The organism is Bacteroides faecichinchillae JCM 17102, from assembly GCF_000614145.1.
GTDB lineage: Bacteria > Bacteroidota > Bacteroidia > Bacteroidales > Bacteroidaceae > Bacteroides > Bacteroides faecichinchillae.
The window spans coordinates 1-115,343 of record NZ_BAKK01000012.1 but is presented as its reverse complement, the minus strand read 5'-3'; the positions used below and the strand labels follow the sequence as shown (position 1 = coordinate 115,343).

Genomic DNA, 115,343 nt, shown 5'->3' with positions numbered 1-115,343 from the left:
CGTTCCATCCATACTTCCCAATATTTCGAAATCTTTGAATGGATCTCCGCCATCTTGACGGGGAGTCAATTCGAAACTGGTTACTTCATTGGTTTCTTTCATATCAAAGCTGATCCAATGAGGAAATGGAGGACGTGGATTACAGGTATGGCAAGCATGCCAATAAGTTGTAATATCATCATCGATAATCTGATTTGCCCATCCATATTTACCACCTTGTTCTCCGGTTTCTTCCTGTGTATCGAAATCTGTTATTTCCCAGTTCTTTTTACTGATCTTTGTCATTGGTACTACATCTGTCTGCATCACAGTTTTGAATGTATCAATGCATAGCGTATCGGGGATATATAAGGTGTAGTGCGAAAATTTACTTCCCAACTTATAGTCTTTGATTGAAGAACTCTCTTGGTCAATAGCAATGTGAACAGTATCTACTTTATCTTGATTATTGGTGTAACTAATCACAGTATAGATCGGTCCTAATGTTTTATCTACAGGTAGAAATTTTACAGATAATCCTTCTTCTGATGAGATAGGGGTTCCGTCCAAAGGACGGTTCGTTAATCTGGATATAAAATTCTTACCATACGAATGACCGGTTTTGTAAACAGGGACAGAACGGTTATTAAACTGATCATATGTATATAGCTCGAAATTGTATAGATTTTCCGGAAGATTAATAATCTGTCTTAATGTATCTACTTTCTCAGTTCTTTCAACAGGCACATCTAATGAGTCCATTTTATTATTCCAGAAGATCAAGCAGCCACATACTTTAGGGTCGGAAATGAGTAATCCTTCAACCATGACTCTCTCTTCACCAGAGTATATTTTCACTGAGTCTACTCTTCCGGTGTACGAGATTTCTCCATCTCCGATGAATTTTTTGTAATCATCCATAGGTGTACAAGCAAGTATTCCTCCGAATAAGAAACTGGCAATTGCCAGATTTTTATATATTCTTTGTTTCATAGTTATTCTCAATTTTGTTTTCTATTATCACCATAAACTTGAATCTCTGTCAGGTCTAACCAAGTGGTTCCTTCCCAGTTTAAAATCTGTTTTAGTCTAATGTATTTGGTACGAGGTGCCAATGGATCGAGTTCTACATTAAATCCGGCTTCCGCATAACGTTTGTCTTCATCGCTCATTTGTCCGTAAGGTAAACCGGAAGGTTTAATAACTTCGTATTTGCTCAGTAAGTACCAACTGCTATCCCAGCTTCCATCTGGGTTTGGTTTTTGTGAACCCCAAACTTCAATGATGCGTGGTGTTCCTCGGAAATAATATGGCCATGGACCGCTTGCCATCCATTCCGGATATGTCCAGAATTTAAGGCGGCTTAATTGAGCAGTTTGCCCAATGTCAATCGTGCAAGATGATGGACTACCATCTTCTGGTTGCGCTGTCATATAGCGTTGTGCTGCTGTTGTGTTACCATCCCATAATTTTGCAATTCCTTCTGAACCACCGCGTTCGGGAGTGTCTCCTGGTAAGCGTCCGTCTCTATATTTACTCTTTTCCAAGTCTGTTTCAAAATATGGACTGATCTGTGCAAATATAGTATCGGTATAGTTCTGGAACTTATCACGAATAACGGCTCCCATCTCGTAGGTTAGTGTATCCAAACCACGCAGAGTTTGATTTATATCTACAGTTTTAGTATAAATGCCTTCCATATTAGCCCATTTGTCTAATGAGTCTTTATAGAAAACCTGAATGGCAAGATCGGCTTTTTCTTCATTCTCCGCAATTATTTTCACTCCCATAAAGTCTGCTCTTAATTCCATAGAACGTCGTACTGCCCAGATTGGACTTTCTTTGGGCTGTACTTGTATCGTGACAGGATCAGAAGCGACTTCACTTTTGTTGTATGAGTATATTTTCACTTCATGTTCTTCTGTGTCAAAGAAACCATCCAATGTCATTGAATTGGTGTAGTATGAAGCGCGGACTTCACGTTGCTTACCTGATTGTAGTGTATATACTGCCTTGACATACAGCAAATCTTTATCATCTGGCAATGTATAGCTGATATCAACACTTCCTGCTCCGGGTTTCATTTGTATATTCGTGACTTGTCTCGGAGGAGTTTGATTGTCACTGAAAGGTTTCATGTTGTTGTCTTCACTACATCCTGTAAGTCCCATATAGCAAGACAACAATAATGAGATAAATCTGATATATTTTATATGTCTCATAATAATTGATCTTTTTTGTTTATTTTCAATGCTTTATTGATAATTATTGCCATCCTGGATTTTGAACTAAGTCGGTATTGACTCTTAAATCTTTTTCTGGAATAGGCCATAAATAATCTCGGGGAGCTATAAATTCTTGCATATAGAGAGTACGTTTCTGATAATAAGCTCTTGGCTCCTTCTGACTGATGTCCCAACCCTCAATTGGTTGATTCAGTTCACTATTTGCTGTTTTCCAACGGCGGAGATCCCAGAAACGGTGTCCTTCGAATGCAAGTTCAATACATCTTTCACGCTGTATGATTTCACGCATACCATCCTTAGTTGTCGGTTTACTTGGATTCGTCGAATAATTTGTCCATGATTCGACAACTCCTTTCAAACCAGCACGTTTTCTAACTTCGTCTATATAATAATAAACATCATCATCTGGGACGTTTTTCCATTCGTTAAGCGCTTCTGCATACATTAAATATAGATCTGCCAAACGCATTTCAGGCCATGGATATACTTTACGTTGGCTAGATTGTGTGAAAGTTGATTCCCAATTAACTAACTTTTTTACGAAATATCCCGTTGCTGAATAACGTCCTTGGATTACTCCAGCTCCTAGTTCGCCTAGTCGGCATTTTACCCAATAGGGTTCTTTATCCGATTTGGAAGGAATATCGTACATTAACCATGCGGATCTATCAAATGCGAGATCTGCATAGAAACGAGGTTCACGGTCAAAATGCAAACGGGCAGTTTGTTCATTCGGTTGTATATTGATACTTTCATCTTGGGTGGCAGTCCTTAAAGTTTCATATTGAATATAATTCTGTGCTAAATATTTGTCTTCTGTGATAGGAACTCCATTTTTGGTATAGAACTTTTCTACCATTTTCAAAGGAGCAGCCATCTGTGCGAAATATGCATCGTATGAGTAATCATCCTTAGAGCTGCCATACAAATTTGTTGTATACGGTCAGCACGTGAGTTAGAGTTCCCCCAAACAATTTCTTTATTCCATGGTTCACAAATAGCATTGCGGATACTCATTTGAGTAAGTGATTCGTCTGTCATACCAATCTGAGAGGTGTTTTCGAAGTAAAATAATTTAGCTCCGTCTCCTTCGGCTGCATCGATTGCTGCTCTTATTGCTATTACTGCACGCTCCCATTTTGTTGCGTCATATTCTGTATTAACCAAAAGTTCCCCATCTTTATTTCTGAAATTGTCGTAGTCTGAATTTCCATTGAATAACGGACTGGCTGCCAATAAATATAACTTTGCTTTTGCCGCTAGAGCAATGGTCTTAGTGACACGTCCCAATTCTGTTGTTGGACGGGAAATGCTTGCAGGTAGCTTTTCGTATGCTTGATCCAGTAATTTGGCAATATAATCAACGCATTCATCAACAGGTACACGTTTTACACGTACACCTTCTGGTGACGCATAGACCGGAATGTTTTTGTCTATAAGGGGGATAGACCGTACATTCTTAATAATAGATAGTGATAATACGCTTTCAAGAAAAGAGCTTCACCAATCCAACGACTTCTTCTATCTAGTTCAAGATCCCTGACAATTGATTCATTTTGAATGTTTTCAAGAAATGTGTTACAAAGTCTCAATCCTATGAAATAGCCATTTGCACTTCTGTCTGAGTTCCATGCACTGTGGTAAGGCCTGTTTATATTCTGATATCCTTTGGCTATCGACCAAGCATCTTTATTGACCACACGCTCATCCAAATCTTCTGGTAACCAAGCTTCGTCAGCTCCCCAAAAACCTACATTTCCATTCTCACTGGCATTCGACGGAAGTTTGGAATAACAACTGAATAAATATTTTTCAGCTTCTGTACTGTTAGAGAATGCATGTTCTATCGTTTGTACATTATCAGGTACAACATCCAAGAAATCACAAGAAAATGCGATAAGAGTCCAAATGCACACACTGGAAACTTTCATTATATCGAGAAATTTCCCTATATGACTAGAATATATTATTTTCATTTCTATTATTGTTTAAATTCCGATTGTTAAACCTATGTTGAAAACTCTCTGAACAGGATATCCTATACCGTTACCTCCCATTTCAGGATCCCACATCTTGAATTTACTCCAAACAAACAGATTGGATGCATTAAAGTAAAGGCGCAGATTACTCATATTCCATTTAGAAAGGATTTTAGTCGGTATATTGTAACCAAGTTCAATATTTTTTAAACGTAAAAATGCTCCGTCTCGTAACCACCAAGTAGAGGTCTGATTATTGTTTGCTACCTGTACCGGACTTAAACGTGGCCAGAATGCATAAATGTTTCTGTTGTCTTCAGACCAGTGATCATCTGCAATAACCTCTAATAATCCGTTTTGATTTCCTCCATTGATTACAAATGGAGACAGATTTGACGAGCTGATCTGGAAAGAACGGCGGCCTAATCCTTGGAAGAAAAAGCTAAAATCAAAGTCCTTCCATCCTAGAGATGCACCGAAACCGTAGTTAATTTCTGGTTCTGTCGGTAATCCGATGGGAACTGCATCTGCTTCTGTTATCTGCCCGTCACCGTTCATGTCTCGATATTTGATATCACCAGCCCGTATTTACCAAATGTCTGATTGGGTGAGTTTGCGACATCTGCATCATCTACAAACAATCGTTCAGCAATAAGACCGTATGTTGTATTGTAGGGTAATCCAACTCGGGTACGATAGTATTCATTGGATGGATATGAAGGCTCGTCGAATACTTTTAGCTCATTATGTGCATAGGTGAAATTGAAACGAGACTGTATCCACATTGAATTTGTAAATGCTTTATTATATTCCAATGATAAATCCATTCCATGATTGGATACCTCTCCTACATTAGCTTTTACCGCAGCTGTTAGTCCCATAGTGTTAGGAATATACGAACGATCCATTAGAATATTTGAACGATATTGAGTGAAGTATTCGGCTGTAAGGTTAAAACCCATACCAGATATATCTACTGCTATATTTGCCTGTTTAGAGGTTTCCCATCCGATTTTTTCGTTGGCATAACGATTAATAGAAACTCCCGGACGATGATAACTGTATAATTCTCCAAATGTATAACCGTAACCTTCGTCTGATAAGTTTACGTTGGACAGATAAAAGAAACGGTCATTTTCATTTCCGATTTGATCATTTCCTACTAAACCGTATGAACCTCTGATTTTTAAACTTTCAATTTTGTTTTTTAGAGGTTCCCAGAATTTCTCATTAGCTATATTCCATGCAAGACCTATAGATGGAAAGAACCCCCATCGGTTATTTTTATGGAAACGTTCGCTTGCATTCAAACCGAAATTGAATTCTGCAAAATAACGGGAACCATAATTATAAGCTGCACGTCCAGACAAACCTACATTTCGGGAAGGGAGAGAAGCTTGTAAATTTCCGGCATTACCTGTTGAGTAATCAGATATACGTCCGATTAACAATGCATTTACACTGTGTGTTTCTCTAAATACACGATCATAGGTTGCTACTATTTCAGCATACATTTTACTATTTACGATCTTTCCTCCTTCGTTATAACTTAAATATTCAGTACCAACATTTCCAATTGAATTAGAACCGCCGTCGTTATATGGGAGTAGTGAAATATTTCCATACTCATCTGTATTAGCTTTATAAAAAAATGGGTTGAAATTACGGGAAACTTCAAATTCGGAGTATCTTTCAACATAACCCATAGCACGTATTTTGAGTCCGTCAGTAATGAATTTCAAATCTTGTCTTAATTCAAATTGAGCATTAATTCTGGAAGTTTTCTTCGCTGAATATCCGGAAACCATTTTGGCATACGGATTTTCGTATAAGGTAGTACTATTAGGTATCAAAGCATTTCCAAATAATTCATGATTGGCATACGGCGACATTGATTTTGGATAGGTTGCCGGGAACATTACTGGATTTGACCAGATAGCAGAATTAAAAACAGAACTTCCGCCGCCAATAGGACCGTTTTGATCATCAAATTGTCCGTAAACACGTATGATAGCCTCTGTTGTCGATGTTACATGAAGATTGGTGTTTGATCGAATAGAGTAGTTTCTTAATTTTGAGTTATTATCAAATTGTTTGGAAGCACCGCTTTTCAAAATACCATTATCTATATTCAGTGTACCTGCAATATAGTATTGAGCAACTTTTCCACCTCCCGATACATTCATATTGTATCGTTGGTTCATCGTATTGTCTTTGATTAATTGATCGATCCAATTATTATTGGGATAGAGTAATGGATTATCTCCATTTCGCGTATGATCAATTTTATTTTGTGTATATGGTAAAGTAGCCAATGGGTCTCTGGTTAGTGCAGCCTCATTTGCTAATTCCATATAGGTGATATTGTCGGTAAATTTAAAGTTTCTGGTATTTGTGGAAATAGAGTTCTCAACACGAAAATTAAATTTAGTTTTTGACTCTTTGCCCGATTTGGTATTTACCAGGATAACCCCATTCGCACCTCGAGAACCATATACAGCAGATGCTGTGGCATCCTTCAAGACCGAAAAGGATTCTATATCATCGGGTTGTAAACGTGCCAAATCATTGTTACTTGATTCTATTCCATCAATTAATATTAATGGATCTACTTTACCGGCTCCGAAAGAGCCTACGCCACGAACAAAGAATTTGGCATTATCCTGTCCTGGTTCTCCACTGGTTTGATAAGAAATGATACCTGCTATACGTCCGGATAACATGGTTGTCAAGTTGCTTGTTGGGCCTTTGATGTCTTTAACCTTAACCGTCGTGATTGAACTGACAACACTTTCTTTTTTCTGTGTACCGAAACCTACAACTACCACTTCATCTAATGCTTTGTTTTCTTCTTCCATGATAATCTTAAGACGTTTATTATCTGTAATTTTCTTTAGTTGGGTTTTCATCCCGATAAAAGAGAATTTCAAAACATCTCCAACTCTGGCAGCAATTGTGAAGTTACCGTCTATATCAGAGACTACTCCGATGTTAGTTCCTTCAATGACAATACTTACTCCAGGTAAGAAATTGCCGTCTAAGTCAGTAATAACACCTATGATTTTACCATCTTGCATTACATTGTTCACAGAATTAATTCCAAGCATATTATTTGCATAGCTTGGGGTGGCTGACAATATGATAAATATACTAATAAATGGCAATGTTGAATGTCGGAAATAGTAGGGAAGAAACTTTCTTCTTTTACTGCTTTTTTTCAGATTCTCACTCCAATATAGATGAGAACTTTTTTTTAGAGTTTCTTTAAAATGTTGCATGAAATAAGCGTTTAAAGTTAATTGTATTAATTTATAAGTTAACGACTTCTGTTCAAATTCCAGATAGTCACTTTTTGAGTCTATCAATGGAATAATAAGGTTAAAGTAAACAGAATAAAGAGACAAATCACTTTTCTCTTTGCTTTTTGTTTTCTGCCTTTGAACAGTACTTATAGTCCTGATAATTATAAAACAACTATTGTGCTGTAATGATTTATGGACTATGTTAGGTGCTTTTCTGCATATCAAGGATATGCTGTGTTTTTGTACTTAGGAGATGTTGTTATGTCATAGGCTTTTTAAGTTTAACTGGTTATACATTTTTTATTAATAATACTTATTGGTATTATTAGTGATGTATGTTGTGATTTATGATTGCAAATATACGATGTGTTTGTTGCTTTTAGTTTAAAATAATGATATTTATTCTTTCAATTATGATACTAAATTGATTTTTTATAGAATTCAATTAGAACTCACAAAATACTATTTAAATATTCTGGTTAATAAGCTTAATACTAAATATTAGTTGTGATATTTATATGTTTTGTAAGAGGGTGTGTATTATGATGATTTCTTTTAATGGTCTTTTAAATAGATATTTATCTTTATATTGAAAGGGAGTGTTTATGCGTATGTGCTTGAGCTAGTAATTATAAATTATTGATTATTTCATGGAGATAATAGATTCGTATTTTTTGTATAGTTAGTAATATCTCAAATGCTAATAATTTCATAGTTACTTATTGATCTTTAATTATGTTGTGTATTATTCTATTAAATTATAGTTATGTAAGTTTAAAAATATTATTTACTATTAGGCTTTATGAAGTCGATGCTCTTATTGGTATAAGCCATTATTGGGAGAATCTATTTTATTGGGGATTTCTTTGTTTTTTTGATATATACTTGCAAAATAAACAGATAATTAATTTAGGTGATTTTTTGTGTCTATTAAATTTATCTTATTGAGGCTTTCTTAAAGCTGATTGAAGTGCTGTTTCGTGGTAGAATCAAATAGATTGATCTCTTAAAGGTTTAATATCTTGAATACTTAAAAGATACTTTTCTGAAAGATTATATGCAGATGCCATATATTCAAGTTGCTTTCTTTGTTGTTTGAAAAAATATCTGTAAGATTACTACCTATATTAATTGGATTGATAATATTACGTATTCAATCTTTCATTGAATAAAGTAATAATCTTATTTGAGGTTTGTGAATTATGTCTGGTTGGAGATTGATGAGTTGGATGCTTAATTTGTAACTACAAGTTTATATGGTTTTATTTTTATTATATTTCATATTGACACTGATCCCATATCATTCTCTAATTTAATTAAGGAGATGTGCATGTCTTATTCAAAACTGATTTAATAATGGGGAATGAAGTATTGCTAATTTATTGATTCTTATAGTAAAGAAGTGGCTTTTAAAAACTTCAAATTTTCAGTTATTAAAGCCACTTCATAATTAGCATTTCTTTGTCATAGAATGCCATCTTTGCATTTGTATTGTTGTTTTAATTTTAAATATCTCGATTTGAGCAATCTATTGTAATTTTGTTCTTCTCGGGAATGAATAAAATACCATTTCCCTCTTTTTCTATGATACCTTTTTTACAAATGATTCCATAATTAATATTTTTCATTTGCCCCTTCAGCGTCCGCTTATTTGTAAGGTTCAGTGGGAACGTTTTATTTTTAGCTACATTCAACCTCATTACCCATTGATTTTCATAATTACTCTTGATCTCAATTTGTTTTTCATTCATAGTAAAAGTATACTCTTTACCAGAAGCGGATTTACAAATTATTTCTGTTGCCTTTTCTCCTAATACTTTAACTAACATTTTCTCCATAAATACTTCTTTAGGATGATTATTAGTGTCCATTGTGTATATCCTAATACCGGCTAAGTCTTTGGGAGCACTCCATAGGAAACCGTCAATGATAGGACAAGTCATATAAACACATTGATTAGAAGTCCCCGGTTGTTTCAAATAATCAGATTCCAGATTTTCATCAAATAGTTGAATGTCTCTGAAACGAATTGTGTTGTTTTCCCATAGAAGATTCGCCCGATAAAAACGACTGTTAAACCATACTGTTTTCTGTCCATTGTCGTAAGTATCTGTGAGTGTTGTGACGGATGTTGGCGGATTTAATGGATACTTCTTTTTGAACCATTCGCCTGAAGTTTCCAATGTTTCTATTCTAATTTTACCTTGCTTTTGCAGGGATGCAAGAATCGGAATTTGCATTTCAAGCCCTTTACCCATGCTGTTCCAGGTGAAAGAGTTTTCTTGTCCTGCTTGCGTATAATTGAATCCGAGACATGGGTCTTCAAAGATAGATTTGAAGAAACGTCTTACCCATTTTTCGCTTCCTCCTGCATCTCCATATACAGGCTCTAGAGTGATTACTCCTTGTATTGAATGTCCTATACCTGTGTCATATTGATAAATAGGATCACTTCCTAACATACGGAATACAGGTACTGGTATTTGTCCTTTGGCTGTTTGCGCTGGCATATATCCATTGAGTCTACTGGGGTAATATGCCTGATTCCAGTATCCTCCCCATAGTGTATAGCCATCAGTTCCATATTGGTCTTTGCAGTTACATGAAGCTTTGATACCATACTTATCATACATATATCCTAATGAATGTGCGTCGATAAACCAAGAACCTATGGAGGCTGGGTATTTACCAAATATAGATTTGAACTTTTCCATGTAGACATCTACTAATTTTTCTCTTTCTTTAGGAGTATATCCGGTAGCAAATCCAACATCAGCATGCCAATCCCAGGCATAACGTCCTCTCCATGTTAATCCGGCAGCTTCTACATGCGGTTGTGTGATTTCCCACCACCCGCCGATTTCGGAGCCACGTTCTATTTCTTTTTTAAGTAGTGTTTGATAGCGTGGATTGATCAAAGCGTCATATTGCAAGAGAAAGGTTCCTTGTAGATTGTATTTAGTAAGTAACTTCACTTGTTCATGTACTGTTTCATACAATACATCTTCGGTGATATTCTTATCTCTAGGTTCTACTTGGCGAATAAAATTAATGATATTGACAATTCTGGGACTGTCTTGAGAAAGGCTACTTCGAGCTATGGTATTTACCGAAACTAAGAGTAGTAATAGAAATAATACATTTTTAATCTTTTTCATATTGTCTATATTAAATTTGCGTTTACAAATTATATTGATGACACAAAGTTAGTAAATAGAAAGCAGTAAGGAATACTCTGTTGTGCCAAAATTTATATAATTCATAAATGTCATGCCAAAGTACAATCATGTCGCATTTAAGTACAATGTAATTAGTTGATTGTTAAATGATAACTTGTTTGATTAGGACTGATAGAGTACAATAGAGTTTTACTTCTTTTTATTCAATTCACGATAATCTTTAGGAGTCATATCAAATTTTCGAGTAAATTCTTTATAGAAATAGGCACGACTTGAAATACCGACGTCTGTGATGATATCTTGTATTGAGGTATCGGTAGTTAATAGTAAACTTGCTGCTTTTTCTATTCGGTAATTTCTGATAAGATCACTTGGCGAAATTTCAGATATCTCTTTGAATTTACGATAAAATTGTCGTGGACTCATAGCCATTTGGTCGGCGATGAATGTAGAACTTAAATCTTCTTTATTCAGGTTTTGCTCAATAATGTGTGTGACTTTCCAAATAAAATTAATCTGTTCGGTTGTAGTACACGTCATATGATCAGTGGATATACCTAGTTTTGACGTTACTGTTTCACGTATTTGTTTGATGTACTGGCATGAAGCTTCACATGAGATACTTTCTTTATTGTCTTTTGAAAGTTCTTTTACTTTGCGTTTAAGTTGAAGGTATTTGTTCGATAAATAAAATATAGTACTTCCGATTGTAATTAGTAATAGAGTATATATTACATAAGCCAACATTGATCGATACCAGGGAGGTATGATTGAGATGGAGATAGTCAATGTTTTGTAGATATTAGTAACATCTTTTTTATAACGAATTTTAAGCGTATATTTTCCGGCTGTGATATCAGAATAGATCACTTCATTATTAGGTGAAAAGTTTGTCCAATCCGTATCTTTTCCTTTAAGCATATAAGAGTATTCTATCTCACTTCCTGTCAGATAATCTGGTACTGCAAATGAAAGAGCGAAAGAAACTTTTGTACCGGGAATAGACAAGGCTTTTGTGTCAGTGGAATAATACTTGGAAAGATTGACTTCCTTGCTCCCAATTTTAAACTTTCGCAGGACGATGTCCGGGTAATATCCCGAAGGCGTAGCTACATCTTTATCCATATATATCAGTCCGTCTGTACCTCCAAATATGAGTTTTTCAGTATAAGGACATTGATAGTAAGCATCATCACTGAATTCTCCAATTTGTACGCCACTACTATAGTAATATGCATGAGAGGAATCATTTTTAGGATTATATTTGATTATACCTTTATTTGTAGAAAGCCAAAGAAAACCATTGCCGTCTTCCAGAATACCATGAATCATATCGTTAAGTAACCCTTCTGCCAGTCCTATGTAATGAGGTTCTAATTTACCATTTTGTTGAGTTAAGCTGACTAGTCCGGTTGTTGTTCCTAAATATATTTTCCCACTCTTGTCTACATAGGTGGATAGAATATCATCTACTGATTTATGTAATATTTCTTTAAGAGATATAATCTTATATTTCTCAGTTTGTTTATTCATCTTAATCAAGCCATTGTTACGACTGGCAAACCATAAGATTGAATCTCCTTCGGGTATCATTGAAAAGAGCGAATTGATCTCATGTTGTTCGCGGAAGAAATGAAACTTCTTTTCTTTCCGAATGCAGGGAAGAGCCTGTGCCTTTTTGAACCAAACCTTATGGATACCGTCTTCAGAAGAAGATAACCATAGTGTAGAGTCATTTTCCTCATATATCTTGTGTATATGTACAAGCGGATTGCCGGATGGAGGAAGTATAGCATGAAGTTTCTTATCGTCATATGAATAATAATATAGTCCGGTATCTCCTGTTCCTAACCAAAAACCATTTAAATGGCGGCTTTGCTGCAATGTAAATACTTCGAATTCTTTATCCCATTTTGAATAGGAGATAGCATTTTGTATATCTTGGGGTGAATATATTTTTGTTTCTGTTGCATCGATTCCTCTCTGAAAATCAGGGATGTATATTAAGCCGTCACCCTTGGTTCCACACCATAGTCCACCATCTTTATCAGTCATCAACGAACGTATTTGTCGGGTTAAGTTGGACGAGAGACTATTTAATTTTATGTTGGTAGCTATTGAGTGATCTTGTGCATACATAATAGCTCCTTGGCCATCCGATCCTATCCAGAATATTCCTTGGTGGGGATCTTTGTAGATACTGAAAATGCAAATATTACGGTTAAGGATTCTTTCCTCATATTTCTTTGACGCTCTGAGTTGTATGAGCCCATTGGTTTTGAAGCCTATGATTATATCTTCGTAAAAGGGTATAATTCCTTGTATCGAACCATATTTTTCAAGTAATGAGGATATGTTGCGAGTATAAATCTTAGATTTACCGACTATATCATAAATATATAAGTCTTTGTCAATATCGACAAAACATAGTATTCCGTTTTGATAAGAAATAAATTCCAGAGGTTTGGAATGAAAATGAGAAGGGGTGATGGTGAGTTGGGTATTTAAAGTATCTGCCCCAAATGAATTGAGAGAAAACTTATATAATTCGGTAGAACGGTTGGGAAAAAGCCATAAATCGCCATCGTCGGTGACAAAAGTGTGGCTGTTTGGATCACCCATTTCTATATCTGGTTTTTTTATCTTGATAAAACGATGGTGATAGGTGTTGTAATATCGTATGCTGTTGGTACCTATCAACCAGGTATTTCCGTTTTTGTTGGAATGGGGAGAATGAAATCCCGGAAATTCGTAATTGGAGACGACTTCTTTTGAAGATAGTGAGAAACGATTGATTATGTGATTACCGGCAATCCAAATACAGTTACTGTCTGCTTGTTGAATAGCGTGGATGATATTGTTGCTTAACGTTGTCTTGGCAGAGAAATCGGAACGAAAAGTTTCTATCTCTTTTCCGTCATAACAGTTAATGCCGTCATAAGTACCAATCCACATGATTCCGGTATTATCTTGAAATATGCTTATCACAGCACTATTAGATAGCCCTTGTGAATGATCTATCCTTTTGAAGGAATAAGAATTCCGTTCGTTCTTTGCCAAACATGTAAATGAGTAAAAGAGAGCCAATAGTATAAGTAGTAAGCGCATTTTTTATTAAGATTAGACTGCTATTCAGTTTAAAGTTACAAAGTTAATTTTTCAAGCTTAATTAGCAAATCCATTGTTTAATTAATTCTGAATATTGCTTTTAAGCAAGCGGTTATGTTTTTCGGACATTATAAAATGCATTCTTTTATATATTGACTTGGATTTGAGATTAAGTATTTAAATTGTCTCAAACAAGTACTTGATTCACTTGAATCAACTGTATGATTTGTAAGAAGTATGCGGTAAACTTACTCAAATCAACCGCAAACGTTGAGTGAAACAAGCGGTTAATCTGATGCAATCAACTATACGTTTGGGGTGTACAAACTATGGGAAGTTTGTTTTCAATCATTGCGGTCTTTTTTTCAAAGATAAGGAAGAACGGAAACAAACATTGTGATCTTTTTCTCAAAGCAAATGCTTTGTTTTATACGAGGAATAGTGTTTGAAAAAACATTCTTGTTTGTCATATTGGAACATAAGCTTCTTATTATTAAATGAAGATATTGCGTCATCTACTTTTGAGAACTAAAAAAACAGAGAAGTTCAGAAAAAAAAGATGACGCAATGCAATGGATTGATCCATAGTAGGATATATCAAAATATGAAGGATGAAGGAATGGTGTTTAACTTCATTCTAACACATTGAAAAAGGAATTATTTATTGGGATAAATCAACATGCATATATGGGCGTATGAGTATTGGTCCCATTAAACCAGAAGGTTGTAGCGGATCGTCAGCCCTCCAATGTTTCCACGTCGTGAAAGTTATACGTTTAGACGAACGCTTTTCCGGTTTTTCTAGCCAGTCCGGCCAGCTCTTTGGGAGCCAATCCCCCCATTCACAATCTTCCGGGTAATGGGCATCACCGATCAAACGGTTTGGCCATAAATTGGTAACACGTATCTGTATGTCATTTTCTCCTGCCCGAACCGCATCTCCCAGATCGATATGGAACGGGGTTCTCCATAATATACCTAGTTCCTTGCCATTCACAATCACTTCTGCTATTACGCAAATCCTCCCTAGATCCATTTCTAAAGATATTTCCGATTGTACATATTCTTTTGGAATATAAATTTGTTTCCGGTAAGTTGCCGTACCTGAGAAGTAACGAATGTCTTCGTCTGAAGATTCCGACCATGAATATAACTCTTTAAATTTAGTTTGTGAAGGTGCTCCTAAGTTTGGTAGAAAACTAACATCCCATGCTCCTTCGATTTTTAGAGGTTGTGGAATGGATTTTACACATCCTTTTTTGATGTCTCCTGATACCATAATACATTCAATAGTACCCGTTTGTGGAGTTATCCAGGTCAATTTTCCATTTTTAATGGCTAACTTAGGCTCGGGATTGTGTTGTGCCAAATTTACTGTTTTCCCTTCCGGTATTTCCCATTCAAACATTTCTCCTGCTACGGAATAAACCAAACGCAACTTTTTATTTTCTTTATTTTTACTTGTCACCGATTTACCTATTAGTCTGTCATCAACAGGAAATATCAAATCTAGAGAACTGATTCTTTTATTTATCTGTTGCGTTATGTCGATAGGAGTTGCTGGCAACTTTCCGTCAAAATCTGGTGCAAATCGTCCGTAAAGAGCTTTTATTAATTTTAATTCTCCGCTTTCTCCTTTTGATGGTATAGTGAGGGTCTGTGATTCGGGAACGCATTTTTTGTAGAGTTTTCCTCCTACACTATATTCTAACCTCATTTCTTTTTGAATTCCGGGAGCAGGGTCATTTATTCCCATTGATCCAATGCCACCAAGTACGTACTTTGGCAGATGTAGGAGGATATTGAAAACCTTGTATATAGATGTTGAAAACCTGTATTTAAAGGCGTACCTCCCACCGTCGTTACAAAAAAACAGGCTATATAGATTAAAAATATTTTTGTCTCATACTCAGGATTATTAGATTTGATTTTAATACTATTTTAGAAAAGAATGTATTTGTGATACTATTGAATGATCCGGTTTTTGCATGTACTTTCGACGTATTCGGATAGATATTATTTACCCATTTGTAGGCTATTAATAGTCTACATCTCAGGTATTAATGCTCTATTTCTCAACTATTAATATTTTACATATCAACTAACTGTTAATATTTAGGAAGCAGACTTTATGATTCTGAGGATATTCTCGATAAGTTTTAAATAAATAATTTATATTCAGAGTTTTAATTGATATTTCTTCTTATGGAAATAGTAATTTGCACTATAAAAGATATCAAGTCTGGATAAAGCGTGGCGTGTTTATAAAGAGGGCAACTTAAATAATGTTTTAAGTGCCCTCCATATTGTAATTAACTAATTATAAAATAAGTCTTAGTATGCAATTATGAGACTTCAATCATTCTATTTTAATTTGAACTTAAAATTGTATTCTCCGGCTTCCAATTCTATTGTACGTTCTTCCCCTTTTATATTATCTGGTAAATAAAGAGTTGCACTACTGTTAGCTGGCACCTTAATTGTATAAAGGATGATATTTTTCTTACGTTCCCATTTCGAACAAATCTCGCCGTAGGGTGACTGGTGTTTTGCTTCAAACTGATTTAACCCAGTCGGGAAATTAGGACGAAGAAGAATATGTTTGAATCCGGGTTTCTGTGGATCAGGGAAAATACCTCCTAAACCCTTATAAAACCATCCACCGATTTCACCAAACATCATGTGATTATCCGAAATGTCTCGTGTAGCTTTTAAATCCCAGTTTTCAAGCAACGTAGTAGCTCCGTTAGCTATCCAACATCCCCATGATGGGTATGTATCTTGTGCGGCCACTTTATAAGCAGTTTCCGCTTCTCCATTTTCACTTAATGCATTCAGAATGGCTTTTGCTCCCAATACGCCTACATCCAGATGGAAACCTGCTTCTTCTACTTTCTTCGCTAGGTTCTTAACTACTTTCTTCTTTACATCTTCAGGAACAATTCCCCACATCAGAGGTACACTTAATTCCGTTTGAACACCGCTGGCATATATACCTGTATCTTGATTCAGAAATTTAGCATTGATTGCATTTTTAATTTTTTCAGTTAGTGCAGTATAATATGTATAGTCTTCTTGCTTATTAAATAGTTTTGCAGCATTGGCAAGAATTTTAGTATCAACATAAAAGTAGACAGATGAAGTCAATTCTTTTGAGGAACCTGATTTTACAGGCACCCAGTCACCTCTACCCCATGAAGTTAATCCGTTCGGACTTGTACGATCAACGTAGTTCACATACCGTTTGATGTTCTCATAACAGTCTGCTAATAATTTACTGTCACCATAAAACATGTAAATATTCCATGGAATGATTGCAATTGTACTGGTCCAGTCCAATCCGTTGTCTGTTCCATATCCCCAACCTCCGGTTGGTATAATATCGGGTAATACACCATTAGGCTGCTGCTCATCCCGATGATCTGCCAACCATTTCTCATAAACGGTAATACCATCATAATTATACAATGCCGTTTCAATGGCAAAATGTCCGTCACCAGTCCATCCATTCTTTTCTCGTTGGGGACAATCGGTTGGATATCCCATCAAATTGGATAAATAAGCATTATTAGTCGCCCACCATAAACGGTTGATAAGCGTGTTAGAAGTGTTGATTTCTCCTTTTTGAGGTACATCGCTATGGGTAAAATACGCAGTCAGGCTGTTTTCATTTAATGTGATCGGTTTGTTACTTGTCACTTCGACATATCTGAAACCTTTGTAATTGAATCTAGCCATAAACTCATCTTCTCCTTTTCCACTCAAGATGAGAATATCCGTTTGGAATGGGTCTGAATCATCTATCGGACGATGGTACACATCAATATTTGATGTATTCACTCGGCCGTTATCATATATGCGTTCTCCATGTTTAATTCTCACAATTGTGCCTTCTTCTCCAGATACTTTTATACGAGTAACTCCTGCCATATTTCTAGCGAAGTCGAATACATACGTAGAATCATTAAACTTCTTGAGAGTTTTTACCGGGATTGTCTCCACAGCACGAATGGGTTGTACTTGTTGAGAGACTACATTTAGAGAAGGTACTCCTCTGTAGCCTACACCATGCCATTTTGAATCATCGAAATTTGCTGTACTCCAATCTTTTTGTTCCAAACGAGCATCGTAATGCTCGGCCGTATAAATACTATTGAAGATCAAAGCGCCCGATGATGTTTTCCAGTCTCTTTCAGTAGGAATAACTTCTACAGTACCATCTTCATAAGTAATTCGTAAGTCCATGCAAAAAGTAGGGCGGTTACGCCATGGGGCACGGTGGAAATCCCATACTGCCATGGACTGATGATTGTACCAACCATTACCCAGCAAAACTCCTATCGCATTTTTACCTTGTTGCAATTGAGCAGTTACATCATACGTTACATAGAAGTTTCTTCTATCAAAGCGGGTATATAAAGGATCTAAGCGATGATTACCTATTTTGGTTCCATTCAGGTATAATTCGTATAAACCTGCCACAGCAATATATGCTCTGGCTGATTTAATCTTTTTCTTAGCTTCAAATGTTTTGCGGAAATAGGGAGCCGGCTTGTAGTCAATGTCCCTGTTATCCCCAATCCATGCACCTTGCCAGTTTTTCATTTCCATCATTCCTGTTTCGAAACAACTGATGTCCGAAGAGGAATTTACACCGTCTTTGTCCCAAACATTCACTTTCCAATAATACTTAGTAAAAGGTTGAAGTGCTTGCCCCGAATAATTAATCAGGATATCATCCGAGTTTTTCTTTCCCGTATCCCATACTTTCCCCTTTCCATTAACTACTTCCAAAGAATCACATCCTACCACTATTTGATAAGCAGTTTGTCGTGCTCCTTTTCGTGAATCGTCCAGCATCCACGATAATCTGGGACTGGGATTGTCTATTCCCAAAGGTTTTACCAGATGGTCACAAATAAGATTTATTGGCTTACATGTATCTTGCTTTTGAGCAGATGCAAATTGTAGTACGGAAAGTGCTAATGCGGTGCATAAAAAGAATTTTTTCATTTCAATTATTATTATGTGTTTGCTTTAATAATCATTTAATAATTATTGTTCGTATCATAATTTAGGTTTCAACATATCAACTTTTAATATGTTGGTTGCAAAAATAGCGGATCTTTAGGTCTTGTATGTAAGAATAATGATTTTTTTGATTACATTTTTGACACAAAGGTCAGAAAAATACTCTAGAAAGAAAATAAAAGTTTTTTTTGTATAAGAAATAGATATCTTTAAACTTTGCTTCTATTTTATTCTAATGAAATATATTGCTGTGTTATTTGTAATAAATCTAAATAATAAACTTTTTATTAAACTAACTCGAAAAACTCCTGTTTATAAAATAATGTAAATTATGGGGGCTTAACTTCTTTAATGCAATACCATATTTCCATATATGATGTGAGCTAAATTGGTATATTATATTTTTGTGCAAAGTTTTATTGAATTCGATAAATGCTGTATAGTAAAAAGAGTGAAACATTAGAAACCTATATCTTGGGTGATGATTTAAGATATTACGAAAATTTGAAATATCTTCCTTTAACTCCTTATCCATCAAGTATACAATCTGCTATGATTGTATATTGTTTTAAGGGAAAAGCGCAGATTCATGTGCATGACAGCATGCATTGGATAATGCCCAAAGAGTTAATGATTTTGTTTCCAGGACAATATGTGTCTATTAATGAAGTAAGTGCCGATTTTCAAACTATTACATTGGTAATCTCACTTTCTTTGCATAGTGATGCTCTATCTGGTGTGCCTTTATTTTCTCCTCATTTCTTTTTTTACATGAGAAGTCATTTTGTTTATCGTCAATCTGAAACTGATATTCAGCGCCTATTTAATTTTTTTGGATTGGTGAAAGAAAAGATAACTTCAAGTGATTTATATAGGCGTGAATTGATTACTCATTTAATAAGGTATTTGTATTTGGAGTTATATAACTATTTTCAGAAACAGGAAACTTTATTTCTGGGAAATAGACAAGAAACTCGCAAAGAGGAATTAACTAATAAGTTTTTTGCACTAATCATGGAACATTTCAGGGAAAATAAAGATGTAGCTTTTTATGCTGATAAATTGTGCATTACCTCTAAATATCTATCGATGGTTATAAAAGAGACTAGTGGAAAATCTGCTAAAGACTGGATCATAGAATATATCATATTAGAGATAAAAGCTTTGCTAAAGAATACAAATTTGAATGTTCAGGAAATAGCTCTTAAGACAAACTTTGCTAATCAATCGTCTTTGGGACGTTTCTTTAGGAAACATACGGGAATGTCATTGTCACAATATCGGATAGCAAATTTGGACGGAACGGGAGAGGTTCTCAAATAATGAAAGAAATTCTTATATTATAAGCTTGCTTAAAGTAGATAAGATTAGATATAAATCAAAGGAGCAGTAAGGCATAATGCAAGATCTGCTCCTTTGTTCTTTTTATTTATTCAGATTCCCATACATTCACGATAGAAATCCAACATTTCGAAAATCGTATCTTTATTTGTTGTTTGGTTTATACAAATATCTCCGATGTCTTTCAGCAAAGTGAAATTGATAGTGTCTGAAGTATTCTTTTTATCATGTGTCATAAATGCATACAGCCGTTCATATTGCTTGCAGTCGAATGTGAACGCTCCATAGTTTTCTTTGATAAATTGGATTGTCTGCCTCATCGTGTTTTTAGGAAACCCGATTTTAAGATGCGAAAGATATAATTCACAGACAATTCCCCATACCACAGCATAACCATGCAAGACCGGACGATTTTCTGCTAAAGCTAAACTCTCGAAAGCATGTCCTACGGTATGTCCCAGATTCAAAGCTTTACGTATGCCATGTTCAAGAGGATCTTGTTCCACGATGTCTTCTTTTACTTGTACAGATTGACCGACTAATTGTTTTAGATAAGAATAGTCAATAGTAGAGGTATCAAAATTTAATAATTCAGCCCAATGAGCTTTATTGCTGATCAATCCGTGTTTCAGCATTTCAGCATATCCGGAGAAAAAATTGTGTGCATCGAGACTTCTTAAGAATTCTGTTTCAATCAAAACACAGTCTGCCGGAGCAAATGAGCCGATTTCATTTTTCAGTCCGTTGAAGTTTATGCCTGTTTTACCTCCTACAGAAGCATCTACCATGGCTAACAATGTAGTGGGAATATTTATATAAGAAATTCCACGTTTGAATGTAGCAGCTGCGAAGCCTCCCAAGTCTGTGACCATTCCTCCTCCCAAATTGATAAGTAATGAATGGCGGGTAGCTCCCTTTTCACTTAGCGTCATCCATACGGAAGCTAATGTGTCTAATGTTTTATGTACATCCTCGGGACCGATACAGATTTCAATCGCATCTTTGAGATAAGATATTTCTTTTAAAGCAGGGAGACATAATTGTTGTGTATGCTCGTCTGTGAGAATGAATAACTTGTCGTGCGGACATTTTTTTATGGCACGATCGAGACTTGTTTCCAGGCTTTCGCAGAGAATAACTTCTTGTTTACTCATGATTCTTTAGCTTTTTCTTGCTGCAAATGTATATAAAATATTTTTTTTACTTACTTTTGTCTCATTAAAACATAGAATTTATGAAAGCATTACTACCAGTATTCAGTCGTCCTTTGGGATATCTTGTTCTTATAATCTCTTTATTTATACTTCCTGTATTATATATGAATGGGATGGTCAATGATCAGAATCTCTTATTTTATAAAGAATGTACAAAGTTGTTAATGATGGCAGGATGCTTAATGATAATATTTGCATTGAATAAAAATGAGAGTCGTGAAACTGAACAGATTCGTAATACAGCAGTTCGCAATGCTATCTTTCTAACATTTCTTTTTGTTTTTGGAAGTATGCTATGGCGTGTTCTCCAAAAAGATGTTATCAATGTAGATACTTCCTCTTTTCTGACTTTTTTGATATTTAATGTGCTTTGTTTGGAGTTTGGTCTAAAAAAAGCGGTAGTTGATCGATTATTTAAGAGATAGCTTTTATTTAAATTAAACCTTTTACGATTCAATTTGTCAAAAAGACATTGTGTATTACTACTAAATCGTAAATAAGGTAAATGAAGAAAGTTTCAGCTTTTATGGTGCTGATGTTACTTTGCACCATCTCTATTTTTGCCCAAAATAAGTTGATCTCTGTTTCGGGACGTGTCATGGAATCTGACTCGGAAGAGCCGGCAGCACAAGCTACGGTTCAGTTGTTGAGTCTGCCGGATAGTACTTATGCTGCCGGTGTAGCAAGTAGCGATAAAGGATGGTTTACTCTTCCTAAAGTGAAAGCTGGAAAATATTTATTAAAAGTCTCCTTTATAGGTTTTCGTACTAAATTCCTTCCTATACAATTGACTGATAACGTTTCTGATAAACAAGTAGGAAATATTTCTTTGGAACCAGATGCTGTGATGTTAAAGGAAGCAGTGGTTACAGCAGAAGTTCCGCCTGTTATTGTAAAGGGGGATACAACGGAGTATTCTGCTGCGGCTTATCCTGTTCCGGAGGGAGCGATGTTGGAAGAACTGGTGAAGAAGATTCCGGGGGCTGAAGTCAGTGATGATGGAAAAATCACTATCAATGGTAAAGAAATCAAGAAAATCATGGTGGATGGGAAAGAGTTTTTCTCCGATGACCCGAAGGTGTCAATGAAAAATCTCCCTGCAAATATTGTTGATAAAGTGAAGTCATATGATAAAAAAAGTGATATGGCACGTATTACTGGTATTGACGATGGAAACGAAGAATCAGTTTTAGACCTTACTGTTAAGAAGGGAATGAAAAATGGTATAATTAGTAACCTGATTGCCGGTTATGGTAACAAAGATCGTTATGAAGGAGGAGGGATGGTTAGTCGTTTTAAGGATGATTCGAATATTTCCGTTATAGCTTCTGCTAATAATACAAATAATCAAGGATTTTCAGAATTTGGAGATGCCGGTCAGGGACTTGGTGGTGGTAATGCTGGTTCTGGTATTACGACTTCTCAATTGCTTGGTGTTACTTATGCCAAAGAAACGACTAAAATGCAGGTAGGAGGAAATGTGCAGTATGGACATTCTAATAATGATGCACGTCGTACGAGTTCTTCTGAAACCTTCTTAGGAGAAGCGTCTTCTTTTGGACAGAGTAAAAACTTATCGAATCGTGACAGACATGATCTCCGGATTGATTTTCGTATGGAATGGCGGCCGGATACATTGACTACTATTATTTTCCGTCCAAATGGTAGCTATTCGCAAACAGAAACAAGCAGTAGTTCTTGGTCGCGAACGGATAATAATTCTCATAATCCTGTCAATGAGAGGGAATCGACTTCTTCTTCGGATGGGTATAATTGGTCTTTTAATGGAAGTTTGATGGCATTTCGTCGTTTGAACAATAAAGGTAGAAATTTGTCTTTGGGTGCACGTTTCGGGTATAGTGATAGCGAATCGGACGGTTATTCTGATTCACAGACTCAATTTTTTGAATTGGATAGTATTTCGGATATTGCTCGTTATACCGACCGGAATAGTGATAGCCGTAACTGGAGTGTATCTGCATCTTATACAGAGCCTGTTTTCAAGAATCATTTTCTCCAATTACGTTACGAGTTTGCTCACCGTAAGCAGTTATCGCAATCATTAGTATATGATAGTATTAACAAATATCCTTATCCCGAATATTTGGAACGCGGATATGATAATGATTTGAGTACACGAGTTGAGAACTTCTATGATACTCATACGGCTAGTCTCTCCATTCGTGGTGTGTATGCAAAGATGTTTTATGATGTAGGTGTAGGGCTTACTCCACAATCTTCTTTAAGTAAAACAACGATTGGACCAAATTACAAAAAGAATCTTCCTGAACAAAATGTGTTGAATTGGTCACCTTCAATGATGTTCAGGTATATGTTTACTAAACAACACGTGTTGATGTTTCGCTATAATGGAAGAAGTAGTACTCCGAATATCGAAGATTTGCAAGATGTGATTGATATTACCGATCCTATGAATCTTAGATATGGTAATCCCAATTTGAAACCTTCTTTCAATAGTAACTTTAATTTAAACTACAGACGGTTTATTCCGGAAGCTATGCGTAGCTATACGTTGGATGTGAGCTATTCGAATACCTTGAATTCGGTTGCTAATAAGATGACGTATGATCCTCAGACTGGCGCTCGTATTTATAAGAAAGAAAATGTAAACGGTAATTGGCGGACTCAAGGATTCTTTAATTTTAATACTCCTCTGAAGAATCAGAAGTTCACGATTTTGTCTACTTCAGTTGTGGGGTATAGCGATGCTGTAAGCTATACAAGTGTGGGAGATGTGAAAAAATCCGAGCAGGAATTGAGTACAACCCATAGTTTGGACTTAAGAGAAAGACTTGTGGGGCGTTATCGCAGTGAGATGTTTGATGTATCATTAAATGGTTCAGTAAATTATAATCTGGTTAGAAATAGTAAACAGGAAAATAGTAACCGCGAAACATTTGACTATTATGTCGGAGGAAGTACGAATGTCAATTTACCATGGCAGGTTGCTATTTCTACAGATGTTAATTGTCGATTCAAAAATGGATATACCGGTGGATTAAATAATAATGAGGTAATGTGGAATGCGCAAATCTCAAAAAGCTTTTTAAAGAATAATGCAGCAACGCTTCGCTTTAAAATATATGATATTTTGAAACAACAAAGTAGTTTAACACGTTCTATTAGTGAAACAATGATGAGTGATACTGAATATAATACTTTGGGCAGTTATTTCATGGTACATTTTGTCTATCGTTTTAATACATTAGGAGGAAAGATGGCAAATAATAGAGGTGGGAAACGTGGCTATGATGGTAATAGAGGAGGTGGCCATGGCTTTGGTGGAGGAATGAGACCAATGCGCTACTAGGAGAATATGATTTTATAGATTAAATAGTCAGTAAGTCCCGATGATGATATGAGTTGTCATCGGGACTTTTTTGTTTATCCGATAAATTCTTTTATATTTGTTGCTTTGTATCCGTATAGAAAGGAGATTTTTATGATTGATTGGAACTATATAGTAAGCCAGGTAGCAACAGTGGCTTTCGATATTGTCTATTTCGGGGCCATTATCGGTACGATTGTCATTATCATTCTCGACAACCGGAATCCGGTGAAGACTATGGCATGGATACTTATATTACTTTTTCTTCCTGTTGTAGGACTCGTTTTCTATATCTTTTTTGGCAGAAGCCAGCGTCGGGAACGTATTATTGGTCAAAAGAGCTATAATCGTCTTTTAAAGAAACCGATGGCAGAATATCTAGCTCAGGATTGTTCTGATATTCCCAATGAATATATCCGTCTTATTCAGCTTTTTCAACATACTAATCAAGCTTTCCCGTTTGAAGGTAATAGGGTAGCTGTTTATACTGAGGGATATACCAAACTACAATCATTGTTGCGTGAACTCCATAAGGCAAAGCAGCATATCCATATGGAATATTACATCTTTGAGGATGATGCTATAGGACGTTTAGTCAGGGATGTGCTTATAGAAAAAGCAGCACAGGGGGTCGAGATACGAGTTATTTATGACGATGTTGGTTGCTGGCATGTACCTAATCGCTTTTTTGAGGAAATGCGCAACGCAGGGATTGAAGTCAGAAGTTTCTTAAAAGTGCGTTTCCCCTTATTTACCAGCAGAGTTAATTATCGGAACCATAGAAAAATAGTTGTTATTGACGGGCGTGTGGGATTTGTAGGAGGAATGAATCTGGCGGAACGCTATATGCGTGGTTTCTCTTGGGGAATCTGGCGTGATACTCATATTCTATTAGAAGGGAAGGCTGTACATGGATTGCAGACTGCATTTTTACTCGATTGGTATTTTGTGGATCGTACGTTGATTACTGCTTCCCGTTATTTTCCAAAGATAGAAGCTTGCGGAAATACGTTAGTACAAACTGTTACAAGTGAACCTATCGGACCGTGGAAAGAAATAATGCAAGGATTGACTATGGCTATTTCCGGAGCTAAAAAGTATTTCTATATACAGACCCCTTATTTCTTGCCAACAGAACAGATTTTAGCAGCAATGCAGGCAGTGGCATTGGCTGGAGTAGATGTTCGTTTGATGTTACCGGAACGTGCAGATAACCGGATTACTCATCTGGGATCACACTCATACTTAGCAGATGTATTGCAGGCAGGAGTTAAAGTTTATTTTTATCAAAAAGGTTTCTTACATTCCAAATTGATGGTTTCGGATGATATGCTATCTACGGTAGGTTCTACGAATGTTGATTTTCGTAGCTTCGAACATAATTTTGAAGTGAATGCTTTTATGTATGATATGAATACAGCACTTGAAATGAAGGAAATATTTCTCCAAGACCAGCGGGAAAGCACGCAAATATTCTTGAAGAATTGGGTAAAACGTTCATGGAGACAAAAGGCAGCAGAGTCTGTTGTTCGTTTATTGGCTCCGCTGCTTTAATGGGATAAGTATGTTTTATCGGAATAAAGAAAAATTTACGCTTCCGTAGATTCTTCTTTCTATGAAATGTGGGTTATCTTCAAAGTTGTTTTCTTTTCCATGTTCCAGAACGAATAAGCCGTCTTCTTTGAGCAATTCATTTTGGAATATTAGTTCGGGTATGGAGGCTAAATCTTTTAAGGCATAAGGAGGATCTGCAAAAATGAAATCAAACTTCTCACGACTGTTATTGATAAATTTGAATACATCTCCGCGAATAGGCAAGCATTTATCTGTTTGTACTTCATTCATTATTTTGCATATGAATGAATAGTGCGCCGGGTCTTTTTCTATACTGATGACACGATCACAGCCTCTGGATACCAATTCTATACTGATACTACCAGTGCCGGCAAACAAATCAAGGGCTATCACCCCATCTTCGAAATCAATATAATTGTTGAGTACATTAAACAGATTCTCTTTGGCAAAATCTGTAGTGGGACGTGCTTTAAAAGTTCGTGGCACATCAAATCTTCTTCGTTTATAAATTCCGCTGATTACTCGCATGATAATAAGGCTTGAATGTCGATATTAGAAGCTGGGTTCATAATAAATACCTGTAGAATGAATTTTTTTAATTCGTTCATTAGGATTTCTTTATCGGATAATATCCCTGTTAGATGTAATTCATCCCGTTCCTGATTGAACTCCATTTGTTTCCAGACATATAATAAATAATAGATACTGTCTTCGGTATGCGTACAGCTAAAAGAGTTTGCTAACAATAAATGTCCTCTTTCAAAGCAATAAATATCAATAGTATCTTTACGGAAAGTAGCATACATCTTTTTACTGTTTCCTAATCTGCTTTTAATGGATAAATATTCAATGAGCGGGGTAGCTTGGGAATAGAAACGTGCTTCCGGATATTGTTCGTTTAAAAAAGCATATGTGCTTTTGTCAATTCCGAAAATGATAACTATATTATTTTTTTTCAGAATATTGTAAGTAATGGTTTCATTCTCCTTTTTGGAATGATTGTGATAAAATAACAGTTCACTTTGCTCTTCATCAAAGAAATCTAATGGCACTATTGTGAAACGTTTGCTTGCCATTATTATATTTACTCTTTTATAGGAGTAACTTAAAAAGTCTGATTCGTGAAAGATGTTTTTCAGATTGGCTGTGAGAGATATGGATGTATCTATCTCTTTTTCAATTAGTGATAGTGGATCTTCGTTTATCGGATTGTAGATAGAAAAAGAAAATCCATCCGTACTAAGACGGATGGATAAAGTATATTGTTTTGATTTAGTCAAATCAATCATTATTCCCAGTTTCCAGCACCATTGTTTGGCATGTCTATAGATCCAATCATCAAACCTGAATATCTACCAGTTTGGTTATCCAAGTCTTTCAGATTGATAATTTCCTGTTTGTCAAGCCCATTAAGATAAACTTCATATGGAGTTTTTACTTCGTACAAACAAACAGCAGCACCGGATTTAGTAGTATCGTTTCTTACGATAAGTTCAAATTCGGCTCCATTACCATAAGGTACAAATCTCATAGAATCAGCGTTAAAACCTTTAGGATAGATAGTATCTATCATAGCTACCCACATTGTATCACGTTTGAAATTTTCCAATCCCCATCTTTTTACTTCGTCGTAGCGGCCTGTCTTATTAGCTCTGGTAATAATTTCCATAGCTCTCTTTTCAGTCATTCCGTCTTCCAATTGTTTGTCTGTCAATTCTCCTTCTTTTCTAACGAATGGTAATTTCTGTGTTTTCACGAAGTCAATCAATACGTCGAATTTATCGGCATAGCGTCCGCGGTGTACAGTTTTGTATTCTTGTTGCGCCTTGCGGATAGCTACCAAGCGTTCAATGACTGCGTCTTCTCTTGTTTTTTGGGCATTTTCAAAATTGATAGGACCCATAATGCTGTTGTAGCAGATATAGATCAATGCAATCACGCAGAGCCCTAATACAATATTAAATACAGTTTTCATGATAAATTATGTTTTTTAGTTGTTATATTCGCATCGCAAAAATAGAATAAATTAATTTAAATACGATAGTTCCGGGAACTTTTTTCTCGTACAAAAATGATAAATAACTATTTAGAAAGGCAAATTAAGGAAAATTTTTCTTATCAACCAACTTTTGAGCAGGAAATAGCTGTAAAATCTCTTTCAGAGTTTTTACTTTCCACAATAAGTGGGGAGGTTTTTATTCTTCGTGGATATGCAGGAACTGGTAAAACATCTTTGGTAGGAGCATTGGTCAAAACACTGGACAAGCTGGAACAGAAGTCCGTATTGCTTGCTCCAACGGGACGTGCTGCTAAAGTTTTTTCAGCGTACGCAGGTCATTCAGCATTCACAATTCATAAGAAAATATATCGTCAGCGTTCTTTTTCTAATGAGATGACTAATTTTTCAATAAATGATAATCTTACTACAAATACTCTTTTTATTGTAGATGAAGCTTCCATGATTTCCAATGAAGGTTTATCGGGTAATATGTTCGGTACAGGCAGATTATTGGATGATTTGATACAGTTTGTGTATTCAGGTGAAGGTTGTCGATTGTTATTGATGGGAGATACTGCACAGTTACCACCTATAGGTGAGGAGTTGAGTCCCGCACTTTTTGCAGATGCTTTGAAAGGATATGGTTTGGAAGTACGTGAGGTAAACCTAACACAAGTGGTTCGTCAGGTGCAGAAGTCGGGAATTCTTTGGAACGCAACTCAATTGCGTCAATTGATTATGGAGGATAAATGCTACTCTTTACCTAAAATAAAGGTGAAGGGTTTTCCTGATATAAAGGTATTACCCGGAACCGAGTTAATTGATGAATTGACGAATTGTTACGAACGTGACGGTATGGATGAAACGATTGTAATTTGTCGTTCTAATAAACGTGCAAACCTATATAATAATGGTATTCGTGCTCAAATTCTTTGGAGGGAAGATGAATTGAATACAGGGGATTTACTGATGGTGGCAAAGAATAATTATTATTGGACAGAGCAGTATAAGGAGATGGATTTTATAGCAAATGGGGAACTTGCGGTTGTACGGCGTGTTCGTCGAACGCGTGAGTTATATGGTTTCCGTTTTGCTGAAGTTACTCTGAGATTTCCGGATCAAAATGATTTTGAGTTAGATGCTAACCTGTTATTGGATACGTTGCATTCGGATACACCTGCTTTACCTAAGGCAGAAAACGACCGTCTGTTCTATACGATACTTGAAGATTATGCAGATATCTCTTTAAAACAAGAACGGATGAAAAAGATGAAGGCTGATCCGCATTATAATGCTTTGCAAGTGAAATATGCGTATGCGGTAACTTGCCATAAAGCTCAGGGTGGACAATGGCAGAATGTATTTTTAGATCAGGGTATATGACGGATGAGTATCTGACTCCTGATTATTTCCGTTGGTTGTATACAGCGTTTACAAGAGCTACGAAGACTTTATATTTAGTGAACTATCCAAAGAAACAAATAGAGTAGAATAATCCTATTAACGTCTTCAAGCACAATAACTTAATGAAGTCTTGGTAGAAATATCACTGATAAATATTTAATAATAAAAAAGCGGCTTAAATGAATTAAGCCGCTTTTTTATTATTAAATATTATTGGAAGTTGTTTGGCGTCTGATATATTCCTGAGGCATTATTAGTGTCGGCAATATCCCACCACAGACGTGTTCCCTGTGTATCTACGTCTTTGGGACGATTGGGATTGGAAGACTCGCTGTCCGGATATCTCAAGCGTTTGATGAACTTGCCGTTAGGCACTTCTCCACCCGAATTGTTTCCATTCTTAGGAGTTTTCATAAATCTTGGATAATCTGTACGACGGAATTCAGCCCAACCTTCATTTCCATTCGGGTAAACAGCGATCCATTTCTGGGTAATAATTTGCTCAAGTTGTGCTTCTTTATCAGTACCGTCGAAAGCCTCCAGACCTTTAAGATTGTTCATATATTCTTCAATCTTGTCTTGTCCTTCTTTATCTGCTCCGATCTGGTAATAACTGAATGAAGCTTCTATTCCCTTTTTATATAAATCTTTAGGATCTTCTGCACTCCATTTACGTAGAGCTGCTTCAGCACGCAGGAACAAACTTTCCGAGTATCCTAACCATATGATTTCGCGTCCGTAACACCACCAATGCTTACGATCCAACTTCCGTTGGTCTTGTTTGATAAATACGCGGCTTGGTGAGTAAATAGTAGTGTAACTTCCACCTAACGCTGTTTCTCCATTTTCACAACCATTAAAGTCTTTATCCGATTCTTTGGGTTCGTCTTGATTTAAATCATCAAGTGCCGTAGGTCTCCACCATAAGATTTCGCAACGGGGGTCTAAGATATTTGATTGCTCTTTGTAGGCAATTTCCATTTCTTTAGACAATACAACATTAGCACTCCAGTTATATAACAATGTGTAGATATTTTCATTACCACCTGTTATATATGAATATTTAGGTGTTTGTTTCATATTGTCATCATCACTTTGCATAAGACCGGAAGGATCCTCTAGTGCTTTCTTTCCTTGTTCTTGAGCAACTTCCGGAGCTACATTAGAGATACGGAGAGCCAGACGCAAACGTAACGTATTAGCAAAACGCAACCATTTCTCTTTATCACCCGCATAACATTTGTCATTTTCGCCTAAGCTATATTGTGAAGTTGCCGGAGTATTGTGCAACTTTGTAATAGCCTGATCAAGTAATTTGAAAATAGTGTCGTATACATCCTTCTGATCCATATACTTCACTTTCTCGTCTGTTGGCATTGCACCTTTCACGTAATATTCTACAGGCACTGCACCATAAGTATCTGTTAGCATAGAAAGAAGAAATGCGTAGTAAATACGGGTAATATAAAATGCATTGTGATAACGCTCTTTACCACAGAACCAGAAGGTCTTGATCAGCTGACTGTATTCTTCTACTGTACGGTTATCATAGAAGTGTTCCCAACGTTTTTTAGACCAATCATCTCTATAACGATATGTCGGAGAATCTGTAACGAAACCACTAACATTATTTGCGAAGTAAGCGGCATAAAAATCGTGAGTAAGATTAGTTGTTACTTGATAGTCATTGTACACACCTTCATAAGTAAAGTTAGCAAACACAGAACCAATTGCACTTTCAGTGCCTTGAAGACTTTGTAGTGCACTTTCAGACAGTTCGTAGTCAATATCAATGCCATCGGGAGTGGCTCCTATCACTTCCGGGTTATATACCGGTGCATAAGGATTGGTATTCAATTCTTCAAAATCATGGCATGCTGTCAATCCCATTAACAGGACACACAACGCAAGCGGTTTATATAATTTGAATTTCATATATCTATCATTATTTAATGGTTAGAAACTAAAGTTTACTGAGAATCCGAAAGTACGGGTATAAGGTACAGCCATGAAGTCAATAGCTTGAGAGAACATTGTTGTATCATATCCACCTTCAGGACTTGTACCCGGAGTATGCTTCATCAAGTATGCCAGGTTACGAGCAACGAATGAAAGATTTAATGACTGAATAGGAGTTTTCTTCAACATACTCTTAGGAAATGAATAACCGAGTGACAACTCTTTCAATTTGATGAAAGATGCATCATAGATGAAATCTTCTGCTATCAAGGCTCCGTAATAGTTAGATGCAGAGATTTTCGTTGTATTCGGAGTTCCATCTTCATATACACCCGGGAATACCATCATGTAGTTGTCGTTTTCACCACGGTTCATTGTACGTTTTGCAAGACCATTTCCGGTAGCATTCATTTCTGAGATGGAAATGATATCACCACCAAACTTCATGTCGAACATAGCGGAAAGGGTGAATCCTTTATAAGTAAATGCCGGAGCTACAGACATTAGCAGGTTCGGTTGAATATTTCCGATCGGATTAGTCAAACGTTCGTTTGCATCAGTTGTTGTCATTGGCAGACCGTTTTCTTTGTTGATAAGGATATTGCCTTTATCATCACGTTTGTACAGAGTTTTAGCATAAATTTCTCCTAGTTTATGACCAGGACGAGTACCTACATTTACAGGGAAGTTAGAGTCACCGTTGAAGTAGAGATAATCTACTCCCTCCGCCAGTTCTTTTACGTTAGAAACATTCTTGGCAAGATTGACATTCAAATCAAATGAGAAATCTTTTGTCTGAATCGGAGTTGAATAAATCATCATTTCAAATCCTTTGTTGGTAATCAAACCGGCATTAACCCATTTACCACCGCTCCAAGGAGCTGCAGCAGGAACTTTCATAATTTGGTTTTTAGTGCGGCTAGTGTAATAGGTAAAGTCAAATCCCAGGCGGTTGTTAAGGAACTTCATGTCCAAACCTGCTTCATAAGAAGTTGCGATTTCCGGTTTCAACTGGTCGTTCATTTTCACATTTGATTTACTTGGTATCAATTCACCTTTTTCAAATTTGAATGCGTAAGTGTTATACAATTGATAAGGAGATGTATCTTTACCAACTTGTGCTGCAGAAAGACGAACTTTAGCAAATGTTATCCAGCTAGGTAAAGACTTATCCAATGAGCGAATAAAGTCTGAAATCACAAAGCTGAGATTGGCAGATGGTAGAAGAAAGAGTTGTTTTGTTGTGGAAGGGTAGACGACCAGTCGTTACGGGCAGTCAAATCCAATGACAAATATTCTTTCCATGCCAATTGTACAGAACCGAATACAGAGTTAGTAGCTCTTTCAAATCCCGATTCACCTGCTGTATTCAACATATTAGCTGCATTGAATATCCATTGTCCTTTATCAAGCATATTACGTACCCCAGCATTTAACGATTCATTCTTTTGATACATAAAGTTAGCACCTACAGAAAATCCTAAACGGAAGTTTTCAGTCAGCTGTTTATCTCCGAGTAATACAAATTCTGCGTTAGATTCGAAGAAGTTATCTTCAGAACGGTCAAATGAGTCGTCTGTAATATCTTTTACGCTACTTTCACCGTTAATACCATCTCCTGCATTTGTATCTTGAATACGTGTACGATAATAGTCGAATGCATATTTTGCAGAAAGGTGCAACCAATCTGTAAAGTTGATTTTAGCACCATAGTAACCGAAAGCTCTCCAACGTTCGTCTGAGTTGTGACGTTGGTTCAGTACATAATAAGGATTACGTATACCGGCTGTAGGTCCTGTCCAGTTTACATGTGCATTATTTGCATTAGAATATTGTTTTAGGTCATCCAGACGAATATTATTAGGAATACCCATCAACTGAGCAATAGCTCCATAAGTTCCGAAATAAGGACGGTCTTCTGCTTTGGTACGTGAAAGAGAAATCTTTCCGTCCATTGAGAAGTATTTGTTCATTTCCATTCCGGCATTCAGGTCGAGGTTGATTCTGTTCAGCTTCTCATTAGGAAATACTCCTTTGTTGCTAGAACTACCGAAAGAAGCACGAAAGTGCGATTTTTCAGTCACATTGCTTACAGCTACATTATGATTCTGTGCGAAACCTACATTGAAATAGTCTTCTAGTTTGTTCCCATATTTAGAGTAAGCATAAGTATCTCCATTCCATGCTTTTTGCATACTACCGTCCAATACAGGTCCCCAACTGGAGGAATCTTTCGGATCATAAGTTGCATAGAACTGAGAAAGTGGATTTTTGTCAGCATCTTGTGTGACGATGTGACCTTGACCATATCTATCCTGCATTTCAAGAGTTTCAGCTACTTGACTCCATGTAAAGTTACCGTTGTATTGTACTCCGAATCCATCCTTTTTACTACCTTTCTTTGTAGTAACTAAAATTACACCATTACCGGCACGTGAACCGTATAGGGCGGCAGCATTTGGGCCTTTCAATACAGAAATAGATTCGATATCTTCCGGGTTGATATCGACAGCAGAACCTCCGCGGTCTACACCACCGTAGTAAGATGCATCCGAATTGTTGTTGTCGCTGAAAGGAACACCGTCTACAATCCACAATGGCTGGTTATTGTCTGATAATGAAGAGTTACCACGAATTGTGATTTTAGTAGAACCTCCTAAACCTGTTCCTGATGTGTTCATTTGCAGACCTGCTACTTTACCTTGCAGTGCGCTGGTTACAGATGGGTCACCCGTCTTGTTCAACTGACTACTTTTGATTTCCTGTACAGCATATCCCAGCATTTTCTTTTCGCGCTTGATACCCAAAGCGGTAACGACTACTTCGTCAATAACCTGTGTGTCATCAGATAAAGTAATATTGATATTGCTTTCTTTGGCAGGAACTTCCAATGTTTATATCCTATATAAGAGAATACTAATATAGGATTAGCTCCGCTGACTTTTAACGAATACTTACCATCTATATCAGTGATAGTACCATTACTGGTTCCTTTAAGCAAAATACTTACACCGATTAACGGTTCTCCTTTAGTATCAATAACCTGTCCTTTAATGGTACGTTCCTGACCTACCTGTTGTTGGCTAGCCTGAGGTACATTCTTTTCAGACAAGTAAACGATGTTGTCTTCTACTTTGAAAGAAATATTTGTTCCTTTCAAAAGAGTACTTAATACGCTTTCCAAAGAAGCGTCCTTTACATTCAACGCATCTACACTGATCGTAGATAATTTGTCGTTATAAAAAAACTGGTACTTGGATTGGGATTGAATTTGTTTGATAACAGTTCCCAAATTTGTGTGTGACGTTGATAGTGTCAGTTGTGCTATAGCCCATTGAGACGGAATTATCACAAACAATAGAATCAATAAAGATCGAAGTAAATTCGACACTCGTCGTGAACGATTGCTTTTCATAAACTAAAATTAATGGTTATACATTAGTTGATTATTTATCGCGTTAATGACAAGCGGGGGTTGCTTTTCCCTGCCTTTTGATAATAAAACAATGATATTTCAATAAACACTTAGCCTAAATCTTCTTTTTTTGAAGAAATCTTTAAAAAAGTATTGCGTAGCCGATTACATCAAGGTGAGTATGTCTTTATAATTAGTTCCTATTTCAACCATTCTTGATCTACCTAGCAAAAAACATCATTTTCTCTATCAACCTATCACCTTTGCCGTTTCTTGCCATTATCTTCTTTGTTTTATGGATGACGGGTAACTTTTAAACTCCTTATTAATAGTAAACATCCATTTTATTAATAACAAACTTTCTGTTCTTTAATACCTAACTTCTTTTCCTCTGATAGAGAAATTATTCTTTATTAAGAATAAACTATAAACAGAAGTTGCATTTATACAAACAGAACTTTCGTTTATATAAACGCAACTTGCATTTATATAAATGCAAGTTCTGTTTATAGATTGTAGTTAATGAAAAGCAAGTTTACTATTAAAGAAAGTAAAGTTTGTTATAGGAGAAGAAGAACTATTCTATTAATGCTTCTACTCATTACTTATAATGTTATACTCCTTTCTGCATGGATTATTTCTAATAAAATCAATTAATTGCGAAAACATATCTATCTGAATATTTTTATACTTGAATAGATTGTCTGTTGGCTAAATTATCAGTGATTATTTTGCAAATGTGAACTAAATTGACGAATATTGTGCAATTGTTTTGTATATGAGATTCTCCATGGCTCTTGTATTATCTCAATGTTACTTCATTCTAAAAATATATTATTATGAGAAATACACTTTTGTTGGTTTCCATCATCGGGTTCTTAGTTGGTACATCTATCCCTGCTGAGGCACAAGTTGCTGTCACTCCATCTGTGGAAGAACTTTATTCGTCTTTTAATGATTCGGATATGAATAAATTCAAATCTCCTGATAAGGTTTTCTACCCTGAGACTTGGTTTCACTATATAGGAGGTAATGTATCGATCGAAGGGATTACAAAAGATTTGGAAGCGATCGCCAGTGCCGGATTTTCAGGTGTGCATTTGTTTCATGGACAATTTGGCGGTCCATGGCCGGGAGTGGAACCACAAATAACGTGTCTTAGTCCTTTATGGGATGGAATGGTGAAGCATACGGGCGAAGAGTGCCAACGATTGGGTTTGCGATTTACCATGCAGAATTGTCCCGGATGGGCAATGTCCGGGGGACCATGGATCAAGCCTTCTAATGCTATGCGCCATTTGGCATGGAGCAGGACGGATGTTTTGGGAAATGGTGCGGAAATTATAAAAAATCTTCCTATCCCTCAGCCAAGTGATGAAGAGTGGAGAGACTATAATGATTTAATGGTAATTGCATTCCCAACTCCAAAAGGTGATACTGGTGAACCGCTGAATCCTTCTTCTTTTAAAAGTAATAAGCAAGAAATGTGGAATGATTATTTCTTGGGTAAGGCCAAAGATGCGATGCGCCTATCTTCCACATCTGTTGATAATCCCTATTGGATAGAAGTCGAGTTTCCAAGTGAAACCGTTGTTCGAACTTTGGAGTTTCCTTCCATCAATGAAGCCAATCATCCTTGGTGTTTCATACCGGGTATTCATGTAAAACTGGAGGCTTATTTATCTGACGGAACTATTCAGGAAGTACTGAATACTGATTTGCCTCAAAGCAACTGGCAGGATAATTATCCTATATCACTGGCTTGTTCTGAAACAAAAGGTGCGAAGAAATATCGGATTTCTATTGTTAATCAACATGATATAACACTGAGATCGCTACGTATGTTTTCTGCTTCCCGGAAAAATAGCTGGGAGTCGGAAGCAGGTTGGACTCTGAGAAGCATTGAAAGGAGCGGAGATGGTAAACAAACTGCGGTAGAAACTTTTGTAAATTCAACTGAGGTCATTGACATTACGACTTTAATGGACGAAAAGGGAGATTTGAGGTGGAAAGCTCCCAAGGGTGAATGGACGGTATTGCGTGTCGGACATGTTAATACAGGACAACGTAATGCTCCTGCACCTCCTGAAGGAACAGGATGGGAGTGTAATAAACTCTCGACAGAAGGCTCGAACACTCATTTTTCCGGTTATATCGGACGTTTGTCCGGAGAGAATGGCCCGTTATCGAATGGGTTGTTAAAAGGAATGCTGATGGACAGTTGGGAATGTCGGACCCAAACTTGGACAACCGGATTGGATAAGGAATTTGAGCAAATGATGGGATATTCATTGCGGAAATGGTTGCCGGCACTTTTCGGTTACGTGGTGGATGATCAGGAGAGTACATTTCGCTTTTTGTGTGATTGGCGTAGAGTGCTGAATAAACTCTTTGTTCATAATTTCTATGGCAATATGGCAAAATTGGCAAAGCAAAACAATCTTTCTATTACTTATGAAACGGCAGCCGGTGATGTTTTTCCGGCGGACATTCTGGAATATTATAAATTTGCTGATGTACCGATGTGCGAGTTCTGGCAACCTTTAATGGATAATTTTGTCGGTTCACTCAATTTTAAGCCGATTAAGCCGACTACTTCAGCTGCCCGTATTTATGGCAAACCACGTATTGCAGCAGAAGCTTTTACTTCATTTTCTCATACTTGGGATGAACATTGGCAGATGCTGAAAGAGGTCGCTAATATAAATTGTATAGAAGGAGTCACTCATTTGGTTTTCCATACATATACTCATAATCCGAATGTTGCCTCTCTTGCACCGGGAACTTCTTTTTCTGGTGCTGGTATCGGTACTCCTTTCTTGCGTGGGCAAACATGGTGGAAATATATGCCTGAGTTTACTACCTATTTGGCTCGTTGCAGTTATTTGATGGAGAGAGGGAAGCCGGTATCGGATGTTCTTTGGTATTTAGGTGATGAGATTAATCACAAACCTGATCAAAATGCACCTTTCCCCATTGGATTTAAGTATGATTATTGTAATCAGGATGTTTTGTTGAATCGTTTAGCTGTTGATAATGGTGATTTAATTACTCCTGAAGGACTTCGTTATAGTGTGCTTTGGCTACCGGAAGCTCCACGTATGTGTATGGAAACTTTGGATAAGTTATATGCGCTTATTCGAGCGGGAGCGACCGTTATTGGAGAAGCACCGATTGGTTTAGCTACACTTTCCGGTGGAAAGGCGGCTCAGAAGCATTTTAATAAGATGGTTAAAAAGATTTGGGGTAATAATGCCCGGCAAGGTATTCGGCCAATTGGAAAAGGTCGAATGATAAGTGGAATGACTTTGGATGAGGCTTTAACAAAGTTGAATATGGAACCGGATATAAAAGGCCAGGATGTATTATGGTCACATAGGAATATTGATCAAGCTGATTGGTATTATGTGGTAGCTCCTCAAGGTAAGGAATTTGCAGGGCAGTTGGATTTTCGAAATAAAGGCAATGTTGAGATATGGGATCCTTTGACTGGTGATGTAACACCGGCTGTTTATGAGACAAAAGGAGGCCGGACTATGGTAACAGTAGATTTACCTCAGGCAGGTTCATGCTTTGTTGTTTTTCGTAAAGATAAACCGATTACAGAAATAGTAGCAAAGGAAAAGAAAGTGATAGCAACCATTCCGTTCACTAATACTTGGAAAATAGAATTCCCTGTTGGATGGGGAGCGCCGGAAACACTTCAACTGACTGATTTGAAGGCTTGGAAAGATTTAGATCTTTCGGCTGAAGCTAAGGCTTTCTCGGGAACTGTAGATTATAGTACAACTTTTGAGGTAGATAAAAGTCGTGATGCAAACTATATTCTTGATTTAGGAAAAGTGGATATGATTGCTGAGGTAGTTCTCAATGATAATCCTATACGGATTCTTTGGACATCGCCTTATCAAGCTGATATCACGAAGGCGCTTCGATCAGGAAAAAATCAACTAACTGTAAAAGTGACGAGTACATGGTTTAACCGTCTTGTTTTTGATGCTGCCCAACCTGAAAATAAAAGAAAGACTTGGGTGTTAAGATGGCCTGATAAAAATGCTGCATTAAAGGAAAGCGGTTGATGGGACCAGTCTCTGTTCTTGTTGAACAATAACTAAATATTGATTCTAGTATCTACTCTTTTCTTCCTCATTGTACAACTTGATACTGGACAATAGCTTTTCTTTGTTGTCATCAGTCGGGTAGTTCTTGTTTAGTGAGAAGAGTAAGGAGTGAAAAAGAATTATAAAATCACCGTAGTTATATACTTGTTAGTAATCTATAAAAGCAGTGGATGTGATTTGCAATTGAAAGGTATTGTTATACAGCTATGGAGAAAGAAATTTCCCCTTGTTACAAAGTAGCAAGGGGAAATTTTGTGAATAGAGGCTTTTGGCACTCTTTAATTATAGATGAACAAATTCTTACTTCTTCAATTCTTTAGAGAATGAATAAGGAGCATCATCGTCTTTTGTTCCTCGGTTACGGTTTGGCTGATCACCCATTTGAACTTTCATTAGTCCTCCTTTTAATAGCTCTTCATGGCGGAAATAATTCTTAGTATAATTAGTACCATTGAAGTCTAAAGATTCGATATAGAGATTTTTCTTATCATTATTAGGTGCATCAATCACTAGGTTATTACCGTTTTCGAAGTGAAGAGTAGCTTTCTTAAAGAGCGGAGCTCCTGTAACGTACTCATTACTTCCCGGGCATACTGGATAGAAACCTAATGCAGAGAATACATACCAAGCAGAAGTTTGTCCATTATCTTCGTCACCACAGTAACCGTCCGGTCCCGGAGTGTACATCCGATTCATAACCTGGCGTAACCAATATTGAGCTTTCCAAGGTTCACCTGCATAATTGTACATATAGATCATATGTTGAATAGGTTGGTTACCATGTGCATAGTTACCCATATTCATTACGGTCATTTCACGAATCTCATGAATAACACCACCATAATAACTCTCATCAAAAATAGGAGGAACGGAGAATACAGAATCCAGCATCTGAACGAAATCTTGTTTTCCTCCCATTAAGTCGATCAGTCCTTGAGGATCATGGAATACAGACCAAGAATAGTGCCAGCTATTACCTTCTGTAAAGGCATCACCCCATTTTAATGGAGAGAATGGAGATTGGAACTGTCCGTCTTCATTGCGTCCACGCATCAATTTGGATTCTTTATCATATACATTTTTATAATTCATAGCACGTTTGGCAAAGAGTTCGATTTCCTTCTTCGGGCGTTTCAACTCTTTAGCTATTTTGTAGATACACCAGTCGTTGTAAGCATACTCCAATGTGCGTGCAGTATTCTCATTGATTTTAACATCATAAGGAACGTAACCCAATTTATTATAATACTCATGTCCCAAACGTCCTGTAGATGATACATGTGGATGAACATTTTCTGTTCCGTGAACCAATCCTTCATATAATGTCTGAGCATCTTCTACTTTGACACCTTTCATATAAGCATCTACCAATACAGAAGCTGAGTTGTTTCCGATCATACAGCCACGATGTCCCGGACTTGCCCATTCTGGGAAGAAGCCGCTTTCTTTGTAAGTGTTAATCAGTCCTTCCTGCATTTCTTTGTTCATAGAAGGGTACATCAGGTTTAACAATGGGAATAAGCAACGAAATGTATCCCAGAAACCTGTATCTGTGAACATATATCCTGGTAAAACCTTACCATTGTATGGACTGTAATGAACCGGTTTACCGGTAGCATCAAATTCATAGAATTTACGTGGGAAGAGCAGAGAACGATATAAGCAAGAATAGAATGTACGATATTGATCGAGATTTCCACCTTCTACTTCAATTTTGCCTAATACTTGATTCCAAGCTTCTTTTCCTTTTTCTGCCACTTGCTCCAATTGGTCGTTTCCAAGTTCCTTCATGTTAAGAGCAGCCTGCTCAAAACTGATAAAAGAAGAAGCTACGCGGGCATTCACCTGTTCACCTTTGTGAGTCTGGAAACCGATGATAGCACCTGCATGGTCTGTAGTCTGTTCAGCCACATTCTCTTGTACTGCTCCGTTATTAACAGTCGCTTTGTAAGTGAAAGGCTTATCAAACTCGATGATAAAGTAATTCTTGAAATTTTCAGGTACACCTCCACTATTGCGGGTAGTATAACCAATTATTTTATTTTCTCCGGGAATTACCTTGATGTAAGATCCTTTGTTGAAAGCATCGATTACAACATACGAATCTTTGCTGTCAGGAAAGGTAAAACGGAAGATAGCCGCACGATCTGTAGGTGCCATTTCGGTTACAACGTCGTGTTCTGCAAGATATACCTTATAATAGTAAGGAGTCGCTTCTTCACCTTTGTGAGAAAACCAACTTGCACGTTTTTCTTCGTTAAACTCAGGCTTGCCTACTACAGGCATAATAGAGAACTGGCCGTAGTCGTTAATCCATGGACTAGGTTGGTGAGTTTGTTTGAATCCACGAATTTTATTGGCTGTATAGACATATTGCCATCCGTCACCCATCTTTCCGGTTTGGGGAGTCCAGAAATTCATTCCCCAAGGGCGGGCAATGGCTGGATAAGTGTTACCTGTTGATAATTCGAAAGTAGACTGTGTGCCCATTAATGGATTAACGTACTGTGTCCAGTCATCGGCATGCGAAAAGAGCGCTATGCTAAATACATAGGCTGATAATAAAAATTTTTTCATATTATATTTATTGGTAGTTAGTTATTTTTCCCCCATTTTGTCGGTTTGTCACTCATTGTGATTTCCATTATTCCTCCAGTAGCAATATCTGTATGCTCAAAGAACGGAGTAGTAAGTGGCTGTCCATTTAGAGTAACGCATTTAATGTATTTATTTGTTTTCGTATTATTTTTTGCAATTATAGTGAAAGTTTTTCTTTCTGGCAAGCGAATCACCACTTTATCGAAAGCAGGACGTCCAATTGAGTAAATAGGTTTGCCAGGACATGGTTGATAAAATCCCATAGAATTGAGAACATACCAGGCAGACATTTGTCCACAATCTTCGTTTCCGGACAATCCATCAATACTGTTTGCATATTGGCTACGATAAACGCTATCTACTAGTTCCTGGGTTCTCCAAGGACGGTTTACATAATTAAAAAGATGGATAACATGATGGCTTGGTTCGTTGCCATGCGCGTATTGTCCGATCAGTCCGCTGATATCAGAAGAAGTCATTTCTCCTTCTAGTGCCGAATCGACAGTAAACAAGGAATCCAATTTACTAACAAAAGCTTCTTCTCCTCCCATCAGATTAACTAACCCTTCAACATCATGAGGAACAAACCATGTCCATTGCCAGGCCGTACCTTCACAATAATCATCATTACGATGAGTAGAAGAACGAGGATTGAATGGAGTACGCCATTCTCCTTCGGAATTGAGCCCACGCATGAATCGGGTCGATTTATCAAAATAGAATTCATATGCTTTTGCAAAACGCTCATATTTGGCTTTATTTTCAAAATCGCCCATAGCTTCCGCAAATGTAGAAATACACCAATCATCATAAGCATACTCTAAGGCTTTGGCAACAGATTCATTCTCGCGGTCACATGGTACATAACCGATAGAGTTTTTGTAAAACTTAGCTTTAGGCATTAGATGGGGGAGTACTAATGGTGGACATTTAATTCCGGCCGTATCATATTCGGCAGCACGCAAACAAGCATTATAGGCTTCTTTTACATCAAAATCCCGGTATCCTTTCATATAAGCATCTACAATGACAGGGACGGCATGATAACCAATCATGGTACCGGTATAATTAGAAGCTAAATCCCACATCGGAAAAATCCCACCTTCCTGGTGTTTCTTAATTAATGAGTTGATAAACTGAGTATTCAGATCAGGATCGATAATTGTTATCAATGGATGCAATGCACGAAAAGTATCCCATAAAGAGAAAACAGTATAAATCGGATTGATTGTATCTCCCTGATGAACTTGCAGATCCATACCTAAGTAACGTCCGTCAGCATCTGTAAACAGATTAGGCTGATGGCACTATGGTATAAGGCAGTATAAAAAATCGTTTTATCGTTTTTGTCTTGAGTTGTAATGTCTATTTTTGACAAATATTTGTTCCAGGCATTCCGCGCATTTTGGCGTACTTTATTAAAATCCCAGTCTGTTATTTCGCTTTCCACATTCTTGCGCGCACCATCTATATCCACTGCAGAAATTCCGACTTTTACCAATATCTCTTCATTGTTAGTTGTTTCGAAGTGTAATAACGCTTTGCAGGTAGGCAGACGTTTTCCGTTATCCATTGTAACGGAGTCTGTAATTAAAGTGTAAGTGAAAGGTTTTGAGAACTTGGCATAGAAATTAATAGATTGATCAAAAGCCCAATACATTGTTTTTTTATGCCCGCATATTTCTGTTTCACTGATGACTTCAATCTCCATTTCGGAATTAATCTGTCGTTGTAGACTATAATCGAGATCTAGAATGAATCCGGCTTCTTTGCTTTCCGGGAAAGTATAACGATGAAGGGCTCCGCGTTTAGTAGAGGTAAGTTCTGCTTTTACTTGATAAGTATCCAGAAAGACTGAATAATATCCAGGTTCTGCTGTTTCATTTTGATGAGAAAAAGAGGAAGCATAAGCCAGATGTTGGCTTTCCGGATCGGTAGTTATATATTGCTGTTTGCCAACGGTAGGCATGAGCAGTACATCTCCATAATCGCAACATCCTGTACCACTAATATGTGTGTGTGAAAAGCCATTGATTGTCGAATCGGCATAGTAATATCCGGAACAAGCGTCCCAACCGTCAATACGAGTGTCAGGGCTTGGCTGAATCATACTGTGTGGAACGATAGCTCCCGGAAAGGTATGTCCATGTCCACCAGTCCCAATAAAAGGGTTTACATAAGCACTATAATCGGCAGTTTCTGTCGTTTCGCTACAGGAATTTAGAGATAACAATCCACCTAAACATCCTATAAAGAGTGTTTTTACGTTCATGGTATATGTCTTTAAAATTTGGTTGCTTATTTATTGTCTGAAGAAATAAAAATATTACTTCCGACAATTTTATAGTTGATTGGTATCGCGTTTTGCAACGATTGCAATACTGACTCTATGTTTGATTTCTTTTTCAGTACCCCCGAATAGGTCTTATCAGAACGGATATCCGGTGACAGGATGATCTTTACATCATAGAAACGTTCCAGCGCTTTTGTAATGGTGAAGATGTCCGCTTGTTCAAATGGGATTAAATCATCGTGCCAAACAGCATCTAATTTAGCTTCTACCTGTTTAACAATCAGTCTGCCTGAACCTTTATTCAATTCGGCACGTTGTCCCGGAGCAAGAATAATTTGCCCTTCATTCTGTTTACCTTTTACTTCAATCTCTCCTTCGATCAGAGTTGCTTCGGCAATCTGACTGTTTTTGTCACATTTGAAGTTGAAAACCGTACCCAACACTCGTACTCTCATTGCGTCACTTTCTACAATGAATGGCTGTTGTGGATTCCTGGTTACTTTAAAATAGGCTTCTCCTTCCAGGTAAACATTCCGTTCTGTGTCAGAAAACTTACGTGGATATTTCAAAGTAGCAGAATTGTTTAACCATACTTTAGTCCCGTCAGGTAGAGTGACTTCTTCAACAATTCCTTTATTGGCAGTAGCTACCAGCATGTCTGTTTCATTTTGATAGAACCAGTATCCGGCTCCTCCTCCCAACAATAATACTACGGTAATGATAGCAGCATATTTCATCCGCTGATACATACGTAGTATTTTAAGTTGTTTATTGCTTTCTTGTTTGATTCTTTTGTAAAGTCTCTTTTCTGCAAGGTCCATCCGTAGCTCGTTCGCATAGGAGTTCACTTTACCTAACTGATAAATTTCCTCCATGCGAAACAACTGACAGGCATGTTCGTCTGATTCCTTAATCCAGGTGCTAATCTCGGTCAGTTCTTTTTCAGAACATTCTCCCATCAAATATTTCTTAAGTATGTCTTCGCTCAGATTTCTCATTTTTCTTTTCCTTCTTATTATAAAAACAACCTAGTTCGTAAAAACACTTATCTTATTTCCATATAAATAAGAAAAATACTATCCAAAGGTGATCGAGGCGATTTCTTAGATATTTAAGTGCTTTATACATATGGGCTTCCACTGTTCGGAGTGAAACTCCGAGAATATCAGCTATCTCTTTATTTTTCATGTCGTGCAGATAGCTGAGTTTAAATACCTCTTTGCATTTGTCCGGCAACTCGTTAATGGCATTGTATATTTCTTTTCGTAGTTCCCGATCTTCGATTTTTCTAATAACCTCATTGTTATCCGGTTGGTAGAACTCCGCCCGCTTTTGGTTAATCTCTTCCATAGCAGCACAATACCCTTCCTCAATGTTTCGATGTTTTAATACATTTAAGCAACGGGTATAAACAGCCCGATAGAGAAAGGCTTGAATCTGATCGCCTATCTCTATGCTGTCTTTTCTTTTCCAGAGTTCTACAAACACATCCTGTACCACATCCTCTGCCTCTTCATCTCCTACCAGACGGGTAGCGTAGAAGATCAGACTTGGATAGTATCTGCGGAATAGTGCTTTGTAGGTTAATTCGAAGTTTTCATTCATTCTTTTTCTTCAAAAATGACTCCAATTGCTTTAGGAGTATCGCCCATCTCAAATTCTACGGTAGCCCCGTTCATGATTTGTTCATGTGTAAGATACGTTTTGTCGTAGGGGTGTCCGTCTATTTTGATTGAACGAATATAGATATTCTTCTTACTTACGTTTGGAGCAACTACAGTGAAAGTTTTGCCATTAGCCAGATGTAATTTCATTTCTGGAAAGAGGGGAGTGCCTATTTCATATTTCCCACTCACCGGATTAACAGGATAGAATCCCATCGCACTGAATACATACCATGCTGACATTTGTCCACAGTCTTCATTACCACAAAGTCCGGCTGGTGTATTGAGATAGAGTTCATTCATCACTTTGGCTATATATTCCTGAGTACGATTTTCATGCCCAACAGCATTAAACAAGTAAATGACATGATGGCTTGGCTCATTGCCATGTGCGTATTGTCCGATCATACCCGTGCTGAATATTGGTAGTTCATCATTTGACGAAGGATGATAAGTAAACATACTATCAAGCTTTTGTGCAAATCGGTTTTTGCCTCCAACAAGGTCTATCAAACTGTTAATGTCATGTTGTACGGACCAGAAATATTGCCAGCCATTACTTTCACAGATGTGTGGAGTATAATCATCAGCTTTGAAATCCTTGATAAAGTTGCCTTTGTCATCGCGGGGTTGCATAAAGGAGGTCGACGGATTGTATACATTCTTATAGTTCTGTGATCGTTTGTAGAACTCGTCTGCAATCTCTTTATTGCCCATCTTCTCTGCCATTACGGCAATGCAATAATCATCGAATGCGTATTCCAATGTTCTGGATAACGACCAATTATCAGAACTCTCATGGGCTCTTACGTTATAAGGTATATAGCCGTATTTTTATAGGCTCCGATATCACGGTATCCATCGATATTTGCCGTTGCTACGCAAGCAGCGAGGGCTTTTTCCGCGTCAAAATCTCCGATGCCTTTCAAGTATGCGTCCACAATAACGGGTACGGCATGATAACCAATCATCATATCTGTTTCGCTACCATAGAAATTCCATACCGGCAGGCGACCGTTTTGTTCGTGGAAGGCCATGAATGATTTCACCATATCGTTGACGCGCTCCGGTTCAGTGTAAGTGAATAGCGGATGAGCAGCGCGGAAAGTATCCCACAGTGAAAAAGTACTGTAGTTTACCCACCCGTCGGTTTGATGTATTTTTTTGTCTGGACCATAATAAGCTCCGTCCACATCGCTATAAATAGTAGGAGCAATCATGGAATGATATAAAGCGGTATAAAAGTTCACTTGATCATTCTGATTGTTTCCTTTTACTTCTATTTTGCCGAGCTGACGATTCCAATTTGCTTTAACTTCTGCTAAATATTTGTCGAAATTATTTTCAGGGACTTCAGCTTCCAGATTCTTGGTTGCACCTTCCATACTGACACCGGAGATCGCTGTATTTACCAGGATTTGTTCACCTTCCTGAGTGTTGAAATCGAAGCGGGCAATAGTGGCAGTTCCAATACGTTTATTGTCTTTTATAATTGCTGTAGTATCTAATTCTACTTTTTCAAAAGGTTTGGAGAAACGGGTACGGAAGTAAATATGCTGATCACGTGCCCATCCGTCTGAGAAGCGGTAGCTTGAATGGTTACAGAATCTATCACTTCAATATAAGAGTCATTGGTAAAATCCCAGTTCATTGCTTTCTTCAGGTTTAGGAAGATAGCTGCCTCCGCTTTGGGAAATGTATACCGTTGAATACCACAACGTTCTGTTGCTGTCAGTTCTACATTTATGTTATAGTCTTTTAAACGTACTTGGTAATAACCGGCAGATGCACTTTCATCTTCGTGAGAAAATTTAGAGTATATGCCAAGCGGAGCTTGTGCTTCATTATATGGCAATGTAACAGGCATGAAAGATATATCATATAAATCTCCTGCACCTGTTCCTGAAAGGTGCGTATGGCTGAATCCGGCAATGGTACTGTCCGGATAGAAATAACCGGAAATACGATCCCAACCGGGTAATCCGTTATCCGGACTGAGTTGTACCATGCGAAGGGGGCTTGGGCGCCGGGATATGTGTTTCCAGTAAAATCGGTTCCGATAAATGGATTTACGTACGATGAATAATCTATTTCTTGTTTTTCTTCTGTTGCATTGCAGGCTGCAAATATACAAGCTAAAAACAGGTATAGATGAATCGGCGTTTTCATTGTTTTTGGGGTATTAGTGATTACTTATTTTGTTATTTGAAGGATAAAGAAAATAATTAATCTGTTTACAAAGGTAGAAAAAATAAACTAAAAAAAGAGATAAGTCTCTTTTTTCATTGGAAACTAATCTCTTTTATAGTGTAGGATTAAAAAATAAAGAATGAAGAATCAGTTGTGCAATAGTTGCATGTCAATTCTTCATTCTTTAATTTCTGTTTTTTATTTATTAAATTCCAGCAAGTTCTAATACTTTTTCGACGGCTGCATTCATTCCATCTGCATTTTTCCCTCCGGCAGTTGCAAAGTGAGGTTGTCCGCCGCCACCGCTTGAATCAATTTAGCTGCTTCCTTCACCAGATTGCCGGCTTTTAATCCGCTTGCAACCAGGTTATCGCTTATCATGACTGTCAGCATTGGTTTACCATTATCTATAGTTCCCGCAACAAAGAATAAGTTTTCTGTAATTTCACCACGAAGTTGGAAAGCTATGTTTTTCACCACTTCAGCAGGTAGCGGTGCGCAGAATTTTACAACTTTTACTCCATTGATTTCCTGAATATTTTTCAGCAATCTTTCTTTTAGTGCAGACTCTTTCTCTTTCATGAAGTCATCTACCTGCTTCTTCAAACCTGCATTTTCTTCAATGTATTTGCGGATGGCAATACCGAGGTCTGGAGCATTATTGAAGAGTGCTTTTAAGTCACTGAGTGTATCTTGAATGGTATCCAACATTTCTTCTACGCGAGCACCAGTATAAGCTTCAATACGGCGCACACCGGCTGCAACAGAACTTTCAGAGATGATTTTCACCATACCAATATTTCCGGTTGCGGCAATATGTGTACCTCCACAGAACTCGATAGAAGAACCGAACTGGATAACACGTACTTTATCTCCATATTTTTCACCAAAGAGTGCAATTGCTCCCAGTTCTTTGGCTTCTTCAATAGGAATATTGCGGTATTCTTTCAATGGAATGTTTGCACGAATCTTGGCATTCACCAAATGTTCTACCTTACGTATTTCTTCATCGGTTACTTTCTGGAAATGAGAGAAGTCAAAACGTAAAGAGTCTGGAGTAACCAATGAACCTTTTTGTTCTACATGTTCACCCAAAACTTCGCGAAGCGCTTCATCCAGCAAGTGAGTTGCTGAGTGGTTGGCTGCACAAGCTGCACGCTTGTCAGTATCTACGCATGCCATCATCGGAGCTTCCGGATGGTTGGGCAACTTCTTGGTGATATGTATCGGAAGGTTATTTTCTTTTTTAGTATCGATCACTTCAATGGTTTCAAACTCGCTAACCAATACACCGGTATCACCTACCTGACCACCACTTTCTGCATAGAATGGAGTGTAATCAAGTACAATCTGATATAAAGTTTGATTTTTCTGTTTGATCTGGCGGTAACGAAGAATGGAAGCTTCATATTCAGTATAGTCGTAGCTACAAATTCGGTTGTACCTTCTTTCAAAGTGATCCAGTCGCCAGTTTCAATAGCAGCAGCATTACGAGCACGCTGTTTTTGCTGTTGCATTTCAGCATCAAACTCTTTGATATTGACTGTCATTCCATTCTCACGGAGAATCAATTCAGTAAGATCGAGAGGGAAACCAAAAGTGTCATATAAAGTAAAGGCATCTTTACCGCTGATTTCACTCTTTCCGGCAGCCTTTGTTTCTTCCATTGTTTTATCCAACAGGCGGATACCTGTTTCCAAAGTACGGAGAAATGCTTCTTCTTCTTCTTTTATAACTTTCTCGATCAAATCTTTTTGTGCAATCAGTTCAGGATATGCTTCTCCCATATTTTCAATCAATACAGGTAACAACTTATACATAAATGCTTGTTTCTGACCGAGGAAAGTATATCCGTAACGAACGGCACGACGAAGTATACGTCGGATAACATAACCTGCTTTTGCATTTGAAGGCAACTGACCGTCAGTAATGGAGAATGCAATTGTACGGATGTGGTCAGCAATTACACGCATGGCGATATCATTTTGCTTATCTTTTCCATATTCGGTACCTGCCATAGCAGCGATAACCTTGATAATCGGTTGGAATACGTCTGTATCGTAGTTGGATGTTTTGCCTTGCAAGGCCATACAAAGACGTTCGAATCCCATACCGGTGTCGATTACTTTTGCCGGAAGCGGTTCAAGGCTGCTATCAGCCTTGCGGTTATATTGCATGAATACAAGATTCCATATTTCAATAACCTGAGGATGATCCTGATTTACCAGATCACGACCGGAGATTTTAGCACGTTCTTCAGCTGGGCGAAGGTCGATATGGATTTCAGAACAAGGTCCGCAAGGTCCTGTATCACCCATTTCCCAGAAATTATCGTGTTTGTTACCATTAATAATATGGTCTTTAGGTAAGAATTGTTCCCAATAAGAAGCAGCTTCATCATCGCGGCTCAATCCCTCTTCGGGGCTGCCTTCGAATACAGTGGCATACAGGTGTTCCGGATTCAGTTTTAATACTTCTACCAGATATTCCCAAGCCCAGCTAATGGCTTCTTTTTTGAAGTAATCACCGAATGACCAGTTACCTAGCATTTCAAACATGGTATGATGATAAGTATCGTGTCCTACTTCTTCAAGATCATTATGCTTTCCGCTTACTCGCAAACATTTCTGAGAGTCTGCGACTCTGTGGTATTTTGCCGGGCGATTACCCAAAATAATATCTTTAAACTGGTTCATACCCGCATTGGTGAACATCAGGGTAGGGTCGTCTTTTATCACCATCGGAGCCGAGGGAACAATGTGATGTTCTTTCGACTCAAAGAAATTCTTGAATGAATCTCTGATCTCTTTTGCAGTCAACATACTTCTATAATATCTATTGTTGAGGTTAATATTCTCAAAAAACAGTGCAAAGATAGCTCGTTTTTATTATTTTTGCCGTATTAACGAGCGAAATATTTCCAAAAAGATGCGTAAAGTATACTACATATATAATCCACAGACGCAGACGTATGACCGAATTTACCCTACCGTACGACAACGTGCGCTTAGTATTTTGCGGCGACTTTTTATCGGTATGGGGTTGGGGGCGGGGTGCTTCCTTGTATTGCTTCTGGTGTTTGGTTCTCCGTCTGAGAAGGAACTTAGAATTGAAAATAGCCGTTTGCAGGCACAATATAATGTCCTCTCTCGTCGTTTAGACGATGCGATGGGGGTTCTTCAAGATATCCAGCAACGTGATGATAATCTGTATCGGGTAATTCTGCAAGCTGATCCTATCTCTCCGGCTATTCGTCAGGCTGGTTACGGAGGAACGAACCGTTATGAGGAATTGATGGATATGGTGAACTCAAAGTTGGTAGTGAATACAACTCAGAAGTTAGATGTACTTTCCAAACAACTTTATATCCAGTCCAAATCTTTTGATGATGTGGTGGATATGTGTAAGAACCATGATGAAATGTTGAAATGTATTCCGGCTATTCAGCCTATTTCCAATAAAGATCTTCGTCAGACTGCATCCGGTTATGGTACGCGTGTCGATCCTATTTATGGTACGACTAAATTCCATGCCGGGATGGATTTCTCTGCGCATCCCGGAACTGATGTGTATGCAACTGGTGATGGTACAGTGGTGAAAGTTGGATGGGAAACCGGATACGGAAATACGATTGAAATTGATCATGGCTTTGGTTATTTGACCCGTTATGCTCATTTGCAAGGATTCAATACGAAAGTTGGAAAGAAGGTAGTGCGTGGTGAAGTAATTGGAAAAGTGGGAAGTACGGGAAAAAGTACGGGACCTCATTTGCATTATGAAGTCCATGTGAAAGGGCAGATTGTTAATCCAATTAACTATTACTTCATGGATTTAAGTGCTGAAGACTATGAAAGGATGATTCAATTAGCAGCAAACCATGGTAAAGTATTCGATTAAGACTTTAAATAACGAGTTTCATGCTTCATACTGATAAAGAATTAAAATTATATTATTCGATTGCGGAAGTGGCTGATATGTTTGGTGTCAATCCTTCTTTACTTCGGTTTTGGGAAAAAGAATTTCCGCAGATTTCTCCCAGAACTAGTGGAAGAGGAGTACGTCAATATCGCAAGGAGGACGTAGAAACCATAGGACTGATTTACCATTTGGTAAAGGAGAAAGGCATGACCCTTCCTGGGGCTCGTCAACGATTGAAAGTTAATAAGGAAACGACTATCAAAAACTACGAAATAATCAATCGTCTAAAAGGTATCAAAGAAGAACTTTTAGCTATTAAAAGGGAGTTGGACGGACGAGATTAGGGAGGAAACTCCGGAACTATATTACTCTATATTGTTGATCCGGAGTTCTTTATTAGAAATTTTTGTTTTTTAATAGAGGTTGTTCAACTGTTTCCCCTGTTATATACTTAAGGTGTTGTTTTAAGTGCCTTGATTTCCATTTGCCTTTTCATAATATGATTGGTGTGTTTTGCTTTTCTACTCTTCTACGCGAGTAACCTGCTTGATATTTTGAATCTTTTTCAAATTATTACAAATAGCCCTTACATCCTCAGCATCATGTACCCATAGTTGTATTTTACCTTCAAAGATTCCGTCATTGGTTTCAATTGCCAGCTTACGGATATTTACATTCAATCGTCTAGAGATAACTTGTGTTACTTCATTCAGTAATCCCATACTGTCTATACCTTTTATATATACATATACAAGGAAAGAAAGTTCTTTATGCGTATCCCATTCGGTTGCTAAAATACGGTTTCCATAGCTGCTTTTCAGCTTAGCGGCCACAGGGCATTGGCGTTTGTGAATAATGATTCGATTATTTTCATCGATGTATCCTAAAACGTCGTCACCGGGAATAGGATGACAACATTCTGCCATGATGTATTTCTTTTGCAAACTTTCTTCCGTAAGTTTGAGTATTTGCTTTGGATTGATCGTTTCTTTTTCCTGTGATTCCTTTTCTTCTTGTTTTTCTTTGGTGTTATTTCCAAAAGAGAAAGTTAGATATTTTTTCCAATTACTGGTTTGTTTTTCTTTGAGCTCATTTCTGTCAGCATCACCTAATACAATGGCTTTACTACCGATAGCTGCTAAAAACTCTTCTTCATTTTTTGAATTATGGAGTTTACGTAGCTTTTCGATGACTACTTCATCTGGACGAACTTCTTCTTTTTTTAGGAATTCACTCAGTAACTCTTCACCGATCTTTTGGTTAACTTTACGTTCTTTACGAAGAATAGCAGCGATCTTGGCACGAGCACGAGCAGTGGTAGCAAATACTTCCCACTGTGGTTGTACACGTTGTGATTTTGAAGTTAAAATTTCAACTTGGTCACCGCTTTGTAGCTTGTGGCTTAATGGAACAAGTTTGTGATTAACCTTAGCACCGATGCAGTGGCTACCTATATCAGTGTGTAATGAGAAGGCAAAATCGAGTGCCGTTGAGTTTTGAGGCATCGTCTTTAGTTCTCCTTTAGGCGTGAACACAAAAATCTCAGAAGCAAACAAATTTAGCTTGATGGTATCCAGAAAGTCTATTGCATCCGGCTGCGGGTCATCAAGTATTTCTTTGATTGTTTTCAGCCATTTTTCCAATTCTCCTTCGTCTTCGCTACCTCCTCCTTCTTTGTACTTCCAATGAGCAGCAAAGCCCTGTTCGGCGACGTCATTCATACGCTCGCTACGAATCTGGACTTCAATCCATTGACCGTTATTTCCCATCAGGGTGACGTGCAATGCTTGATATCCGTTCGCTTTCGGGTGGCTTACCCAGTCACGAAGACGGTCGGGATGAGGCTTGTATATCTTGGAAATAGATACGTAAATATCGAAACAATCATTAAGTTCTTCTTCCTGATTACGCGGTTCGAAAATAATGCGGACAGCCAACAAATCATAGATTTCTTCGAAAGGAACATGCTTGGTTTGCATTTTGTTCCAGATGGAATAGATTGACTTTACTCTTGCCAGAATCCGATATTTCAGTCCCATTTTATCCAATTGAGTACGGATAGGAGCTGTGAAATCATTGAATACTTTGTCACGTTCGGCTGCTGTAGCATTCAGCTTTTCCTCTATTTCGACGTACTCTTCAGGATGTTCGTACTTGAAACTGAGATTTTCCAGTTCCGTTTTGATCTTATAGAGTCCCAGACGATTTGCTAACGGTGCATAAATATAAAGAGTCTCACCGGCTATCTTAAATTGTTTGTTTGGCAACATGGAGCGAGAGTTCGCATATTGTGTAAACGGTCAGCTATTTTAATCAGAATAACGCGGATATCATTAGACATGGTGAGCAGTAGCTTTTTAAAGTTCTCTGCTTGAGCTGAGGCACGATCTCCAAAGATACCACCGGAAATTTTAGTAAGTCCATCTACAATCTGGGCTATTTTAGGACCAAAGATATTTTCTATATCTTCTACTGTATAATCAGTGTCTTCAACTACATCATGCAACAAAGCTGCACAAATAGAAGTAGAACCAATCCGATTTCGTTGCACACAATCTTGGCAACTGCGATGGGGTGCATAATATAGGGTTCACCGGAACGGCGTTTAATTCCTTTATGTGCCTGATTGGCGAAGTTGAAAGCTTTGGTTATGATTTCAACTCGTTTGCGATGTTTGGTAGCAAGATAATCATTCAGTAATTCTTGGAATGCCTGATTGATCATCTCCTCGTCTGCTATTTCTTTGGGACTCAGATTATCCATATTTGTTATCCTTTCACTTGCTTAATTTTGCAAAAATAAACAATTTTCTGAACGAAGCAAGCGAGAAGCTGTTTATTTGTATATTTTCAATCGTTTCCCCGCAGATATTTTGGTATTGGACATTCCATTCCAGCTTTGTATATCTTTCACCCGGACATTTAGTTTTTCTGCAATAGAGGATAATGTGTCTCCACTTTTGATATTATAATAGGTAAGCTTACCTTTGCCTGTAACAGCTGTAGTCTGTTTCCTTGTAGTAGGAGTAGGTTCCTTCACTGCAACTGTCTTTCTGTTACGGAATAATTCGTCGGCACGATGTGCATAGATAGTATCTTGTTTATCTATGAAAGTACTGATTGCGTTGATTGGAAGTCGCAAAGTATAAGATTTGCTTTCTCCTGGTATGATCTGTTTCTTATATTGCGGGTTTAAACTCTTTATTTCGTCTAAAGGAACGTTACATATTTCTGAAATTTGATCGAAGTGCAGGTTCTTGTTTACCTGTACTGTGTCTGTGCTTGTCGGAATATTTGTCTCCATCGGACAAATGTTATGATCGCAGTAATAGGTCATCACATAGTTGGCAGCAATGAAGGCAGGTACATATCCTTTGGTTTCTTTGGGCAAGAAATTATAAATTTTCCAATAATCAGTTTCACCTCCTGCGCGACGGATCGCTTTGTTGATAGTACCAGGACCACAATTGTAGGCAGCGATGACCAGATTCCAGTCACCATAAATTGTATACATCTCTTTCAAGTAACGTGCGGCAGCCCATGTAGCTTTAATAGGGTCACGACGTTCGTCCACTAAGCTATTAGATTCTAAACCATAGATTTTCCCGGTTCCGATCATAAATTGCCATAAGCCTGAGGCACCTGCACGTGATATGGCAGATGGGTTCAAAGCTGATTCTATAATAGGCAGATATTTTAATTCCAATGGAAGTCCATAAGCATCCAATGCTTCCTCAAATATCGGCATATAAAAGTTGCAGGCACTCAACATGAAAGAAACTTGATTGCGCAAACGTCCGGCATACATATCAATAAACTTACGCACAATCTCATTATAAGGCATTTCCATAATAGCCGGAATACGTGAGAGGCGGTCGATATAGACAGAATCGCTGAATAGGGGATTTACTTCCGCTGTACTACAATCTTTACCTAAATCAACATAATTTTTTGCTTTCCAGTCATTCAGTAAGCTGTCTAGCGGATATGTCATACTCATTGGCAAATCAATACTCTCTTTGCGTTCGGTTCCATTTTCATGGATGACTACATCTACACTTTGGGCTCTAGCTTGCGGAATTGCTAGTAAAAAAAAGAAAATAATCGGACAATAGTTTACTAAATTCTTCATGTTTAATAATAACTTCAATCTTAGTTGTGCTTTTAAAATCGTAATACGCATTGTAGACCGACTGACTTTTTGTTGGAGTTAAATTGGTTATTAATAATTGCTGGTTCAACTCGCATGCTCAGGTCGGGGGTAATATCGAAGTTAGACAATTCCGCATCCACATAAGCGTCGATAATGGAAATGATATATACTCCGATAAATGCAAATATACTGAGGTCCCGGTATCTTCGGAACATATCCTTTCTATTTTTAATAGTAGTTTTCAATTGCTCTTCACTATAATTGGCATTAGGAGGCAACAAATCTTCATAACTTTTAGTATTCGGATTGCTGTCCATTATGTCCAGATAAGCCTGAGAATAGTCTTTATACATTTTCCCATTCCAACTTAGTGCATAGGCGCAACCGGCAAATCCTCCATAAATGATAGGTAGCTTCCAATACTTTCGATTGTATATCTGCCCTCCTCCGGGAAAAACTACAGCGAGCCAAGTGGCTCTGGTTGGATTCGGTACGAATATTTTTTTGTTAAGATCCTGCACAGGTGGAAGACTGTCTTGGTTGATAACAATTGCTTCTGGTTGTTCTTTCTTTTTCAACTCTATTTGATTGGAGGCTTTCAGACTATCAACTACTTGTATTTTTGCAGCAGACAGACTATCTACCGGTTGCAATTGTTCCGGTTTTAGTAACTTTATAGAGTCTTTCTTCAATGAATCCTTTTCTTGAGCAGAGTCACGATGTCTTCGTGCACGTGCTTTCGGAGGCTGCCGTTGCAGAATCGTACTATCTTTCTGTACTGGTGTTGCAGGCTCCTGTGCATACACATCAATCCCTGCCACCTGTATAAAACAGAGAAGCAGGGTAATGATAAGTAGCTGATATCTTTTACTTTTTCTAGTCATTTACTTTTTTAGCGTATCGAAGATTTCCATGATACGTTCCAATTCCTCCTCATTTCCGAAAGGAATGCTGATCTTTCCTTTTCCTTTCTCGGAGCAAGTGAGTTGTACCTTGGTGTTGAAGAAACCGGATAACTGTTGCTTTAATAAATTAAACTCTTCCGGAAGTTTGGCACGTTTGGGAGTGATCTTCCGTGTACCGCTTTTCACGATTTCTCCTTCACTAAGTGATTTAACTATCTCTTCCACTTTGCGAACGGAGTATCCATGTTCTTGTATCTCTTCGAATATTTTTACTTGCAATTTAGGGTCGCCTAATGAAATCAGTGCACGAGCATGCCCCATATCAATCTGCTTGTTTTGTAGAGCCATCTGTATCGGGGCCGGCAGTTTCAGTAAACGCAGGTAGTTGGCAATAGTCGTTCGGTTTTTACCGATACGCTCGCTCAAGCGTTCCTGAGTTAATTCATACTGGTCGAGCAGATGTTGATAGGCGAGTGCTATCTCCACCGCATTCAGGTCTTCACGCTGGATGTTTTCAATCAGCGCCATTTCCATCATGTTTTCGTCGTCGGCTGTGCGGATGTAGGCAGGGATTGTTTTCATTCCTGCTTTTTGTGAAGCACGGTAACGACGCTCTCCAGCGATGATCTGGTATTCGTCATCCGAGAGTTTGCGTAGAGTGATTGGTTGGATAATACCGATTTCTGCAATTGAATCCGCCAATTCCTGTAATGCCGTCGGATCAAATTCACGACGTGGTTGGTTTGGATTGACAGAAATCTTAGCCAATTCTATTTCATTAATGGAAGAAGAACCTTCGGTTTTCACATCATCCATTGAGAGCAAGGCGTCAAGTCCACGTCCTAATGCATTTCTTTTTTGTGTTGCCATATCTTCTTCGTTATTTATTTCTGTTAATAATCTCTTTTGCGAGGGCAAGGTGGTTCTTTGCACCAGTGGAATCCGCATCATAAAGGATAGTCGGAATACCGTAGCTAGGTGCTTCACTCAGTTTGACATTTCGTTGAATAACAGTGTTGAACACTAGTTCCTGAAAATGTCGCTTTACTTCGTCGTAAATCTGATTGGCTTGCCGTAAACGAGAATCGTACATGGTAAGCAAGAATCCTTCGATTTCTAAAGCTGGGTTCAATTTTGACTTAATGATTTTGATTGTATTCAGTAACTTACTGATTCCTTCAAGGGCAAAATATTCAGCTTGCACAGGGATGATTACCGAATCGGCAGCAGTCAATGCATTGATCGTAATCAGTCCTAACGACGGTGAACAATCTATCAAGATATAGTCATATTCCTTCTTTAAGGGCGTAAGTACTTCCTTTAGTATCTTTTCGCGATTGGGAAGGTTCAGCATTTCAATCTCGGCTCCTACAAGATTGATGTGTGAAGAGATGACTTTTAAAGAATCTATTTCCGTGTCGAGGATGGCTTCTTGTACATTGGCTCTGTCTATAATGCACTCATAGATAGTACATTCCGATTGCTTGATGTCTACTCCCAAGCCGGAAGAGGCATTTGCTTGCGGATCGGCATCTACCACGAGTACTTTTTTTTCGAGTGTGGCAAGTGACGCTGCGAGATTGATCGTAGTCGTTGTTTTACCTACACCACCTTTTTGATTGGCCAAAGCAATAATTTTTCCCATATTCTCTAAATTTATTGGCAGCGAAATAAGTGATAAATCCTTAGAGCGCCTACGAAAAAATAGAAACTTTGCAATTTCTGTTGATAAGTCACCTGTTTTGTTAATAACTGTCGTGCAAGGCAATTACGAACTTAGGCTGTTTTATCATCAGATTATCTTTTCTGAGCTTGCAAATATACATATTTATATTGGAAATCTATTCCTTTTTTTAGTCGCTTGCAGAAGATTAAGATTTGTAAACGGGTGGTAATGTGTCGGGTAGTTGTTTGGTCTACTATACAAAAAATATCATTTTCTCTATCAACCTATCACCAATCTTCTGTAACCCTTTATTCATCGATGCTTGAGAGGGTGATAGGTTGCTTTTTAACCTATCACCTTCTCTATCACCTATCACCATTAATTGACTATTTTAGGTGTACTCATTGAGGTCGATAATTTAATCCGCTGTATTATATCCATGTGTAAACCATTAGTTTCTCTTAGGTGAAACACTTTGTTCTACTATATAAAACACTTTGTTCTGCTATATGGAACACTTTGTTTCACCTTATGAAATAGCTTTTTGCTGTATATGTTCAACAAATGAGTAAACAGTCTTTCGGAATTTCTCAAAACTTCTTGTCGGGGGTGAACTAATTATTAATAACTGCCAGGTTGGTATTCCGTCTACTTTTTGTTACTTTTGTGCAGATATTTAAAAGGAAAGGATTGAAAGTATGGAAAATAAACGACCGCTGATACTTGTGTCGAATGATGATGGTATCATGGCTAAGGGTATTAGTGAATTGGTTAAGTTTCTTCGAACATTGGGAGAAATTGTAGTAATGGCGCCTGACGCTCCACGTTCCGGTAGTGCCAGTGCATTAACTGTGACACAGCCTGTGCATTATAAATTGGTTAAGCAGGAGGTAGGAGTGACGGTATATAAATGTTCAGGAACACCGACCGATTGCATTAAACTTGCATGGAATACGGTGCTTGATCGTAAGCCTGATTTAGTGGTTGGCGGTATTAATCATGGTGATAATTCTGCTACAAATGTGCATTATTCCGGTACGATGGGAGTTGTGATTGAAGGTTGTCTGAATGGTGTTCCATCTATAGGCTTCTCTTTATGTAATCACGATATGGGTGCTGATTTTGAAGCAGCCGGTCCATATATACGTAAAATAGCAGCAATGGTATTGGAAAAAGGTTTGCCTCCTTTGACTTGTCTGAATGTAAATTTCCCGGATACTCCTGATATCAAAGGTATAAAGGTATGCGAACAAGCAAAAGGATGTTGGACGAATGAGTGGGAAGTGTGTCCACGTCAAAACGATCGAAATTATTTTTGGTTGACAGGTGAATTTGCCGATCATGAACCGGAAAATGAGAAAAATGATCACTGGGCATTGGCGAACGGATATGTTGCTATTACTCCAACTAAGGTTGATTTAACTGCTTATGATTTTATCGATGAGCTAAATCAATGGATAGAGGAAAATGAAGAATAACAAAAAAATGAATGAAGAATGGGCTACATTGTCTACTGTATAGTCGATTCTTCATTCGTCATTGTTTGTTTTTCATTGTTCGTTCTTCAATTTATTAATTAATTGTTCCATGAAATATTATCTGATTGTTGGTGAAGCTTCTGGTGATTTACATGCTTCGCATTTGATGTCTGCTTTGAAAACAGAAGATCTGCAGGCAGACTTTCGTTTTTTCGGAGGAGACTGATGGCTGCTGCTGGAGGGACAATGGTGAAGCACTATAAAGAACTGGCATACATGGGATTTATTCCAGTGTTACTTCATTTGCGTACTATTTTTGCAAATATGAAACGTTGTAAGGAGGATATTGTGGCTTGGAATCCAGATGTAGTGATATTGGTAGACTATCCGGGATTTAATCTCAATATTGCCAAGTTCGTTCATGCGCAAACACGGATTCCGGTTTATTATTTTATTTCTCCGAAAATCTGGGCTTGGAAGGAATACCGTATTAAGAATATTAAGAGGGATGTGGATGAACTCTTTTCCATACTTCCCTTTGAAGTGGAGTTTTTTGAGGATAAACACCAATACCCAATTCATTATGTAGGAAATCCTACAATGGATGAGGTGACTGCATATCAGGAAGCTAATCCTAAAAACTTTCGGGAGTTTATTACCGATAATAACTTGGAGGATAAACCTATTATTGCTTTGTTGGCAGGCAGCAGAAAGCAGGAAATTAAGGATAACTTACCGGATATGTTGAAAGCTGTTTCTGGTTTTCCAAATTATCAGGTTGTTTTGGCGGGTGCACCAAGTATTTTGCCGGAATATTATAAACAGTATATAGGACAAGCGAAAGTGAAGATTGTTTTTGAACAAACCTATCGTCTTTTACAACATGCGGAAGTTGCATTAGTTACTTCCGGAACCGCAACACTTGAAACTGCATTGTTTCGTGTTCCTCAAGTTGTTTGTTATTATACTCCTATAGGAAGGGTGATTTCATTTCTACGTCGTCATATATTGAAAGTGAAATATATTTCATTAGTCAATTTGATTGCAGACCGAGAGGTTGTGAAAGAGTTGGTAGCTGATACGATGACAGTTGGAAATATGCAGCAGGAATTAAAGAACATTCTTGAAGATTCAGAATATAGGAAAACTATGCTTGCAGGATATACATACGTGGCAGAACGGCTAGGTCCTGCAGGAGCTTCTAAACAAGCAGCACGTGAAATGCTGAGGATTTTGAAAAAATAACTTTCTTTTTCTGAATAAACGTAAAGCCGGCGCAGTAATTGCCCGGCTTTTTTATTTATAAAACAAAAGATTAATTAAGAAAAGAACTAATATGAAAAAAAATAATTGGATTTTAGGTTTGTTGTTGCTGGCATTAGTGCCTATGCTGCAATCGTGTGATGATGATGATTATTATTCTATCGGTGATTTTAGTTGGGACTGGGCAACGGTTCATGCTACCGGTGGTGGCGGTTTTTATTTGGAAGGTGACCGTTGGGGAATTATTGATCCGGTTACCACCGCAATTCCTTGGTATCGACCAGTGGATGGAAAACGTGTGGTTGCAGTTTTTAATCCTTTAGTTGACACTAAGGACGGAGTACAAGTACAGATGAAAGGTATTAATGAAGTGCTGACTAAAGAAGTGGAGGAAATGACCGCAGAGAATGAGGAAGAATTCGGTAATGATCCTATTTTGATTTATCAAGGAGATATGTGGCTTGGAGGAAAGTTCCTGAATATTATCTTCAATCAGAATATTCCTTTTTCTAAAAAACATCGTATTAGTTTAGTTCAAAATAAGATAGAAGCGCCCGAAACTCAAAGTGTGGATGAAGATGGCTACGTGCATCTGGAACTACGTTATAACACTTATGATGATGTGACAAATGATTGGGGCTGGGGACGAGTGTCTTATAATCTGGAAGAGTTTTATCCTACTGAAGAGGACGAAAATGCGGAACCTGAAATGAAAGGTTTTAAGGTTAAGATAAATTCAAAGGAGAATGGAGAAGGTGTAATTGTAGTTCTTGACTTTGAACATCCAGTAGGCGTGCCCGATAAATCAAAAGAAGTACATACTGTTTCTTCTATGTTACAATAGTGATGTTTTGATGTGTTAGTGTGTAAAAGACCGGGAGTTTTCTGATTAGAATAACTTCCGGTCTTTTCCTTGTACTATTCTCTTGAAATAAATTAAAGTAAAGTTAGCACATATAGATAAACGACCGCTGCGGGAATTGCCATTAAAGAACTGTCAAAACGATCAAGCAACCCTCCATGGCCAGGAAGAATTGTACCGGAATCTTTTACATGAAGCTGACGTTTCAGTAACGATTCAGTTAAGTCTCCCCAAGTTCCAAATATAACAACAGTCAATGCCAAACCTGCCCATTCCCACATAGATAAAAATGGGAAATAGTGTGCAAGTATAAAAGAGGCTCCAATAGCAACTACTCCACCTCCGATTGAGCCTTCCCATGATTTTTTAGGTGAAATACGTTCAAAAAGTCGATGTTTTCCGATTAATGAACCGATACAGTAAGCTCCGGTATCATTTAACCAAAGAAAAATAAAAATCGATAATGGCAATATCGGGTTATAACTTACACTGCTATATTCAGGATCTGTATGGAATGCCAAAATATTCAGTAGGGCAAAAGGCAATCCGATGTATAGCTGGCTAAGCATAGAATATGCCCAGTTAAGTAACGGATTTTCCTTTTTCAGATATAGTTCACTAATCATCAGGTAGAGTAGTAGTACTATATATGGAATGAATATCTTTGAATCAGCTGTATTGATACAGAATGCCATGATTGCAAGAAAAAGATAAGCTCCACCTAACATGGTGATGAACTTATTAACATTGGCTCCTTCTGCACGGTTATTTATCAGTTGTCCATATTCAAAAATAGTCAATGAACTGATCACAACAAATAAAATACCAAAACTTAATGTTCCCGAAAGGATACATCCTACCAGAATAGCTACAAAGAGAATTCCGGTAACGGTCCGTTTTATAAAATTACTATTCAACGTCTTTCGTGTTATTAGTTATTAGATTCAGCCTTTTTTTCTTCCGCAGTATTTTCGGCTTCTTCTTCTTTAATTTCTTTTTCTTCTTCTTCCACTTCTTTGGCTAGCTTTCTTTCAGCTTCGGCTGCTGCCTGGCTTTCTTTTGCTGCCATTATCTCTTCAGAGCGGGAAGCCCATGGGCGTTTACCAAAGATACGTTCAACATCTTCAGCGAAAATCACTTCTTTATCAATTAACAGCTGAGCTAATTCGTTATGACCTTCTTTGTGCTCTGATAGAATTTGTTTGGCGCGTTCATATTGCTCATTCACCATCTTCTTAACCTCTTCGTCAATTAACTCTGCTGTTTTTTCGCTATAAGGGCGGTTGAAAGAATAATCGTCATTATTGTAATAACACAAATTAGGCAATTTCTCACTCATTCCCAGATAAGCAATCATACCGTATGCCTGTTTAGTCACTCTTTCCAAATCATTCATAGCACCTGTGGAAATACGGCCGATAAATAAATCTTCAGCAGCACGACCTCCTAAGGTTGCACACATTTCGTCCAACATTTGCTCTTTGGTCGTAATCTGGCGTTCTTCAGGTAAATACCAGGCGGCGCCTAATGCACGTCCACGGGGAACAATGGTCACTTTGATCAAAGGATTTGCATATTCCAATAACCAGGAAATAGATGCGTGTCCTGCTTCATGCAAAGCAATAGAACGGCGCTCTGCTTCGGTAGTAATTTTAGTTTTCTTTTCCAGCCCACCGATGATACGGTCTACAGCATCCAAAAAATCTTGTTTACCTACGAATTTCTTACCATGACGGGCAGCGATCAATGCGGCTTCATTACAAACATTTGCAATATCTGCACCAGAGAACCCCGGAGTTTGACGTGCCAGCAAATCTACATCAACAGTATCGTCTATTTTGATAGGGCGTAAATGTACACCGAATACTTCCTTGCGTTCGTTCAAATCAGGCAAATCCACATGTATCTGGCGGTCGAAACGTCCGGCACGAAGTAATGCTTTATCCAATACATCTACACGATTGGTAGCAGCCAGGATGATAACACCACTGTTAGAACCGAAACCGTCCATTTCCGTCAGAAGTTGATTTAACGTGTTTTCGCGTTCATCATTTCCTCCCATAGCAGGGTTTTTGCCACGGGCACGTCCAACGGCATCAATTTCATCAATAAAGACAATACAAGGAGCTTTCTCTTTTGCCTGTTTGAATAGGTCGCGTACACGAGAAGCACCTACACCGACAAACATTTCGACAAAGTCGGAGCCCGCAAGAGAGAAGAAAGGTACATTTGCTTCACCGGCAACGGCTTTTGCAAGCAATGTTTTACCAGTTCCCGGAGGGCCTACCAATAAAGCGCCTTTAGGTATTTTACCTCCCAAGTCTGTATATTTCTGAGGTTCTTTCAAGAACTCAACAATCTCTTCAACTTCTTGTTTTGCTTCAGACAGACCTGCTACATCTTTAAATGTTATTTTAATAGCACCACCCTTTTCAAAGAGTTGTGCCTTTGATTTACCAACATTGAATACGCCGCCGGCACCACCATTAGCACCTCCGCTCATTCGGCGCATAAAGAATATCCACAAAGCAATTAATAAAACAAGTGGCAATATACTAGTCAGAATTGTTGGAAGAAGATCCGACTTATGTGGGTAACTATATGTCCCGTCGAAATGTCCGGCTTCTTTTTCAGCATTCAAAAACTCATCCAGTTTATCATCTGATGGTCCACTAGTAATTACAATGGGTGTTTTGCCAACCTGACTGGAGTCTGCACCAAATACGGCACCTACTGCACTAGGCTTGATATAGGCTTCGATAGACTTCCCTTCGTTTTGGCTTATGACTTTGTTGATGTATCCATTCTGCACATATTTCTGAAATGTACTGTAATCAACCTCTTTGCTACCTACTCCTCCATAATTACTACTCACATAGAGTGCAATAAGCATAAGAGCGATAAACATATACATCCAGTTCAAATTGAACTTGGGCATATTAACCTTGTTATTGTTAGGTTTGTTATTATTAGCGTTGTTATTGTCCATAATCGTAAATTAGTCAAGATCGGGAATTTGGGTAAGTTTGGCATCAGCCAGAGATGTTCAAGATTATAGAAAGTTCTAGTTTCGGGTAGAAAAACATGTACTAATACATCAGCGTAATCCATAGCCACCCATTCTGCATTACGTAGACCATCAACAGCGCAAGGTTTGCAGTTTGCGCCTTTACGTGCAAATTCTTTGATTGAATCTACGATGGCATTAACTTGACTTGGGGAGTTTCCCTGACAAATAATGAAGTATTTACAGATAGTATCTTCTATATTAGTTAAATCGGCAATAATAATATTTTTACCTTTCTTTTCTTGAATTCCCTCTTTTATTTTTTCAATTAATATCTTTGTCTCGTTCATTCTTAAGATTGAAATTAATAATTCATGTTCTCTTTTGGTTTATAACAAAAAAGGATTCTCCTTTGTTTCAGTTTATAAACGTGATATCTTTGACAAATATACGTTGATTTATTGGATACAAGAAAGTTATGACATAATTTTTGTGTTTTTTAGTGTAGATTCTGCTGTTCAGAATGATAATTTGAAGTTTTTGCAAAAAATATTGGAATTGTTTGGATTTCACGAAAACTTTGTATCTTTGCACCCGCAAAACAGAAGTATTGGGCTATGGTGTAATGGTAACACTACAGATTCTGGTCCTGTCATTCCAAGTTCGAATCTTGGTAGCCCAACAGAAAAATTACTCTTTACAGATGAAACCTACTAGATAAATTCTTCTAGTAGGTTTTTTGCATTTTAAGATTCGGAATTTAAGTAAGTTTGAAAATGAGATTAAATAAATTCAGAATTGGTGATTACCTGTATTTTAAACTGTCTAGAAACATAAACTAAGTCTTTTAGGTATAAGAACATAGAGACATAAGAAGAAAAATTAGTTAGTATAAAAGAGGTGATATAGAAATATGTTCTTTTGTTCTGATATCTAAAGTAGATTCAAAAAAACAGGTTTGACTGTCTGAGGACAACTAAACCTGTTTTTATTCTTAATGAAGGATCATTATTATTCTTTCAATGACTCATCAATAACTTTAATTTTTTGTAAAACTAGCTCTAAGTCAGCTTTCAATTTATCAACTTTACGGTTGAGTTCGGTTAGTAAACTGCTTCCTTTTTTAGATGTAGAAGTCAGGAACCCTAAGTTGTTTTCGTAAGTTTGAAGTTCATTCTTCATGTTTTCATAAGTACGTGTAAGCCTTTCACGTTCTCTATAAAGAGATTGTGGACCATTTTCCTGAATATTATTGATATTCAAACGGAAATTACTTAGCTTCTTGTTTGATGCACTGATGTTGAAACGATCGAATAGTTGGTCAATCAATCCATGATATTGCTTATACAACTTATCTTTTTCTTTGAACGGAACATGTCCGATCGTATTCCATTCTTTCATCAGTTCACGCACTAAAGTACTGGCTTCGTCCATCTCCATATTTTCGTCAATGGAAGAAAGTTTTTCAATTAGTGCTTTCTTTTTCTCCATGTTTTCTATTTCAACGGAACGTTGTGAAGAAGTAGCTTTGTTCTTTTGCTCAAAGAAATAGTCACAAGCAGAGATGAAACGTTTCCAAATAGCATCCGAATACTTCTTAGCTACCGGTCCGATAGTTTTCCATTCTTTCTGAAGTTTGGTCAAAGCATCTGCTGTAGCTTTCCAATCGGTACTGTCTTTCAAGGCTTCTGCTTTCTCACAAAGAGCTTTTTTCTTTTCAAGATTCTCGTTCATTCCTTCTTTCAGGCTTTTGAAAAAGTCTCCTTTCTTTTTGAAGAAGTCATCGCAGGCATGACGGAAACGTTCGAAGATCTTCACATTCATCTTTTGCGGTGCAAAACCGATGGTTTTCCATTTGTTTTGTAAAGCGATTACCTCTTGAGTTTTGTTTTCCCAAGCGGAGAATGTTTTCAGTTCATCGTATTCGATTGCTTCTACAATCTCACAGATTACAGTTTTTTGGTCCAGATTATGTTGCTCAGCTTCTTTTAATGATTCAAAATGCTGTTGATGACGACGGTTTACAGCTGTAGAAGCAGCCTTGAAGCGATTCCATATCTCATCTCGCAATTCTTTGGCTACCGGACCTGTATCACGGAATTCCTGGTGCAACTTCTGAAGTTGGTGGAAGGCAGAAACTACATCTTCTTCATTGGCTAACTTTTCAGCAGCTTCGCAAAGATGAGTCTTGATTTCCAGATTTTTTTTGAAATCATATTCACGAAATTCGTTGTTCAGTTTTAGTAGGTCATAGAACTTCTCTACATATAACTGATAGTTTTTCCACAGTTCATTAACTTTTCCTTGTGGAACAAGTTTAGTCTCATTCCATTGTTGTTGAAGCTTCTTGAACTCTGTATATGATTTGTTGGCGTCATCTCCTGATTCTACCAATTCTTTCAGTTCTTCGATAATGGAAAGTTTAACCTGCAGATTTTCTTCCTTCTGGCGTTCAAGCTCGGCAGCCTGTATGCTTCTTTTCTCTTTGATAGCTCCCATCAGCCGCTTGAACTCATTTTCTTCCGAGTCTTCTTGAGGAACGAAATCTTCTAGAGTACCGCCATTCTCAATAAACTGTTTTTTGGCAGTTTCCATCTCGGCATTATGTAACTTGTAGAATGATTGTTTCAGATTATCGATCTCTTGCTTATTAGCATTGTCTGCATCTTGAGCAAGCTCTTTCAACCGCTTCAATATCTCTTCCTTAGAGGGAAATTTAGATGTTGTTTCAGGTTGAACTTCGGTAGTAAAATCCTCAGCCGGAGTTTCCGTAATTTCTTCAGAAACCTCGACAGTTTTCTTTTCTTCTTCTAATTCCCCTTGATTCAGAGGTAGATTAGTGTCATGAGCGTCCATCATTGTATATTAGTTTTGGGTCACAAATTAATGAAATAAAACGATTACTTCATACTATTTTGCTTGTTTTTTTTTATTTATCTTGTTTTTATGATAATAAAACCGTAATTCCCATGTAAAGCATCATTCCAATGATGTCATTTGTGATGGCTATAAACGGTCCTGTCGCAATGGCCGGATCAATTTTGAATTTCTCAAGCGTCATTGGGACTAATGTTCCAAAAATTGAAGCAAACATTACTACAGCGAATAAACTAATTGATACAGAATAGGTGACTGTGGCTGTTGCTCCGAAACGGATAAAATTATAAGTATATACCAATAGGGAAATGATGGTTGCATTGATAAGTGCTACCACTGATTCCTTAGTAATTTGTTTGAATGTATTTTTAGCATCCAGAGAGCTGTTAGCCAAACCCTGTACGATGATAGCGGAAGATTGGGTACCAACATTTCCTCCCGTACCACCAATAAGTGGAATGTATAATGCCATTTCCGGATGCGCTGCAAATGTGGAATCAAAATTTCCCAATATCATAGAGTTACCGATTCCACCCAGCATACCGATTAGTAACCATGGCAGACGTGCCGTTGTCTGGCGAAGTACATTATCATCTGTTTCTACGTCCTGTGAAAGACCGGATGCTAATTGGTAATCACGTTCCGATTGTTCACGAACTTCATCCATGACGTCATCGACCGTAATTTGTCCAACCAGACGGCCTATACTATCAATGACGGGAATAGCTACCAAGTCATATTTTTCAATAGCTTGTACCACTTCATCAATGGGAGTATCCACGTGTACTGATATAGGGTCTTTTTGCATCACGTGTTTTACTTTTGATACAGAAGGAGAAGTGATCATTTTTTTTAGCGGGAAAATACCTCTCAGTCGTTCATCATCATCAATAACATATACATAATATATTTCGTCCAATTCTTCTGCCTGTTGTCGCATCTCTTTCAGACATTCGGGCATACTCCAGTTCTCATTGACCAGCACCATTTCCGTACCCATTAAACCACCGGCTGTGTTTTCATCGTATTTCAGCAGATCAACGATGTCCCCGGCCTGTTCAATGTCTTCGATGTGTGAAAGTACTTCTTCCTGTTTGTCTTCGTCAAGTTCGCGCATCAGGTCTACGGCATCATCCGTATCCATATAGTCTACGAATCGTTTGGCGATCGTTTCGGAAGGAAGAATTTCGAGGAACTCTTTACGAACATCCTCATCCATTTCAACAAGTACATCGGCGGCGGTTTCGTTATCTAATAAACGATAAATAAATCGGGCTTCTTCCGGATTCAGGTCGTTACATAATTCAGCGATGTCGGCAGGGTGAAGATCGATTAAGAGTTCTTTTACCTTGTCAGCGTCCTTTTGTTCAATAAGATGTTTTACATTATCTATATATTCCTCATTCATATCAATCAAGAATTAAAAATGGAGAATTAAGAATTTGCTTCCGGAGTGTTTGATGCTTTTAAAGCAGCTTCCACCCGATTGGTCAGCTTGATGAATTCTTCTACTGATAGTTGTTCAGGACGTTTGTTGAATACTACATCTTCCGTCAAAGGACAATCTTTGCCAAGAATTGGTTTGATGGAATTACGTAATGTCTTACGTCGCTGATTGAAAGTTGTTTTCACTACTTGCTTGAATAGTTTTTCATTGCATCCCAACTCTTTTGTTTCGTTACGAGTCATGCAGATGACTGCACTTTTTACTTTAGGAGGTGGATTAAATACATGTTCACTTACAGTAAATAAATATTCTACTTTATACCAAGCCTGTATCAATACGCTTAGGATACCGTATGTTTTACTACCCGGTCCCGCAGCAATTCGTTCTGCTACTTCTTTTTGAATCATTCCTGTACAACAGGGAATGATATCTTTGTTGTCCAGCATCTTAAAAAAAATCTGGCTGGAAATGTTGTAAGGGTAATTACCTGTCAATACAAAAGGTTGTCCATCGAAAAGTCGGTGCAAATTCATTTTCAAGAAATCGTCTTCAATGATATGGTCTTCTAATGACGGATAAGCCTCGCGAAGGTAAGCCACCGATTCATAGTCTACTTCCACTACTTTTAGTGGACGATCTTTCTTCACCAGAAACTGTGTCAATACTCCCATACCCGGCCCTACTTCCAGAATAGGTAATTTGGGGAAAGTATCAACCGTATTGGCAATATCCTGGGCAACTTTCAGATCCTTTAGAAAGTGCTGTCCGAGAAACTTTTTTAGGCTTTACTAATTTCATTTACCAACTAAATAATTACTTTTGCAGCTGACAAAGGTAATTCTTTTAAATGAAGAATAAAGAATTAAGGATGAAGAAACTATTAAAAAAGACACTAGAACTGGTATTACCAATTGTTTTAGGTGGCTTTATTCTATATTGGGTTTATCGAGACTTTGATTTTGCAGAGGCTAAAGAGGTCTTGTTGCATGATACGAACTGGTGGTGGATGCTCTTTTCCTTAGTGTTTGGTGTATTTGCACAGATATTTCGGGGTTGGCGATGGAGACAGACTTTGGAGCCTTTGGATGCTTTTCCTAAAAAGAGTGATTGTGTAAATGCTGTTTTTATATCCTATGCGGCTAGTCTGGTAATTCCTCGAATAGGAGAAGTGAGTCGTTGCGGGGTATTGGCAAAGTATGATAATGTTTCCTTTGCTAAATCATTGGGTACAGTTGTTACGGAAAGACTTGTCGATACTCTGACAATTCTTTTGATTACGGGAATTACTGTTTTGTTGCAAATGCCTATATTTGTTACATTTCTACATGATACAGGAACAAAGATCCCTTCTTTACTTCATCTTCTCACTTCTGTATGGTTCTATATCGTTCTCTTTTGTTTTATTGGGGTGGCAGTGCTTTTTTATGCGTTACGAAAAACTCTCTTTTTTTATGAACGGGTAAAAGGTTTTGTTCTGAATATTTGGGAAGGTGTGATGTCTTTAAAAGGAGTGCGTAATATTCCTCTCTTTATATTTTATACATTAGCCATTTGGGTGTGCTACTTTCTTCATTTCTACTTCACATTCTACTGTTTCTCATTTACTGCTCATTTGGGGATCATGGCGGCCTTGGTCATGTTTGTCGGTGGTACGTTTGCTGTAATTGTTCCTACTCCTAATGGGGCAGGACCATGGCACTTTGCTATCATTTCGATGATGATGCTTTATGGAGTAAATGTAACAGATGCGGGAATATTTGCTCTGATTGTGCACGGGATTCAAACCTTTTTAGTAGTTTTGTTGGGCATATATGGTTTGGTAGCCTTACCGCTTACCAATAGACAGCGAAAGTAATCACTTAATAAATTATTTGTTATGAGTACAATTCTTTCTTTAGCTCCGCAGAATGTGTGGAAGCATTTTTATTCATTGACTCAGATTCCTCGTCCATCGGGACACATGGAAAAGATCACTGAATTTTTAATCAACTTTGGGAAAGGTTTGGGATTAGAATCCTTTGTAGATGAAGCTGGAAACGTAATCATTCGTAAACCAGCAACTCCGGGAATGGAAAACCGGAAGGGTGTGATTCTACAGGCGCATATGGATATGTTCCACAAAAGAATAATGATACAGTACACGACTTTGAAAAAGATCCTATTGAAACTTATATTGACGGTGACTGGGTGAAAGCGAAAGGCACGACTTTGGTGCTGACGACGGACTTGGGGTAGCAGCTATTATGGCTGTATTGGAATCGAAAGATTTGAAACATGGCCCGTTGGAAGCTTTGATTACCAAAGATGAAGAAACTGGTATGTACGGTGCTTTCGGATTGAAACCGGGAACATTGAACGGAGAAATTTTGTTGAATCTTGATTCTGAAGATGAGGGAGAATTGTATATTGGTTGTGCAGGCGGCATGGATGTTACTGCTACTTTAGAATATAAAGAAGTAGCTCCTGAAGAAGGAGATATTGCTATACAAGTAACCTTGAAAGGTTTGCGTGGCGGACATTCCGGATTGGAAATTAATCAAGGTCGTGCGAATGCAAACAAACTACTGGTTCGTTTCTTACGTGAAGCTGTAGCTTCTTATGAACCCGTTTGGCAAGTTGGGAAGGCGGTAATATGCGCAATGCCATTCCTCGTGAAGCGCATGCAGTTATTACAATTCCCGCAGAGAATGAAGAAGAACTTCTTGGCTTGGTGAAGTATTGTGAGGATCTTTTCAATGAAGAATTTTCTGCAATTGAAACACCTATCAGCTTTAAGGCTGAACGGGTAGAGCTTCCCGGTGGTGAAGTACCTGAAGAAATCCAGGATAATTTGATTGACGCTATTTTTGCTTGTCAGAATGGGGTAACACGTATGATTCCAACAGTGCCTGACACAGTGGAAACTTCTTCCAATCTGGCTATTATTACCATTGGTGGAGGGAAGGCTGAGATTAAGATTCTTGCCCGTAGTTCCAGTGATAGTATGAAAGAGTATTTAACTACAAGTCTCGAATCTTGTTTTTCTATGGCAGGAATGAAGGTGGAAATGACGGGAGGATATTCCGGTTGGCAACCAGATATTAATTCACCGATACTTCATGCCATGAAAACTTCTTATAAGCAACAGTTTGGTGTAGAGCCTGCTGTGAAAGTAATCCATGCTGGTTTGGAATGTGGCATCATTGGTGCTATTATTCCGGGATTAGATATGATTTCTTTTGGACCTACCTTGCGATCACCGCACTCACCGGATGAGAGAGCCTATATTCCGACTGTGCAAAAGTTCTATGATTTTCTTGTAGCTACTTTGGAGCAGACACCGATCAAATAATTCTTTATTATATTATCCTATTTATATAAAATAGGTATAGAAGATAAAAAGGCGCAGATAATATACTTTCTGCGTCTTTTATCGTATATGTACTATCAGCTTTGTTGTAATTCAATTCAACCTCTTGGTTACTAATCCGGTTGATGCAAATCAAGAAATATGCTATAAAATATAAACATGTCTCATTTTGATGTTCAAGGTATAAACAAAGGCTCTGCTTCTCGTGTTGAGGAACATATTAGAAAGGATAACAAGATGAAAAGGTCAAGAGACTATTCAAAATCATCAGTAGGACTGATGTAATTATTGGTGGATAAGTTGTTTTCAAGACTTTCTTATTCAGAGATTCACTCTTTCGCTTTTTAGGAATTAGTAATTTTATAAGGTTTAAAGATTATGGCAGAGAAAATGAATTCTTTATTTATAAAAATCATCACCGAAATAGGTCGTAATGAATTATTTCAATGGGGATATATAATTGAACAGTGAGATAAGGTTAAATAAGTAATCTTTGAGTGAGGATACGTTTTGCGAACGTGATCCTCATTTTTTAGGATAAAAAGTATAAAACATTAAACTTTATTTCCTTACTTTGTTTATTTATAGGTTAGTTATCTATTGAATTAAAAAGAAAAGATTATGAAAATAGGCCGGATTGGTATGATCATGTTGCTATGTTTGGGATATATTTCAGGCATATATGCGCAGACTTTCGACAAATTGTGGAAGCAAGTGGAACAGGCTGAGAAGAAAAGCCTACCGGAGACTGTGATAAAGCTGACAGATGAAATCTATCGGAAAGGTGAAATGGAGAAGAACTCTCCACAAATGCTGAAAGCCTATATGTGGCGCATGAAGTATCGGGAGAGAATTACTCCTGATAGTTTTTATGTTAGTCTTAAAGGACTTGAAGAATGGGTAAAATATGCAGATAAACCCATGGATCGTGCTATTCTACATTCACTACTGGCCGGAATTTATGCGGATTATGCAGCAAGAAATCAATGGTCCCTTCGACAGCAAACAGATATTGTAGGAGTGGTTCCTGTCGATATGCTCAATTGGACAGCGAATATATTTGTGGATACAATACAAACTCATATCCAGAAAGCGATGTCCGATTCGGTATTATTGCTTAAAACCTCTTCACGTACCTACATCCCTTTTGTAGAATTGGGCGAAACGAGTGAATATTATCATCATGATATGTATCATTTGTTGGCTTCCCGTAGCATTGAAGCTTTGTTGAGAGTGCAGTATCTGGATAAGCAGAAGAATGTAAAACAACATATTTCCAGACTTTATGATAATATGCTTTCTGCCTATCGGGAGAAGGGGGATAAGGAGAGTTATGTGCTGACTTCTTTGAAATTTCTGAGATGGAAATACGAATCGAATTATTCATTTTATCCTGTGATAGATAAAGCGGCTCCTTATGTGCTAGCAGAAGATCCGTATATTATAGACTTGAATAAATTGGCTACTGATTATAAAACGTTGGATATTTGTGCCGAAGTGTTGTTGGCAAAAGCTAATTTAATCCTTGAAAGGCAACAACCACTTTCTGCATTGAAGGTTTGTGAAGAAGCTATTCGCTTGTATCCTGATTACCGTAGGATCAATGCATTGAAGAATCTGCGAGAAGAAATTCTGGCTCCTTTTTTATCTGTCAGTACGGTGAAAACTGCTTTTCCGGACCAAGAGATGAAGATCAAAGTTTCACATAAAAACCTGGATGGTTTTACTATCCGCATTTATCGGGAAAAGAAGTTTGTATCAGAACAACATTATTCAGTGATACGACCGGAGAATTATCAGTCTCAAGATACAACTTTCATTTTCAAAGCTCCGGGAGTAGGGAAATATGTGATGCGTATTGTTCCTGATGTCCGTGCTAAAAAAGAAATAGAGAAAGAGTTTAATGTTACCCATTTTTATGTTTTGACTAGTGAATTACCCAAAGAACAATTCGAAGTCATAACACTGGATGCACGAACAGGGCACCCTATTTCAAATGCGCAGGTTACTCTTTACAGTAATAAGGATGTAGCTTTGCAGATGTTTACGACGAATGAAGAAGGGAAAGCTATATTCCCTTGGAAGTCTGATTATAGTTATCTGATAGCTACTAAAGGGGATGATACTTTTATGGAGAAGAAAGATATTAGAGGTGGTTTTTTCAGCTCTCCTGATATGAACGAAACGACGGAGAAGGTTATTTTATTAACCGATCGTTCTCTATATCGTCCCGGACAAACAGTCTATGTGAAAGGTATTGCATATGTATCTGAACTGGGTGTTGCTCATGTGCTTTCTGATAGAGAATATACAGTCTCCCTACAAGATAACAATAATCAAGAGGTAGGCAAACGGACTTTGCGTACCAATGAGTTTGGTTCGTTTACAACAAGCTTTACCTTGCCTTTGGCTTGCTTGAATGGAGACTTCCAACTGAAAACTCCGGTCGGAAATGCTAGTATTCGCGTGGAAGAGTATAAGCGTCCGACATTTGATATTACTTTTGAGAAACAGGAAGGAGATTATCAGTTGGGAAACAAAGCAGAGATAAAAGGGAAGGTTCAGTCTTATAGTGGTGTACTTTTACGAGATCTTCCGGTGAAATATACCATCAAACGTTCAGCTTACAGTTTCTGGCAGTTGAGAATGAATGACCAGATAGCATCCGGTGAAGTGACAACAGGTGCTGATGGAGTATTTACAATACCGGTACAATTGGAAGGTGATACGCTATACAATAACGGTAAGGGAAATTACTTTAGTTATTTGATAGAAGTAACCGTTACAAATGCCGCAGGTGAGACACAGACATCTACGAAGGTTATTTCTGCAGGAGATACTTTCTTGTATTTGAGAACATATTTAATGCCGAAAACATGTAAGGATGATCCAATCAAACTCAATTTTTATGCTTCTAACCAAGGTCAGCTTGCTGATGTAAAAGTTACCTATCGTTTGTATCGTGCCAAAGATAAGTCGATGAAGCAATTGGAAAATACACCGGTTATTACCGGAACCGTTGCTTCTAATAAAGAAATATTCCTCGACTGGAAGGATGTTCCTTCCGGGCCCTATGTATTGAAGATATCGGCAGAAGACAGTCTGGGTAGAAAAGGAAGTGCGGAAACTAGTACAATTCTTTATTCTGTCCATGATAAACGGCCGCCTATTCTGACTCCGGACTGGTATTTTAAGACTAACACTGAGTTTGACGCTACCCATCCGGCTGTATTCTATTTTGGTACATCAGAGAAAGATGTTTGTGTGATGGTTGATGTATTCAGCAACGAGGCATTGCTGGAAAGTAAGGTGTTGCATTTGTCTGATTCCATTGCTCGATTTGAATTTCCTTATCAGGCAAGTTATGGTGATGGAATTGCTATAAATATATATATGGTAAGAGATGGACAAGTCTATCAAGAAATAGTTCGGTTGTCGAAACGTTTATTGGATGAAAAACTGAATATGAAATGGGATGTATTCCGTGATAAATTACGTCCCGGGCAAACAGAAGAATGGAAACTGACAATTAAGAATCCTCAAGGAAAAGGTGCGGATGCTGAGATGCTTGCAACGATGTATGACGCTTCTTTGGATAAAATATGGAAGCAGAGGCAGACATTCAATGTGTTCCATTATCGGAATCTTCCACATATAAGTTGGATGGGTGATTTTACTTCTTCTATTTGGTTTGATTATGAGTGGGATAAAAAACTGTTCAAAGTACCTTTATTCGAATATGATCACTTTGTGATAGAACCATTCTCATCAATTCCAGCGGTAGCGGGGCAAGGCGTTGAGGAATTCTGGATAAGAGGAATCGCATCTCCATCACAACAGAACAGAGCTAAATTCTCACAGAAAAATACACGAATGGTTCTGGAAGAATCGGTTGTGACTCCTCGAACCAGCGATTTAAAGGATGATCTCGCAGGAAATGTTCCGGCGATTTTTCAGGAAAAGGGAGAAACCATCTCTCCGGTAACTGATAATATTCGTACCAATCTTGCTGAAACAGCATTCTTCTATCCTCAACTTCGTACCAATGAGCAAGGAGAGGTCTCTTTCTCATTTACTATGCCTGAGAGTTTGACTCGTTGGAATTTCCGTGGATATTCGCATACAAAGGATATGATGTTAGGAACATTGGATGGAGAAGCTGTAACCAGCAAAGAATTTATGTTGGTTCCCAATCTTCCTCGTTTTGTGCGTGTAGGAGATCAAACTTCTGTTGCAGCTTCTATTTCTAATATGACAGGAAAAGTGCAATCGGGAACGGTCAGCATGATTCTCTTTGATCCGATGACGGATAAGGTCATAAGTACTCGGAAACAAGAATTTAAAGTCGAGGCGGGAGTGACAATTGGTGTAAGTTTCCGGTTCACTGTAGACGATAAATATAGTATCTTAGGTTGCCGCATGGTAGCTGATAGCGGAACGTTTAGTGATGGTGAACAGCAATTGATTCCGGTACTTAGTAATAAAGAACATTTGATTGAAACCCTTCCAATGCCTATAGGTGGAGAGGAGACTCGCACTTTCTCACTTGATAGTCTTTTCAATCACCATAGTGCAACGGCTACAGACCGTAAGCTGACGATTGAATTTACGGGTAATCCGTCCTGGTATGCTATTCAGGCATTACCTTCATTGAGTCTTCCGACCAATGATAATGCTATTTCCTGGGCGAATGCATACTATGCAAATACATTGGCTGCTTACATCATGAATAGTCATCCTCGTATCAAAGCTGTATTCGATAGCTGGAAATTGCAGGGGGGGACGAAAGAAGCGTTCCTTAGTAATCTGCAAAAGAACCAGGAAGTGAAGAATATTCTTCTTTCCGAATCACCTTGGATACTTGAAGCGCAAACGGAAGAACAACAGAAAGAACGTATTGCTACCCTGTTTGATCTGAATAATATTCTCAGCAATAACTCTGCTGCTTTGAGGAGGCTACAAAATTTGCAAAATGGTGATGGAACATGGTCTTGGTATAAAGGCATGAACGGAAGTTTGTATGTCACTACCTATATCATGGAATTATACGCTCGCTTGTTTATGCTAACAGGAGATAAACCGACAGAATTAGCTTTAGCGATGCAGCAAGATGCTTTCATCTATCTTCATAAATCAGCTTTAGAAGAATACAAAGCTACTCTCGAGGCACAGAAAGCAGGAATGAAAATGACAGGACTTTCAGGCAATATGCTGGACTATTTGTATCTGATTGCAATTTCAGACGAAAAAGTTCCTGACGTCAACAAGGCTGCTTATGATTATTTCCTGTCCAGAGTGGGGGGATTGCTTCCATCTTCTTCAATGAAGATTAAAGCTCTTGCAGCTGTCGTGCTTGATAAAGCAGGACGTAAGAAAGAAGCGCAAGAGTTCATTGCCTCTTTGAAAGAGCATTTGACAAAGACAGATGGACAAGGTATGTCTTTTGCTTTCAATGAAAATCCGTTTGATTGGGGTAACATGAAGATTCAAACTCATGTGGATGTGATGGAGGCGCTGGAACTCATTGGCGGTAATGAAGCAATTGTAGAAGAAATGAAGCTTTGGTTATTGACACAGAAGCAAACTCAACAATGGAAATCTTCGGTAGCCAGTGTTGATGCGATTTATGCATTGCTGATGAAAGGAATTAACCTTCTCGATAATCAAGGAGATGTCCGGATAACAATAGCTAACGAAGTGTTGGAAACGATTTCTCCGAGCAAAACCACTGTCCCGGGATTGGGATACATTAAGCGTTCGTTTACTCAAAAGAACGTGGTTGATGCCCGTACTATTAAGGTACAAAAGCGAGATCAGGGTATTGCATGGGGAGCAGCTTATGCCGAGTATGAATCACCGATTCGTGACGTGAAGCAACAGGGCGGAGCGTTGAATGTAGAGAAACGATTGTATGTGGAACGCATTGTTAATAACGTAGCTCAGTTGCAGCCTGTTACAGAAAAGACCAACCTTCAGGTAGGTGATAAAGTAGTTTCCCGTTTGAGTATTCGTGTAGATCGTCCGATGGACTTTGTACAGTTGAAAGATCAACATGGCGCATGTTTCGAACCGGTTAGCAATATCTCCGGATATCGTTGGGATGATGGCATTGGCTATTATGTCGATATCAAAGATGCTTCTATCAATTTCTTCTTTGATCATTTGGGAAAAGGAACCTATGTACTGGAATATAGTTATTATGTCAGTCGTGAAGGAACTTATGAAACTGGTTTGGCTACTATACAATGTGCATATGCACCGGAGTATGCTTCACATTCTGCTTCAATGAGGGTGGTAGTGCCTTCTTTTGAGAAATAGAGTTGCTATAGTTTTTTTCAACTTGTAAAGTGAGGATAATGCTTATGAGTGTTATCCTCACTTTTTATATATCATAGAATGTGTAGTCTTTTGTCACTATCATGACTATATCTTTAAAGGATGTTCATTAATAAACAAGTTACTGTCTATTAGTGATAAACCTTCCGCTCCCTAATGATAATCTTCCTTTTAATTGGGGTTAAACTATAAATGAAACTTTTGTTTTTATAGATTTCTCTTAATCAAAAGTAAGTTTACTCTTAATCAAAAAGAAGTTTATAATAGGACAAGAATGACTTTTCTACTAATATGTGACAACCAATAACCTATTTAAACAGAATGAAGAATCAAAATAAACTCTAGGAGAGCCTTACTTCAATGATTATTTTAACTAAAAAGCTTAATTTTCTGAATTTAATTTCTTTTCTTTGTTAATCTAGAGTATGACATTTATTAAAACTCTGAAAGCACAATTTATGAAGCTGAGAGTCTGATAAGTATCCCATGTGTACGCATAGACTTATAAGAAATTGTGGAAACAGGTGGAGCAAGCAGAAGAGAAAAGTTTGCCCGAAACTGTGGTAAAGCTGACGGATGTAATCTATCGGAAGGGAGAGAGAAAGAAAAGAATTCTCCGCAAATGCTAAAAACCTATATGTGGCAGATGAAATATCGTGACATAATTGTTCCTGATAGCTTTTATGTTGGTTTACAAGGTCTGGAGCAGTGGGCTTAACAGACAACTAAACCTATAGACCGCGCCATTTTACATTCTTTGATTGCAGGAATCTATGCGGATTATGTAGACAAAAATCAGAGACAGCGTCGTGATCGGGAAGAGATTGTTGGAGAAGTTCCAACAGATATGCGCGGATAGACTGGTAGGATTGGCTTTGCACCCTTATCTTGCAAAACTAAATAAACTGATTGAGGATTATAAATCATTCGATGTTTGTGCCGAAATATATGTGACAGAAGTAGAATATTTAATAGAAAAGAATCAAATGGCGATGGCTATGCAACTTTGCGATGAAGCTATTCAGTTGTATCTGCAACTTCGTACCAATGAACGAGGAGAAGTTGTATTTTCTTTCACAATGCCCGAAAGCTTGACGTGTTGAAACTTCCGAGGGTATGCTCATACCAAAATGATATTGGGCACATTGGATAGTGTGGCTACAACGAGCAAAGAATTTATGCTCATTCCGAACCTCCCGCGTTTTGTACGTGTGGGAGACAAGGCTTCCATTGCTGCTTCAATCTCTAATATGACAGGTAAGGTTCAATCGGGAACAGTGAGTATGATTCTTTTTGATCCTGTAATAATAGTGTAGTTTTGTCGAGACTGAAGGAGTTGCAAATGTATGGCAGGAGTTTATTGCTTCACTGAAAGAACATCTTGTGTGAGTCGTGAAGGTATATATGAAATGGGTTTAGCTATCATACAGTGTGCTTATGCACCGGAATATGTATCTCGTTCTGCTTCAACAATAGTGGAAGTATCAAAACGGCAAATATGAACACATTATTTTACTGCTGACTTGAGAACTTTCGTTTCTAGAAGGGAGCTTAGGAAAATAAAAAATAAAAAAAGTAGAAGCTGTTTATGGAATTAGTGTAAATTCTGCATCTATATAATAACACTAATAAAAAAGTGATATTAATAAAATAGATATAGAAGCTATGAAAATAAGATTATCCAAAGCAATTGTAGGTTTACAGTCTATGTTAATTGCCTTTTTGAGAAAATGCGAATCTCATAATGATGGACAGAATTATTATATTCAGGGAGGATAACACACTATTTATGATTTAGACTGAAAAGTATAAGTCTTTGAATATAATTATTTGAGGTAAAGTGATTATTGGATTAAAAATGAAGAAGTTATGAATATAAAACAGATGGGTGTAATCATGCTGTTATGTCTGGCAAATATTCCGGGTATACAAGCACAATCTTTCAATAATTTATGGAAACAGGTGGATCAAGCGGAGAAGAACAGTTTGCCTGAAACTGTGGTAAAGCTAACAGACGAGATTTACCGGAAAGGAGTGAAAGAAAAGAATTCTCCTCAAATGCTGAAAGCTTATATATGGCGGATGAAGTATCGCGAAACAATTACTCCAGATAGTTTTTATGTAAACTTAAAGGGACTGGAACAATGGGTGAAACAAACAGTGGTGCCTATGGATCGTGCCATTTTACATTCATTGCTTGCCGAAATATATGCAAATTATGCAGTTAAAAACAGTTGGACACTTTGGAGACGTAGTGAGATTCTGGAAGAAGTTCCTGATGATATACAGGAGTGGACAGAAAATATATTTGTAGATAAAGTACGAATGCATGCCTGTGAAGCGGTGGCAGATTCTGTATTGTTACTAGAAACATCTTCCCGTACGTATCTTCCTTTTGTAGAATTGGGCGAAACGAGTGAGTATTATCATCATGATATGTATCATTTACTGGTTTCCCGTAGTATTGAAGCCTTAAGGAAAATGAATGATTCTAATTTCGATCGAAGTAGAAATGTAAAGCCGGATATTGCTGAACTTTATAATAATATGCTTTCTACTTATCAAAGGAAAGATGATAAGGAAGGTTATGTATTAGTTTCTTTAAATTGTTTGAAGTGGCAGGATGAAATAAAGTCTGACAAGGATTCGTTGATCAGTCTCCCTCAGAATTTTTATGTAGCAGAGTTAGATAAACTGTTGGAAGATTATAAATCTTTAGAAATATGCGCAGAAGTGTATCGGGCAAAAGCTGAGTATGCTCTTTCGAATGGGCGGCGAGTTGCAGCTTTACAGATTTGTGACGATGCTATTCGTCTGTATCCCGATTATTTTAGAATCAATGTTTTAAAGAATATTCGGAGAAATATTTTAACCCCCACATTAACAGTGGACATTGGTCGTTCTGCATTTCCTGGTGAAAAGATGGAGATAAGAGTAAATCACAATAATTTGGATGGATTTACTATTCAACTTTATCAGTCAAAGAATTTGGTATCGGAACAACACTGTTCATTGATCCGTTCAAAAGAATATGAGTCGAAAGATACAGTTCTTACCTATCATGCTCCGGAAGAGGTGGGAGCGTATACCATGCGAATCGTTCCTGATGATTTTACAGAGAAAATTAGTGAAAAAGAGTTTGCCGTAACTCGTTTCAAAGTACTCACTTGTTCTTTGCCACAGCACCAATTAGGAGTTCTTACCTTGGATGCTCAAACAGGACATCCTATTTCGAATGCACGAGTTGCATTTTATTCAAGTAATAATCAGGTACAGATTTTCAACACAGGGAAGATGGAAAGATCGTAGTCCCTTGGAGATCTGCATATAGGGAACTGATAGCTATAAAAGGTAATGATAAGGCTATGCCGAGACAGTTTATTCCCGCAGGAGGAATCGGCCGTTTTACTAATGAAGAAGTCAAAGAAAATGTGATTCTACTAACAGACAGAGCTTTGTATCGTCCCGGACAAACGGTGTATGTGAAAGGAATAGCTTACAAACAGGAGTTGGATTCGGCTCATGTGATTTCGAATAAAGAATATACAATTACTTTAATCAGTGCAAATGCTCAGGAAGTGGGAAAGAAAACATTACGTACCAATGAATATGGTTCATTCACTACCACTTTTACACTACCTTCTATTTGTTTGAATGGCAGGTTCATACTGAAAGTACCTAACGGAGAAGTGGATATTCACGTAGAGGATTATAAACGTCCTACATTTGATATTACTTTTGAAAAACAACAAGGGAGTTATCAATTGGGAGATGAAGTATTGGTGAAAGGAAAGGTACAAGCTTTTAGCGGTATTCTGTTGCAGAATCTTCCTGTTAAATATAAAATAATGCGGTTGGATTATAATCTTTGGCATTTTACGGATGTTGTACAAATGGCTTCCGGTGAAGTAGTGGCAAATGATAAGGGAGAATTTACTATACCGGTACGTTTGGAGGAGAATAAACGTTATGAAAATGATGATAAAAGATATTATCATTATAAAATAGAGACTACTGTTACAAATGCTTCGGGTGAAACGCAAATGTCTACTCACATTATAGCCGCAGGAAATCGTTCGCTGAATTTACAGGCAGTATGTGAAGAAAGAGCCTGTAAGGATGATTCTGTAGAGGTAATGTTCAGGGTACAAAATCTGAATATGCAGCCAATAGAGATGGAAGGTACCTATCGCTTATTCCGTAGCAAAGATAAATTGATGAAGGAGTTGGAAGAAGTGGCGGCTGTTACCGGAACATTTATATCCAATAAAGCCATGAAGTTTGATTGGAGAAATCTTCCTTCTGGGGCGTATGTGTTGAAGATGTCGGGTAAAGATAGTCAGGATAAAGAAGTAACTGTAGATACAGGTATTGTTCTTTTTTCTGCAGATGATAGACGTCCGCCTGTTGAGACTCCGTCTTGGTTCTATGAGAGTAATGTCAAGTTTGATGCAATGCATCCGGCAGTATTCTATTTCGGTACATCAGAAAAAAATGCTCATGTAATGATAAATATATTCAACGAAACAGAGTCATTGGAGAGCAGAATCCTGAATTTGTCCGATTCGATTGTCCGTTTCGAGTATCCTTATCAAACGAGTTATGGAGATGGTATTACTGTAAATATCTGTATGGTAAAAGATGGGAAGATATATCAGGAACAAGCGCGGTTGGAGAAGCGGATACCTCAGAAGAAGTTGTCGATGAAATGGGAAGTGTTTCGTGATAAACTGAGCCCTGGTCAGAAAGAAGAGTGGAAATTGACGATTAAGACTCCGCAAGGACAACCAGCTAATGCGGAAATGTTGGCAACCATGTATGATGCCTCTTTGGATAAGATATGGAGCAATCAACCTATGTATTTCTTGCCTTATATGCGGAGAATTCCATCTATTAGGTGGAGAGGAGGGGAAATACTAAATAATAGGTTTGATTATTGGTATAATAGCTTTTTCAAGACTCCTATGCTGAAATATGATCACTTTATGGTGCAACCATCTGCTTCTGTGGAAGAATCATTTGAAGGTTCTTCAACTGAATTTAAGATTAGAGGTAGTGCAGCACGGAAGAAAATAACTGTAACCGGAGCAATAACAAATGTAGACGTTGCTCAACTCAAATTGTCTGCATCATATGATGCCCTTGCCGGTTGTTCCCCAGGAGTGATAGAAACATATATTGAACCCACGACCAGTGTTCGTACCAACCTTTCCGAAACTGCGTTCTTCTATCCACAGTTACGTACCAACGAGCGGGGAGAAATTTCTTTCTCATTCACAATGCCCGAAAGCTTGACGCGCTGGAATTTCCGCGGTTATTCTCATACAAAGAATATGATGTTAGGTACGTTGGATGGCGAAGCTACTACGAGCAAAGAGTTTATGCTGACTCCTAATCTTCCTCGTTTTGTACGTGTGGGAGACAAAACTTCCATCGCAGCTTCTCTCTCTAACATGACAGGTAAGAAGCAATCGGGAACTGTAAGTATGATTCTTTTTGATCCGATGACAGATAAAGTGATAAATATTCAGAAACAGGACTTTGCTATAGAAGCAGGAAAGGCAATTGGGGTAAATTTCTTGTTTACTGTAAGTGGTGAGTATGAAGTAGTAGGTTGTCGTATAGTGGCAGATAGCGGAACATTCAGTGATGGCGAACAACAATTGCTTCCGATATTAACCGACAGAGAACATTTGGTTGAGACTCTTCCAATACCCGTTCGTGGTGAAGAAACACGTACTTTCTCACTGGATAGTTTATTTAATCATCAAAGTGAAACAGTTACCGATCGAAGATTAACGATTGAATTTACCGGTAATCCGTCTTGGTGTGCTGTTCAGGCATTACCGTCACTGGCACTTCCAACGGATGATAATGCTATTTCTTGGTCTATTGCATACTATGCGAATACATTGGCTGCATACATCATGAAGAACCAGCCTCGCATAAAAGCAGTATTTGATAGTTGGAAACAGCAGAAAGGGACCAAAGAATCCTTCTTAAGTAACTTGCAAAAGAATCAGGGAGTGAAAGACATTCTTCTTTCTGAATCTCCCTGGGTACTCGAAGCTCAGACAGAAGAACAACAAAAAGAGCGGATAGCGACTTTGTTCGATTTAAATAATATTCTTAGTAATAACTCTGCTGCTTTGACAAGGTTACAGAAATTGCAAGACTCCAATGGTGCTTGGCCATGGTATAAGGGAATGAGTGCTAGTCGTTTCGTTACTACCTTTATATTAGGATTGAATGCTCGTTTAGCTATGCTGACTGGTGAGAAACCTGCCGGTATTGCTTTGAAAATGCAACGGACTGCTTTTAATTATCTCCATCAGTCTATTTTGGAAGAGTATAAGCAACATCTCAAGGCTCAAAAAGAGGATATGAAATCTATAGGTGTTTCAGGAAGTATCTTAGACTATTTGTATTTGATTGCTATTACGGGAGAAGAAGTTCCTGCTGATAATAAGGCCGCTTATGATTATTATATGTCTAAGGTCGGTGAAATGCTTTCGTCTTCTTCTATGGATGCTAGAGCTATTGCTGCCATCATATTGACCAAAGCCGGCCGAGCGGAGGAAGCTCAAAAATTTATAGCTTCTCTAAAAGAACATCTGACAAAGACAGATGAACAGGGAATGTTCTTTGCTTTCCATGAGAATCCTTACACCTGGGGTAACATGAAATTGCAGACACATATCGATGTGATGGAAGCATTGGAACTTGTTGGTGGTAACGATGCAATCGTGGAAGAGATGAAACTTTGGCTGTTGAAACAAAAACAAACCCAGCAATGGAATTCTCCTTTAGCCAGTGCCGATGCTATTTATGCTTTATTGATGAGAGGAAGTACTCTTCTCGATAATCAAGGAGATGTGCGAATTACAATAGCTGACGAAACTTTGGAAACAACCTCTCCGAGTAAAACGACTGTTCCCGGATTAGGATATATGAAACGTTCGTTTACTCAGAAGGATGTAGTTGAAGCTCGTTCCATTAAAGTAGAAAAGAAAAATCCGGGTATAGCTTGGGGAGCCGTTTATGCTGAGTATGAATCATCGATTCGTGATGTAAAACAGCAGGGGGGAGCATTGAATGTACAGAAACTATTATATGTGGAACGTATGGTCAATAATGTAGCTCAGTTACAGCCTATCACTGAAAAGACAGTTCTTCGGGTAGGGGATAAGGTTGTTTCGCGTTTGAGTATTCGTGTAGACCGCTCGATGGATTTTGTACAGTTGAAAGATCAGCGTGGTGCTTGTTTCGAACCGATTGCTAATACCTCTGGTTATCGTTGGGATAGTGGATTGGGTTATTATGTCGATGTTAAAGATGCTTCTACCAACTTCTTTTTTGATCATCTGGGTAAAGGAACCTATATGTTGGAGTATAGTTACTATGTTTCTCGTGAAGGGACCTATGAAACAGGATTGGCTACTTTGCAATGTGCGTATGCACCGGAGTATGCTTCATATTCTGTTTCGATGCCGGTGACTGTGGAATAAAATTATCCTAAAGAACAACAAACAATTTGAGATAATTCTTTTTGAAAGATGAAGTATAAATAAACACAGATATCTGCAAAAAACTTTGCAGATATCTGTGTTTATTTATGTTTTATGGGAAAACAAGAATAGAATGTGGCTATTATCTCCTTTGAAAGGGACAGATGATCTCGTTAATATTCCTTTCAATCCGTTCATTATCTCATCTAAAACCCCTACATTTGTGCATCAAAATAAAAAGTATTATATGAAACGTCGTTTACTATCTATATTTTCTTTGTTTACTATTGCATTGGCGGCTATCGCCCAACCCCGTATCTCTTCTAATAAAGAGATTCATAACTTTGGACAGATTGAATGGAAGAGTCCAGTAACAGTAGAATATATCATCACTAATACAGGCAATGAGCCTTTGGTACTGACTAATGTCACTACCTCTTGCGCTTGTTCGGTTGCCGATTGGACAAAAGAACCCATTGCACCTGGAGCAAAAGGAACAGTAAAAGCTTCTTTTGATGCAAAGGCATTGGGGCATTTTGAAAAGTCGGTAGGAATTTATAGTAATGCCGACCCTCATCTAGTCTATTTGAAATTTGCAGGTGAAGTAGTAAAAGAAGTAAAAGACTTTACCAAGACTCATCCTTTTAAGATCGGGGATATTCGCATTGATAAAGATGAAATAGCTTTCTCAGATTTATATCGTGGAGAAAAACCGACACTCACCATAGGAGTTGTTAATTTATCGGATCGTCCTTATGAGCCGATATTAATGCACTTACCACCTTATCTGAAAATGGAGAAGGAACCTAATGTTTTGTTGAAGGGTAAGAAAGGTATAATTAAATTGACACTGGATACAGAGCTTCTGCAAGACTTTGGGCTCACACAATCTTCTGTATATCTTTCTCGTTTTGCGGGTGATAAAGTCAGTGAAGACAATGAAATTCCTGTTTCAGCGGTTTTACTTCCTAACTTTTCTAATATGACTGCTCAGGATTCATTAAATGCTCCTGTTATTCATCTTTCTGAGACGAACATTGATCTCAGTGAAGTGTTATTAAAAAAGAAGAAGGTAAGTCGCAATATTGTAATCACTAATACCGGAAAAACTCCGTTAGTCATCAGCAAATTGCAAGTATTCAATTCTTCTGTAGGAGTAAGCCTGAAAAAGACGGTTGTTCAACCAGGGGCGACAACCAAGTTGAAAGTAACCATTCATAAACGGGATGTGGGTAATAAGAAGCATCATTTGCGTATCCTGATGATAACAAATGATCCATTACGCCCGAAAGTTGAAATAAATATCAAACGTTAATAATCACTGCTATGGAACATCCGGAAAATAGTGAAGAATATAAAGGATTGGTTGTCAATAAAGGTATCGAACAACCTTCATCTGTGAATCCCTATTTGAAGCGTAAACCGAAAAAACGCCAGCTTTCGGTAGCAGAGTTTGTAGAAGGAATCGTAAAAGGCGATGTCACTATTCTGAGTCAGGCTGTGACATTGGTAGAAAGTGTGAAGCCTGAACATCAGGCGGTTGCACAGGAAGTAATTGAAAAGTGTTTACCTTATTCTGGAAATTCTATTCGTGTAGGTATCAGTGGCGTCCCTGGAGCAGGTAAAAGTACTTCGATTGATGTATTCGGATTACATGTATTAGAAAAAGGAGGAAAGCTAGCTGTTTTGGCTATCGACCCGAGTAGTGAGCGTAGTAAAGGTAGTATTCTGGGTGATAAGACTCGTATGGAACAACTTTCTGTGCATCCTAAATCTTTTATTCGTCCTAGTCCATCGGCTGGTTCTTTGGGAGGAGTTGCACGTAAAACTCGTGAGACGATTATTCTTTGCGAAGCTGCCGGATTTGATAAGATTTTCGTAGAAACAGTTGGAGTGGGACAAAGTGAAACTGCTGTTCACTCAATGGTGGATTTCTTTTTGTTAATCCAGTTGGCTGGTACAGGAGATGAACTACAAGGTATCAAACGCGGTATAATGGAGATGGCGGATGGTATTGTTATTAATAAGGCGGATGGTGATAACCTTGAGAGAGCAAAATTGGCTGCCACTCAATTCCGTAATGCCTTACATCTTTTCCCTGCTCCTGATTCCGGATGGACTCCACAAGTAATGACTTATTCCGGATTCTATAATATAGGTATAAAGGAAATCTGGGACATGATTGATCAATACATCGCCTTTGTAAAAGACAATGGTTATTTTGAATATCGTCGTAATGAACAGAGTAAGTATTGGATGTATGAAAGTATCAATGAACAACTACGTGACAGTTCTATCATAATTCGAAGATTGAAACGATGCTTCAGGAAAGAGAACAACAAGTGCTAGGTGGTAGTTTGACTTCATTTGTAGCAGCTAAAAGTTTGTTGGATACATATTTTGCAGAATTGAAGAAATAAAAAGCGATCGAGATACTTTCAGAGAGAGTAATCATTAACTCTTAATATTATGGTTATGAAATTAAAATTTGTCAATCTGGCATTAGTACTATGTACCATTCTTTTCTTTTCTTGTGGCAATCAGAAAAAGAATATATCTACGAGATCTGCGGATAATCAGGAAGATACAGTGTGGATAAGCATGGTGCCGACAGATACTATTGTTGAAAAGGATGCAATTAATTTAATTAAGGAATTTTACAAGGTGTGTCTGGCTGAATATCCTTCTAGATCATTGGAATCAGTTAATATTAAATTGACCAAAGGACTTATTGAGAAACTTGATAGGGTAAGGACAGCAACAGGTTGTGATCCAATTATACGTGCGCAAGATGTTAGTGACGATGTCCTTGAGACGTTAACCGTAAAACATTTGAATGGTAATTGGTATATGGTTAGCTATACGTGGGGGAAAGGCAGTGAATTTGAAAGCATGCAAAATATTCCTTTGAGAGTGGCTAAAATTGATGGACAATATATGATTGATTATATCACTCCGATATGGAATGGTAGTCTTTATGGAGACAGTTTATTATGTGACAATCCGGTGATACCGGCAATTAATACATCTGAGCCTCTCTCATTCCTGAAAACTTTTTATGATGCCTACACATTGAAATATTGTAGTATGCCGGAGGGATTGACAAGCCAACTTGCATCTTTACGTACTGAATACCTTACACCAAATGCTTTGAAACAGTTTGATGAGGTTGAGAAGAAAAAGTTTCTGGAAGATAATGGGCATGGATATGATTTATTGATTCTTGATTTCGATTTTGATAATTTGTCACGTCCTTCTATTAAGATTACTCCAATAAATGAAGATACCTATCAAGTAAGTTTTGCGGAGAATAAAACTTTAAAAATTAAAGTGGTTAAGAAAGGACAAGAGTATCGTATTGATAGTATAACCAGAGATAAAGAATAAAAAAGTGTTTCATGCGTTTGAAACTATTGGTTTCTCTATTTGAAACTAAAAGTTTCACACCGAGAAACGAATAGTTTCACTCTATGAAACAGATTTTAGCTATATAGATTGACAATACAGAGTGTGACGGATATTTTTTTCGTCACACTGCCATCACACTTTCCGTCACGTTGCTAATCATTAATATTTAGATAGTTAAGATCAATTAGTGATGGTGACGGATTTTTTATGGAAAAAACTTATAGAGAGAGCTGAGAATTGTAAACTTTACAATTCTTTTCCTGCTTTTTCGAAATCTGCCCTTGACTTGCTCTGTGTTACAATATATACTCCTAAGAACACAAGTGCTATTGCAATCCCTTTCTGCCATCCGAAACTTCCAATTCCCATAATAATTGCAGCGATAGTGGCCACAATCGGTTGCATATAATTATACATACTCACTACTGTAGGACGGAGTAACTTTTGAGCAGTCATAATGCAGAGATAAGCAAGGAAACTACCCCCCAATACCACATAGAGCACTTGCAGGATGGCAATAGTAGAAATAGTAGCCCATTGGATCGTAGAAATATCATAGTATGAAAAAGGAATGTAACATATAGAAGCATAGATGAACATCCATTTGTTAATTGTCACAGCCGAATATTGCTGACTCAATCCTTTAAATACAGTCAGATAAATAGAGAAACTGATCTGTGCAACCAAGCAAAGCAAATCACCAATAATACTTCCTCCACCATTACTTGCAGCCTGACTGCTCATTATAAGAATAAGTGCTCCCATTGCTCCCACGAAAATTCCCAGAACTTTCTTATTGGTGATTGGTTCTTTCAGATAAATAGCAGCTACAATCATAGTAACGATCGGCAAAGTAGTAGTAACAATAGAAGCATCGATAGGTGATGTTAGCGAAAGCCCGAAAATAAATACTCCCTGGTTGAACACCAAAGCGAATAAAGAAGCAAAGAATATTTTCAGCATGTCACGATGACTCACGTGTTCCTGCTTACAAAATATAGAAAGTATCCAGAATGCAACTGCTGCACCAACCATACGGAAAGTAGTTACAGAAATGGGCGAAAACTCCTGTAGAGCTGATTTACCGATAGGAGACATCAATCCCCACATAACGTTTGCCGTGAGTGCGAAAAGGTGTCCTTGCAGGTTCTTGCTATTGATCATAACTTCTAATTGTTACCTTTATTGAAAACTACTACAAAGGTAACCAATTTATCGTTTGATTTGTTTATATTTGCCTTGATTAAAGTGGAATATTATGGAACAACAAGCCAATTATATCCGTCGTATAGAAATACAAGGTCTTTGGGATAGATTTGATATAGCCTGGGATCTGCGACCCGATGTGAACATCCTCTCCGGTATCAACGGAGTAGGGAAGACGACGATTCTCAATCGTTCAGTAGATTATCTGGATCAGCTTTCCGGAGAGATAAAAAGTGACGGAAAGAACGGAGTACATCTGTTTTTTGATAATCCAGAAGCAACATATATCCCTTATGATGTAATCCGCAGTTACGACCGCCCGCTCATAATGGGAGATTTTACTGCACGAATGGCAGATAAGAATGTGAAATCCGAATTGGATTGGCAACTTTATTTATTACAGCGCCGTTATCTTGATTACCAAGTCAATATAGGTAATAAAATGATTGAACTCCTCTCCAGTGAAAATGAAGAACAACGCCGGAAGGCAGCCACTTTATCTGTTGCAAAACGCCGTTTCCAGGATATGATTGATGACCTTTTCAGTTACACCCGTAAAAAGATAGATCGTAAACGGAATGATATCGCTTTTTATCAGGATGGAGAATTATTATTTCCTTATAAACTCTCTTCTGGAGAAAAGCAGATGTTGGTAATCTTATTGACAGTACTTGTGCAAAATGGTAGTCACTGTGTACTGTTTATGGATGAACCGGAAGCCTCGTTACATATTGAGTGGCAACAAAAATTAATTTCAATGATTCGTGAACTGAATCCTAATGTGCAGATTATTCTGACAACTCATTCACCTGCTGTTGTGATGGAAGGATGGTTGGATGCTGTAACGGAAGTAAGTGACATCGCTGAACTGTCAGTTCCGATGTCACCTTTACATAAGGAAAAGGGATAAAATAATCTCTTCTGAATAGAACACGTATAGATTATGAATAACAATACCGTAAAAAGTAACACGAACCGTAAATATGATTCCGCTCCATCTCCTTTCCGGAAAGAAGGAGTGAGAACGGAGGGAAACAAACCGGCACGTCCTGCCCGGCTTGTAGATTCTCTGACTTCTTCTTATTTCAGTGCCGCACACAAACTTTATTCGAAAAAGGCTCGCCGCCGCATTATTGCCTATGTCGAAAGTTATGATGATATTGCTTTCTGGCGTACTCTTTTGGAGGAGTTTGAAGATGACGAACATTATTTTCAAGTAATGCTACCATCAGCGACCTCATTGGCAAAAGGAAAGAAAATGGTGCTTATGAATACGCTGAACACAGCAGAGCTGGGAAAAAGTCTGATTGCCTGTGTAGATAGTGATTATGATTTCTTGTTGCAAGGAGCAACCAACACCTCTCGCAAAATTAATCGGAACAAATATATTTTTCAAACATATACATATGCTATTGAGAACTATCATTGCTTTGCAGAAAGTCTCCATGAAGTATGTGTACAATCAACATTGAACGATCGGTTTATTCTGGATTTTAATGCTTATCTGAAACGTTATTCCGAAATAGTGTATCCGCTTTTCTTGTGGAATGTATGGTTCTACCGTCAGCGGGATACGTATACATTTCCAATGTATGACTTTCACTCTTGTACAGCTTTGCATGAAATTAGCCTTAAGCATCCTGAACATAGCTTGGATGCCTTGCAGCGTAGGGTAGATCAGAAACTTTTTGAGTTGAAAAAACGTTTTTCTTATTATATCAATGATGTGAACGGGCTGCGGACTGAACTGAAAGATTTAGGGCTACTTCCGGAAACAACCTATTTATATATGCAAGGACATCATGTGATGGACAATGTGGTAATGAAATTGTTGATTCCTGTTTGCACTGTGTTACGCCGGGAACGGGAACAGGAAATCAAACGTTTGGCAGAGCATAATGAACAATTCAGAAATGAACTGACCTGTTATCAGAACAGTCAGATCAGCGTAGAGATAATGTTGAAAAAGAACGTTGCATATAAGAGACTTCTCCATTATAAATGGTTGAGGCAGGATATTCAGGATTATTTATCAAAAGAAGGTGTCAGTAATATATGAAAGAAGTGATAGTAGATACATTGACTGTAGTTACAAAGACCGGAGCAGTGCACGAGACCACCAATGCAGTGATGCAGGAAGTGAATCATAGTCTGGTATCTATGGGAGTAGATGCTACCTGGGCGAACAAGGCAGACAATTGGATTGTATTGATACTTATTATCGGTGTTGCCTTGTTATCCAATGTGATCTGCCGCCATATTATTTTGCGGGCGGTTGCAAAATTGGTGAAGCGAACTAAGGCGACTTGGGATGACGTAGTTTTTGACCATAAGGTGATGATACACATTAGCCGTATGGTGGCACCTATACTTATTTATATAGCCATTCCCATAGCATTCCCGGAACATGCACAATCGGGACTACTTGATTTTCTTCGCCGTATCTGCCTGATCTATATTATTGCCGTCTTTCTTCGTTTTATCAGTGTGTTCTTGGCAGCTATTTATCATGTGTACAGTGAACGGGAACAGTTTAAGGATCGACCATTAAAAGGATTATTGCAAACGGCTCAAGTGACGATCTTCTTTATTGGAGCTATCGTTATCGTAAGTATTCTGATTAATAAAAGCCCAACGGTATTACTGACCGGTTTAGGAGCTTCTGCTGCTATATTAATGTTAGTCTTCAGAGATACGATTCTGGGATTTGTCTCAGGTATTCAGCTTTCTGCCAACAATATGCTGAAGGTAGGAGATTGGATTTCCATGCCGAAATATGGTGCGGATGGTACGGTGATTGAGGTCACATTGAATACTGTGAAAGTCCGTAACTGGGATAATACCATTACAACAATTCCTCCTTATTTGTTAGTGAGTGATTCTTTCCAAAACTGGCAAGGAATGCGTGAATCCGGTGGACGACGTGTGAAACGATCTATTAATATAGATATGAGTAGTGTACGTTTTTGTACGCCGGAGATGTTGGCTAAATATCGGAAAATTCAACTATTGAAAGATTATATTGACAATACAGAAAAAGTGGTTGAGCTATATAATAAGGAACATCATATCGATAATTCTATATTGGTAAATGGCCGTCGTCAAACAAATCTGGGCGTATTTCGTGCTTACTTGAATAGTTATCTGAAAAGTTTGCCTACTATTAATCAGGAACTGACTTGCATGGTTCGTCAATTGCAACCCACTGAAACTGGAATTCCGTTGGAACTTTATTTCTTTTCTGCCATTAAAGACTGGGTTCCTTATGAGGAAGTACAAGCTGATGTGTTCGATCATGTATTGGCTATTATTCCGGAATTTGGATTACGCGTCTTCCAGAATCCTTCCGGAGAAGATTTACGGGAATTAAGAGTAAAGAATTAGAAATAAAAAAACTTTAATTTTATATTCGTATTATAGTTAATGTATAATATAATAGCAGTTTCTGGTCTTATTGCAAATATGTAACAGACTTGAAACTGCTATTTCAATTTATTGTATTTAGTTTGTATTATTTTTGTAACGCTACCCCTATATCTTTGCTGCCGTAATTAAAACATATAGCAAAGTTCGATGAAAAAACTATTTCTTATTAGACTTTCCGTTGTAGCCTTCTTTTGCATATTATGTGCACTTCCTGCTTTGGCTGCAAATATCAAAATTAAAGGTGTCGTAAAAGACAAACTTTCTAAAGAGCCTCTGATTGGAGCGACCATACGCTTAGTAGGTACTCATGCAGGTACTGTTACCGACACAGAAGGAAATTTTGAACTGAATGGAATGGGAGTTCTGGAAGGTATGTATGATGTTGAAATCAAATATGTGGGATACAAGACTGAAATATGTCGCAAGGTACATGTGGAGAATGGGAAATTAGTAATCCTGAACTTGGAATTGGAAACAGATGCACTTGAACTCTCTGATGTTGTGGTCGTTGCTAAAAAAAATCGTGAAAATGAAAATATGTTGTTACTTGAACAACAAAAAGCTGTTATTGCCGTACAGTCTGTCGGAGTAAAAGAACTTTCACGTAAAGGAGTTTCAGATGCGGAAGGAGCCGTAACAAAAGTTTCGGGAATATCCAAACAAGAAGGAGTGAAGAATGTTTTCGTGCGTGGGCTAGGTGATCGTTATAATTCGACTACTTTCAATGGATTTGCAGTCCCATCCGAAGACCCCGAATATAAGAACATTTCTCTTGATTTCTTTGGTACGGATATCATTCAGTCTGTAGGTGTCAATAAAGTTTTTAGTGCTGGAGGCAGCAGTGATGTCAGTGGAGCAACCATTGATATCGTATCCAAAGAATTGATTGGTAATAAGAATATAGGTGTCGGTATTTCAGGCGGTATAAATACACAAACAGTATCAGCCGATTTTCTTAAACTCAATGGAGTTAATTTTATGGGATTAGCTGACGATAAACAGCCAGCTAATGAAACTAGTTGGGAGTTTAAGAACAAGCTGGATCCTTCAAAACAAAACCTTCAGATAAACCGAAGTTATAGTGTTTCAGGTGGAAAACGTTTTTATATAGGAAAAGATAAGAACCCTTTTTCCTTTTTTGTGACTGCTGGACATACCATTGATTACCAGTTTAAAGAAGAAAGTATACGTAATACGACCACTAGCGGTACTATTTATAAAGATATGGTTGGTAAAAAGTATGTTGAAAATATTAATCAGTTAGCATTAGCTAATGTGGATTATGATATACGAAATCGTCATCATTTGAGTTATAATTTTATGATGATACATGCTAATACGCAATCCGTTGGTGATTATGACGGTAAAAACTCGATATTTGACGATGATCAAGGTAATGTCGCTTTACCCGTCGCCAACAAACAAATGATAATTGGTTACTTGTCAATCAATTGATGACTAACTGGGGGGTGACAAAAGAATTAAGTCTTGATGCAGGCATTTCTTATAACCTCGTAAACGGCAATGAACCAGATCGTCGAATCAACAATATAACTAAGTCGTCAGATGGTTACTCATTACTTCGTGGAAATTCACAACAACGATATTTTTCTTCCTTGAATGAAGGGGATCTAAATATAAAAACAGGTTTTGTATATCGTTTGAGAGATAATATTGAAGAAATCTCTAGTATCCGTTTAGGATATATTGGACGAATAGTAGATGATAATTTTGAATCGACAGAATATAATATGCCAACATATTCCTCTGGTCATTTCAGCTCGTTGACAGAAATAGTATTGGATGATTATTATACACAGGAGAATTTTTTGAATGGAAGGTTTGGATTACAGAAGAATATTGATATATACGATGTGAAGAAGTATATTCATTCACTATATACAGAGTTTACTTATCAGTTTTCTTCTCGTTGGATTGCTAATGTAGGAGTGAAATATGATAATATTGATATACAGGTAGATTATGATGTGAATAAAGGTGGTTCGAAAGGTTCCAATAAGATTGAGAAGAACTACTTCCTACCAAGCTTGAATTTGAAATATAACCTGAATGCAAAGAACTCTTTGCGTCTGGGAGCAAGTAAGACATATACTTTACCACAATCTAAAGAAATTTCACCTTATCGTTATGTAGGAGTTAATTTTAGTAGTCAGGGAAATACGAAACTAAAACCTTCGAATAATTACAATGTAGATTTGAAATGGGATTTTAATCCTACACCGACGGAACTAATTTCATTAACTGCTTTTTATAAATACATTAAGAATCCTATTTCCAGAATTGAGGTGGCAAGTGCCGGTGGATACCTTTCGTATGAAAATATTGCAGATCACGCAACTGTAGCAGGAGCAGAAATAGAGGTACGTAAGAATATTTTTACGCATTCGATTGGGGTGAATGGTGATGGAGCCAATCGCCTTTCTCTTGGACTAAATAGTTCCTATATACATACGAATGCTAAAATGCCTTTGGCAACAGTTACAACTGGTTCTCAGTTAGAAGGTGCTGCTCCTTGGATTGCTAACTTCGATTTATCTTATAATTATGCAAAGGGTGATTTTAGTCTTGTAAATACATTGATCCTAAATTATATTGGCGAGAAAGTATATACTATAGGTACTCAAGGTTTTCAGGATATTATGGAGAATAGCTTAGTTACACTTGATTTTGTATCGCAGGCAAGACTGAATAAACATGTCTCACTTAATCTAAAAGCCCGAAACTTATTGAATCCTGCTCATAAATTAGTTCGTAAGGCAAATGAAGGCGGAGATAAGGTTGTATTAGGTAACTACAAAAAAGGAATAAATATTAGCTTAGGAGTTTCGTATATCTTCTAAGCAGTATCAATAATAACTAATATTAAAGGAAATGAAAAGACTGTTTTTTAATTTTATGGTAGTTGCTGTTGCAGCAACGACATTAGTATTGACTTCTTGTGGGAGTGATGATAACAATGGTGATAAACCGGAAAATTCAATTGTTGTCAATGGTAATACATTAAGAGGAACATTGACAGAGAATGAAATCTTGGAGGCGAAAGAGTATTATCTAGACGGATCTTTGATTATTGCAGATGGAGGAGTATTAACCATTCCAGCAGGTACGACAATTAAAGCCAAACAAGGTTTTGGTAATTATCTATTGGTTACACAAGGTGGTAGAATCTACGCTAATGGTACAAAGGAAAAGCCAATCACTTTTACCGCAGATGCTGTTCAGCCATCTTCCGGTTATTGGGGAGGAGTAATTATTAATGGTAAAGCACCGATTTCCGGTATCAGCCAGAATGCAAGTGACTTGGGATTAACTGAGATTAATAATGACTATAAGTATGGTGGTAGTATTACCAATGACAATTCCGGTTCATTGACCTATGTGAAGATTTGCTATGCCGGTGCACGTTCTACTGAGAATATCGAGCATAATGGACTGACCTTGAATGGTGTCGGTAACGGAACAAAGATTGATAATATTTATATTCTGGAAAGTGCGGATGATGCTGTCGAATTTTTCGGTGGTACAGTAGATATCACTAACCTCTTAGCTGTGAATCCTGATGATGATATGTTTGACTTTACACAAGGATATAGTGGTAAGTTGAGCAATTGTTATGGAATTTGGGAGAACCAGTATACCAGTACGGAAGATGATCCGCGTGGAATTGAAGCTGATGGTAACCTAGATGGTGATGGAGAAGACCATTTGAGACAAGCAAATTTTATAGTTGAGAATATGACAATCGTAAATAATGCTGCTGATACGCAAAATAAAGTAGATCGTATGGTAGATGTTATCAAAATTCGGCGTGGTGCAAAAGCTACTATTTCAAATGTATTGATTGCCGGTACAGGAGGAACACAAGATTTGATTGATATGACCGATAGTAAAGGGGATGGAAATGTGACATCATCTATCACTTATACTCTTGCTTCAACTTTTACAGTTCACGATAAAGTACTTAATGGAACTGCTAATATAGCTGCAAATAATTCTTGTACAGGTGCCGCTATTTCTGTGTTTGACTGGACAAGTTATACTTTTCCAATTTTAGTTCATTGATCTTAAAATCATTAGGAATATATTAGGCTATAAGAATTTTTTAAATGGAATGGCAGAAGTCGTTAATATAGTTTCTGCCATTTTTTAATTAAAAAAGAGAAACCTTTGTTTTCTAAAAGAATAGCATCTGGATTAAAATATTTTATGTACATTTGCTAACTTTCTGGTTAATTAAATGAAGGTATGCAAACAAGCAACGAACGATATCGTAAAATGTCTTCCTTGGCCCAAATTGGATGGTGGGAAGCAGATTTTGTAGCAGGGCACTATTTATGTTCTGATTTTCTCTGTGATCTTTTAGATTTAGAAGGAGATACTATTTCTTTTCAGGATTTCCAGAAAATGATTCGTGAAGATTACCGCGAACAAGTGATTCGTGAGTTTCAGGCGAATAAGTCTATTCATAAGAATTTCTATGAGCAGACATTTCCCATTTATTCTAAGTATGGTGAAGTTTGGCTACATACACGTTTGGCAGAACGTGAGAAAGGTACCGGTACGAATGGAGGTGATAAATCTTTTGGTGTGATTCAACGGGTTGAATCACTGGAAAGTATAGATAAAAAAGGAACTTTATGTCGTGTTAATAATTTGATACGTCAACAGAATTCTATTTCCCGATCTTTATTATGTTTCCTTCAGGATGAAGAAGTGGAATCTTGTATTATGAAGATTCTGACCGATATATTGGAGATTTATAGAGGTGGACGTGTGTATATCTTTGAATACGATGACACAAATAGTCATCATAGTTGCACATACGAAGTCGTATCTGAGGGTATATCTCCGGAAAAGGAATATTTAAAATCAATTCCTAGTAATCAAACTAAATGGTGGACTGAACAGATACTGTCAGGTAAACCGATTATTTTGAATTCTTTGCGGCAATTACCGGAAGAGGCTGTAGATGAATATAATATTCTTACCAAACAGGGGATTTGTTCGTTGATGATTACTCCTTTGATGGCAAGTGATCATATTTGGGGATATCTGGGAATTGATCTTGTTGGATCATATAGAGAATGGAGTAATGAAGATTATCAATGGTTTGCTTCTTTGGCTAATATCGTTAGTATATGTATGGAATTGCGAAAAGCAAAGGATAATATTACACGTGAACAATCTTTCTTGCGTAATTTGTTTTCATATATGCCGATGGGTTATGTGAGATTATCTATCATTTGTGACGAAAATGATGTGCCTTGCGATTATCGAATAACGGATGCTAATGAAATCAGTTCTAAGATATTTGGTATTTCCAGTGAGAAATATATAGGATTACAGGCTTCGGAAATATATGCTAATCATAGTCAAAAATTGGATGACTTATTGAAGATTTTGGAATCAAAAACACATAAAGAATTTGATGAATATTTTCCAAGAACCGGAATTTATACGCATTGGATCGTTTATTCTCCTGAGAAAAATGAGCTGGTAGGGTTGTTTCTTGATTCTACAGAGGCTGTGAAAGCTAACCGGGCATTAGACCGTAGTGAGAAACTTTTCAAGAATATTTTTGCTAATATTCCGGCAGGTGTAGAAATTTATGACAAAGATGGAAACCTGCTTGATATGAATAATAAGGATGTGGAAATATTTGGACTAAATGATAAGACAGATGCTTTGGGGGTGAACTTCTTTGACAATCCTAATGTTCCTCAGGATATTCGTGAGCGAGTGCGAAATGAAGATTTGGTTGAGTTTCGTCTGAATTACTCTTTCGATCAAGTGGGTGAATATTATCATACAGAACGTTTTAATGTCATTGATTTGTATACGAAAGTTAGTAAGATATATGATAATGATGGGAATTTTAATGGATATATTTTGATTAGTATCGATAATACTGAACGTATGGATGCTATGAAACGTATCCGTGATTTTGAAAATTTCTTTTTGCTGATTTCTGACTATGCTAAAGTGGGGTATGCAAAATTAAATCTCATTGATAGGAAAGGGTATGCTATCAAACAATGGTATAAAAATATGGGTGAGGATGATGATATACCATTGAGTGAGGTTGTTGGTGTTTATAATAAAATGCATCCGGAAGATCGTAAGCGTATTCTTGACTTTTATGAAGAGGTGAAAAAGGGCACTGCAAAGAATTTTAAAGAAGAAATGCGGGTTCGTCGTCCCGGAACAAAAGATAAATGGAATTGGGTGCGAATGAATGTAGTGGTAACAACTTATAAACCGGAAGAAAATGAAATAGAAATTATAGGTATTAACTATGATATCACTGAATTGAAAGAAACGGAAAAAGAATTGATTCAGGCTCGTGACAAGGCCGAGACTATGGATCGGCTGAAAAGTGCTTTTCTTGCTAATATGAGTCATGAAATTCGTACTCCGTTGAATGCTATCGTAGGCTTTTCTGATTTGTTAGTTGATGCGGAAGATTTGGATGAAAGAAAAGAATATATAAAGATAGTTCGTGAGAATAATGATCTGCTTCTTCAATTGATTTCTGACATACTTGATTTATCAAAGATTGAAGCAGGTACTTTTGATTTTACTAATACTGATGTGGATGTAAATATGATGTGTGAAGATATTGTCCTTTCTATGCAAATGAAGGTGAAAGGGGATGTTCAACTGATTTTTGATTCAAACCTTCCGCATTATCATATCATTAGTGATCGAAATCGTTTGCATCAGGTTATCTCTAATTTTGTGAACAATGCAATTAAATTTACTTCAGAGGGAAGTATTTGTGTTGGTTATGAATTAAAGGGAAATGAACTGGAGTTTTATGTAAAAGATACAGGTGTAGGGATTGATAAGCAACATCAGAATGCTGTCTTCGAGCGTTTTGTGAAACTAGATTCTTTTGTACATGGTACAGGACTGGGACTTTCTATTTGCCAAAGTATTGTGGAGCAATTAGGCGGAAGAATTGGGGTCGATTCTGAGTTAGGAAAAGGTTCTCGTTTCTGGTTTACTCATCCTTATTTGATGGATTCAGAGATGGTATAAAGTTGTTTTTATATCTCTTAAAAGAAATGGACTTGATCATAAAACCAAGTCCATTTCTTTTAAGAGATTATATATTTATTATTATATTCCGAACGATAGTTTATCAATGGATTGATATACAATACTTGCAATACCCAAGCCGATGATCCCTAAAGTGCAAAGTGCCAATCCCAGTTTGGTACAACGGTCACTATGGAAAGTCGGAATAGGATTATCGGAAGGAGTAATATACATTGCTTTAATGATTAATAAGTAATAGTATAAAGAAATGACTGTATTAACTAATGCTATGAATACTAGCAGATGGAATCCTGCATCGAAAGCAGCCATAAATATAAAGAACTTAGAAAAGAACCCTGCAAATGGTGGAATGCCAGCTAAAGAAAACAGAGATATAGTCATCAGGAAAGCAATCTTTGGGTTTGTTTTGTATAATCCTTGATAATCCTCCAGTGTGAACTTTTCGCTGCGTAATGCTATAATAGTAATTACTGCAAATACACCAAGGTTGGCAGCAGCATAAACTAATACATAATAAACTAAAGCAGTCATTCCTTGTGCCGTACCCCCAATCACACCTAACATGATATATCCAGCTTGTGATATACTGGAGAAAGCCATCAAGCGTTTCAGATTCTGCTGGCGAACAGCGAAAATGTTAGCAATGGTTATTGTTGCAATGATGACCCAATAAAGTACTTCCTGCCAGTCATTAATCATCGGAGCAAATACTTTGATAAGGACAGTCAGTAATACAAATGCAGCTGATCCTTTTGAAATAACGCTTAAGTAAGCGGTTACGGTACTTGGTGCTCCTTCGTATACATCAGCTGTCCAAAGATGGAACGGAACCAATGAGAGTTTGAATGCCATACCGGTGAAGAAGAAAACAAAAGCCATTATTTGTAGTGCATTGCCGTTGATATGAGCAGGGAGATCATCAAAATAAAGTGTTCCTGCTGAACCATAGATCATAGAAAGACCAAATAGTAGCAGAGCACTAGAGAAAAGAGCAGTTAGGATATACTTAGCTCCGGCTTCTGCTGAGTTGTGGCGGTATTTGTCAAAGGCAATCAACGCGGCCATAGGGATAGAAGCTGTCTCTAATCCGATGAAGAACATCAGGAAGTGTCCGGCAGAGATCATGAGATACATACCAAACAGGGTAGAAAGTGTAAGTACATAAAACTCACCTTGTTTGAAAGAAGTATCCTCACGCTTCATCCATTCGTGTGCCATCAGAAATACAATCAGTGTACCAACATTCAGAATTGATTTGATGACTGTGTGCATTGGAACATAATGATACATACCACCGAAGATATCGGCAGCAGTGCCCGGAACAAAGTTGATAACCGTGTGAATAGCCATCAATATAACAGGGAGCATCGTATTTAATTGTGCTTTACCGTCTTTTTTATGTGCGTCCGGACTCATGAAGAGGTCAGCCAGAAATAAAATAAGCAATACGGCTATGAGTGACAACTCTTCTCGCATATGTAGAAATTGTGAATAATCCATTTTGTCTGATTTATGAATTAAGAATTATGAATTAAGGTACCAGTTGAGAAACAACAGGTAATACACTTTCACCAATCATATGGCTAACCCAGAAAGGAGCCATACCTAATCCGGCTACACAAACAATCAGGCAGATAACAGCAACACGCTCGTCCCATGTTGCATCTGTTAGTTCAAGATGGTGTTTGTTTGTACAGGTACCATATAAAATCTTACCAACCAGGCGGAGGATATAACTGCTGTTATGACGATGGACGAACAAGCGATAATAGTCAGAGTGCGGTGGAATATATCCGGATTCTGGAAGGAACCGACGAAGATGGTCATTTCTGCAATAAATCCGCTTAATCCCGGTAAACCTAGATTGGCAAGACCTGCAATTACGTAACATACACTAAGGAATGGCATGATTTTCATCAATCCCGAAAGTTCCCGGACATCACGTGTATGGGTACGTCCGTAAATCATACCGATAAGGGCGAAGAACAAGGCTGTCATCAAACCATGGGAAAGCATTTGAAGAATAGCTCCGGTTGCTGCTGTTTGGTTCAACATCAAAATAGCAAAAAGTACCAGACCACAGTGTGATACGGATGAATAAGCATTGATGTATTTCAAGTCTGTCTGAACGCAAGCCGAGAATGCACCATATACAACAGAAATACCTGTTAATATAAGGAAGATCCAGGAAAGTTCGTTAGCTGCTTCCGGCATCAGATACATAGCAATACGGAAACATCCGTAACCTCCTAATTTCATCAATACTCCCGCATGCAACATGGATACCGCAGTCGGTGCGGAAGCATGACCGTCGGGGCTCCATGTATGGAATGGAAAAAGTGCTCCCAATACTCCAAAACCAAGGAAAGTAAGAGGGAACCAGATACATTGTTGAGCAAAAGGTATGTTATGCAATTGTGCTATTTCCAATATATTCATAGTGGTTGCCCCTGAACCAAAATAGATACCGAGGATACCAATTAACAAGAAGGCTGAACCACCCATTAACATCAACGTCAGTTTCATGGCAGCATACTCTTTGCGACCTGATCCCCACACACCGATTAAAAGGTACATAGGAATAAGCGCTATTTCGTAAAACATAAACATTGTGAATAAGTCAATGGATATGAAGAATCCGAAAACTCCCATGGATAAGAGTGTGAACCAGAGGAAATATTCTTTAGTCAGAGGTTGCAAACGCCAGGAAGCAAATGTACCAGTGAAAACAATCACAGCAGATAATAATAGCATGGCTACTGAGATCCCATCGACCCCCACAGAGTAGGCAATGTGAAGGGGTGCATACCAGACAGTGTCAGCACGGAATAACATCTCTGACGTGTTTCCGGCACTACGTTCTCCCAGATACAGGAAGGTTAGTACCACAGAAGCAATCAGGAGTGCTGAGGCTCCGGTGACCATGACTCCCCGAATCGTTTTAATTCCTCGTGCAGCCCATAGTCCGGCTAGCATCAATAAAGGAATAAGTACGAAGATTGATAAGAAATTCATTTGTATAATTATGAATTATAGATTATTAATTATGAATTAGAGAGCCAGTAACAGGATTAGTGCCAATGCTCCACAAAGGAACACATAAGCATATTGTTGTACCTGACCACTCTGTAAACCACGGATCTCGTCGCTTGTTGTATTAGTTGCCCATGCCAGGAAATCAAAGAATCCATCTACTACATGACGATCCCACCATGCGATAGGAGTAGAAATGCAGCGGAAAATGATCTTATGAGTGACAAACTGGTATATATCGTCGATGTAAAAACGGTTATAAGCAGCTTTGTGTAATTTCTTGAAATGGCGTGCCAACGTATCTGCTACCGGTTGTTTGGCATTCTTATACATCCAGGTGGCTATGGCAATGGAAATGATTGCAATGACTACACTGGTAATGGCAACAGATGGGTCCAGATGTATGGAGTAAGATTCACCATTCGAACTGATAAAATGCCCGAAAGGAATGAAGCCTGCCCCACAAGTGACAACTGCCAGGAACATGAGTGGGAAAGTCATAGCTAATGGACTTTCGTGGGGAGTATGTGCAGCATGTGCTTCTTTGTTTTCTTTGCCCCAGAAAATACCATAATACAAGCGGAACATATAAAAAGCTGTCATTGCTGCAATAACAGTCATCACCCAACCCATCACAGGATGATATTGAAAACAGGCGGCTAAGATTTCGTCTTTAGAAAAGAAGCCGGAGAAAGGAGGAATGCCGGCAATAGCAAGACAGGCAATCAGGAATGTCCAATGAGTGATTGGCATATATTTACGAAGTCCTCCCATAGCAGACATCTCATTAGAATGTACTGCATGAATAATGCTACCTGCACCCAAAAAGAGCAATGCTTTAAACATGGCGTGTGTAAACAAATGGAACATGGAAGCCATGTATCCCAATCCTCCGTGATGCGGGTCCATAGAAGTACAAACTCCCAATGCTACCATCATGAAACCGATTTGTGAGATGGTAGAAAAGGCAAGTACACGTTTAATGTCTGATTGTACGCAAGCTACACTTGCTGCATAGAAAGCAGTGAAAGCTCCTACCCAGGCAACCATGTGCAATGTGTCGGGTGCATAAGCAATGAACAGTGGAAACATACGTGCTACCAGATAGACGCCCGCTACAACCATTGTTGCTGCATGGATCAATGCACTCACAGGGGTTGGACCTTCCATTGCATCCGGCAACCAGATGTGTAATGGGAACATTGCACTTTTTCCCGCACCACCTACAAACATTAATCCTAATGCCAAAGGCAACATAGAAGCCCCACCGCTAATGATTGATACCGTGTCCGGAGTGAAACCGAATGTACCTCCATAGTATCCGTAAATCAGAATACCGATGAGGAACCCTAGATCGGCAAACCGCGTTACGATAAAGGCCTTTTTGGAAGCGGCAATAGCTGCTGGTTTGGTGTAATAGAAACCGATTAATAAATATGAGCTGACCCCTACCAATTCCCAGAACAAATACATCTGGAAAATATTGGTTGCCACCACTAGTCCAAGCATTGACATGGTGAACAAAGACAGGAAAGCGTAATAGCGTTGGAATCCGGTCTCTCCTTTCATATAGCCGAAAGAGTAAATGTGTACCATCAGCGATACGGTAGAGATGACAATCAGCATCATTACAGATATAGGATCGAGCAAAATGCCCAAATCAAAATGTAAAGTCTCAGTGAAAGGAAGCCACGTAAAATTGTAAGGTATTAAAGTGGCGAACGTTCCATCTTCCAGACGTGGTGCGGAGAAATATTGAAAAGCTGTGACGTACGATAGTACCGCTACTGCTCCCAATACCAGCGTACCTATAATGCCTGCTGTCCGGTGAGACATCCATTTACCTCCGATTCCTACTAATAGGAAGGAGAGAAAGGGAAGAAGGAGTATTAGAATTGTTAGTTCCATACAAATTATTTTGATTACTTAGTATTATTATTGTTAATGAGTTCATCCTTACCATTTCAAGTCATCCAGGTTGCGTACTTGGATGCTTCGCAGGTTCCGGTAAATATTAATCATGATTGCAATTGCGATAGCAGTCTCTGCAGCTGAAATGGCAATGGAGAATAATGCAAAGAAATAGCCTTCTGTTCCACCGGGAAAAAGAAAGCGATTGAACACAGCAAAATTGATATCTGTTGCGTTCAGCATTAACTCGACAGAAATCAGGATAGCCAGTGTGTTCCGGCGAGTAAAGAATCCATAGATTCCTGCAAACATCATGATAGTTGATACTACCAGATAATATTCCATGTGTATCATATTCAAATTTACTATTTGATAGTTAATACTTGTTTTATCTTTTACGTGCAATCATGATACCTCCGATGATACAAGCCAGCAACAAAATACTGATAGCCTCAAAAGGTAATATATAGCCATATTTGTCACTACTTAGCAAAGCATTACCGATGGCATGAATATTTATCTCTTGCGGAGCTAAATTATTCGTTTGCAGGAATTTGTGCTTCAGAGTGATAAACAAAATAATAGCTGCACCGGCAATCATTGTAAAGAGTCCTGCCAGAAATCGGCTTCGTTTGATTTTCTCTGCACGATCACCTTCTCCACTGGTTAATAAGATGGAGAATACATAAAGTACGACAATACCACCGGCGTAAACCATGATCTGAACAGATCCCAGGAATGTGTAACCTAGCAGAAAATAGATTCCTGCTGTTCCGAAGAGGGTAAAAAGCAGGTAGGTAGCCGAGCGTACGATACGTTGGGTGGTCACTGTCATAATGGACATTGCAATAATAAATACTGCCAAAAAGTAGAATACTACTATTTCAAGTGTTGATCCCATATCTAAACTTCTTTTTTCTTTTCTATAACTTTACTACCTTTATGGTTGAGTTGCAGGACAAGTTTTGTCCGGTCGAACACTGCGTGTTCGAAGTTCTGGGCGAATGTGATAGCGTCGTGTGGACAGGCATTGACACACAGTTGGCAAAAGATACATGATCCCAAGTCGTATTCATATTTCGACAGGATTTTCTTTTTTTTGCCATCTTCCGTTTCTATCATTTCACTTGTTATCTTGATAGTGTCGTTTGGACATGCTGATTGGCATAATCCGCAGGCAATACAGTGATGCTCGTTGTTTTCATTGTGGGGCATGTTCAGTGTACCACGAAAACGGTCGAACATTTTCAGCTCTTTCCGGTTCTCGGGATATTGCTCGGTTACTTTTTTACGGAAGTAAACTTTAATACTGGTCTTCATACCCGTCGCTAGGGTATGAATGCCATGCATTAGACCTCCTAAGTACGTATATTTTTGATCTTTATATTCCATAATTCTCGTTTTACATTAATTATTCCGAATGGGGATTCTGTATAACATCTTGTCATTTAGAAATGAAAGCCGAAGGCTACACAGCATGCCATTAATAATAGGTTTACCATAGAAATGGGAACCAAATATTTCCATTCCAGATTCAAAATCTGGTCGATACGCAAACGTGGGAAGGTCCACTTGATCCACATTAAAAGGAATACAACAAAGAATGCTTTACCGAAGAACCAGATAAAACCGGGAATATAATCCATTATTGCATTAAATCCATCTAAACCGACAATGTGTAAAGGCATCCATCCCCCAAGAAAAATAGTGGTTGCCACACCGGCAACTATAAAGAGGTTCAAATACTCGGCAAGATAGAAGAAACCGAAATGCATACCGGAATATTCTGTATGATATCCCGCCGTCAATTCACTTTCAGCTTCGGGAAGGTCGAACGGTCCACGATTACATTCCGCATTTCCTGCAATGAGATAAATGATGAAAGCTATGATGGCAGGAATATGTCCTTTAAATATGAACCAACCATCTGCTTGATTCTCTACAATTTCGGAGAATTGCATGGTTCCCATTAATACAACCATTGTCATGATACTCATTCCAACAGAAAGCTCATAGCTGATGATTTGTGCACCACTTCGCATGGCTCCGATAAGAGAGAACTTGTTGTTACTACCCCAGCCGGCTAGCAAAATACCTACTACTCCAATACTGGAGGCTGCCAACAGGAAAAATACTCCCACATTAAAATTCAATATTTCTGCTCCTTTATTAAAAGGGAGACAAGCGAAAGTCAGGAAGGAGGCAATGATAACCATGAATGGAGCAAGATTATAAAGGAAGCGATCGGCATCCTTCGGAGTGAAGATTTCTTTGGTTAGCATTTTCAGAACGTCACAAAGTACTTGGATAGATCCCCATTTACCGACACGGTTCGGACCGAGACGACATTGGAAGAAACCGCAGACTTTGCGTTCCATGTAAATCAATATAATAGCGAGGATGGCATACATCACAATGATACATACGCCGATGACCACGCATTCTATAAAAACAGCCAATCCTTCCGGCATAACGGAAGTGAGTAGCTCGTGTATCCAGTTTGTTACTATACTAAAGTCGAACATATTTCTTACATTAAGAATTTTGTTTATTATCATCTGTCAATATCCGGGACTACATAGTCAATTGTTCCTCCAATAGCAATGAGGTCAGCGATCTTGGCTCCTCGACAGATCGTGTCGATAGCTGCAACTAGTGGTAATCCGGTGGAACGGTAATGTAGACGGTAAGGCATCTTATCTCCATGACTTTCAAGAAATACACCGAATTCTCCACGACTTCCTTCTACAGCTGCATAATAGCTACCTTCAGGAACACGAATAATAGGTTTCATCTTTTCTTGATAAGCTCCTTCTGGAATATTATCAATCAGTTGTTCAATGATGTTCAAACTTTCCATGATTTCATCCATACGTACCAGGTAACGGGCAAATGAGTCTCCTTCAGTATAAATGATTTCTTTGAAATCTACTTTATCATATACTCCATACGGGATTCGTTTACGTACATCGCAAGCCCATCCTGAAGCACGACCTGTACCTCCGGTACAGCCGAATGAAATGGCATCTTCACGACTCAATACACCAACTCCTTTCAGACGGCTTTGTGCAATCACATTTCCTGTGAAAATATCATGGTATTCATGGATGATTCCTCTTAAATAAGGAATAAATTCTTTTACCCGCTTTACAAAGTTGGAATGAATATCTGCTTGTACGCCACCGATAGTATTATAATTCTGAATGAGTCGTCCTCCTGTAGTCTCTTCGAAGATATCCAGAATCTTTTCACGATCACGGAAGCCATAGAAAAAGGCTGTCAATGCTCCCAGGTCCATAGCCAGACAGGAGTAGAACAATAAATGAGAATCGATACGTTGTAACTCATCCATAATAGTACGGATGTATTGTACACGTTCACTTACTTCAATACCCATTGCTTTCTCGATACACATACAAAGCGCATGGCGATTTTGATGAGCTCCTAAATAATCCAGACGATCGGTTAATGCCAGTGTTTGCGGATATGTAAGACTTTCATTCATCTTTTCAATGCCCCGGTGGATGTAACCACAGTTTGCATCAATTTTGCGAATAATTTCACCTTCCAAAGAAACCCGGAAACGCATCACACCATGAGTCGCAGGGTGCTGAGGCCCAATATTAACGACATATTCTTCATCTCCGAACAATACTGTTTCTTTATTTTTGATACTACCATCCGGATTGAGCTTTATTTCCTGGGTAGTATCATAAGTCTCTTCATTATCCATACGGAGTGGATTATCTTTTTCCGGGTCATTGTCTTTACGCATTGGATAACCTACCCAATCGTTACGTAGATATAGACGACGCATATCAGGATGACCGATGAAGACAATTCCATAATAGTCAAATACTTCACGCTCATAAAAATCAGCTATTTTCCAGATATCGCTGACCGATGGAATTTCTGGCGTTTCTCGGTTTAGAGTTGCTGTTTTAATAGAAATCCGTTCGCCGGTTGAAGTCGATTCGAGATGATAGACTACTCCTAGACCACGAAGAGTTTCAGGTGTGTCTTTTTCGTCTGCTATTCCCCAATCCATACCGGTAAGACTTTCGAGGAAGTCCATCTGTTTTTCTTTCCGCAAGCGCAGCATTTCATCGTGTAGTGCTGCTGGTTTTATAAATTGTATCTCTTGCATAAATCTATTAAATTAAGAATGTAGAATTAAGAATGAAGAACCTCTATACAATTTTAGAAATCGCAATTTATCCATCATTCTTCATTTCTCACTCTTCATTTTTTAAGTAATCCGGTTTCTTTTCTTTTCTGTTTGTTCCGCCAAAGAATTTCTCTATCTTCACTTTACGTTGTAGCTGCATCATTCCATAATAGAAAGCTTCAGGACGTGGCGGACATCCTGGTATGAATACGTCTACAGGTAGAATTTTATCTACCCCATTTACTACATGATAAGATTTCTTGAAAGGTCCTCCACTTACGGCACAGCCTCCTACAGCAATCACGTATTTCGGATCAGGCATCTGATCGTACAAACGTTTCAGTACCGGAGCCATTTTATTGGTGATCGTTCCGCAAACCATGATCATATCCGCCTGTCGTGGACTGGCACGTGCTACTTCAAACCCGAAGCGGGCCATATCGTAACGAGCGGCACCCAATGCCATAAATTCGATACCACAACAACTCGTGGCAAATGTAAGTGGCCACAGTGAATTACTGCGTCCCCAGTTGATAAAATCATCCAAAACTCCGAGAGCAACGTTAGTTCCTCCTGCATTGAGTTCTTGAACCAATTTTTCCAATGATTCATTGTCAATAAACTCCTCATAAGGAATTGATTTTATTTTTGGCTTTTTAGTTATTTCCATTCCAAAGCTCCTTTCCTCCAGGCATAAGCAAGTCCCAGAACTAAAATAATAAAAAAGAAAAGGATACTAACAAGTCCTTGTGGTCCCATATCTCGCATGACCACTGCCCATGGAAACAAGAAGGCTGTTTCAACGTCGAACATTAGAAACAGGATGGCAAAAAGATAGTAGCCTACACGAAATTGCATCCATGATTTACCACGTGTTGGTATACCACACTCATAAGCTTCAAACTTTTGTATGTTATACGAACGGGGCGAGATAGCTCGTGAAAGAGCTATAACTACACCAACAAAAGCAAGTGCCGTCAGTAAAACAACAACTAACAATGTAAAATTCATAATTTCAATAGCTGTTTAGATTGAATATTATATAAAAGATAAGTAATAAACTTCTTGTTCCCACCGGATTAAGAAGTAAACCGAACGATAAATCGAATAAGTATTGAATTATTCGTTAAATAATTATTTTCCTCAGACCATATATATAATGTGTTATAGGGTCATAGAAATAATTTGGCACGTGAGGTAAATGAGAATAGGATGGAGTTGTTTTCTTTTTATGTTCGCGGAGATATGCGATGGGTAATAACATGCTTTTATCTGCCGGAATATGCACCACATCCACATGGCTCATATCGCAAGATTGAGTAGAGTAAAAATGATAAAGCCTTTCAAGTGTATTGTGGCCTGGTGACTCTTGAGATAAATAGCATTGTTCCTGACTATAAGTCGGGTAGGAAGCTTTGTAAATATTTTCCACTGTCTCATTAGTGACAGAGTGAATTAGCAAAGCTAATGCCAAGAGTAATCCATATTTTAAGCTTTGTTTCATCTTTCTCTTTTAATGACCGCAAATATAGAATTAATATTCATACTTTTTGCAAACTCAATATTACAAAAAAGCTTTTTTTAACGTGGCTTGTGATGAAATCTCCTTTCTTCCATATGAAAGTTATTACAAACATCTATTTTTATTGTACTATGATATTTTTATGTATGGTTAAAAAATGTAATAAAAGTAATGATTTATGCAGTTTTTGATGGAATACACGTAAAAAAATATATTTTTTGCAAGATTAAGATTATTAAGATATGAAACGCACACTTTGGTTTGTAATGTTTTTAACAACATCCTTTTTCAGTCTCTATGCAGGTAATGAGAATGATTCATTATTGACTGTTTTAGACAGGGTAATATCTGAACGTCAGGTGTATACGGATAAGAAAAAAGATGTCATAAAAGACTTGAAATTGAAGAAAGTGCAGCAACAGACTTTGGAGGATTTGTTTCGTTTGAATGCTGAGATTATTCAGCAATATGGAACTTTTGTTTGTGATTCTGCTGAACAATATATACAGGAAAATATAGAAATAGCTAAAAGTCTTAATGATAAAGAACATTTGTTGGAAAGTAAACTTCAATTAGCATTTGTTTATTCCTTGTCCGGACTATTTGTTCAGGCTAATGATATTTATAAATCCATTCAGTGTCATAGTTTGCCTAATTATTTGAAGGCTATTTATTGCTGGAATAATATTCGATATTATGAAAACCTGATTAAATATACTGATGATGAAAGGTTCTCAAGTGAATATATAGTGAAGAAAGAAGCCTATCGTGACACAGTAATGAGCATTCTATCGGAAAAATCAGATGAGTATTTAAAGGAAAAAGCAATTAAACTTCAGGAAAGTGGTCGTGTAAGAGAGGCTATTCCAATATTAACTAAAATATATAATAAAGAAAAACCGGATACTCATGGATATGCGATGATGTCTATGGGACTTTCGAGAGCTAACCGATTGGCTGGTAATCTTGATGTTGAAGAGAAATATTTGATTTTGGCAGCGATAACAGATACGAAACTGGCTGTAAAAGAGAATGAAGCATTACTAAGTTTGGCGGTAAAGCTTTACCATAAAGGGGATATAAATAGGGCTTATAATTATATAAAAGTAGCGTTGGATGATGCTATTTTTTATAATTCCCGTTTTAAAAACACTGTGATTGCCCGTATTCATCCTATTATAGAAAATACTTATTTATATCGGTTAGAGCAACAGAAACAGAATCTTCGTTTTTATATATTGTTGGTCAGTTTGTTTGCGATAGCCCTTGCCATTACTCTATATTTTACGTATAAACAGACAAAAGCAGTTTCAAGAGCTAGAAAGAATCTCAAGGTAATGAATGAAGAATTGGTAGCCTTGAATAAGAACCTTGATGAGGCTAATCTGATTAAAGAAAAGTATATTGGATACTTTATGAATCAATGTGCTGTTTATATAAATAAGCTTGATGAATACAGGAGGAATGTTAATCGGAAAATAAAAACAGGACAGATTGATGAATTACATAAAGCATCATCCCGTCCTTTTGAAAAAGAACTTGAAGAGTTATATCTTAATTTTGATAAGGCATTTTTGAAGTTATATCCGAACTTTGTAGAAGAGTTCAATGCACTTTTGAAACCGGAAGAACAATATCAGCCGGAAAAAGAACGGTTGAATACTGAGTTACGTATATTTGCTTTGATGCGTTTAGGAATTGTAGATGTTGGACAGATTGCTGTCTTTTTGCATTATTCTGTTCAGACGATATATAATTATAAAAGTAAAGTGAAGAGAATGTCTATACTTGAAGGGAATCATTTCGAAGAAGAGGTCAAAAAACTTGGTTCTTTGTCTCAAAAGTAATTCTATTTGATTTACCAAATAGTTTTAAAACGATGTGGGTAATTTGTTGAATTATAAATGATTATGTTGATTGTAAGTTTGTAATCGTTTACTTTAAAGCCTACCACACATAAGAAATATACTTTTTCCATTTCTATATTTGCAGTATAAGATTTTTAATAATTGAGTACTTAATCTAAATGAAAAACAAATATGGAATTTTCAGAATTGTATATTACTTATTATTCTAAACTGGTTCGCTTTGCAAGAGAATATGTGATCTTGGAAGAAGATGCTGAAAATATAACTCAAGATGTCTTTACTGACATGTGGGAGAAACGAGAGTCAATAGACCTTATTGAAAACATGAGTGCTTATCTTTTCCGACTTGTAAAAAACAGATGTTTAGATTATCTGAAGCACAAAGCTTTTGAACAGAAGTACGTAGAACACATACAGTCTTCTTTTGAAATAGAACTAAGCTTGAAATTGCAATCTTTAGATCGTTTTGATATATGTAATATCTCTGAAGGGAATGAGACGGAAGTCTTGATTCGTAAGGCAATAAATAGTTTGCCAAAACGATGTCGTGATATATTTATGTTAAGTCGTATGGAAGGCCTAAAATATAGGGAAATCTCCGAGCGTCTTGGTATATCGGTGAATACGGTTGAATGTCAAATGAGTATTGCACTGAAAAAGTTAAGAGGAAAATTGAGTATATGTCTTGCTGCATAAGATTTTGGAAAATTATCAGGTATTTTTAGGGGTATTTCCCTTGATAATCGTTCTTTGATAAAAAGAGAAACAAAAGAATGGGAATTGATCTAACTAAATATTTTACGGATGAGCTTACTTCTGAAGAGAAGCAAGAAATGTTATCAGAGATAAATAAAAAGGAAGAATTGCGAGATGAGTTTCTTAGGAATCAGAACATGGTATCGCTTTTAGATTGGATACTTTTGGAGGGTGACAAGGAACTAGCTCAGCGAAAATTAACGGAATTTATGCGTAATCTAGAGCGTAAAAATACATAGGCTGATTAA

Annotated in this window: 60 protein-coding genes, 1 tRNA gene and 15 pseudogenes (1 of these 76 running past the window's edge); 30 read left to right on the top strand and 46 right to left on the bottom strand. The window is 37.7% G+C overall.

The annotated features are described in order from the left end of the window. The 11 genes from JCM17102_RS28925 to JCM17102_RS08485 form a co-directional block, all read right to left on the bottom strand. Nucleotides 1-972, bottom strand: the 5' portion of a protein-coding gene (locus JCM17102_RS28925; RefSeq protein ID WP_025074800.1) for a DUF4998 domain-containing protein. 162 nt of this gene lie to the left of the window's left edge; only the first 972 of its 1,134 coding nucleotides appear in the window; it begins with the start codon at nt 970-972; its stop codon lies off the left edge, out of view. 8 nt (nt 973-980) lie between these two features. Beyond that, complete coding sequence (locus JCM17102_RS08515) at nt 981-2,201, bottom strand: DUF5000 domain-containing lipoprotein (protein ID WP_033886630.1); 1,221 nt, start codon at nt 2,199-2,201, stop codon at nt 981-983. Between the two features lie 43 nt (nt 2,202-2,244). Further along, nucleotides 2,245-3,153, bottom strand: coding sequence for a RagB/SusD family nutrient uptake outer membrane protein (locus JCM17102_RS31435; protein WP_275564343.1), 909 nt, complete (start codon nt 3,151-3,153; stop codon nt 2,245-2,247). Next, nucleotides 3,087-3,515: a hypothetical protein gene (locus tag JCM17102_RS31430; protein ID WP_051572844.1), complete on the bottom strand. Its 429-nt coding sequence runs from the start codon at nt 3,513-3,515 to the stop codon at nt 3,087-3,089. Before JCM17102_RS31430 ends, JCM17102_RS31435 begins: the two co-directional genes overlap by 67 nt. Before the next feature lie 143 nt (nt 3,516-3,658). After that, nucleotides 3,659-4,201, bottom strand: coding sequence for a RagB/SusD family nutrient uptake outer membrane protein (locus JCM17102_RS31425; protein ID WP_051572842.1), 543 nt, complete (start codon nt 4,199-4,201; stop codon nt 3,659-3,661). A 12-nt stretch (nt 4,202-4,213) separates the two neighbouring features. Next, nucleotides 4,214-4,762 (bottom strand): hypothetical protein, encoded by a 549-nt coding sequence (locus JCM17102_RS31420; RefSeq protein ID WP_275564342.1) that lies wholly within the window; start codon nt 4,760-4,762, stop codon nt 4,214-4,216. Continuing rightward, the gene (locus tag JCM17102_RS26820) at nt 4,759-7,311 is read right to left on the bottom strand and encodes a SusC/RagA family TonB-linked outer membrane protein (protein WP_275564341.1); all 2,553 of its coding nucleotides are present in this window, start codon (nt 7,309-7,311) and stop codon (nt 4,759-4,761) included. The genes JCM17102_RS31420 and JCM17102_RS26820 overlap by 4 nt, the downstream gene beginning before the upstream one ends. A gap of 1,700 nt (nt 7,312-9,011) precedes the next feature. Further along, a complete protein-coding gene (locus JCM17102_RS08500; RefSeq protein WP_025074798.1) occupies nt 9,012-10,664 on the bottom strand; it encodes a hypothetical protein in 1,653 nt (550 codons plus the stop codon). A 210-nt stretch (nt 10,665-10,874) separates the two neighbouring features. After that, complete coding sequence (locus tag JCM17102_RS08495; RefSeq protein WP_025074797.1) at nt 10,875-13,793, bottom strand: ligand-binding sensor domain-containing protein; 2,919 nt, start codon at nt 13,791-13,793, stop codon at nt 10,875-10,877. A gap of 661 nt (nt 13,794-14,454) precedes the next feature. Next, on the bottom strand, nt 14,455-15,510 hold the full coding sequence (locus tag JCM17102_RS08490) for a glycosylhydrolase-like jelly roll fold domain-containing protein (RefSeq protein WP_159106312.1): 1,056 nt from the start codon (nt 15,508-15,510) through the stop codon (nt 14,455-14,457). Nucleotides 15,511-16,157: 647 nt separating this feature from the next. Then, nucleotides 16,158-18,806, bottom strand: a complete 2,649-nt coding sequence (locus JCM17102_RS08485; protein WP_025074795.1) for a glycoside hydrolase family 78 protein — start codon at nt 18,804-18,806, stop codon at nt 16,158-16,160. A gap of 450 nt (nt 18,807-19,256) precedes the next feature. Here JCM17102_RS08485 and JCM17102_RS08480 point away from each other — a divergent pair, with 450 nt between their 5' ends. Further along, nucleotides 19,257-20,147, top strand: a complete 891-nt coding sequence (locus JCM17102_RS08480; RefSeq protein ID WP_025074794.1) for a helix-turn-helix domain-containing protein — start codon at nt 19,257-19,259, stop codon at nt 20,145-20,147. A 110-nt stretch (nt 20,148-20,257) separates the two neighbouring features. Here JCM17102_RS08480 and aroB read toward each other — a convergent pair whose 3' ends face one another. After that, on the bottom strand, nt 20,258-21,319 hold the full coding sequence (aroB, locus tag JCM17102_RS08475) for a 3-dehydroquinate synthase (protein ID WP_025074793.1): 1,062 nt from the start codon (nt 21,317-21,319) through the stop codon (nt 20,258-20,260). An 80-nt stretch (nt 21,320-21,399) separates the two neighbouring features. Between aroB and JCM17102_RS08470 the strand changes: the two genes are divergently transcribed. The 3 genes from JCM17102_RS08470 (at nt 21,400) to cls (ending at nt 26,282) form a co-directional block, all read left to right on the top strand. Next, nucleotides 21,400-21,804, top strand: coding sequence for a hypothetical protein (locus JCM17102_RS08470; RefSeq protein ID WP_025074792.1), 405 nt, complete (start codon nt 21,400-21,402; stop codon nt 21,802-21,804). Nucleotides 21,805-21,884: 80 nt separating this feature from the next. Then, complete coding sequence (locus JCM17102_RS08465; protein ID WP_025074791.1) at nt 21,885-24,710, top strand: TonB-dependent receptor; 2,826 nt, start codon at nt 21,885-21,887, stop codon at nt 24,708-24,710. A 132-nt stretch (nt 24,711-24,842) separates the two neighbouring features. Beyond that, nucleotides 24,843-26,282, top strand: a complete 1,440-nt coding sequence (cls, locus tag JCM17102_RS08460; protein ID WP_025074790.1) for a cardiolipin synthase — start codon at nt 24,843-24,845, stop codon at nt 26,280-26,282. A gap of 15 nt (nt 26,283-26,297) precedes the next feature. On the opposite strand, the gene JCM17102_RS08455 is transcribed toward cls, so the two are convergent. From JCM17102_RS08455 to JCM17102_RS08445, 3 genes are read right to left on the bottom strand one after another with little or no spacing between them, the layout of a single operon-like run. After that, nucleotides 26,298-26,831 carry an RsmD family RNA methyltransferase gene (locus JCM17102_RS08455; protein WP_025074789.1) on the bottom strand — a complete coding sequence of 178 codons (534 nt, stop codon included), beginning with the start codon at nt 26,829-26,831 and terminating at the stop codon, nt 26,298-26,300. Beyond that, the gene (locus tag JCM17102_RS08450) at nt 26,822-27,592 is read right to left on the bottom strand and encodes a DUF3822 family protein (protein ID WP_025074788.1); all 771 of its coding nucleotides are present in this window, start codon (nt 27,590-27,592) and stop codon (nt 26,822-26,824) included. Before JCM17102_RS08450 ends, JCM17102_RS08455 begins: the two co-directional genes overlap by 10 nt. Beyond that, the gene (locus JCM17102_RS08445; protein ID WP_025074787.1) at nt 27,592-28,278 is read right to left on the bottom strand and encodes a hypothetical protein; all 687 of its coding nucleotides are present in this window, start codon (nt 28,276-28,278) and stop codon (nt 27,592-27,594) included. The genes JCM17102_RS08450 and JCM17102_RS08445 overlap by 1 nt, the downstream gene beginning before the upstream one ends. Before the next feature lie 96 nt (nt 28,279-28,374). Between JCM17102_RS08445 and JCM17102_RS26815 the strand changes: the two are divergent. Then, a pseudogene (locus JCM17102_RS26815) lies at nt 28,375-29,792 on the top strand (ATP-dependent DNA helicase). A 124-nt stretch (nt 29,793-29,916) separates the two neighbouring features. Here JCM17102_RS26815 and JCM17102_RS08435 read toward each other — a convergent pair. Then, a complete protein-coding gene (locus JCM17102_RS08435) occupies nt 29,917-31,641 on the bottom strand; it encodes a SusD/RagB family nutrient-binding outer membrane lipoprotein (protein WP_025074786.1) in 1,725 nt (574 codons plus the stop codon). A gap of 21 nt (nt 31,642-31,662) precedes the next feature. Then, a pseudogene (locus tag JCM17102_RS26810) lies at nt 31,663-35,080 on the bottom strand (SusC/RagA family TonB-linked outer membrane protein). A gap of 839 nt (nt 35,081-35,919) precedes the next feature. Between JCM17102_RS26810 and JCM17102_RS26805 the strand changes: the two are divergent. Continuing rightward, on the top strand, nt 35,920-39,159 hold the full coding sequence (locus tag JCM17102_RS26805; RefSeq protein ID WP_275564340.1) for a glycosyl hydrolase: 3,240 nt from the start codon (nt 35,920-35,922) through the stop codon (nt 39,157-39,159). A 342-nt stretch (nt 39,160-39,501) separates the two neighbouring features. On the opposite strand, the gene JCM17102_RS08420 is transcribed toward JCM17102_RS26805, so the two are convergent. From JCM17102_RS08420 to alaS, 6 genes and pseudogenes are all read right to left on the bottom strand, one after another. Further along, nucleotides 39,502-41,778: a GH92 family glycosyl hydrolase gene (locus JCM17102_RS08420; RefSeq protein WP_025074785.1), complete on the bottom strand. Its 2,277-nt coding sequence runs from the start codon at nt 41,776-41,778 to the stop codon at nt 39,502-39,504. Nucleotides 41,779-41,795: 17 nt separating this feature from the next. Continuing rightward, nucleotides 41,796-44,071, bottom strand: a pseudogene (locus JCM17102_RS26800) (GH92 family glycosyl hydrolase). A gap of 26 nt (nt 44,072-44,097) precedes the next feature. Next, a complete protein-coding gene (locus JCM17102_RS08410) occupies nt 44,098-45,090 on the bottom strand; it encodes a FecR family protein (RefSeq protein ID WP_025074784.1) in 993 nt (330 codons plus the stop codon). 52 nt (nt 45,091-45,142) lie between these two features. Then, the gene (locus tag JCM17102_RS08405) at nt 45,143-45,697 is read right to left on the bottom strand and encodes an RNA polymerase sigma-70 factor (protein ID WP_025074783.1); all 555 of its coding nucleotides are present in this window, start codon (nt 45,695-45,697) and stop codon (nt 45,143-45,145) included. Beyond that, nucleotides 45,694-47,925 (bottom strand): annotated as a pseudogene (locus JCM17102_RS26795) (GH92 family glycosyl hydrolase). The gene JCM17102_RS08405 and the pseudogene JCM17102_RS26795 overlap by 4 nt, the downstream one beginning before the upstream one ends. Before the next feature lie 226 nt (nt 47,926-48,151). Continuing rightward, a pseudogene (alaS, locus tag JCM17102_RS26790) lies at nt 48,152-50,768 on the bottom strand (alanine--tRNA ligase). Between the two features lie 106 nt (nt 50,769-50,874). Between alaS and JCM17102_RS08390 the strand changes: the two are divergent. Continuing rightward, on the top strand, nt 50,875-51,843 hold the full coding sequence (locus tag JCM17102_RS08390) for a M23 family metallopeptidase (RefSeq protein WP_025074782.1): 969 nt from the start codon (nt 50,875-50,877) through the stop codon (nt 51,841-51,843). 20 nt (nt 51,844-51,863) lie between these two features. After that, nucleotides 51,864-52,208, top strand: coding sequence for a MerR family transcriptional regulator (locus JCM17102_RS08385; protein ID WP_025074781.1), 345 nt, complete (start codon nt 51,864-51,866; stop codon nt 52,206-52,208). Between the two features lie 177 nt (nt 52,209-52,385). Here the strand turns inward: JCM17102_RS08385 and JCM17102_RS26785 are convergent. The 5 genes and pseudogenes from JCM17102_RS26785 to JCM17102_RS08360 form a co-directional block, all read right to left on the bottom strand. Further along, nucleotides 52,386-54,627: pseudogene (locus JCM17102_RS26785) on the bottom strand (RelA/SpoT family protein). Nucleotides 54,628-54,699: 72 nt separating this feature from the next. Continuing rightward, nucleotides 54,700-55,995, bottom strand: coding sequence for a lytic transglycosylase domain-containing protein (locus JCM17102_RS08375; protein ID WP_025074780.1), 1,296 nt, complete (start codon nt 55,993-55,995; stop codon nt 54,700-54,702). Nucleotides 55,996-56,027: 32 nt separating this feature from the next. Further along, nucleotides 56,028-56,900 carry a DUF5683 domain-containing protein gene (locus JCM17102_RS08370; protein ID WP_025074779.1) on the bottom strand — a complete coding sequence of 291 codons (873 nt, stop codon included), beginning with the start codon at nt 56,898-56,900 and terminating at the stop codon, nt 56,028-56,030. After that, on the bottom strand, nt 56,901-57,791 hold the full coding sequence (locus tag JCM17102_RS08365; RefSeq protein WP_025074778.1) for a ParB/RepB/Spo0J family partition protein: 891 nt from the start codon (nt 57,789-57,791) through the stop codon (nt 56,901-56,903). A gap of 10 nt (nt 57,792-57,801) precedes the next feature. Continuing rightward, nucleotides 57,802-58,566, bottom strand: a complete 765-nt coding sequence (locus tag JCM17102_RS08360; protein ID WP_025074777.1) for a ParA family protein — start codon at nt 58,564-58,566, stop codon at nt 57,802-57,804. 719 nt (nt 58,567-59,285) lie between these two features. Here JCM17102_RS08360 and surE point away from each other — a divergent pair. From surE to JCM17102_RS08345, 3 genes and pseudogenes are all read left to right on the top strand, one after another. Beyond that, on the top strand, nt 59,286-60,065 hold the full coding sequence (gene surE, locus JCM17102_RS08355) for a 5'/3'-nucleotidase SurE (RefSeq protein ID WP_025074776.1): 780 nt from the start codon (nt 59,286-59,288) through the stop codon (nt 60,063-60,065). Between the two features lie 109 nt (nt 60,066-60,174). After that, nucleotides 60,175-61,310: pseudogene (lpxB, locus tag JCM17102_RS26780) on the top strand (lipid-A-disaccharide synthase). 91 nt (nt 61,311-61,401) lie between these two features. Then, complete coding sequence (locus tag JCM17102_RS08345; protein WP_025074775.1) at nt 61,402-62,172, top strand: NigD1/NigD2 family lipoprotein; 771 nt, start codon at nt 61,402-61,404, stop codon at nt 62,170-62,172. Nucleotides 62,173-62,264: 92 nt separating this feature from the next. Here the strand turns inward: JCM17102_RS08345 and JCM17102_RS08340 are convergent, their stop codons facing one another. The 3 genes and pseudogenes from JCM17102_RS08340 to rsfS all read right to left on the bottom strand — a co-directional run bounded on the left by JCM17102_RS08340 (nt 62,265) and on the right by rsfS (nt 65,547). Continuing rightward, nucleotides 62,265-63,107, bottom strand: coding sequence for a phosphatidate cytidylyltransferase (locus tag JCM17102_RS08340; protein WP_025074774.1), 843 nt, complete (start codon nt 63,105-63,107; stop codon nt 62,265-62,267). 14 nt (nt 63,108-63,121) lie between these two features. Continuing rightward, nucleotides 63,122-65,179, bottom strand: a complete 2,058-nt coding sequence (ftsH, locus tag JCM17102_RS08335) for an ATP-dependent zinc metalloprotease FtsH (protein ID WP_025074773.1) — start codon at nt 65,177-65,179, stop codon at nt 63,122-63,124. 9 nt (nt 65,180-65,188) lie between these two features. Further along, a pseudogene (gene rsfS / locus JCM17102_RS26775) lies at nt 65,189-65,547 on the bottom strand (ribosome silencing factor). Nucleotides 65,548-65,808: 261 nt separating this feature from the next. On the opposite strand from rsfS, the gene JCM17102_RS08325 reads away from it, so the two are divergent. Continuing rightward, nucleotides 65,809-65,879: transfer RNA gene (locus JCM17102_RS08325), tRNA-Gln, on the top strand. Nucleotides 65,880-66,208: 329 nt separating this feature from the next. Here the strand turns inward: JCM17102_RS08325 and JCM17102_RS08320 are convergent. From JCM17102_RS08320 to rsmA, 3 genes and pseudogenes are all read right to left on the bottom strand, one after another. Next, nucleotides 66,209-68,056: a DUF349 domain-containing protein gene (locus tag JCM17102_RS08320; protein ID WP_025074772.1), complete on the bottom strand. Its 1,848-nt coding sequence runs from the start codon at nt 68,054-68,056 to the stop codon at nt 66,209-66,211. A gap of 85 nt (nt 68,057-68,141) precedes the next feature. Next, nucleotides 68,142-69,482, bottom strand: a complete 1,341-nt coding sequence (gene mgtE / locus JCM17102_RS08315) for a magnesium transporter (protein ID WP_025074771.1) — start codon at nt 69,480-69,482, stop codon at nt 68,142-68,144. A gap of 26 nt (nt 69,483-69,508) precedes the next feature. After that, nucleotides 69,509-70,319 (bottom strand): annotated as a pseudogene (gene rsmA / locus JCM17102_RS26770) (16S rRNA (adenine(1518)-N(6)/adenine(1519)-N(6))-dimethyltransferase RsmA). Nucleotides 70,320-70,389: 70 nt separating this feature from the next. Between rsmA and JCM17102_RS08305 the strand changes: the two are divergent. From JCM17102_RS08305 to JCM17102_RS30885, 9 genes and pseudogenes are all read left to right on the top strand, one after another. Next, nucleotides 70,390-71,376 (top strand): lysylphosphatidylglycerol synthase transmembrane domain-containing protein, encoded by a 987-nt coding sequence (locus tag JCM17102_RS08305; RefSeq protein WP_025074770.1) that lies wholly within the window; start codon nt 70,390-70,392, stop codon nt 71,374-71,376. 21 nt (nt 71,377-71,397) lie between these two features. Continuing rightward, nucleotides 71,398-72,852 (top strand): annotated as a pseudogene (locus tag JCM17102_RS26765) (aminoacyl-histidine dipeptidase). 639 nt (nt 72,853-73,491) lie between these two features. Beyond that, nucleotides 73,492-79,188, top strand: a complete 5,697-nt coding sequence (locus JCM17102_RS08290) for an alpha-2-macroglobulin family protein (protein WP_025074769.1) — start codon at nt 73,492-73,494, stop codon at nt 79,186-79,188. 532 nt (nt 79,189-79,720) lie between these two features. Next, on the top strand, nt 79,721-79,924 hold the full coding sequence (locus tag JCM17102_RS32615; protein ID WP_025074768.1) for a hypothetical protein: 204 nt from the start codon (nt 79,721-79,723) through the stop codon (nt 79,922-79,924). A 310-nt stretch (nt 79,925-80,234) separates the two neighbouring features. Next, a pseudogene (locus tag JCM17102_RS32610) lies at nt 80,235-80,510 on the top strand (alpha-2-macroglobulin family protein); the annotation flags it as partial. Nucleotides 80,511-81,075: 565 nt separating this feature from the next. Then, nucleotides 81,076-86,714, top strand: a pseudogene (locus JCM17102_RS26760) (alpha-2-macroglobulin family protein). A gap of 247 nt (nt 86,715-86,961) precedes the next feature. Next, nucleotides 86,962-88,029 (top strand): DUF1573 domain-containing protein, encoded by a 1,068-nt coding sequence (locus JCM17102_RS08260; RefSeq protein WP_025074765.1) that lies wholly within the window; start codon nt 86,962-86,964, stop codon nt 88,027-88,029. Between the two features lie 11 nt (nt 88,030-88,040). Beyond that, nucleotides 88,041-89,134, top strand: a pseudogene (gene meaB / locus JCM17102_RS26755) (methylmalonyl Co-A mutase-associated GTPase MeaB). A gap of 55 nt (nt 89,135-89,189) precedes the next feature. Continuing rightward, entirely contained in the window at nt 89,190-90,101 is a 912-nt protein-coding gene (locus JCM17102_RS30885) for a hypothetical protein (protein ID WP_025074764.1), read from the top strand. 267 nt (nt 90,102-90,368) lie between these two features. On the opposite strand, the gene JCM17102_RS08245 is transcribed toward JCM17102_RS30885, so the two are convergent. Next, a complete protein-coding gene (locus tag JCM17102_RS08245) occupies nt 90,369-91,286 on the bottom strand; it encodes a DMT family transporter (RefSeq protein WP_025074763.1) in 918 nt (305 codons plus the stop codon). Nucleotides 91,287-91,380: 94 nt separating this feature from the next. Here JCM17102_RS08245 and JCM17102_RS08240 point away from each other — a divergent pair, with 94 nt between their 5' ends. The 6 genes and pseudogenes from JCM17102_RS08240 to JCM17102_RS08215 all read left to right on the top strand — a co-directional run bounded on the left by JCM17102_RS08240 (nt 91,381) and on the right by JCM17102_RS08215 (nt 101,816). Continuing rightward, nucleotides 91,381-92,238, top strand: a complete 858-nt coding sequence (locus JCM17102_RS08240; RefSeq protein ID WP_025074762.1) for an AAA family ATPase — start codon at nt 91,381-91,383, stop codon at nt 92,236-92,238. 33 nt (nt 92,239-92,271) lie between these two features. After that, entirely contained in the window at nt 92,272-93,387 is a 1,116-nt protein-coding gene (locus tag JCM17102_RS08235) for a DUF4435 domain-containing protein (protein ID WP_025074761.1), read from the top strand. Continuing rightward, the gene (locus tag JCM17102_RS08230; RefSeq protein ID WP_025074760.1) at nt 93,384-94,712 is read left to right on the top strand and encodes a mechanosensitive ion channel family protein; all 1,329 of its coding nucleotides are present in this window, start codon (nt 93,384-93,386) and stop codon (nt 94,710-94,712) included. The genes JCM17102_RS08235 and JCM17102_RS08230 overlap by 4 nt, the downstream gene beginning before the upstream one ends. Before the next feature lie 189 nt (nt 94,713-94,901). Next, nucleotides 94,902-97,615: pseudogene (locus JCM17102_RS26750) on the top strand (TonB-dependent receptor). A gap of 31 nt (nt 97,616-97,646) precedes the next feature. Continuing rightward, nucleotides 97,647-98,837 (top strand): beta-helix domain-containing protein, encoded by a 1,191-nt coding sequence (locus JCM17102_RS08220; protein WP_025074759.1) that lies wholly within the window; start codon nt 97,647-97,649, stop codon nt 98,835-98,837. Nucleotides 98,838-99,020: 183 nt separating this feature from the next. Further along, nucleotides 99,021-101,816 carry a sensor histidine kinase gene (locus JCM17102_RS08215; protein WP_025074758.1) on the top strand — a complete coding sequence of 932 codons (2,796 nt, stop codon included), beginning with the start codon at nt 99,021-99,023 and terminating at the stop codon, nt 101,814-101,816. A gap of 81 nt (nt 101,817-101,897) precedes the next feature. Here the strand turns inward: JCM17102_RS08215 and JCM17102_RS08210 are convergent, their stop codons facing one another. From JCM17102_RS08210 to JCM17102_RS29555, 11 genes and pseudogenes are all read right to left on the bottom strand, one after another. Further along, the gene (locus tag JCM17102_RS08210) at nt 101,898-103,337 is read right to left on the bottom strand and encodes an NADH-quinone oxidoreductase subunit N (protein WP_025074757.1); all 1,440 of its coding nucleotides are present in this window, start codon (nt 103,335-103,337) and stop codon (nt 101,898-101,900) included. Nucleotides 103,338-103,368: 31 nt separating this feature from the next. After that, a pseudogene (locus JCM17102_RS26745) lies at nt 103,369-104,852 on the bottom strand (complex I subunit 4 family protein). Nucleotides 104,853-104,888: 36 nt separating this feature from the next. Then, nucleotides 104,889-106,778 carry an NADH-quinone oxidoreductase subunit L gene (nuoL, locus tag JCM17102_RS08200; RefSeq protein ID WP_025074756.1) on the bottom strand — a complete coding sequence of 630 codons (1,890 nt, stop codon included), beginning with the start codon at nt 106,776-106,778 and terminating at the stop codon, nt 104,889-104,891. Between the two features lie 48 nt (nt 106,779-106,826). Further along, nucleotides 106,827-107,135, bottom strand: a complete 309-nt coding sequence (nuoK, locus tag JCM17102_RS08195) for an NADH-quinone oxidoreductase subunit NuoK (protein ID WP_025074755.1) — start codon at nt 107,133-107,135, stop codon at nt 106,827-106,829. A gap of 34 nt (nt 107,136-107,169) precedes the next feature. Next, a complete protein-coding gene (locus JCM17102_RS08190; protein WP_025074754.1) occupies nt 107,170-107,682 on the bottom strand; it encodes an NADH-quinone oxidoreductase subunit J family protein in 513 nt (170 codons plus the stop codon). Nucleotides 107,683-107,684: 2 nt separating this feature from the next. Then, nucleotides 107,685-108,173 carry a 4Fe-4S binding protein gene (locus tag JCM17102_RS08185; RefSeq protein WP_025074753.1) on the bottom strand — a complete coding sequence of 163 codons (489 nt, stop codon included), beginning with the start codon at nt 108,171-108,173 and terminating at the stop codon, nt 107,685-107,687. Between the two features lie 56 nt (nt 108,174-108,229). Continuing rightward, nucleotides 108,230-109,306 (bottom strand): NADH-quinone oxidoreductase subunit NuoH, encoded by a 1,077-nt coding sequence (gene nuoH / locus JCM17102_RS08180; protein ID WP_025074752.1) that lies wholly within the window; start codon nt 109,304-109,306, stop codon nt 108,230-108,232. A gap of 29 nt (nt 109,307-109,335) precedes the next feature. Next, nucleotides 109,336-110,928 (bottom strand): NADH-quinone oxidoreductase subunit D, encoded by a 1,593-nt coding sequence (locus JCM17102_RS08175; RefSeq protein WP_025074751.1) that lies wholly within the window; start codon nt 110,926-110,928, stop codon nt 109,336-109,338. An 88-nt stretch (nt 110,929-111,016) separates the two neighbouring features. Beyond that, complete coding sequence (locus JCM17102_RS08170; RefSeq protein ID WP_025074750.1) at nt 111,017-111,619, bottom strand: NADH-quinone oxidoreductase subunit B; 603 nt, start codon at nt 111,617-111,619, stop codon at nt 111,017-111,019. Next, nucleotides 111,610-111,960 carry an NADH-quinone oxidoreductase subunit A gene (locus JCM17102_RS08165; protein WP_025074749.1) on the bottom strand — a complete coding sequence of 117 codons (351 nt, stop codon included), beginning with the start codon at nt 111,958-111,960 and terminating at the stop codon, nt 111,610-111,612. The genes JCM17102_RS08170 and JCM17102_RS08165 overlap by 10 nt, the downstream gene beginning before the upstream one ends. A gap of 115 nt (nt 111,961-112,075) precedes the next feature. After that, complete coding sequence (locus JCM17102_RS29555; protein WP_025074748.1) at nt 112,076-112,453, bottom strand: hypothetical protein; 378 nt, start codon at nt 112,451-112,453, stop codon at nt 112,076-112,078. A gap of 260 nt (nt 112,454-112,713) precedes the next feature. Between JCM17102_RS29555 and susR the strand changes: the two genes are divergently transcribed. From susR to JCM17102_RS08145, 3 genes are all read left to right on the top strand, one after another. Further along, nucleotides 112,714-114,318: a SusR family glycan utilization regulator gene (gene susR, locus JCM17102_RS08155; RefSeq protein WP_025074747.1), complete on the top strand. Its 1,605-nt coding sequence runs from the start codon at nt 112,714-112,716 to the stop codon at nt 114,316-114,318. A gap of 192 nt (nt 114,319-114,510) precedes the next feature. Next, nucleotides 114,511-115,035: an RNA polymerase sigma-70 factor gene (locus tag JCM17102_RS08150; RefSeq protein ID WP_025074746.1), complete on the top strand. Its 525-nt coding sequence runs from the start codon at nt 114,511-114,513 to the stop codon at nt 115,033-115,035. Between the two features lie 77 nt (nt 115,036-115,112). Then, on the top strand, nt 115,113-115,334 hold the full coding sequence (locus JCM17102_RS08145; RefSeq protein WP_025074745.1) for a hypothetical protein: 222 nt from the start codon (nt 115,113-115,115) through the stop codon (nt 115,332-115,334). Nucleotides 115,335-115,343: the final 9 nt, after the last annotated feature.

Bases quoted from the DNA above. Each gene is read 5' to 3' on its own strand.
- JCM17102_RS08485 (WP_025074795.1), bottom strand. From the start codon at position 18,806: ATGAAAAAATTCTTTTTATGCACCGCATTAGCACTTTCCGTACTACAA.
- JCM17102_RS26805 (WP_275564340.1), top strand. From the start codon at position 35,920: ATGAGAAATACACTTTTGTTGGTTTCCATCATCGGGTTCTTAGTTGGT.
- JCM17102_RS08170 (WP_025074750.1), bottom strand. From the start codon at position 111,619: ATGGAAATAACTAAAAAGCCAAAAATAAAATCAATTCCTTATGAGGAG.
- JCM17102_RS08405 (WP_025074783.1), bottom strand. From the start codon at position 45,697: ATGAATGAAAACTTCGAATTAACCTACAAAGCACTATTCCGCAGATAC.
- JCM17102_RS08385 (WP_025074781.1), top strand. From the start codon at position 51,864: ATGCTTCATACTGATAAAGAATTAAAATTATATTATTCGATTGCGGAA.
- JCM17102_RS08470 (WP_025074792.1), top strand. From the start codon at position 21,400: ATGAAAGCATTACTACCAGTATTCAGTCGTCCTTTGGGATATCTTGTT.
- JCM17102_RS08500 (WP_025074798.1), bottom strand. From the start codon at position 10,664: ATGAAAAAGATTAAAAATGTATTATTTCTATTACTACTCTTAGTTTCG.
- cls (WP_025074790.1), top strand. From the start codon at position 24,843: ATGATTGATTGGAACTATATAGTAAGCCAGGTAGCAACAGTGGCTTTC.
- JCM17102_RS08175 (WP_025074751.1), bottom strand. From the start codon at position 110,928: ATGCAAGAGATACAATTTATAAAACCAGCAGCACTACACGATGAAATG.
- JCM17102_RS08365 (WP_025074778.1), bottom strand. From the start codon at position 57,791: ATGGCAACACAAAAAAGAAATGCATTAGGACGTGGACTTGACGCCTTG.
- JCM17102_RS08185 (WP_025074753.1), bottom strand. From the start codon at position 108,173: ATGGAATATAAAGATCAAAAATATACGTACTTAGGAGGTCTAATGCAT.
- JCM17102_RS08245 (WP_025074763.1), bottom strand. From the start codon at position 91,286: ATGATCAATAGCAAGAACCTGCAAGGACACCTTTTCGCACTCACGGCA.
- nuoL (WP_025074756.1), bottom strand. From the start codon at position 106,778: ATGGAACTAACAATTCTAATACTCCTTCTTCCCTTTCTCTCCTTCCTA.
- JCM17102_RS08220 (WP_025074759.1), top strand. From the start codon at position 97,647: ATGAAAAGACTGTTTTTTAATTTTATGGTAGTTGCTGTTGCAGCAACG.
- JCM17102_RS31420 (WP_275564342.1), bottom strand. From the start codon at position 4,762: ATGAACGGTGACGGGCAGATAACAGAAGCAGATGCAGTTCCCATCGGA.
- JCM17102_RS08320 (WP_025074772.1), bottom strand. From the start codon at position 68,056: ATGATGGACGCTCATGACACTAATCTACCTCTGAATCAAGGGGAATTA.
- surE (WP_025074776.1), top strand. From the start codon at position 59,286: ATGGAAAATAAACGACCGCTGATACTTGTGTCGAATGATGATGGTATC.
- JCM17102_RS08215 (WP_025074758.1), top strand. From the start codon at position 99,021: ATGCAAACAAGCAACGAACGATATCGTAAAATGTCTTCCTTGGCCCAA.
- JCM17102_RS08360 (WP_025074777.1), bottom strand. From the start codon at position 58,566: ATGGGAAAAATTATTGCTTTGGCCAATCAAAAAGGTGGTGTAGGTAAA.
- JCM17102_RS08465 (WP_025074791.1), top strand. From the start codon at position 21,885: ATGAAGAAAGTTTCAGCTTTTATGGTGCTGATGTTACTTTGCACCATC.
- JCM17102_RS08260 (WP_025074765.1), top strand. From the start codon at position 86,962: ATGAAACGTCGTTTACTATCTATATTTTCTTTGTTTACTATTGCATTG.
- JCM17102_RS08420 (WP_025074785.1), bottom strand. From the start codon at position 41,778: ATGAAAAAATTTTTATTATCAGCCTATGTATTTAGCATAGCGCTCTTT.
- JCM17102_RS08495 (WP_025074797.1), bottom strand. From the start codon at position 13,793: ATGCGCTTACTACTTATACTATTGGCTCTCTTTTACTCATTTACATGT.
- JCM17102_RS08145 (WP_025074745.1), top strand. From the start codon at position 115,113: ATGGGAATTGATCTAACTAAATATTTTACGGATGAGCTTACTTCTGAA.
- JCM17102_RS08235 (WP_025074761.1), top strand. From the start codon at position 92,272: ATGAATAACAATACCGTAAAAAGTAACACGAACCGTAAATATGATTCC.
- JCM17102_RS08490 (WP_159106312.1), bottom strand. From the start codon at position 15,510: ATGAGGTTAGAATATAGTGTAGGAGGAAAACTCTACAAAAAATGCGTT.
- JCM17102_RS08240 (WP_025074762.1), top strand. From the start codon at position 91,381: ATGGAACAACAAGCCAATTATATCCGTCGTATAGAAATACAAGGTCTT.
- JCM17102_RS08345 (WP_025074775.1), top strand. From the start codon at position 61,402: ATGAAAAAAAATAATTGGATTTTAGGTTTGTTGTTGCTGGCATTAGTG.
- JCM17102_RS31425 (WP_051572842.1), bottom strand. From the start codon at position 4,201: ATGAAAATAATATATTCTAGTCATATAGGGAAATTTCTCGATATAATG.
- JCM17102_RS08515 (WP_033886630.1), bottom strand. From the start codon at position 2,201: ATGAGACATATAAAATATATCAGATTTATCTCATTATTGTTGTCTTGC.
- nuoK (WP_025074755.1), bottom strand. From the start codon at position 107,135: ATGATACACATGGAATATTATCTGGTAGTATCAACTATCATGATGTTT.
- JCM17102_RS08190 (WP_025074754.1), bottom strand. From the start codon at position 107,682: ATGGGATCAACACTTGAAATAGTAGTATTCTACTTTTTGGCAGTATTT.
- JCM17102_RS08390 (WP_025074782.1), top strand. From the start codon at position 50,875: ATGCGTAAAGTATACTACATATATAATCCACAGACGCAGACGTATGAC.
- JCM17102_RS08370 (WP_025074779.1), bottom strand. From the start codon at position 56,900: ATGACTAGAAAAAGTAAAAGATATCAGCTACTTATCATTACCCTGCTT.
- ftsH (WP_025074773.1), bottom strand. From the start codon at position 65,179: ATGGACAATAACAACGCTAATAATAACAAACCTAACAATAACAAGGTT.
- mgtE (WP_025074771.1), bottom strand. From the start codon at position 69,482: ATGAATGAGGAATATATAGATAATGTAAAACATCTTATTGAACAAAAG.
- JCM17102_RS08375 (WP_025074780.1), bottom strand. From the start codon at position 55,995: ATGAAGAATTTAGTAAACTATTGTCCGATTATTTTCTTTTTTTTACTA.
- JCM17102_RS08450 (WP_025074788.1), bottom strand. From the start codon at position 27,592: ATGATTGATTTGACTAAATCAAAACAATATACTTTATCCATCCGTCTT.
- JCM17102_RS30885 (WP_025074764.1), top strand. From the start codon at position 89,190: ATGAAATTAAAATTTGTCAATCTGGCATTAGTACTATGTACCATTCTT.
- JCM17102_RS08165 (WP_025074749.1), bottom strand. From the start codon at position 111,960: ATGAATTTTACATTGTTAGTTGTTGTTTTACTGACGGCACTTGCTTTT.
- JCM17102_RS08445 (WP_025074787.1), bottom strand. From the start codon at position 28,278: ATGAAAACTGTATTTAATATTGTATTAGGGCTCTGCGTGATTGCATTG.
- JCM17102_RS08455 (WP_025074789.1), bottom strand. From the start codon at position 26,831: ATGCGAGTAATCAGCGGAATTTATAAACGAAGAAGATTTGATGTGCCA.
- JCM17102_RS08150 (WP_025074746.1), top strand. From the start codon at position 114,511: ATGGAATTTTCAGAATTGTATATTACTTATTATTCTAAACTGGTTCGC.
- JCM17102_RS08435 (WP_025074786.1), bottom strand. From the start codon at position 31,641: ATGAAATTCAAATTATATAAACCGCTTGCGTTGTGTGTCCTGTTAATG.
- JCM17102_RS08410 (WP_025074784.1), bottom strand. From the start codon at position 45,090: ATGAGAAATCTGAGCGAAGACATACTTAAGAAATATTTGATGGGAGAA.
- JCM17102_RS08230 (WP_025074760.1), top strand. From the start codon at position 93,384: ATGAAAGAAGTGATAGTAGATACATTGACTGTAGTTACAAAGACCGGA.
- aroB (WP_025074793.1), bottom strand. From the start codon at position 21,319: ATGAGTAAACAAGAAGTTATTCTCTGCGAAAGCCTGGAAACAAGTCTC.
- JCM17102_RS08305 (WP_025074770.1), top strand. From the start codon at position 70,390: ATGAAGAAACTATTAAAAAAGACACTAGAACTGGTATTACCAATTGTT.
- JCM17102_RS08480 (WP_025074794.1), top strand. From the start codon at position 19,257: ATGCTGTATAGTAAAAAGAGTGAAACATTAGAAACCTATATCTTGGGT.
- susR (WP_025074747.1), top strand. From the start codon at position 112,714: ATGAAACGCACACTTTGGTTTGTAATGTTTTTAACAACATCCTTTTTC.
- JCM17102_RS08210 (WP_025074757.1), bottom strand. From the start codon at position 103,337: ATGGATTATTCACAATTTCTACATATGCGAGAAGAGTTGTCACTCATA.
- JCM17102_RS26820 (WP_275564341.1), bottom strand. From the start codon at position 7,311: ATGCTTGGAATTAATTCTGTGAACAATGTAATGCAAGATGGTAAAATC.
- JCM17102_RS08290 (WP_025074769.1), top strand. From the start codon at position 73,492: ATGAAAATAGGCCGGATTGGTATGATCATGTTGCTATGTTTGGGATAT.
- nuoH (WP_025074752.1), bottom strand. From the start codon at position 109,306: ATGTTCGACTTTAGTATAGTAACAAACTGGATACACGAGCTACTCACT.
- JCM17102_RS29555 (WP_025074748.1), bottom strand. From the start codon at position 112,453: ATGAAACAAAGCTTAAAATATGGATTACTCTTGGCATTAGCTTTGCTA.